The sequence below is a fragment of the Dyadobacter sp. CY345 genome (assembly GCF_021502725.1).
Lineage (GTDB): Bacteria > Bacteroidota > Bacteroidia > Cytophagales > Spirosomataceae > Dyadobacter.
The window spans coordinates 1-115,343 of the sequence record NZ_JAKFFS010000005.1 but is presented as its reverse complement, the minus strand read 5'-3'; the positions used below and the strand labels follow the sequence as shown (position 1 = coordinate 115,343).

At 40.8% G+C, this 115,343-nt stretch carries 97 protein-coding genes and 1 pseudogene (1 of these 98 running past the window's edge); 52 read left to right on the top strand and 46 right to left on the bottom strand.

The features are described from left to right. Positions 1-376 carry the 3' portion of a DUF2141 domain-containing protein gene (locus tag L0657_RS21085; RefSeq protein ID WP_235152748.1) on the top strand. It extends 59 nt beyond the left edge of the window, so only the last 376 of its 435 coding nucleotides appear in the window; its start codon lies beyond the left edge, outside the window; its stop codon occupies positions 374-376. Between the two features lie 16 nt (positions 377-392). Here L0657_RS21085 and L0657_RS21080 read toward each other — a convergent pair whose 3' ends face one another. Genes L0657_RS21080 through L0657_RS28070 form a run of 3 tightly spaced genes read right to left on the bottom strand, consistent with a single transcriptional unit; the run spans position 393 to position 4,779 of the window. Beyond that, positions 393-1,913 carry a DUF1501 domain-containing protein gene (locus L0657_RS21080; protein WP_235152747.1) on the bottom strand — a complete coding sequence of 507 codons (1,521 nt, stop codon included), beginning with the start codon at positions 1,911-1,913 and terminating at the stop codon, positions 393-395. An 11-nt stretch (positions 1,914-1,924) separates the two neighbouring features. Beyond that, the gene (locus L0657_RS21075) at positions 1,925-3,559 is read right to left on the bottom strand and encodes a DUF1800 family protein (protein ID WP_235152746.1); all 1,635 of its coding nucleotides are present in this window, start codon (positions 3,557-3,559) and stop codon (positions 1,925-1,927) included. A 17-nt stretch (positions 3,560-3,576) separates the two neighbouring features. Continuing rightward, complete coding sequence (locus L0657_RS28070; protein ID WP_235152745.1) at positions 3,577-4,779, bottom strand: T9SS type A sorting domain-containing protein; 1,203 nt, start codon at positions 4,777-4,779, stop codon at positions 3,577-3,579. A 483-nt stretch (positions 4,780-5,262) separates the two neighbouring features. On the opposite strand from L0657_RS28070, the gene L0657_RS21065 reads away from it, so the two are divergent. The 4 genes from L0657_RS21065 to L0657_RS21050 all read left to right on the top strand — a co-directional run bounded on the left by L0657_RS21065 (position 5,263) and on the right by L0657_RS21050 (position 8,466). Beyond that, positions 5,263-6,276 (top strand): LLM class flavin-dependent oxidoreductase, encoded by a 1,014-nt coding sequence (locus tag L0657_RS21065; RefSeq protein WP_235152744.1) that lies wholly within the window; start codon positions 5,263-5,265, stop codon positions 6,274-6,276. A gap of 19 nt (positions 6,277-6,295) precedes the next feature. Continuing rightward, complete coding sequence (locus L0657_RS21060; protein WP_235152743.1) at positions 6,296-7,246, top strand: YafY family protein; 951 nt, start codon at positions 6,296-6,298, stop codon at positions 7,244-7,246. A gap of 67 nt (positions 7,247-7,313) precedes the next feature. Then, positions 7,314-7,490: a hypothetical protein gene (locus L0657_RS21055; RefSeq protein ID WP_235152742.1), complete on the top strand. Its 177-nt coding sequence runs from the start codon at positions 7,314-7,316 to the stop codon at positions 7,488-7,490. Between the two features lie 10 nt (positions 7,491-7,500). Further along, positions 7,501-8,466, top strand: coding sequence for a hypothetical protein (locus tag L0657_RS21050; protein ID WP_235152741.1), 966 nt, complete (start codon positions 7,501-7,503; stop codon positions 8,464-8,466). A gap of 74 nt (positions 8,467-8,540) precedes the next feature. Here L0657_RS21050 and L0657_RS21045 read toward each other — a convergent pair whose 3' ends face one another. Both L0657_RS21045 and L0657_RS21040 read right to left on the bottom strand, forming a co-directional pair. After that, complete coding sequence (locus L0657_RS21045; protein WP_310588296.1) at positions 8,541-10,625, bottom strand: S9 family peptidase; 2,085 nt, start codon at positions 10,623-10,625, stop codon at positions 8,541-8,543. Between the two features lie 152 nt (positions 10,626-10,777). Beyond that, positions 10,778-11,395: a hypothetical protein gene (locus tag L0657_RS21040; protein ID WP_235152740.1), complete on the bottom strand. Its 618-nt coding sequence runs from the start codon at positions 11,393-11,395 to the stop codon at positions 10,778-10,780. Between the two features lie 88 nt (positions 11,396-11,483). Here L0657_RS21040 and polA point away from each other — a divergent pair, with 88 nt between their 5' ends. Continuing rightward, entirely contained in the window at positions 11,484-14,360 is a 2,877-nt protein-coding gene (gene polA, locus L0657_RS21035; RefSeq protein ID WP_235152739.1) for a DNA polymerase I, read from the top strand. A 78-nt stretch (positions 14,361-14,438) separates the two neighbouring features. Here the strand turns inward: polA and L0657_RS21030 are convergent, their stop codons facing one another. The 4 genes from L0657_RS21030 to L0657_RS21015 all read right to left on the bottom strand — a co-directional run bounded on the left by L0657_RS21030 (position 14,439) and on the right by L0657_RS21015 (position 21,815). Further along, complete coding sequence (locus L0657_RS21030; protein ID WP_235152738.1) at positions 14,439-16,034, bottom strand: SusD/RagB family nutrient-binding outer membrane lipoprotein; 1,596 nt, start codon at positions 16,032-16,034, stop codon at positions 14,439-14,441. Positions 16,035-16,069: 35 nt separating this feature from the next. After that, the gene (locus L0657_RS21025; protein ID WP_310588295.1) at positions 16,070-19,306 is read right to left on the bottom strand and encodes a SusC/RagA family TonB-linked outer membrane protein; all 3,237 of its coding nucleotides are present in this window, start codon (positions 19,304-19,306) and stop codon (positions 16,070-16,072) included. Positions 19,307-19,644: 338 nt separating this feature from the next. After that, positions 19,645-20,835 (bottom strand): threonine synthase, encoded by a 1,191-nt coding sequence (locus tag L0657_RS21020; RefSeq protein ID WP_235152737.1) that lies wholly within the window; start codon positions 20,833-20,835, stop codon positions 19,645-19,647. Positions 20,836-20,906: 71 nt separating this feature from the next. Next, on the bottom strand, positions 20,907-21,815 hold the full coding sequence (locus tag L0657_RS21015) for a LysR substrate-binding domain-containing protein (protein ID WP_255718042.1): 909 nt from the start codon (positions 21,813-21,815) through the stop codon (positions 20,907-20,909). 128 nt (positions 21,816-21,943) lie between these two features. On the opposite strand from L0657_RS21015, the gene L0657_RS21005 reads away from it, so the two are divergent. From L0657_RS21005 to L0657_RS20960, 10 genes are all read left to right on the top strand, one after another. Further along, positions 21,944-22,327: a hypothetical protein gene (locus L0657_RS21005; RefSeq protein WP_235152736.1), complete on the top strand. Its 384-nt coding sequence runs from the start codon at positions 21,944-21,946 to the stop codon at positions 22,325-22,327. 125 nt (positions 22,328-22,452) lie between these two features. Next, complete coding sequence (locus L0657_RS21000) at positions 22,453-22,866, top strand: hypothetical protein (RefSeq protein ID WP_235152735.1); 414 nt, start codon at positions 22,453-22,455, stop codon at positions 22,864-22,866. A 165-nt stretch (positions 22,867-23,031) separates the two neighbouring features. Then, positions 23,032-24,756, top strand: a complete 1,725-nt coding sequence (locus tag L0657_RS20995) for a family 16 glycoside hydrolase (RefSeq protein WP_235152734.1) — start codon at positions 23,032-23,034, stop codon at positions 24,754-24,756. Positions 24,757-24,798: 42 nt separating this feature from the next. Then, positions 24,799-26,793 carry a plastocyanin/azurin family copper-binding protein gene (locus tag L0657_RS20990; protein WP_235152733.1) on the top strand — a complete coding sequence of 665 codons (1,995 nt, stop codon included), beginning with the start codon at positions 24,799-24,801 and terminating at the stop codon, positions 26,791-26,793. Between the two features lie 169 nt (positions 26,794-26,962). Further along, on the top strand, positions 26,963-27,577 hold the full coding sequence (locus tag L0657_RS20985) for an RNA polymerase sigma factor (protein WP_235152732.1): 615 nt from the start codon (positions 26,963-26,965) through the stop codon (positions 27,575-27,577). A gap of 180 nt (positions 27,578-27,757) precedes the next feature. Beyond that, positions 27,758-28,840 (top strand): FecR family protein, encoded by a 1,083-nt coding sequence (locus L0657_RS20980; protein ID WP_235152731.1) that lies wholly within the window; start codon positions 27,758-27,760, stop codon positions 28,838-28,840. A gap of 219 nt (positions 28,841-29,059) precedes the next feature. Then, the gene (locus tag L0657_RS20975) at positions 29,060-32,512 is read left to right on the top strand and encodes a SusC/RagA family TonB-linked outer membrane protein (protein ID WP_235152730.1); all 3,453 of its coding nucleotides are present in this window, start codon (positions 29,060-29,062) and stop codon (positions 32,510-32,512) included. 18 nt (positions 32,513-32,530) lie between these two features. Continuing rightward, complete coding sequence (locus L0657_RS20970; RefSeq protein ID WP_235152729.1) at positions 32,531-34,075, top strand: SusD/RagB family nutrient-binding outer membrane lipoprotein; 1,545 nt, start codon at positions 32,531-32,533, stop codon at positions 34,073-34,075. Between the two features lie 86 nt (positions 34,076-34,161). After that, positions 34,162-35,094, top strand: coding sequence for an RraA family protein (locus L0657_RS20965; RefSeq protein ID WP_235152728.1), 933 nt, complete (start codon positions 34,162-34,164; stop codon positions 35,092-35,094). A 63-nt stretch (positions 35,095-35,157) separates the two neighbouring features. After that, positions 35,158-36,642, top strand: a complete 1,485-nt coding sequence (locus L0657_RS20960) for a mandelate racemase/muconate lactonizing enzyme family protein (protein ID WP_235152727.1) — start codon at positions 35,158-35,160, stop codon at positions 36,640-36,642. A gap of 108 nt (positions 36,643-36,750) precedes the next feature. On the opposite strand, the gene L0657_RS20955 is transcribed toward L0657_RS20960, so the two are convergent. Then, a complete protein-coding gene (locus L0657_RS20955) occupies positions 36,751-37,119 on the bottom strand; it encodes a VOC family protein (protein ID WP_235152726.1) in 369 nt (122 codons plus the stop codon). Positions 37,120-37,257: 138 nt separating this feature from the next. On the opposite strand from L0657_RS20955, the gene L0657_RS20950 reads away from it, so the two are divergent. Next, positions 37,258-40,482 carry a cyclic nucleotide-binding domain-containing protein gene (locus L0657_RS20950; protein ID WP_235152725.1) on the top strand — a complete coding sequence of 1,075 codons (3,225 nt, stop codon included), beginning with the start codon at positions 37,258-37,260 and terminating at the stop codon, positions 40,480-40,482. Here the strand turns inward: L0657_RS20950 and L0657_RS20945 are convergent. The 4 genes from L0657_RS20945 to L0657_RS20930 are packed head-to-tail and all read right to left on the bottom strand — an operon-like array spanning position 40,479 to position 43,898. Beyond that, entirely contained in the window at positions 40,479-41,057 is a 579-nt protein-coding gene (locus L0657_RS20945; protein ID WP_235152724.1) for an HD domain-containing protein, read from the bottom strand. The two genes, L0657_RS20950 and L0657_RS20945, sit on opposite strands and share 4 nt — an antisense overlap. A gap of 27 nt (positions 41,058-41,084) precedes the next feature. Beyond that, the gene (locus L0657_RS20940) at positions 41,085-42,131 is read right to left on the bottom strand and encodes an adenylate/guanylate cyclase domain-containing response regulator (RefSeq protein ID WP_235152723.1); all 1,047 of its coding nucleotides are present in this window, start codon (positions 42,129-42,131) and stop codon (positions 41,085-41,087) included. Beyond that, positions 42,121-42,501: a response regulator gene (locus tag L0657_RS20935; RefSeq protein WP_235152722.1), complete on the bottom strand. Its 381-nt coding sequence runs from the start codon at positions 42,499-42,501 to the stop codon at positions 42,121-42,123. Before L0657_RS20935 ends, L0657_RS20940 begins: the two co-directional genes overlap by 11 nt. Before the next feature lie 32 nt (positions 42,502-42,533). After that, positions 42,534-43,898 (bottom strand): sensor histidine kinase, encoded by a 1,365-nt coding sequence (locus tag L0657_RS20930; RefSeq protein ID WP_235152721.1) that lies wholly within the window; start codon positions 43,896-43,898, stop codon positions 42,534-42,536. A gap of 274 nt (positions 43,899-44,172) precedes the next feature. Here L0657_RS20930 and mgrA point away from each other — a divergent pair, with 274 nt between their 5' ends. The 4 genes from mgrA (at position 44,173) to L0657_RS20910 (ending at position 47,155) form a co-directional block, all read left to right on the top strand. Then, the gene (gene mgrA / locus L0657_RS20925; RefSeq protein WP_235152720.1) at positions 44,173-45,159 is read left to right on the top strand and encodes an L-glyceraldehyde 3-phosphate reductase; all 987 of its coding nucleotides are present in this window, start codon (positions 44,173-44,175) and stop codon (positions 45,157-45,159) included. A gap of 63 nt (positions 45,160-45,222) precedes the next feature. Then, the gene (locus tag L0657_RS20920) at positions 45,223-45,573 is read left to right on the top strand and encodes a hypothetical protein (protein ID WP_235152719.1); all 351 of its coding nucleotides are present in this window, start codon (positions 45,223-45,225) and stop codon (positions 45,571-45,573) included. A gap of 49 nt (positions 45,574-45,622) precedes the next feature. Next, positions 45,623-46,207 (top strand): TetR/AcrR family transcriptional regulator, encoded by a 585-nt coding sequence (locus L0657_RS20915; RefSeq protein WP_235152718.1) that lies wholly within the window; start codon positions 45,623-45,625, stop codon positions 46,205-46,207. A gap of 51 nt (positions 46,208-46,258) precedes the next feature. Further along, on the top strand, positions 46,259-47,155 hold the full coding sequence (locus tag L0657_RS20910) for an NAD(P)H-binding protein (protein ID WP_235152717.1): 897 nt from the start codon (positions 46,259-46,261) through the stop codon (positions 47,153-47,155). A 270-nt stretch (positions 47,156-47,425) separates the two neighbouring features. Here L0657_RS20910 and L0657_RS20905 read toward each other — a convergent pair whose 3' ends face one another. The 6 genes from L0657_RS20905 to L0657_RS20880 all read right to left on the bottom strand — a co-directional run bounded on the left by L0657_RS20905 (position 47,426) and on the right by L0657_RS20880 (position 57,160). Then, entirely contained in the window at positions 47,426-49,156 is a 1,731-nt protein-coding gene (locus L0657_RS20905) for a chloride channel protein (protein WP_235152716.1), read from the bottom strand. Positions 49,157-49,468: 312 nt separating this feature from the next. Further along, positions 49,469-50,239 (bottom strand): hypothetical protein, encoded by a 771-nt coding sequence (locus L0657_RS20900; protein ID WP_235152715.1) that lies wholly within the window; start codon positions 50,237-50,239, stop codon positions 49,469-49,471. Positions 50,240-50,395: 156 nt separating this feature from the next. Further along, a complete protein-coding gene (locus L0657_RS20895) occupies positions 50,396-52,312 on the bottom strand; it encodes a response regulator (RefSeq protein WP_235152714.1) in 1,917 nt (638 codons plus the stop codon). 2 nt (positions 52,313-52,314) lie between these two features. After that, positions 52,315-52,905 carry a chemotaxis protein CheB gene (locus L0657_RS20890; protein WP_235152713.1) on the bottom strand — a complete coding sequence of 197 codons (591 nt, stop codon included), beginning with the start codon at positions 52,903-52,905 and terminating at the stop codon, positions 52,315-52,317. After that, on the bottom strand, positions 52,902-53,723 hold the full coding sequence (locus L0657_RS20885) for a protein-glutamate O-methyltransferase CheR (protein ID WP_235152712.1): 822 nt from the start codon (positions 53,721-53,723) through the stop codon (positions 52,902-52,904). Before L0657_RS20885 ends, L0657_RS20890 begins: the two co-directional genes overlap by 4 nt. Beyond that, positions 53,720-57,160, bottom strand: coding sequence for a response regulator (locus L0657_RS20880; RefSeq protein WP_235152711.1), 3,441 nt, complete (start codon positions 57,158-57,160; stop codon positions 53,720-53,722). The genes L0657_RS20885 and L0657_RS20880 overlap by 4 nt, the downstream gene beginning before the upstream one ends. Before the next feature lie 297 nt (positions 57,161-57,457). Between L0657_RS20880 and L0657_RS20875 the strand changes: the two genes are divergently transcribed. After that, complete coding sequence (locus L0657_RS20875) at positions 57,458-57,859, top strand: DUF3224 domain-containing protein (protein WP_235152710.1); 402 nt, start codon at positions 57,458-57,460, stop codon at positions 57,857-57,859. Positions 57,860-57,862: 3 nt separating this feature from the next. On the opposite strand, the gene L0657_RS20870 is transcribed toward L0657_RS20875, so the two are convergent. From L0657_RS20870 to hisS, 9 genes are all read right to left on the bottom strand, one after another. Then, positions 57,863-58,345, bottom strand: a complete 483-nt coding sequence (locus L0657_RS20870; protein ID WP_235152709.1) for a GNAT family N-acetyltransferase — start codon at positions 58,343-58,345, stop codon at positions 57,863-57,865. Between the two features lie 15 nt (positions 58,346-58,360). Then, positions 58,361-61,690, bottom strand: coding sequence for an exodeoxyribonuclease V subunit beta (locus L0657_RS28065; RefSeq protein ID WP_235152708.1), 3,330 nt, complete (start codon positions 61,688-61,690; stop codon positions 58,361-58,363). Positions 61,691-61,803: 113 nt separating this feature from the next. After that, on the bottom strand, positions 61,804-62,334 hold the full coding sequence (locus L0657_RS20860) for a hypothetical protein (protein ID WP_235152707.1): 531 nt from the start codon (positions 62,332-62,334) through the stop codon (positions 61,804-61,806). Positions 62,335-62,387: 53 nt separating this feature from the next. Beyond that, the gene (gene hisC / locus L0657_RS20855) at positions 62,388-63,461 is read right to left on the bottom strand and encodes a histidinol-phosphate transaminase (RefSeq protein WP_235152706.1); all 1,074 of its coding nucleotides are present in this window, start codon (positions 63,459-63,461) and stop codon (positions 62,388-62,390) included. A 56-nt stretch (positions 63,462-63,517) separates the two neighbouring features. Next, the gene (locus L0657_RS20850) at positions 63,518-63,961 is read right to left on the bottom strand and encodes an RES family NAD+ phosphorylase (protein ID WP_235152705.1); all 444 of its coding nucleotides are present in this window, start codon (positions 63,959-63,961) and stop codon (positions 63,518-63,520) included. Further along, positions 63,962-64,390, bottom strand: a complete 429-nt coding sequence (locus L0657_RS20845; RefSeq protein ID WP_235152704.1) for an antitoxin Xre/MbcA/ParS toxin-binding domain-containing protein — start codon at positions 64,388-64,390, stop codon at positions 63,962-63,964. A gap of 84 nt (positions 64,391-64,474) precedes the next feature. After that, the gene (hisD, locus tag L0657_RS20840; protein WP_235152703.1) at positions 64,475-65,743 is read right to left on the bottom strand and encodes a histidinol dehydrogenase; all 1,269 of its coding nucleotides are present in this window, start codon (positions 65,741-65,743) and stop codon (positions 64,475-64,477) included. A 57-nt stretch (positions 65,744-65,800) separates the two neighbouring features. Then, positions 65,801-66,661, bottom strand: coding sequence for an ATP phosphoribosyltransferase (gene hisG, locus L0657_RS20835; protein WP_235152702.1), 861 nt, complete (start codon positions 66,659-66,661; stop codon positions 65,801-65,803). A gap of 63 nt (positions 66,662-66,724) precedes the next feature. Continuing rightward, positions 66,725-68,083 carry a histidine--tRNA ligase gene (gene hisS / locus L0657_RS20830; protein ID WP_235152701.1) on the bottom strand — a complete coding sequence of 453 codons (1,359 nt, stop codon included), beginning with the start codon at positions 68,081-68,083 and terminating at the stop codon, positions 66,725-66,727. A 163-nt stretch (positions 68,084-68,246) separates the two neighbouring features. Here hisS and L0657_RS20825 point away from each other — a divergent pair, with 163 nt between their 5' ends. After that, positions 68,247-68,471, top strand: a complete 225-nt coding sequence (locus L0657_RS20825) for a hypothetical protein (protein ID WP_235153183.1) — start codon at positions 68,247-68,249, stop codon at positions 68,469-68,471. A gap of 40 nt (positions 68,472-68,511) precedes the next feature. Here L0657_RS20825 and L0657_RS20820 read toward each other — a convergent pair whose 3' ends face one another. Beyond that, on the bottom strand, positions 68,512-68,850 hold the full coding sequence (locus L0657_RS20820) for a hypothetical protein (protein WP_235152700.1): 339 nt from the start codon (positions 68,848-68,850) through the stop codon (positions 68,512-68,514). A gap of 110 nt (positions 68,851-68,960) precedes the next feature. Between L0657_RS20820 and L0657_RS20815 the strand changes: the two genes are divergently transcribed. Then, on the top strand, positions 68,961-69,737 hold the full coding sequence (locus L0657_RS20815) for a class I SAM-dependent methyltransferase (protein ID WP_235152699.1): 777 nt from the start codon (positions 68,961-68,963) through the stop codon (positions 69,735-69,737). Positions 69,738-69,780: 43 nt separating this feature from the next. Here the strand turns inward: L0657_RS20815 and L0657_RS20810 are convergent, their stop codons facing one another. The 5 genes from L0657_RS20810 to L0657_RS20790 form a co-directional block, all read right to left on the bottom strand. Continuing rightward, positions 69,781-70,791, bottom strand: coding sequence for a glycosyltransferase family 2 protein (locus L0657_RS20810; RefSeq protein ID WP_235152698.1), 1,011 nt, complete (start codon positions 70,789-70,791; stop codon positions 69,781-69,783). 3 nt (positions 70,792-70,794) lie between these two features. Next, positions 70,795-72,087: a glutamate-1-semialdehyde 2,1-aminomutase gene (gene hemL, locus L0657_RS20805; protein WP_235152697.1), complete on the bottom strand. Its 1,293-nt coding sequence runs from the start codon at positions 72,085-72,087 to the stop codon at positions 70,795-70,797. 7 nt (positions 72,088-72,094) lie between these two features. Then, complete coding sequence (gene bamD / locus L0657_RS20800; RefSeq protein WP_235152696.1) at positions 72,095-73,804, bottom strand: outer membrane protein assembly factor BamD; 1,710 nt, start codon at positions 73,802-73,804, stop codon at positions 72,095-72,097. A 120-nt stretch (positions 73,805-73,924) separates the two neighbouring features. Further along, on the bottom strand, positions 73,925-75,748 hold the full coding sequence (gene yidC, locus L0657_RS20795) for a membrane protein insertase YidC (protein WP_235152695.1): 1,824 nt from the start codon (positions 75,746-75,748) through the stop codon (positions 73,925-73,927). 96 nt (positions 75,749-75,844) lie between these two features. Next, positions 75,845-77,491, bottom strand: coding sequence for a CTP synthase (locus L0657_RS20790; protein ID WP_235152694.1), 1,647 nt, complete (start codon positions 77,489-77,491; stop codon positions 75,845-75,847). Between the two features lie 292 nt (positions 77,492-77,783). On the opposite strand from L0657_RS20790, the gene L0657_RS20785 reads away from it, so the two are divergent. Continuing rightward, positions 77,784-78,677 (top strand): PIG-L deacetylase family protein, encoded by an 894-nt coding sequence (locus tag L0657_RS20785; RefSeq protein ID WP_235152693.1) that lies wholly within the window; start codon positions 77,784-77,786, stop codon positions 78,675-78,677. Positions 78,678-78,726: 49 nt separating this feature from the next. Here the strand turns inward: L0657_RS20785 and nspC are convergent, their stop codons facing one another. Further along, on the bottom strand, positions 78,727-79,884 hold the full coding sequence (nspC, locus tag L0657_RS20780; protein ID WP_235152692.1) for a carboxynorspermidine decarboxylase: 1,158 nt from the start codon (positions 79,882-79,884) through the stop codon (positions 78,727-78,729). A 131-nt stretch (positions 79,885-80,015) separates the two neighbouring features. Between nspC and L0657_RS20775 the strand changes: the two genes are divergently transcribed. The 6 genes from L0657_RS20775 to L0657_RS20750 all read left to right on the top strand — a co-directional run bounded on the left by L0657_RS20775 (position 80,016) and on the right by L0657_RS20750 (position 86,710). Continuing rightward, on the top strand, positions 80,016-80,603 hold the full coding sequence (locus tag L0657_RS20775; RefSeq protein WP_235152691.1) for a 3'-5' exonuclease: 588 nt from the start codon (positions 80,016-80,018) through the stop codon (positions 80,601-80,603). Then, on the top strand, positions 80,600-81,481 hold the full coding sequence (locus L0657_RS20770; protein ID WP_235152690.1) for a bestrophin family protein: 882 nt from the start codon (positions 80,600-80,602) through the stop codon (positions 81,479-81,481). The genes L0657_RS20775 and L0657_RS20770 overlap by 4 nt, the downstream gene beginning before the upstream one ends. Positions 81,482-81,805: 324 nt before the next feature. Beyond that, entirely contained in the window at positions 81,806-82,216 is a 411-nt protein-coding gene (locus L0657_RS20765; protein WP_235152689.1) for a hypothetical protein, read from the top strand. A 328-nt stretch (positions 82,217-82,544) separates the two neighbouring features. Beyond that, the gene (locus tag L0657_RS20760) at positions 82,545-83,708 is read left to right on the top strand and encodes an MFS transporter (protein WP_235152688.1); all 1,164 of its coding nucleotides are present in this window, start codon (positions 82,545-82,547) and stop codon (positions 83,706-83,708) included. Between the two features lie 92 nt (positions 83,709-83,800). After that, positions 83,801-84,799 carry an alpha/beta fold hydrolase gene (locus L0657_RS20755; RefSeq protein WP_235152687.1) on the top strand — a complete coding sequence of 333 codons (999 nt, stop codon included), beginning with the start codon at positions 83,801-83,803 and terminating at the stop codon, positions 84,797-84,799. A 288-nt stretch (positions 84,800-85,087) separates the two neighbouring features. Beyond that, the gene (locus L0657_RS20750) at positions 85,088-86,710 is read left to right on the top strand and encodes a hypothetical protein (RefSeq protein WP_235152686.1); all 1,623 of its coding nucleotides are present in this window, start codon (positions 85,088-85,090) and stop codon (positions 86,708-86,710) included. A gap of 50 nt (positions 86,711-86,760) precedes the next feature. On the opposite strand, the gene L0657_RS20745 is transcribed toward L0657_RS20750, so the two are convergent. Then, a complete protein-coding gene (locus L0657_RS20745) occupies positions 86,761-87,681 on the bottom strand; it encodes a sugar phosphate isomerase/epimerase (protein ID WP_235152685.1) in 921 nt (306 codons plus the stop codon). A gap of 168 nt (positions 87,682-87,849) precedes the next feature. On the opposite strand from L0657_RS20745, the gene L0657_RS20740 reads away from it, so the two are divergent. The 15 genes from L0657_RS20740 to L0657_RS20675 all read left to right on the top strand — a co-directional run bounded on the left by L0657_RS20740 (position 87,850) and on the right by L0657_RS20675 (position 99,193). Next, complete coding sequence (locus tag L0657_RS20740; protein ID WP_235152684.1) at positions 87,850-88,887, top strand: sensor histidine kinase; 1,038 nt, start codon at positions 87,850-87,852, stop codon at positions 88,885-88,887. Then, the gene (locus tag L0657_RS20735) at positions 88,884-89,570 is read left to right on the top strand and encodes a LytTR family DNA-binding domain-containing protein (protein WP_235152683.1); all 687 of its coding nucleotides are present in this window, start codon (positions 88,884-88,886) and stop codon (positions 89,568-89,570) included. Before L0657_RS20740 ends, L0657_RS20735 begins: the two co-directional genes overlap by 4 nt. 249 nt (positions 89,571-89,819) lie before the next feature. After that, positions 89,820-90,497, top strand: coding sequence for a hypothetical protein (locus L0657_RS20730; RefSeq protein ID WP_235152682.1), 678 nt, complete (start codon positions 89,820-89,822; stop codon positions 90,495-90,497). A gap of 11 nt (positions 90,498-90,508) precedes the next feature. Further along, positions 90,509-91,522 carry a hypothetical protein gene (locus L0657_RS20725; protein WP_235152681.1) on the top strand — a complete coding sequence of 338 codons (1,014 nt, stop codon included), beginning with the start codon at positions 90,509-90,511 and terminating at the stop codon, positions 91,520-91,522. Between the two features lie 45 nt (positions 91,523-91,567). Next, positions 91,568-92,584 carry a hypothetical protein gene (locus L0657_RS20720; RefSeq protein WP_235152680.1) on the top strand — a complete coding sequence of 339 codons (1,017 nt, stop codon included), beginning with the start codon at positions 91,568-91,570 and terminating at the stop codon, positions 92,582-92,584. 82 nt (positions 92,585-92,666) lie between these two features. Further along, on the top strand, positions 92,667-93,167 hold the full coding sequence (locus L0657_RS20715; protein WP_235152679.1) for a hypothetical protein: 501 nt from the start codon (positions 92,667-92,669) through the stop codon (positions 93,165-93,167). Next, positions 93,164-93,814 (top strand): hypothetical protein, encoded by a 651-nt coding sequence (locus tag L0657_RS20710; protein ID WP_235152678.1) that lies wholly within the window; start codon positions 93,164-93,166, stop codon positions 93,812-93,814. Before L0657_RS20715 ends, L0657_RS20710 begins: the two co-directional genes overlap by 4 nt. A 44-nt stretch (positions 93,815-93,858) precedes the next feature. Continuing rightward, a complete protein-coding gene (locus tag L0657_RS20705) occupies positions 93,859-94,146 on the top strand; it encodes a DUF6364 family protein (protein ID WP_235152677.1) in 288 nt (95 codons plus the stop codon). Beyond that, entirely contained in the window at positions 94,143-94,592 is a 450-nt protein-coding gene (locus L0657_RS20700; RefSeq protein WP_235152676.1) for a PIN domain-containing protein, read from the top strand. Before L0657_RS20705 ends, L0657_RS20700 begins: the two co-directional genes overlap by 4 nt. A gap of 6 nt (positions 94,593-94,598) precedes the next feature. Next, the gene (locus L0657_RS20695) at positions 94,599-96,077 is read left to right on the top strand and encodes an Eco57I restriction-modification methylase domain-containing protein (RefSeq protein ID WP_235152675.1); all 1,479 of its coding nucleotides are present in this window, start codon (positions 94,599-94,601) and stop codon (positions 96,075-96,077) included. A gap of 144 nt (positions 96,078-96,221) precedes the next feature. Next, positions 96,222-96,809, top strand: a complete 588-nt coding sequence (locus L0657_RS20690) for a TetR/AcrR family transcriptional regulator (RefSeq protein ID WP_235152674.1) — start codon at positions 96,222-96,224, stop codon at positions 96,807-96,809. A gap of 82 nt (positions 96,810-96,891) precedes the next feature. Next, positions 96,892-97,128, top strand: a complete 237-nt coding sequence (locus L0657_RS20685; protein ID WP_235152673.1) for a hypothetical protein — start codon at positions 96,892-96,894, stop codon at positions 97,126-97,128. A gap of 120 nt (positions 97,129-97,248) precedes the next feature. Then, complete coding sequence (locus tag L0657_RS28180) at positions 97,249-97,560, top strand: MFS transporter (protein WP_409015097.1); 312 nt, start codon at positions 97,249-97,251, stop codon at positions 97,558-97,560. Positions 97,561-98,125: 565 nt separating this feature from the next. Then, on the top strand, positions 98,126-98,890 hold the full coding sequence (locus tag L0657_RS20680) for a ParA family protein (protein ID WP_235152672.1): 765 nt from the start codon (positions 98,126-98,128) through the stop codon (positions 98,888-98,890). 3 nt (positions 98,891-98,893) lie between these two features. Continuing rightward, positions 98,894-99,193, top strand: coding sequence for a hypothetical protein (locus L0657_RS20675; protein WP_235152671.1), 300 nt, complete (start codon positions 98,894-98,896; stop codon positions 99,191-99,193). A gap of 25 nt (positions 99,194-99,218) precedes the next feature. Here L0657_RS20675 and L0657_RS20670 read toward each other — a convergent pair whose 3' ends face one another. From L0657_RS20670 to L0657_RS20650, 5 genes are all read right to left on the bottom strand, one after another. Then, complete coding sequence (locus L0657_RS20670) at positions 99,219-101,042, bottom strand: M64 family metallopeptidase (RefSeq protein ID WP_235152670.1); 1,824 nt, start codon at positions 101,040-101,042, stop codon at positions 99,219-99,221. Next, positions 101,039-101,533 carry a hypothetical protein gene (locus tag L0657_RS20665; RefSeq protein WP_235152669.1) on the bottom strand — a complete coding sequence of 165 codons (495 nt, stop codon included), beginning with the start codon at positions 101,531-101,533 and terminating at the stop codon, positions 101,039-101,041. The genes L0657_RS20670 and L0657_RS20665 overlap by 4 nt, the downstream gene beginning before the upstream one ends. Before the next feature lie 96 nt (positions 101,534-101,629). Next, the gene (locus L0657_RS20660; protein ID WP_235152668.1) at positions 101,630-103,021 is read right to left on the bottom strand and encodes a pyridoxal-dependent decarboxylase; all 1,392 of its coding nucleotides are present in this window, start codon (positions 103,019-103,021) and stop codon (positions 101,630-101,632) included. Positions 103,022-103,113: 92 nt separating this feature from the next. After that, complete coding sequence (locus L0657_RS20655; protein ID WP_235152667.1) at positions 103,114-103,572, bottom strand: DUF1572 family protein; 459 nt, start codon at positions 103,570-103,572, stop codon at positions 103,114-103,116. Positions 103,573-103,583: 11 nt separating this feature from the next. Continuing rightward, on the bottom strand, positions 103,584-104,486 hold the full coding sequence (locus tag L0657_RS20650; protein ID WP_235152666.1) for a DMT family transporter: 903 nt from the start codon (positions 104,484-104,486) through the stop codon (positions 103,584-103,586). Positions 104,487-104,615: 129 nt separating this feature from the next. Here L0657_RS20650 and L0657_RS20645 point away from each other — a divergent pair, with 129 nt between their 5' ends. From L0657_RS20645 to L0657_RS20620, 6 genes are all read left to right on the top strand, one after another. Further along, positions 104,616-106,058 carry a PLP-dependent aminotransferase family protein gene (locus L0657_RS20645; protein WP_235152665.1) on the top strand — a complete coding sequence of 481 codons (1,443 nt, stop codon included), beginning with the start codon at positions 104,616-104,618 and terminating at the stop codon, positions 106,056-106,058. 257 nt (positions 106,059-106,315) lie between these two features. Continuing rightward, complete coding sequence (locus tag L0657_RS20640) at positions 106,316-108,319, top strand: heavy metal translocating P-type ATPase (protein ID WP_235152664.1); 2,004 nt, start codon at positions 106,316-106,318, stop codon at positions 108,317-108,319. A 260-nt stretch (positions 108,320-108,579) separates the two neighbouring features. Next, positions 108,580-109,203, top strand: a complete 624-nt coding sequence (locus tag L0657_RS20635) for a DUF6134 family protein (RefSeq protein ID WP_235152663.1) — start codon at positions 108,580-108,582, stop codon at positions 109,201-109,203. Between the two features lie 179 nt (positions 109,204-109,382). After that, positions 109,383-109,793, top strand: coding sequence for a hypothetical protein (locus L0657_RS20630; protein WP_235152662.1), 411 nt, complete (start codon positions 109,383-109,385; stop codon positions 109,791-109,793). An 81-nt stretch (positions 109,794-109,874) separates the two neighbouring features. After that, on the top strand, positions 109,875-111,446 hold the full coding sequence (locus L0657_RS20625; RefSeq protein WP_235152661.1) for a serine hydrolase: 1,572 nt from the start codon (positions 109,875-109,877) through the stop codon (positions 111,444-111,446). Next, positions 111,447-111,815: a DUF1801 domain-containing protein gene (locus tag L0657_RS20620; RefSeq protein ID WP_235152660.1), complete on the top strand. Its 369-nt coding sequence runs from the start codon at positions 111,447-111,449 to the stop codon at positions 111,813-111,815. On the opposite strand, the gene L0657_RS20615 is transcribed toward L0657_RS20620, so the two are convergent. From L0657_RS20615 to L0657_RS20600, 4 genes and pseudogenes are all read right to left on the bottom strand, one after another. Then, complete coding sequence (locus tag L0657_RS20615; RefSeq protein WP_235152659.1) at positions 111,812-113,632, bottom strand: M61 family metallopeptidase; 1,821 nt, start codon at positions 113,630-113,632, stop codon at positions 111,812-111,814. The two genes, L0657_RS20620 and L0657_RS20615, sit on opposite strands and share 4 nt — an antisense overlap. 136 nt (positions 113,633-113,768) lie before the next feature. After that, positions 113,769-114,494: an esterase family protein gene (locus L0657_RS20610; RefSeq protein WP_235152658.1), complete on the bottom strand. Its 726-nt coding sequence runs from the start codon at positions 114,492-114,494 to the stop codon at positions 113,769-113,771. Between the two features lie 27 nt (positions 114,495-114,521). Further along, complete coding sequence (locus tag L0657_RS20605; RefSeq protein ID WP_235152657.1) at positions 114,522-115,118, bottom strand: GDSL-type esterase/lipase family protein; 597 nt, start codon at positions 115,116-115,118, stop codon at positions 114,522-114,524. 115 nt (positions 115,119-115,233) lie between these two features. Then, positions 115,234-115,343, bottom strand: a pseudogene (locus L0657_RS20600) (IS982 family transposase); the annotation flags it as partial.

Here is a 115,343-nt window from a genome sequence, read left to right as displayed (position 1 = left end):
TTATGGTCAATCGAGCAATCAAACTGTCAATATCAGCAACATAAAAAGTAACAAAGGAAATATCATGATTGGCTGGTATAATAGCGAGGCCAGTTATAATGAAAGGAACAACCCAATTTTTAAAAAATTGGTACCAGTCAATCAACAAAGAGAAATAACAATTACATTCGACGATGTGCCTGCGGGTAAATATGCAATTTCACTGTTTCTTGATGAAAATGGGAACAAGAAAATGGATACCAATTTCCTCGGGATTCCCAAGGAGCAATATGGTTTTTCAAACAATATCATTCCGGCAACCCGTGCCGCAAATTTTGGAGAAGCTGCCTTTGAACTGAAAGATAAGCCTACCAAGATTTCAATAAGATTGAAATGATTGGTTAGGCTTATGCTTATCCGGTGATATTGACATTAAAATCACCCAAAAATCTTAATTCGCCGTTTACTTCGAGGGTTTTCGCATTAATATTTTGTCCAACATCAATGACGTGTCCGGCGTTGACAATTATTTTTTCTGCAACTGTTGGGATGCGTCCATTCGACCAGATTTCCGGATTCGCCCAGGCACCTGAGGAGATTGTTTGAACTGTGTCAGAAAATAATGATGTTGTATTAAAGTTTCTGAATAACAGCTGATTCGTTTTTGACGGAACTGTCCCAAACCAATCGTTGAGTATATCTGAATAAACTCTACGAAAATCAATCTGCATTTTTATATCACGGCTGGTTTCCCACGACTGCGGATTTACCGGAAGCAGGCCACTAACCAGATTCGGATTTGTACCGATAACCTGTCTTTTAACTCCTGTTCCAAAAACGAACATCGGAGCTCCCACGCCATGATCGGTACCTTTCGAAGCGTTAGAATTGGCTCGGCGTCCAAAATCTGAAAAAGTCATCCCGATTACTTTATCCTCAGTTCCCTGCAATTTCAGATCGTTTTGAAATGCGGCAATTCCATCGGAAAGTTTTTTTAACAATTGAGCATGTAGGCCTTCCGTATTATTTGTTCCAACCTGACCGGCATGTGTATCAAAACCTCCCAGTTCCACATAGTAAATTTTTGACTTCAAGCCTCCATGGATTAGCCTTGCAACAATTTTCAACTGCTCCGCCAGTTCGTTTCCGGCGGATGCTGCCGGATAAGTCGCGAGATTATTTCCCGCACTGGCAGCATTCTTTATTTCTGAGGCATAACCGACCGCCAAAAGTTGCTGTTCTCTTACATAAGAAATTAAGTCCCCAGCATCGCAGCAAGGGAGATCAGATTGGTTTGGTGTTTGTGTACCAATCAGCTGATAAAAACTGTCAGGATTACTCAATGTAATCCCCATTGATTGATTATTACCAAGTAGCGTGGTTGTTCCCACATACCCGATTTGGACGGCCAATGGGTCTTCCATTTCTCCGTTTGGATAATTTTGTGGATACCCCGCAAAACGATCATTCAAATATCTGCCCGCCCACCCGGAAGAAGAAACCTGATTGGCATCCACACCGGTCATCCAGATATCGGAAGACCGAACGTGTGATTGATTTGGATTCGGATAAGATACAGCATGCACAATAGCTAGTTTGCCTTCGTTATATAAAGCTTGCATACCTGTCATGGCAGGATGGAATCCAGTTTCAATATTTCCGGATAAACCTAAAACTCTGTTTTCCGGGATTGCGATATTGCTTCGCAAGCCCATGTATTCGGAGTAATATTCCAGCGGAATTACTGTATTCAATCCATCGTTTCCGCCGCTCAAATAAATAATGACAACGATTCTATCTGAATTCAGCGCAGTAGTTTTCATCAGGGATTGAACCAGTGCCGAGTTTTTCGCCAAGGACTTTACACCAAACCCATCAACCATTACTGGGAGTAACATGGAGGAAGCTGCGGTAAGAAACTGTCTTCTTTTCATCGGGATTAATATTAAAACACTTGATATTCAGCCATCCTCAACATGTATTTCATAAGCGCCTGGCATCGCCACAATACTGGATTTTGCGCATCTGCATTATTTGGCGAAGTTCTGTAAGCATTCAGCTCAAATTTCCAGGATGTCCGGGGAATGTTACGCATCATGATTGTATCGATAAGAAAGTTTTTCTGGGATTGTGTTGGCTCAATAGCAAATAGGTTTTTAGACAATTCTGCAAAAACTACGTCGCATGTAACTGCTTCTGTACCAGCGACGTCACTAAAATTAGGCTGAATTTGTCTAATCCATTTCAAAAAATCCAATCCAAGCATATAGCCCGGTTTCAATTCTAACCACGGGTATACCATTGCGTCAGTATGTTGTCCACGCAGACCCAAAGTTGTCCCATTAATCCAGTTTTTAGAAAAACCTGTCTGATAATAAGGTACCGAGCCAAAAACCAATGGCTGATCCAGAAATCTGAGCTGCATTTTTGACATCGCCCATTCCTGAAACTCCATCATTTTTCTAAAGGCAGTATACTCAGATGTAAGATCTGGAACTGGCAGGTCGAAGTGTCTAAGCATACCAACCATGAACTCGGCAGGTGATTTTACAATTCCGCCAAAGTTGTTCGAATCAAAGAAAATATCACTCGTCAACAACTTTTTAAGCACTGGAACTATCGCATAGTTGTTCCCGGAACTGGCGAAAAAATTCGCAAGAGGAATAATAACATTATCCTCAATCTCCTGTGTTACATTAGGATTTATATACCAACGATAGAGTTTTCTGCAAATGTGCCGTGGAGTTTGCGGATGATTCAGAAGCATCGTCGTCAGATCTGCAAGTTCTGTATCGCCCGCGGAGGCGCCGCTTCTGCCTGTTATGGTTGTGTTATTATATTTTGCGGAAAATGATTTGTTATCAGTGTCGTGGCGGGACGGGTTAAAAACTGATCCAAATGACGTAGAACCCTCAACCCATAAATTATTAACCTGCCACCCAGTTAAAACGCGCGCCGCAGCTTTCACATCATCCTCGGTATAATTAGCGTTACCTGCAAAATCTTTTTGTCCAACAGTAAAGAGCTCCTGCAACTCGCGTCCGTAATTTTCATTTGGACTTTCCTTGCTGTTTTCGTTTCCGTTTTGGAATACCAACATGCCAGGATCTTTGGTAATACCAATCACAAGCGTGCGAAAGTTACTCATCGCATTGTCCCGAACAAATCTCAAATAGCGATCCGTAAACCTATAATCACCTGTTGAAGAATGTGTTACAACAAAGTGATTCTGCCAAAACGCAGTTAATTTTTCCAGTACAGACGGATGACCATTCTGTTCCGTCATCAGGCCTATCCACCAGTATCGAATAAAAAGAAAATAGTCGTAAGTACGATCACCGTAAAAAGGCTTTGTAAGAAATTGCTGGCCCTTATCCGCTCTGGTCTCGTCCATCTCGACAGGCGGCGGAGGGGAGGCGCGGAAAGTGGCGTTGCTTATTAAAAGATCAACCGCCTGTGTCGCAGTTTTTCCGGTAAAATCCACAATTTCCTGATTAGTAGGACCGAATGTGGCACGTCGGAGCAGATGAGCTGCCGTACTTGCTGTCAACGAAGTGGTATAAGTATCCAAATAGGCCATATTCTTTCAGGCTGAATTTACTTTGTTACTAAGATTTTTTGCGTCCTGTATTGGCCATTTTCCAGGATCACCTGGATCAGATAAATTCCGGCATCCAAACTTTTTACATCTATACCGTTGGCGGGAATCGACGAAGCTGAGAAAACACTATTGCCTGCTGCGTTTCTCAACGCGATTCCAGTAACAGGCGCTTTGTCAGAAATTTTCAAGAACAATCGATCTGCGACCGGATTTGGATAAAACACAGCAGCGACACCTTCAAGTCTCACACTTTCAATCCTGCTGTATGCGAAAGTACCATCCTTATCGATCATTTTTAAACGATACAAGTTTTCTCCTATAACGGGAGTTACATCAATAAAACTATAATCCACACTTGAAGAACTTTCTCCGACTGCTTCCACACTACCCTTTTCAACCCAAACTTTACCGTCAATACTATGCTCGACATTGAACTTTTGACTATTCTGTTCCGATGTTGTCCGCCATTGAAGACTTGTATTCGAAGCGTCATTTAATGATGCATCGAAACTAACAAGCGTTACGGGTAAAGGTGCTGATGAGCTGGAGGCTAATGTGTATATACTGTAAGTATTTGGTACGATGCTTCCGCTTGAAGTGATTGAGCCGGCAGTGAGTGTGCTGCTCCCTCCAAGCAATGCAGCCTGGTCTACATTAGAGCTGATCTTTTCCCATCGGGAACTCCCTGTGTTCCACCCAACGATTGTTAAAACATCCAGTACTCCGCCAGTAAGCAATGATATACCGCTGGCGGCATTCCAGGTTAGAGTGATCCTTGTGGGGTTAGCTCCATCGATGTCCCAAAACTCTCGGGCACTCACTGTTTCCACTGAATTCTCTTTCTGAGAAACTGAAAAGGGCCCTCCGGATGGTACGCCAGCTCCGTTAGGATTTTCCAGAAAATATGCTCCGGTAATACCATCCGCAGCCGCAGCAAAGGGACGATAAACATTGTTATCGCCAACTGGAAAAACAAAATTTGCACCCCCATTTTTCTTAACGTAACCGTCTATATGTTTGGCGTCACTTATACCGCTAACCGTTGATTCTGACGAAAAACTGACCAACCCAATTGGAGCTGATCGCTTTGTAACCACAATGCCACTTTGTCCAAAAGTAGCTTGTGTTGTAAACAGCAGGGCACATCCTGCCACTATCTTTATTTGCTTGTAAATCCTTTCCATTACGTCGAGATGCACGCTTTTGTGTTAAATGATTTCCTGAGCTCAAAAGTATATATAAGTATTTCTACATGAAACACTTAAAATGATACGAGCAAGCAACTGTTTTATTTGAAAACTATTCTACAACAACCCAAAAAATATATATACAAATATATGTAATATTATTACTACATATCAATACAACTAATTATAAATATTCTTCAAGGAGACAACAAAGAGACTGGCGGCGTAAAATTTACGCAGACCTTTTCTCAACATTGATTTGCTGATTACAGATGAACAGACAGATTGGATGGGATTACAATACATTGCGAAACTATGAAGAAAAACACAGCAAAAAATTTTTAGATAATAAAAATTTTTAAAATTGAATTTAATAGAAACATGAGTTGAAAGAACTTAATTATTTAAAGGGACATAAATAAATTTGCCGATTTTCCAACGTGCTGGAATACAAATTCTATGCTTGGTGTTGTAACGAAAAACAAAATATTCACCATGAAAAATTTAAAGATTGGAATCCTTGATCAATCTGTTGTAAGAAACCAGGCAGACGTGAGAGGGGCAATATTAGAAACGATTGAAACAGCTAAACTTGCCGAAGAACTTGGATATAGCCGTTTTTGGGTTTCTGAGCATCATAATTCAACATTTATAGCCGGATCAACGCCCGAAATGCTGATGGTTAAACTGGCTGATTCGACAAATAACATCAGAATCGGCTCCGGAGGCATTATGCTCCCTAATCATAGCGCACTAAAAGTAGCGGAAAACTTCCGTATGCTTGAAACACTTTTTCCCGGCAGAATTGATCTGGGAATGGGAAGAGCACCTGGCACAGACCGAATTACTTCGTCATTGCTAAATCCGTCAAATGATTTTAGCGAGCCAAGTTATTTACGTCAGCTTGACCACTTACAACATTTCTTCCAGGACACAGCCGGTACCGAACGTGGTTTCATTTATGCCACGCCGCAGTCGGAAACTATTCCTATGCAATGGATATTGAGTTCCAGTGGCGGAAGCAGTAAGATTGCTGCCAGATTTGGTCTCGGACTTGTGGTCGCTAAATTTATCAATGGATTTGCCACACCCGAGATTGTCGAAACATATCGGAAAAACTTTAAGCCTTCTTATCAATATGAACAACCACACGCTATACTCTCGATTTTTCTGATCTGTGGGGAAACTGAGGAAGAAGCACGATTCATGCGGAAGACCATGGATTACATTCTAATAGAATTTGAAAAAGGGAAATTTGGCCCTTTCCCGAATGCTGATGTGGTTAGAAATTACAATTTCACTCAGGGCGAGCTTGAACGTTTGAAATATAACAGCGGAAGAATTATTTCAGGAACGAAGGATGATGTAAAAGAGCAGCTTACGAAACTTGCGGACGATTTTGGTGTTGACGAAATAATTATCTCGACAATGACCGCTAGTTATGAAAGCAGAAAACGTTCTTTTGAGTTAGTAGCGGAAGCATTTAATTTGAATAAATTCGCGAATTGAAATAATCAATTTGCTTCTCATGAATCGCTTCGACCGCATTACTGCTATACTTATTCAACTTCAATCCCGCAAAGTTGTAAAAGCCCAGGATCTTGCTGACAGGTTTGAGATCAGTTTGCGGACTGTATACCGCGATATGAATACGCTTGCAGAGGCTGGTGTGCCCATTATCGGTGAGGCAGGTGTTGGTTATTCGATTATGGATGGCTACCGCCTTCCGCCGGTAATGTTTACGAAGGAGGAAGCGAGAACTTTCATCACGGCTGAAAAGCTCATGGAAAAATTCACGGATTCCTCAACCAGAATGCACCATCAGTCAGCGATGTTCAAGATAAAATCTGTATTAAAAAGTGCAGATAAGAACTTGCTCGAAAATATGGAACAGCACATTGAGGTGATTCATCAACGTGAGGCATTCAACCCGACACTGAACAATACCCTTGAAATATTGCTAAAAGGAATTTCGGAGCGAAAGGTTTTACGTTTACAATATTCTGCATTTAATACCGACGATATTACCAGCCGCGAGATTGAACCCATAGGAATCTATCATGAGCACAATTACTGGTATGTCGTTGCATATTGCTTACTCAGAGATGGTTACAGAAATTTCCGCTGTGACCGTATGTCAAAAATTGAGCTTACTGAAACGACTTTCAGCAAGCAACATGCGTCACTTAAAGAACATCTCGACAGCATTCCTAAACTTGAAAATCTGCAACTTGTAGTTCTTCGGGTCAAGAAGCAAATTCTTCGTTATATACAGGAGCAAAAGCATTATTATGGTTTTGTTTCTGAAAAAAAGATAGGGGACGATTATGAAATCACATTTCTGAGTGCTTCGCTCGACGGCTTCGCAAGATGGTATGTGATGTTTGCAGAATTCGCAGTAATTGTACAGCCCCTCAACCTCACTGAATTCGTTAAAAAACGACTGAACTTTGTACTCGATAATTTAAAAGATTCGTAAAATACTGCTGACATACTGTTGTCATAGCCTTGCATTTAATTTGTGATGCACTAAAACAACAACGATCATGTTACGTAAATCAGCAGAATTGTCATTGGAAAGCAGCCGTAAGTATTTGTCGTCTAACGCGGCTTCTTATAGCTACCGGATAAATAAAACGATTGTCAACTGGCTAAAAAATCGGCAAAATGATGTTTTCTTAAAAAATGAAACATCCAGGCTTCCAACTTTAAAGCATTTTTAAATCTGAACATATGCACAATTTTTTACCTAAAATTTCATGCTCATTTTTTATCATTTTGACGGTATCTTCGTGCCAAAATGCGCACGTTGTAAACCATTTAAAACTCAACGTAACCAGTCAATATTGCGCTCCTAATAGCTCTTATGCATATGATGAAGAGTTTGTTCCGCTTGCAAATTCAGATTCTGTTTTGGCAAACAGCAAAGAACTTTCAAAAAATATGTCATCGCATAACATACTCATGTCCAATGCTACCGGTGTACTTTTTCTGATGAACAAAATGCTAATCGCTAAAAAGGATCCATCTGTTCAGGGAAGACTTAATCTTTTAGAGATCAGTCAACGTATTCAGAATCATCTCCTTTTATTAACAACTGAAATTTCAGGAATAGCGGCAGAGCTTGATTGTGAGGGTGAAAGGGCTGATCTCTTTGCCAATTATCTCGATAATATAAACGACAAAAGAACAGCGAGACTAACCGGAGCTTCCATTGTGATTGGAGCGCTGGCGACGGTAGCGGCAGTGGCTGTTAGCAATGGTTCGGCTCAAAATGCAATTAGTATCAGCGGCGGTGTCGTTTCTGCTGGTCTTGGAATTCTAACCATAAAACCTGCCGGAAAAAAAATCAGTTACATTCATGATAGAAATGTATTGCAGGACATCTGGTTTGAACCGAAAAAGTCATCCGTCTACTCCCCTTTTATTTGGTACATTTTAACCGAAAAACATTTTAGCAACAGCCAAAAAGAGCCACTTGTGCAGTCGATTAAAGCAAGATGGAAGAAGTTTGAGCTTGATAAAAAAATGGATAATTCGACAATACAGCTTCTATTCGAAAAGGGCGGAATTTATAACGCCGATCAACTGCATACCCGCGCGACAATGCTCAATCAATTTCAATCCACAATCCGGTCAATCAATCAGGATATGCAAGGTTTTATTTCGACGCTAAATCGGATAAATAATGAAAAATAAAAAGATGGTTTAATAAGGATTTTTAAAATAATATGGCCACAGTAAAATTCCGGCCATATTATTTTAAAACTCGATTACTCCGTAATACCTTCCAGCACAAACATGAACGCATATTGCAGCGCAATTTCCTTTAAATATTCAAACCTACCTGACGCTCCGCCGTGACCAGCTTCCATATTGGTCTTCAACAGGAGAATATTCTGATCCGTTTTGTGCGTCCGAAGACGGGCCACCCATTTCGCAGGTTCAAAATACTGAACCTGGCTGTCGTGTAAACCAGTCGTTACAAGCATATTTGGGTAAGCCTTTTTTTCGACATTATCATACGGTGAATATGATTTCATATAATCGTAGGAATCCTTGTTTTTTGGATTCCCCCATTCGTCAAACTCGTTAGTTGTCAGGGGAATGCTTTCATCGAGCATGGTTGTAACGACATCCACAAATGGAACATCAGCCAAAACACCATGCCATAAATCGGGGCGTAGATTTACAATAGCGCCCATCAGCAAACCTCCCGCACTGCCTCCTTCCGCATACAAATGCTGTGATGAAGTATATTTTTCCGCAATTAATAATTCGGCGCAGGAAATAAAATCAGTGAAAGTATTTTTCTTTTTGAACAATTTTCCGCCCTCATACCACTGCCGCCCCATCTCCTGACCTCCACGGATGTGTGCTATGGCAAAAATAAAACCCCTGTTGAGCAAACTTAGCCGGTTCGTACTAAAACCGGCGTCTATACTGTTTCCGTAAGATCCGTAAGCATTCAACAGCAGCGGCGCGTTTCCATCCATAGGAACACCCTTTTTATAGACCAAAGAAATTGGAATTTTCAAACCATCGTGGGATGTAGCATATAATCTTTCAGCCAGATATAGCTCCGGATCGTAGCCACCGACAACCTCCTGACGTTTTAATAACGTTTTCGATTTTGAAACCATATCGTAATCATAGGTTGATCCGGGGGTTGTCAGCGAAGTGTAATAATAACGCAGCATATCGCTGGTATATTCTGGATTTGAGCCTACATAAGCCGCATAAGCAGGCTCTCCAAAATCAACATAATGTTCGGTATTCGTTTCGCCAATTCTAATACGCAGTTGCAGCAAACCATTTTTTCTCTCCGTTACGACAAGAAATTTTTCAAACACTTCGATACCTTCAATCAAAACATCAGTGCTTGTGGGAATAACTTCTTTCCAATGTTCAACCCCTGTTTTGTCAAGCGGTGTTTCCATCAATTTGAAGTTGAGCGCATCCTGATTTGTGACAATTAAAAACCTGTCGTTCTGGTGATCCACATCATATATCACATCTTTCATACGTGACTGGAACACTTCGAAATCACCTTCCGGGCGATCTGCGTCCAGGATAAAGTATTCGGAAGAAACAGTTGCCGATGAAGCGATCATAATATATTTCCCTGATTTCGTTTTACCGACACCAATGTAATTGCTATTATCTTCCTCCTTGTACACAACTACATCACTTTCAGAGGCTTGCCCAAGTGTATGGCGTTTTATTTCCTCGCTAAGCAGCGTTTTTGGATTTGTCGCAGTATAAAACAACGTGCAGTTATCATTTCCCCAAACGGAAGCTCCGCTCGTAGGAAAGATAGAATCCTGAAAAATTTCACCCGTTTCAAGATTTTTTATGTAAATCTTATACTGCCTCCGGGACACCGTATCTACGCCATAGGCCAGCAATTTGTTATCAGGACTGATGTTAAAGCCAGTAGCCGAATAATACGGATAATCCTTGGCAAGCGCATCCACGTCCAGCAAAATTTCCTCCGGCGCATCCAGACTTCCCAGTTTCCTGCAATATTTATAATACTGCTCCCCTTCTTCGCTTCTGGTATAATAAAAATATCCGTTTTTAAATACCGGCACAGACTCATCCTTTTCTTTGATACGCCCTTTCATTTCAGCAAACAAATCAGTCTGAAGCTGGTTTGTCGCCTCCATCATTTTTTCTGTATAGGCGTTTTCTTCCTTGAGGTATTCCACTACTTTGTCGCTATCCGGACCCTCACGAAAAAAATCTGCCATCCAGTAATATTCATCAATACGCACGTCGCCATGCATTCCGGTATCGTACGGTTTCTGCTCGGCCACTGGTGGCTGTGCGGCAGGCCAGTTATATGGTTTATTCACTTAATTAAAATTTAATTCAAAAATAGACAACGGCGAAAATGACCAAAAAAATTCGAATTCTTTAATTTTTCAGACTTCATACAAAAGAAAACTGCCAGTCCTTTCTTAGAACCGGCAGTTTATATATATAATCTCAAATCGATGTTTCAATATCAATCTTTGATATCAAACAAAATCACAGCTTCTTCGTAAGTCAGTTTTTCATAATTCATACGAATCGCCTGGCCGCCTGGAACCACAACATAGCGAAATTGATAAGCCGTAGAAGGATCCACCGTTGCTGCAATTGGCGTTGACCAGATACGCAATGTGTTGATTTGCAGGGTATAATCGATGTATTCTTCTGTAAATTGAGATTTCAAACTTATTGGAAGCTGACGAACGTAATTATCCGAAGTATTTACCTTTGCATATACCAGAACAAGACCTTTATCTAAAACATCCTGCGTTATTCTTGGCGCTGGTATGTCAATATATGAACGCAGTAAACTGTTATAAGTTGTCTTGCTCCATGGACCCGCGGCTGCCCAGCTTGAATAAAATACATTTGCTGTTCCCGCGGGTCCAGCCGGCCCTGCCGGTCCTGTTTCCCCCGGAGTTCCTACACCTGCCGGCCCTGCAGGACCTTCCGGACCTTTACAAGCATGCATCACTGATAAACCAATTAATAAGATGGCTAGGGTAAATTGCTTTTTCATTGCGCTCATTTCTCTTTTTACTGATGTTTTTCCATTGAAAAATAAGGCGAAGATGCTGATTTGAACGGTCATAAGCAAAAAATGACTTTGAATTAGCCGGAAGTAAGCCCGAAAATAACCCGGCTTACATTATCTTTGATTTTCGTTTTCTAAAAATCTTATGGAGAAACCCACCCAAAAGCTATTTTTGCTCGACGCCATGGCGTTGATCTACCGTGCACATTTTGCTTTTATAAAAGCACCCAGAATTACATCCAAAGGACTGAATACCAGCGCTGTATTTGGATTTACGAACACGCTTCTGGAAGTTTTACAAAAGGAAAAACCAACACATATCGGTGTAGCTTTTGACACTTCCGCACCCACTTTCAGACATATTGAGTATCCAGCTTACAAGGCGCAACGTGAGGCACAGCCTGAGGACATCACAGTGGCAATTCCATACGTAAAAAAACTGCTTGAAGCCATGTGTATTCCAATTTTGATCATGGACGGTTTCGAGGCTGATGACATTATCGGAACCATTGCCAAAGAAGCTTCAAGAGCCAATTTTGAGGTTTTCATGATGACGCCTGATAAGGATTTTGGTCAGTTGGTGGAAGAGCATGTGCACATTTACAAACCTGCTTTTATGGGTAAAGGCGCCGAAAAACTCGGCGTCAATGAAGTGCTGGAACGCTGGCAGATTAAGCGAATCGATCAGGTTATTGATATGCTTGGGTTGATGGGCGACGCCGTTGATAACATTCCGGGCATTCCAGGCGTTGGAGAAAAAACAGCACAAAAACTCATTGCTGAATACGATACTATAGAAAATCTGATCGTTCACGCAGATGAGATCAAAGGAAAACTTGGTGAAAAAATTCGTGAGTTTTCTGCCCAGGCGATTCTGAGTAAGCAATTAGCCACAATCGATATAAAAGTTCCGGTTCCTTTTGACGCAGAAGATCTGACAATTTGTGGTGCTAACCGGGATAAAGTTAACGCGCTTTTTGATGAGCTTGAATTCAAAACACTTCGTCAGAGAATATTAGGAACTGATACATCTTCGTCAAGTACGCCTGCCACGCAGGTCAAAGTTGTCGATAAAAAAGGTCAGTACGATTTATTCGGAAACCCGACTTCCTCAGAGGCAAAAGCTCCGACACAGCAAGATGCTGATATTTCCAGTTTTGAATCGTCCGGTGAAAACGGTGAGGAAGTTGAGGCAATACAAGCACCGAGAAAAACGATTGATAATACCTTCCATCGCTATCACACGGTGGATACGCCGGAAACAATGTCCAGTCTGGCACGTTATCTGAGTTTGCAAACCGCCTTCTGTTTTGATACAGAAACTACATCTCTGGAAACAATTGACGCGGATCTGGTTGGACTTTCGTTTTCTTATATTCCGGGTGAGGCATTTTATATTCCCGTTCCCGCAGATAAAGAAAAAGCACAGGAAATTGTCGAATATTTCAGAGAAGTATTTGAAAATGAATCTATTGAAAAAATAGCTCAGAATATCAAGTATGACATTCTCGTGTTGAAAAATTACAACATTGAAGTAAAAGGGAAACTGCATGATACCATGCTAGCGCATTATCTTCTTGAACCGGATAAGCGTCATGGCATGGATATTCTGGCTGAAACCTATCTGAATTATGAACCTGTTTCGATAACTTCTTTGATTGGTAAAAAAGGAGTGAAACAAGGCAATATGCGTGACGTTTCAATTCCGGAAGCTACACAATACGCCGGAGAAGACGCCGATATCACTTTGCAGCTTCATAATATTTTTGCCAAAGAACTGCCGAAATACAACGCACAAAAACTTTTCGAGAAAGTTGAAATGCCGCTGGTTCAGGTGCTTGCATCTATGGAAAACACGGGCGTCAGACTTGATTCAAATGCGTTGGCAGAAATGTCACTGGTATTGGAAGGTGATTTGCGAAAAACAGAATCCGAGATTTTTGAGATTGCCGGTCAGTCTTTTAACATCGGTTCTCCTAAACAATTGGGCGAAGTGCTTTTCGATAAAATGAAACTGATCGACAAGCCGAAAAAAACCAAAACAGGTCAGTATGCAACGGGCGAAGAAATCTTATCGGAGCTGGAAGGCCAGTTTGAAATTGCCCGAAAAATTCTTGATTACCGTGAATTACAAAAACTAAAATCAACCTATGTTGATGCGTTGCCAACGTTGGTAAGTCCACGTACCGGTCGTATTCATACTTCATACAACCAAGCGGTTGCGGCTACCGGACGTTTGAGCTCAACAAACCCAAACCTTCAGAATATTCCAATCCGGACACCGAGGGGAAGAGAGATACGAAAAGCTTTTATACCTGATAATGAAGATTTTCAAATACTTTCTGCCGATTACTCACAAATAGAACTGCGGATTATGGCCGCGTTCAGTGAGGATGCGAGTATGATAGAAGCGTTTAATCAGGGTCGGGATATTCATGCAACAACGGCAAGTAAGGTATTTAAAGTTGAGCTTGCTGACGTGACGTCCGATATGCGGAGAAAAGCAAAAATGGTCAACTTTGGTATCATTTATGGAATTTCTGCTTTTGGATTAGGACAGCGTTTATCGATTCCCCGTGGTGAAGCAGGCGAAATTATCAAGTCTTATTTTGAAGAATTTCCGGCGGTAAAACAATATATGGATAAAGTTATTTTTGACGCCCGCGATCAGCATTATGTCGAAACGATCCTGGGCCGGAGAAGATATCTTCCGGACATCAATTCAAGAAATCAGACCAACCGGGGTTTTGCTGAACGAAATGCGATTAACGCGCCGATACAAGGCTCGGCCGCTGATATGATCAAAGTAGCAATGATCAATATCCACGATTTTATCAAACAGGAAAAACTGCGGTCACGTATGATTTTGCAGGTTCATGATGAATTGGTATTCGATGTCCATCGCGAGGAAATTGAGCTGATCAAAGAAAAGGTTGATGAGCTCATGCGCACAGCAATCCCTTTACAGGTAAAAATGGAAACGGGAATAGGTATCGGTGCGAACTGGCTTGAAGCGCATTAATTTAAAATATTGTTTTAACAAAAAATGTCCGACCAAATTGGCCGGACATTTTTTGTAATTAATTATTTGAAATTGATATTATTTTGACAACCAGATCGGTTCGTTAATATCATCTTTCCCTGCGAATTGTCTGTCGATCGCAGTTTTATAGTTCTCCGGATTGTACGTTCTTTCAGAAGTCGGATATTGCCAGCGAACTGCAATACGGCCCGAATTCCCAGTCCCAACACCTGTCATAAATTTGGGAAAACCTGTGCGTCTGAAATTGAAATACGCTTCACTCCCCGAGTTCATAAAGAAAGCAAGATATTTCTGCGTGATAATCTGCTCCAAACCAGCGGTTGTGTTTCCGCTATATTTAACCAAAGGCTGCGCATAATAATTATCAAAACTGAAATCTACATTGTAAGAAACAAAATCAGCTGCATCACGTCCACCTGTTTTTGAATATCTCATCGTATTCGCTCCATCCTTGATTCCGTAAAACTCCATAGAAGCTTTAATACCTTTTTGATACCAGGATTCTGCATTTCCGGTTGCCCAACCACGATTTATTCCCTCAGCAATATTAAAACACATTTCCGGATAACCGACGATAAATACATTTTCACCCGTGTAGTTTGAGTAATAACGTGAACGGCTTTGAAATGAATAAGCACCCGGAGCGAAACCAGTTCCATTGTCGATACCAGCCTTGGCCGACATATCCGCCAAGTCTTCGCCCGAACTGGCTCCTACAAAAGCAGTATAATCAGAAGGTAATTTTCCAGCTTTCAATTGAGCGCCAGCCGGTTCCGTTGTTATCATAACGCGAGGATCTTTACGCTCAGACAATAATCCAACATAGGTCGCCGCCATGTTCTGACGAGTCGCATCGTTCCCGAAATTATCCGGATTTGACGGATATTTATTGAAGTTGTTAGAAACGAATTCAAGGTTATCGGCCATTCCTTCCGGCAAAGGATATTTCGCCGGATTGGATAACATTTCAGCAAATTGAGCCTTAACATTCAAGCCAGCCTCTGATTCTTTTTTACTCAAACGGATCAACATTCTAAATCTGAATGCATTGATTACTTTTTGCCATTTCGCCAATTTTCCTGCAAAGTAGAAATCGCCTTGAACGTCTGTCTCTCCTTTTGCAATCAGAGAAGTTATTTCAGTGTTCGATTCGTCAAGCCATTTCAGTATCTGAATGTAAATATCCTTTTGCGAATCGTATTTTGGAACAAGATTGTCGCGGCCAAGCAGTGCTTCGGTCATCGGAAGATCGCCTGCACGGGCAGACATTTGATCCATGAAAAACGCACGGAAAAACTTACCCAAAGCACTGTAACCATTCACATCAGCAGCACCGGTTTTCTTTTGCTCCAATTCCATCTGAACGACATTTTTCAACGTCGAATAATGGTTAGTGAAAGCGGACCACTGATACTCATTGTTCCCGTAATAATTATAATTGATCGCATAATACTGGTTCCAGCGCATTTCTGAGCTAAATGGCTTACCGGTATTATTATACATATCCCATTCAATACCCTGCAAGATCAAAGATGCGGGTGCCGTAGTGGCGCGGTTTGGATCAACTTCCAACTCCTCAAAACTCTTCTCGCAACTTGTGAGAGACAAAGCGGCGAAAGTGAAAAGTCCTATTAATAATTTATGACAACGCATATAATAATATTTTAAAAATCTGTGTCTGAACTTTATTAAAATGTAAGATTTACGTTAACACCATAACGGCGCATCGATGGCGTTTGAGGACTTGATTCTCCACCAGATATATACTGGTTCAGGTCAATATCCTTTTTCTCAGCAAAATAAAGCAGGTTTCTTCCAACCAGCGAAACTGATGCTGAACGAAGAATTTTTGAGTTCGCCAACCACGCTGATGGAATTGAATAACCAATCACTACTTCACGAAGCATGGCAAATGAGCGGCTCATAAGGTTACCTTCTTCGGTATTGTAATAGCGGCTAACCCAGTCCTGAACATATTGTTTGGTAGTGTTTGGCGCAAATTGCAGCTCGTCCATGTTGGTAATATTTCCGTCTGTATCAAAGTTGAGTGCCTTGCCATTGCTAACCTGAACACCTTCGCCCAAATAGTTCTTGCTATCCGTTGCACCGCTTTTGAATCCTTCCCAGTCTTTCAAACGCGCTTCACCAAAAGCACCTTTTGCAAGCTCTGCGTTACGTCCTCCGCGGAAAGTTTGTTTTTGAACATAATTTGAGATCACACCACCGATACGACCGTCAACCTGGAAACTGAAACTAATGTTTTTGTATGCAAATTTGTTATTGATACCGAAAACAAATTTTGGATTTATATATCCAAGAAACTGATTAACAGGTAAGTATACCGGTCTGCCTGATGCGTCATTGATAATTTGTCCATCCGGCGTCTTAGCGAAAGCACGACCATAATATTTATCAAGTCTGTCGCCTACTTTAAGAAATGTCTCGTAATTGTTTACACCAGGATAAATCGTCTTCAATACTTCCTTGTAAGTAGAATAATTGGCAACTACGTCCCAGTTCAAACCCGTAGCACTCTTTAATGGAGAACCAGTCAAAGCAATTTCCCAACCGGTCTTCTGTGTATTGATACCATTTACCAAATACGAGGTATAACCAGTCGTAGTTGAAATTGGTAACGGATAAATTCTAGGACCTTCGTTAGAGATGAAATAAGTTACATCCAAACCAATCCTGTTTTTCATCACGCGAACATCAAGTCCCAGCTCAGTTTGTGAAGTTGTGCTTGGTTGTATATCCGGATTATTAAGCGTATTCGTGAAGTAGGCAGCTGGCGTATTGTTATAAGAAAAAGGTGTTGAATAAACCGCCGCATTTTGATAACTAGGTCCGCCATAAGGAGCATAATATTGGTCACCATATCCAATTGGATTATCATTACCCAAAGCCGGGGTTGTACCAATTGTTTCTCTTGTCAGACCATCCTTCACATTTGCATAAGATGCACGCAGCTTCAGGAAAGAAACCGCTTCCGGAATTGGAAGATAATCTGAAAGAATTGTGGAAGCAGCCACAGAAGGATAAAAGAATGTATTACTTCCGGCAGGCAATGTTGAAAGTTTATCAACTCGTCCGGTTGTTGAAACCGTAAAGAAATCTTTGAAAGAAAAGTCAGCAGAATAATAAGCTGAATTCACGCGCATATCCGAAGCAAAATTCGAAGTACGAACCGGGCGATATGAGTTGTTGAAATTATAAAGACCCGGCACGTTCAAATAATCCGTTGAACCGTATTGAGAATTATAAGAAAAATTACGAAGGTTTCCACCCGCCCAGATCTTTGCATTGAAACCTTCGAACAGGTTTTTGTCAAACTTCACAAGGAGGTCGGTATTGTTTTCAAATAAATTCCTGCGGTCTTCGCGGTAATCTCCACGGGCCTCTTCTCTTCCGTAAGAAGTTGCGGAATAAGGCATTTTTTCATTTCTGAACAAATTCCAGGTAGTAACCTGCGTTCTTAAAGTTGCTTCAAGAAAATCGTTCACCTTGTATGTCATGGCTGCCTGTCCAACGATATCCGTTTTCTGGTGTCCGCGAAGCCATTCATAACTCATGAAATAAGGGTTGTTATATCTTTGATATTCAGCATAAATCTGCTGAACACCTTCTTTTCCTGGCTGCCAGTAATTGCGCATATCATCCACATTCCAGTCGGCGCCAGCCCAGAATACCATATTATAAATGATCGAGTTAGGACCGTAATTTACGTCAGGAATGTTTGGAGAATACTGACGATTGTATTGCAGACTTGATTCAAATTTCCAGCGATCAGAGAATTTGTAATCCGCGGCGATGTTGAAGTTCGTAATGTTCAACTTCGTGTTTGGAACAATACCTTTTTGATAAATATTTGACACAGAAAAACGGATATTATGTTTTTCCCCTGATGCAGAAACCGAGACATTATTGGTTGATAAAATACCTGGTTCAAGAAAACGTTTCAGGTTATCTTTCCCGCGGTTTGTCCATGGTGTAGGAGAACGTACCTTTGTTACAGGGTCAACCGGGCTATCGTACTGGGTAATCAACTGACCCTCAAATCTTGGCCCCCAGCCTCCGTCATAATCACCGTCATTCAATCCGCCGCCTTTTCCGTCAACAAAAGCATAACGGCCGTGGTCACCAGGTCCGTATTCATCCTGCACTTTCGGAATCGAGTAAAAACCCTTATCCATCATTGTGGAAGAGTTGAAATCAACAGAAAATCCGCGTTTATCTTTTGTTCCTCTTTTTGTCGTAATAAGGATAGCACCATTTTTCCCTCTGAAACCGTAAAGCGCAGAAGCACTTGCACCTTTCAAAACAGAATATGTTTCGATATCATCAGGGCTAACATTCCAGGTATCAGAATTTATGGGAACACCGTCAACGACAAACAAAACGTCTGTGTTACCTCTAAGATTAATGTTTGGTCTTCTCAACAATTCCGAACTTGCTCCGATGGTAAGTCCGGCAACTTTACCGGCAAGTGCGTTGATCGCGTTTGGTTCACGCGCCTTAATTGTAGACGCACCATCAACGGTCTGAATTGCAACACCAATTCTTCTGACGTCTTTTTTGATACCCAAAGCTGTTACCACAACTTCATTTAACTGACGGTGATCTACCGACAATACAACGTCAATCACCGACCGGCCTTTTAAAGGAACTTCTTCCGAAGCGAAGCCAACGAAAGAATAAATAAGCGTAGCATTTGCATCAGGAACTGAGAGTTCGTACATCCCTTCGGCGTTGGAACCTGTTCCGATACTCGTACTTTTTACAACGATACTTGCCCCGGGAATGGCCTCACCGGTTGCCTTGTCGGTAATTTTTCCTTTTACCGTTATCTGTCCAACAGCCTGTAACGACCACATCAACAGAATAGTAAGGAATACCGATTTAAGATTGGTAAACAAATGGATCATAAATGTTTTGGTTTTACATTTGAAAAGCCCAAAGGTAAAACCCCAACATTAACCCAATATTGAAGTAATGTTAAGTATATGTAAACTTAATGAAGGCAAGAGCTTTGGAACAAAGCAATCTAATATAGAGCACAAGTAACTGAATAACAATAAATTAAATACAATATATTAAATTTTGAAAAAATAGAAAAGTTACTCATTGTTTACAATTTGATATACTATTTATTTACTAAATTGTCTAAAAGCAAGATATCAGTTACTCCGGGATCAAGCTACACACATGTATATACGTGACTAGTAAGTAAGCGAATAAATTTTAAATCACGAACGAAGAGCGACTATATTAAATTTTCGGCATACTTATAAGCACTGCCCGTATTCAATAAAAGAATTGTATCGTCTGGACTAATCCATTTATTTTCAAGCGCCTTTTTCATAGCCGGAAGCAACGCTCCGCCTTCTGGTGCAACAAATAATCCCTCTCTCCTGGCCAGCGTTTTAACACCTTCGAGTAGTTCGTCCTCAGACACAGAAATTGCAAAACCATTTGACTCGGAAAGTACTTCCAGTATCTGTCTTTCAGCGAAGGGAGACGGGACAGCCAACCCATTCGCCATGGAAGGTTTGGCCTGATAAGAAGATGCATTTTTGTGTTTTCCTTCGAATGACCATACCATAGGCTGACAGTTTTCAGTCTGCACGGCAATAAGTTTTGGAAATTTTCCCGCAATCCACCCGGCCGCTTTCATTTCGTGAAACGCTTTCCACAAACCGATAAGTCCTGTGCCTCCACCGGTCGGATAAAAAATAACATCCGGTAACGTCCAGTTCATTTGTTCCGCAATTTCAAAACCCATCGTCTTTTTTCCTTCCAGACGATACGGCTCTTTCATTGTTGAAACATCGAAATAGCCTTTTTCAGCTTTAATCTGAGCTACTAATTTCCCGCAATCATTTATAAGTCCGTCTACCAGAATTAACTCCGCACCGAAATATCTGCACTCTTGTTTAAATATCTCGGGCGTATGCCTTGGCATCACGACGGTCACTTCGATGTTGGCCTTTGCGCAGTAGGCGGCCAAAGCACCTCCGGCATTTCCGGCAGTTGGAACAATACATTTTGTTACACCCAACTCCTTCATTTTGGAAACTGCCACAGCCTGCCCACGCGCTTTAAATGAGCCGGTCGGGTTTAGGGATTCGTCTTTTAGTAATAATTTATTTATTCCGGTACTTTTCGCAAGATTTTCAAGAGATAACAGTGGTGTCATTCCCTCGCCAAGTGTCACTACATTAGCCGGATCCAGAACAGGAAGAAATTCAAAATACCGCCAAAGAGAGGACACACGATCTCTCAGGACGTTTTTATCAACTTTTTCGTTTAAATCATATTTAGCATAAAGCGGCGCTTTCCATCCGTCCTTCTCATTTTCACAGAAGGTTTGAATTTGTTTATGGTCAAATTTTTCTTTGCTGACTGCGCATTCAAGATGCGTTATATGAGAGGTAAGGGTCGTTGTGGCATGCATGATTTTCGGCGTAACTTTCGATCAAAAGTATAGGTTCAATCATATCAAAACCAATGCTATTTTAGTATACGCTATAACATTTCGTTATGACCTTGCAGTGCGAAACGAACAAATGCCTGAGCAAAAGGATCGCTTTCGGACCCATGGCGCTGAATAAAAAAGAATTGGCGACGGATACTCAAACCATCAATAAAAATCTGTTTTAATGTTCCGGCCGCCAGCTCCTTCTGAACAGAGCGTAAGGGCAGAAATCCGAGGCAATTATCTACCAACAGAAAGTTTTTCAAAGCCTCGGTTCCGCCCAGGGAAATATTATTGCGAAGATCCGACAGCTTCATCTGCACATCTTCCAGTGCAGCCTTTACAGAATCCAAAGTGCCGGAGCCACGTTCCCTAAAAGCGACTGGATAATTTTTCAGTTCTGCGAGTGAGATTGAGTTCCGTGACCATAACTCACTTTTTGGAGAACAAACGGCGACAACTTCATCAGATAGAAAATAACGGTAACTGACCGCGGTCGTTTTTGTCTGACCTTCGATAATTCCAAGGTCAATTTCATTATTTCCCAACGCCTTCAAGACATTTTCTGAATTTCGGTTTAATAATGTTATTCTAACATTTGGATGGCGCTGTCTGAAAGCGGATAAAATTTCAGGTATGATGTAAAGCGCCACAGTGGTACTGGCACCGAGTCGCAATTCTCCTTTTGCGTTGTATTCGTCAAGTTGCGTGCTTAATGCATAATCCAGCCTGATCTGGACTTCTTTTGCCTGCCGCAGATGATCCAGCAATAAATTTCCGGAAACCGTTAATTTGATACTATTTCCAACCCTTTCAAACAAACTCGTCCGATAACGTTCTTCAAGAGCCTTTATATGCCTGCTGATCGCAGGTTGACTCAGATTTAAAACCTGACTTGCCCGGGTAAAACTCAGGTGATTAGCCACTTCAAAAAATACTTCGTGTCGGAAAGAGATCATGGATTATCGAATGAGACTTTTCCAAAGGTATTTATTTTCAGGTTTTGAGTCATTGCCTATTTCCAACCAATTCATACGAATTTTTGTCCTGTTTTTAGTTGAATAACGAAATCCTAACCTTTTACGCCATGAAATTAACATTCGTCCTTTTTCTGTTACTTATCATGTTGGATAGCTGTAAGTCAGAGAAAGAAATTGCGCCAACAGAGATATGGTCGGAAGGATGTGTTTCTTTTAAGCCTGATAGTAAAGGTTTTCTCCTGTCCGGCATCTGCTGCGAATATGTCACAGTTTCAAAAATTAAGATAAAAAAGGACAATTCCTTTGTAACTCCGGCAAAATATTTCACTTACACAGGAGCAGGTTTCCAACAATCAGATGTCAACGTCACCGGCAAAATCTCAGAAGACAGGAAATCACTGGATTTGAGTTTCGAGGGACAAGGTGTTTCAAAAACATTTGCGCTAAAATCAGGAGGTCCGACGGCCTCATGTCTATGTGGTTGTGATTAAGTTGGAATACTTATGCAAACTTGAATGTAACCGAACATAAGAATTACAAGAATTAATTTCCTTAACCGTCTTAAACCTAACCAGTAATTGCGTAATTTTGAGACAAATACTCAACGTCTCTCTACATGAAAAATCTCGTTATATTACTTGTCACAGTAATTCTGTGCGCTAACTCCTGCAAATCAGATTCCAATACAGTCCAGGAACTCGCTCTACCTACCTTCTGGTTTGATGGTTGTTCTAATTTTGTGGAAAATGAATCTGGTTACAAACACGAAGGAAGATGCTGTGAGTGGGTGTCAATCCCCAAATTTGATCTAAAAAGAAATCAAACGTTTACAGTAGAGGGAAAATATAACCGATACACCCAATATTCAAAAGAAGACGTCACTGACAGACCTATAACTATTTCTGGAAAGCTTTCTCCAGATGGTAAAACATTAGAATTAAACTACGATGTTGACTCCGAACCTTTGCATTACGAAATGAAATCTGATGAAGTCTTAAAATTGTGCGACTGCACTTGTTATTTCAAATAAGCTACTATCTAAATCAACACACGTCCGACTTTCAACTTTCGCTCATATTATATAAGTCCTAACATGAAATTGTGACTTCAAAAAAATCAATAATAAATCACAATATAATAGTAAAAAACTCCGTAATTCGCTTTTTAAATGTGAACATTACACTTAATATTTAAAATGCGTTCAATCATACAAAAATTCAGTCTCCTTCTCCTGGCTTTTCCGCTCGCGGTATCTGCCCAGACGGGAAAAGGAAATTATTCCCTGGTACCTCTGAAAGACCTTTCTTCCTTCGAAAATAGTGGTTCGAACTGGGCTGTAAAAGGTGGCGTATCCATCCATCCGGCAAAAAATGAATCTGCAAAAACTCAAAATGGCGAGGGTGTATTGATTGGTACTGCTGGGACGGCAATCAATACCAAGATAAAAGCACAGGATCTTCGCATGTACGCGGAATTTATGCTTTCGCCAGGATCGGAAGGCAATATTATTCTTCCGGGAGGTCAGCGGATTCGACTGGCTGATCACAAGCAAAAAGAACCGAGCGCATTGACATCTGGATTCATCGGACAATTTCCAACTCAAAATGCGGCAAAAGCTCCGGGACTTTGGCAAAGTATAGAGCTGGCGTATGATGCTTCTGTATCAACGGTAAAGAATTCTGCCCGTTTAAATTCATTAAAATTAAATGATGTTATCATTCTTGAAAGTGTATACCTGCCGCTTTCCAAATCTGTAACCGACGCGCAGTCGATCGGACTTGAAGTAACAAAAGGTACCATTGCATTCCGAAACATCGGATACCAACTTCTGAATGATCGCAAACCTCTGACATTAGCCAACCTGAACTATAAACTATACTCAGACAAATGGGATTCGAAAGAATATTCAAAACTGGATAAAGAAGGTAAAACAACGAGTTTGACGCAGGAAGTTACGAATGGTATGCGCGAATTCCATTTGGTATATGAAGGAGAAATGGTGGCCGAAGAGGATGGCGACTATGTTTTCACAACAATTTATTCAGGTCCAATTTTCACACTGGATATTGACGGAAAAACGATATTTGAGGGCGGTGAGAGTACCTCGCAGGAATCGCACTCGGGTGCTGCAAATCTTACAAAAGGTACGCATCGGTTTAAAATCCATTATTCTCGTTTCCCATGGCGCCAGCCGGCTTTGGGGCTTCGGGTTCAAAAACCGGGTATTCGCCAATATGATCTTCATATCCTTTCTTCGCTACCAGAACCAGAGCCAAAGCCATATATCGGCGTGACGCCTGAGTTACGTCCTGAAATGGTTCGTTCTTTTATTCTTTTACCGGGAGAGAAATACAAACGCACACATTGTCTTTCTGTGGGAAGTCCGACAGGCTGGAATTATACAATGGATTTAAGTCGTGGTGCTTTGGTTCAGGCCTGGAGAGGTCAGTTTGCCAACGTAACCGAGATGTGGTATGAACGCGGTGAACCTCAGCTGCTTGAACCGGCTGGTCTTAAAGTGCCTGTTTCAGGAAAGAGTAGTATTGCAATTTTGGAAAATGAAAAGTCCTCTTGGCCAGATTCTGCAAACGTAAATTATCAGGGTTATTCACTTGATCCACAAGGTTTCCCATCGATTCGTTATGCGGTCGCATCTGCAACCGTTAGTGATCATATCACAGCGTCAACGGATGCGATCAACCGCACCATTGAGGTGAAAGGTAGTCCGTCAGGATCTTTATATTCGCTTCTTGCTTCCGGTAAGAATATCCAGATGATAGAAAAAGGACTGTATCAGGTGGACGATCGTTATTATATTCAAATTGACAAAAAAGCAAAAGTTGTACTTAGAACTTCCGGAGATAATCAGGAATTACTGCTGCCTGTTTCTGGTACGGCGAGTTATTCCATGTTCTGGTAAACGGTTTTAATCTTTTGTCTAAAAAATTTATATTCTAAGTAAATGAAAAATATAGTAATAACCAGTTTGCTTTCTCTTGGCTGTCTGGCTGCACAAGCACAAAACAAGGCAAAAACAGAAGATGACTACTATCGCATCATCACGATGCCGATTCCAAAAACAATCCAGATGGAAGTTGGCGGAATGGCCGTTTTACCTGATGGCCGCCTGGCAACGTCTACACGTCGCGGAGAAGTTTGGATGATTGGAAATCCTTACATGAAAGGCGACGGTCAGCCTACATTCCACCGTTTTGCTTCCGGTCTTCATGAACCACTAGGATTGTTTTACAGAGGAAAAGATATTTTACTGTCGCAGCGTGGTGAAGTCACCCGACTTGTTGATACCGATAACGACGGCGTTGCGGATGTTTATGATTCATTCGCCCGCTGGCCATTGTCAGGAAATTATCACCAATATTCTTACGGCCCGATTCCGATGCCAAACGGCGAGATGCTCGTTACGCTCAACCTTGACTGGGTTGGACGCGGAGCGAGCCAGTCAAAATGGAGAGGCTGGATGTTGAAATTGGGTGAAGACGGATCACTAACGCCTTATGCGACAGGCCTCCGCTCCCCTGCCGGATTCGGATCTTATAAAGGTGATATTTTTTATACTGAAAACCAGGGTGACTGGGTTGGTTCAGGTCGTATGACGCATCTGGAAAAAGGTGACTTTGCAGGAAACGTTGCAGGTCTTCGTTGGAGCAGTGAGCCAGGATCGCCCGTAAAATTGAAACCGGAAGATATCCCTGACACAGGAGAACCACTCTACGATGTGGCGAAAAAAGTGCCGGGTATCAAGCCGCCGGCAGTTTGGTTCCCTCATACTTTGATGGGTATTTCAACTTCTGATTTTAAGGAAGATACCACAGCCGGTGCTTTTGGACCTTTCCAGGGACAGCTATTTGTAGGTGACCAGGGACATAGTAAAATTATGCGTGTGGACATGGAAAAGGTCAACGGCGTATATCAGGGCGCATGTTTTCCTTTCCGTGAGGGTTTCGAATCCGGAATTATTCGTATGGTCTGGGGACTTGACGGATCGATGTTCGTTGGACAAACCAGCCGCGGATGGTCTGCAACCGGAAAAGAAGATTTCGGTATTCAGCGCTTAGTCTGGACAGGTCAAATGCCTTTTGAAATGAAAAGCATTCACTCGATGCCGGACGGTTTTGAAGTAACATTCACGTCGCCTGTTGACAAAGCAACGGCTTCAAAATCTGATTCTTATAAAGTAAACAGTTTCACTTATAAATATCACCACATTTACGGAAGCCCAATTATCAATGCCAACGAACTGGCGATCAAAGGAATATCAGTTTCGGAAGACGGACTACGTGCAAGAATTGTTCTTGACCCGGCTTCGCTGCGAAAAGGATATATCCACGAAGTAAAAGCCGAAGGCGTTCAATCGAAAGATGGTTTGTCGTTGCTTCATAATTTTGGATATTATACTTTAAATGAAATTGCGGGTGGCGCAGCTTTGACTGCCTCACAATATACAGCCAGCACTAAACCGGCGATGGACCACAGCACGCACACAGCGGCGGCTTCGGGTACTAAAACTGCGGAAACCAATTCAGCAAAACGTGTAACGGAAATGCCAGCTTCCTGGACGAACGGACCAGATCAGGTGATCAACATCGGAACCGTTCCGGGCTTGAAATTTGACGTCACCGAAATTCAGGTAAAAGCCGGAAGTCGTATCAGAATAAACCTGAACAACAATGACGATATGCTTCATAACCTTGTGATTACCAAGCCTGGCACTGCCAATGCAGTCGGTGAAGCGGGTCTGAATCTTGGTTTGAAAGGGACCGAAATGAACTACGTTCCAAAATCCGATGCAGTACTTTTTCATACCAACATCGTTGAGCCAGAAAAATCAGAATCGATTTATTTTGTCGCTCCAAAAACACCAGGTACCTACCAATATCTTTGCACATTCCCAGGACATTACACCTTAATGCAGGGAAAATTAAAAGTTGTAAAGTAATTCAAAAACAGCCCGCATTTCTGCGGGCTGTTTTACTTATGTTTAATTGCTTCCGAAATACTATTCCAAATCTTCTTTAAAATAATCAAAATACACAGGAGATAAAGGAACAGCTCGTCTTTAATATGATAATTTACTGATTTATTTAAACAATATCTATCTTTTTGAATTGAATAATGCAGTAGATATATCCCCTAATTCGACCGACATCAATGTCAGTTTATGGCTTAAATTCAAGTCAGGCGACGCCGTAGCTTTCGGAGAGTTATCGCAGATGCACTATCGTACACTGTACAATTACGCCACCAAATTCTCATCCGATTCAGAATTTATCCGGGATTGTATCCAGGAATTATACCTGGAATTATGGGAACGAAGAACATTTCTGTCGGAGACAGCTTTTGTAAAATCCTACCTCCTCAAAGCTTTACGTCATAAGCTTATCAAAGAAAGCGTTCGCTTGAAACGATTTAAAGAACCAAAAGAATTATTGTTCGATGCCGATGGGTCCGATCTTTCGATCGAGTCGCGTATTATTGAAAACGAACACCTAAAACATCAGATCAAGAGACTGAACTCAATTATTGCCCGTCTTTCCAAACGCCAGCAGGAAATTATCTATCTCCGTTTCTACCAAAATCTTGAAAACGAAGATATTTCTCATGTCATGAATCTTGGCCGCCAGAGCGTTTCCAACCTTCTCTACCGTACCATTAAAGAAATAAAAGAAATTTGGATGCCTGCTGAATTCTTCTGGGTACTTCTTTCAATCCTTCTCTACTGATTATCAGCGTCGCTCTTACTTAATATCATTATTTTAAAAATAATTTAACTTTTTTGGTTATCACTAACCAATATCGAGACATACATACTAAGAATGTAAAAATAGTGCAATGTGAATTTTAAATTGCATTATTTAGATAGCCAGAATCCTAAACCTTGAAATATTTATTGCGAAGATTTTATGATTGACTATAGTAAATATACCGTCGAAGAATTCGCCACAGACGAGCATTTCCGTCAGTGGATTCTTGATCCTTCTGAGGAGACAGTCGTATTCTGGGATAACTGGATAAAACAAAACCCGGATAAGCAGAGCACGATAAATCAGGCAATAGAGCTACTGTTGACTGTTTATGAGCGGTACAAGGACGACTTAACTGACGAGCAGGTTGAACAGGATATAAGTTTGTTGGTAGAACTGGCGGAAGCACAGATTGGTAATAGCCGGCTTTCAATATTTATTAATCCATTATTAAAAATTGCGGCAGTATTGGTCCTGATTTCAGGATTAAGCTGGTTTTTTTATTCTCAAAATTTGCGTGATAAAAACGTTGCGATGGTCAATGTCGAAATGATCACAAAAACGAACCATGCTGATAATGAAATGACTGTTCTGCTGAGTGATGGAAGTGTGGCCACTCTAATGAAAGGTGGTAGTTTAAGGTTCCCAAATAAGTTTGAGGGGGAATCCCGGAAAGTATATCTAAAAGGTGAGGCGTTTTTTGATGTCGCTAAAAACCCAGCAAAACCGTTCCTGGTTTTTGCAAATGAAACGGTGACCAAAGTACTGGGAACCAGTTTTTTGATCAAGGCTGTGGATACTGAAAGTACCGTAATGGTTGTAGTTAAAACCGGAAAAGTATCTGTTTATCCGGAGAAAGATTATGCGACTTTGTCAGAAAAAAACGACAGGGAAGTTGCAGGAGTTATTCTTAGTCCAAACCAGCAGGTTGTTTTTAACAGAAAAGATAGTCGGTTGGAAAAAGGTATTGTTGAAAATCCGGATATGCTGATACTTTCAACAACAAGTCAGGAACTTGTTTTCGATGACCAGCCTGTTGCAGAGGTTCTGCGAACACTAGGAGAAATGTACGGAATCGAGATCGTTTTTGATAAAGAAACGCTGGCAGGCTGCCCGATCAGTACCATTTTTAAGGAAGAAACGCTGAAACAACGCATGAACGCAATATGTCAGGCAATCGGAGCGACCTATGAAGTGGTTGATGGTCAAATAATCATCAATAGCAAAGGATGTTTACGATAGACAAAAATCTATAAATCAAAACCCAGTACTGCCACCATTAAAATTCCGCTCATGCCTATGAATTAAACGTCGACCACCATTTAAATGTAGAGTCAGTGGTGATTGCGCCACCACCGACTCAAAGCGTTCCCTACGCTCCACAGCGACATCTGAAAAAAGATGCAAGGGGATTTTTTTGTCCAATTTTTTTCAAGAATACTGAACAAAACAACCAAAATTATGAAAAAAAATCGACACCTGCTTCGGCTTATGTGTAGTCTTATGAAGATATCATTCTACCAATTATTGCTGGCCTATATCTTTTCGAGTATCGCCTCCGCAACGGTGGTAGATGCCCAGGAAATACTAAATCAGAAAGTTACGATTGAGGTAAATAACCAGGATATGAAAAGTGTCCTGACAAAGCTGAACAAAATGACTCAGCTCCGATTCACTTACAGTTCCGCCATTATTAACACACGGAAAAAGGTCACCATCAAGGCCATCGAAAAACCGCTCTCCGACGTTCTGGATGAGCTTTTACGACCAATGAACCTGGGTTATAAATTGGAAGGAAAACAGGTAATCCTGGTAAAGGGAGTGAATATGCCCAGCAGTTTGAGTAATGAAGCCGCCGGAAATACAGCTGCTGAGAGAAATATATCAGGTAAAGTTTCTGATGAAAAAGGTGATCCTTTACCAGGTGTAAGTGTTGTATTGAAAGCATCAAAAGTCGGAACAGCTACCAACGCCGAAGGAACTTACCAACTTAGCGTTCCTGATGATAATGCGGTTCTGATTTTTTCTTATGTTGGATATACTCCTGAAGAAGTCCAGGTCGGTAATCGTTCTACGGTTGACATTTCATTAAAGCCGGATGTCAGAAATCTTGAAGTGGTTGTGGTGACTGCATTAGGTATCAAACGTGATGCGAAAAAATTAGGCTATTCCACCGCGACAGTAAACACCGAAGAAATTACAAACAATCGTACAACGAATCTTGGGAATAGTTTACAAGGAAAAGTAGCCGGTCTGAACGTTTCACCACCTGCCAGTGGCCCTGGCGGGTCAACTAAAATCCGTATCCGCGGTCAGTCCTCGTTTGGCGGTAACAACTCCCCTCTTATCATAGTAAACGGAGTTCCAATTAATAATTCAAGCGTTTCGGCAGGTGGTTCGTCTGGAAATGGAACCGGAAACCCGACAGGTGGTTCTTCGGACGCGGGTGACGGTCTTCAAAGTATCAATCAGGACGATATCGAATCGATGACCGTGCTGAAAGGTGCGGCGGCGGCGGCTTTATATGGCTTTCGTGCGAAAGACGGAGCGATTATTATTACCACAAAAACAGGGAGCAAAAGCGCTGGCATCGGTGTGGAAATAAACTCAAATTTTCAAGCACAGGAAGCGCTTGATTATACGAATTTTCAATACGAATATGGCCAGGGAGAATTTGGCAAGCGTCCGACAACCGTGGCGGAAGCGCAGAGCTCAGGCGTATTTGCCTTTGGAGAAAGAATGGACGGCGCGCTTGCCCCGCAATTCGACGGGTCAATGCAGCCTTATTCTCCAAACAGAGACCGTATCAAGGATTTTTATCGTACCGGAACAAGCTTTACAAATTCAGTAGCACTTTCAGGGGGAAATGAGAAAGGAAACTTCCGGTTATCATTTGCCAACACGGACGCAAACGCGATCATACCAAATTCTGACTATCATAAAAAGATATTCAACCTGGGTTTGAATTATAAATTTAACGACAAACTTTCTGTTCAGCTGAACGCGAATTATTCTAACGAATATAACAAAAACCCTCCTCAGATCGGGATTCAGGACATGAATGCCAACACGACAATTTATACACTGGCGACGAGTATAGATGCCGACTGGCTGAAAAACCGCAAAGATCCAAACGGAAACGAGATGCCACTTTCGCGATTTACCAACAGGAACAATCCATATTGGGTGGCTTATGACCGTTTTGAAAATGTAAGGCGCGACCGTATTTTCGGAAATACAAGCGTGCGTTACGAATTCACGAAATGGCTTTATGTTCAGGGACGTATCGGGCAGGACTATTTTACACGTCCGTACAACTATAACCGCCCAACCGGTACACGTTCGATTGGCGCAGTTGCCACTGGCTTTAATGGATATTACTACCAGGACATATCCACTTTCCGGGAACGAAATCTGGACTTCCTGATCGGAGCAAATAAAACATTTGGCGATTTCGGTATTGACGTTACACTTGGAGGCAACCAGTTGCTTCAGGTGAGTGATAACGTGTCAACAGCCGTAACTAACTTCTACGTGCGTGATCTTTACACGATTGGAAATGGTCAGGTGAAAAACCCGAACTATAATTACAGCAAAAAGAAAGTGAATTCCATTTATGGTTCTGCCGAATTGTCTTTCAAAAACTTTTTGTATCTGAATGTTACGGGAAGAAATGACTGGTTCTCTACATTAAACCCGCAATCGAACAGTTATTTGTATCCTTCTGTAAGCGGTAGTTTTGTGTTCAGTCAGGCCTTTGCGCAACTGCCAAACTGGTTGAACTACGGTAAACTTCGCGCTGCATACGCGGAAGTTGGAGGTGACACGGATCCTTATTCAAACAACCTCTATTATGCAGTCAATGCAAATCCATTTAATGGTGTGGCGCTTGGAAACATTTCCAGCAACATCAGCCCTAACGCCAATTTGCGCCCACTAAAAGTAAAGGAAATTGAAATGGGTCTTGAATTCAGGATGTTTGACAGCAGACTGAATTTAGATATGTCGGTTTACCGCAAAAATACGGTCGATGAAATTTTGAACGTAGGCGTTTCCAATACGTCAGGATTTTCAGGAACGAAAGTTAATATCGGTAAGCTGCAAAATAAAGGAATTGAATTTCTGTTAACGATTGTTCCGGTGAGAGCTGAAAATATTTCCTGGGAAACCAGTTTCAATGCCAGTTACAACATCAGTAAAGTGATTGAGCTGGCTCAGGAACAGCTGCGGTTTGATGTGGGACAAGGTGAATTTTTCGGAATTGTTTCGCATGAGGTTGGCAAACCTTTGGCTTCCCTTCGCGGATTTGACTACAAACGTGACGATCAGGGTCGAATCATTACAGCCGGCGGCCTGCCTCAGCAAGGAAACCTTACCACCTTCGGAAGTGCCATTCCAAAATGGGTTGGCGCGTGGATGAACACGATCAATGTGAGAGGTTTCCGGGTATCCACACAAGTTGATTTCAAAGCGGGTTACAAAATTATGTCCAACTCCAATCTGAACTTCCTGCGTGAAGGTCTATCAAAACCTTCCCTGGTTGGGCGTGAAGATGGTGTGCTACTGGACGGCGTGAATGCTGATGGAAGTCCCAACGACAAACGAGTTGAAGCGCAGCAATTTTATACAGCCTACCGAAGCACAAACATCGCTACGCCATTCATCTATAACGGCAATTTCATTCGTTGGAGAACGCTTTCATTTGGTTATGATTTGTCGCGTTTTGTAAACAAATCTTTCATCAAAGGTCTGAACATTTCTGCGATGGTCAACAACGTTTGGCTGATTAAGAAACATATTGATAACCTGGATCCGGAAGCTCAGGTTTCTTCTTCGGATAATTTGCAGGGAATCGAAACGCATACGCTTCCTACCACAAGAAGTTATGGAATCAATTTGAATATCAAGCTATAACTTTTATTAAAGACAGATATGAAAAAGATACATATATACCTGACAGTTATAGGCCTTTTCCTGGGAGCGACCTCCTGCGACAACGGCTTTGAAGACGTGAATAAAAATCCGGTACTAGCAACAACGACCGATCCGGCTTATCTTTTCTCAAATGCACAATTCAGCTCAGCGCTGGCCACTTTTCATTACCAGAGCGAAATTGTCCAGCAGATTAATACACCTTACACGGGCGTGTTGGAAGGTGGAAATCATAATATCGTATTTGATCCAAACACCAGCGCAAATTTCAATGCTCTTTATCTGGGAACCGGTACAGGAAACGGCCCGGTAAATCTATTGGGAACGGTTTTAAGATTAACGCAGGACAATCCATTAAGAGCGAATATTTATCAGATGGCCCGCATCTGGCGCGCTTATGTATTCATGGTTTTGGTTGATACTTATGGTGATGTCCCCTATTTCGACGCCGGCAAAGGATATTCAGACGGAATAAATCTTCCAAAATATGATGACCAAAAACTCATCTACGACGATATTTTGAAAGAACTGGACGAAGCAACAAAAGCACTTGACGCCACCAAAAACATCGAAAGCGGCGATCTCTTTTATAAAGGAAATATTGCGCAATGGAAGAAACTGGGTAACTCCCTGCTGCTGAGAGCTGCCATGCGTTATACTGAAATTGACGAAGCAAAGGCAAAAACTTATGTACTGAAAGCCGTTGATGCAGCAAACGGCGGTATTATGACGTCAAATACTGACAATGCGCTTATTGCTTTTAACAGCACATTCAACAGTCCGAACGCAAACTTTTTCCAAGGAACTGAGCGTGGTAATGTTTATCTGGGAAAACCATTTGTGGATTATCTGAAAACGACGAACGATCCGCGAAGCAGAGTTATCGCTGTGAAATACGAACTCCCTGCCAATCCGCTTGCGACTGCCGGAAAAGAAGACACAGATCCCGCAAATCAGCAAGGGGCTCCATACGGATATAACGAATCAAATATTCTAACAGAACCAAACTATCCCGGAAAAAGCGGCGCGGCGTTTAAGTATTCACAACTAAACCGCCGGACGCTTGGAAAAATTGATGCCGCGGAATTTTTCATTACCTACTCACAAACGCAGCTTCTCCTTGCAGAGGCGGTACAAAGAGGTTATATCACAGGTGATGTGAAGGCTTTATACGAGTCAGGCGTGAAAGCGCATATGAACCAAATGACGCAATATGATCCATCGGCTGCTATACCGGCTGCAAGCCAGGATGCATATCTTGCTGCAAATCCTTTTTCAGCTTCTACCGCTCTTGAACAGATCAATACACAATACTGGATTTCTTCATTCCTGAATGGTTCAGAAGCTTGGGCTAATTTCAGAAGAAGCGGATTCCCGACATTGACAAAAAATCCATATCCCGGAGCTGATCCGTCGGTGAAAGATTTCATCCGCCGTTTGGTATACCCGGTTGTAGAAAAATCAGTTAACACCGTCAATTACAATGCTGCCGTAGCGCGCCAGGGCCCTGACGAACTCGGCACGCATATATTCTGGGATAAATAAAGTTTTTGTAAAAATACAACTGCAAGCGATCTGATCAGTCGCTTGCAGTATTCTGATCACCTATTTTCTTCTAACCTAATTTTCTTATGTTCAAAAAAACAAAACTGCTACCAGCGTTTTTGCTGCTCTCCTTTTTGTCCAATGCCCAACCAATTGCTCCGAATGTCGACCAGATCAAAGCCATGACCTCCGCCTGGAAAGGTGAGCGTTCGGCAGATGGCAGACCGAAAGTTTCTGATGCTATTTTGGCAAGATTGAAGAACATCTCAATCGAGGAGGCATGGGGCGTATTGCGAAACAAAGGTTATCAAAACCAGTATGAAGGTGAGTGGATCTTAATTCATCCGGATAGCGCTATGACCGGGCGGGTTGTTACAGCCCAGTATATGCCGCTCCGTCCTGATTTGCAGGATCTAATTAAAGAAACCGGAAAAAAAGAAGGTCGCAATCCAGCCGGTGGAACAAATTCCTGGCCGATTGATGTGTTAACGAACGGTGACGTTTACGTAGCCGACGGTTATGGAAAAATTGCTGACGGAACCCTGATCGGCGATAATCTTGGAAATTCGATCTATGCCAAATCAAAAAGGGGGACGATTTTTTACGGTTCCGTTCGCGACGTTGAAGGACTTAGCGAGATAAAAGGTTACAACGCCTGGATGAAGGGTTCAGATCCTTCTTATATCCAGCAAATGATGTTGACCAGTATCAACTATCCAATCCGAATCGGCAGAGCAATTGTTTTACCGGGCGATGTGGTATTGGCAAAAAAATATGGAACCATCTTTATTCCCGCCCATTTGGTTGAAGATCTGGTGATAACATCAGAAGTGACCGCGCTCCGCGACGAGTTCGGACACCAGCGACTTAGGGAAGGGAAATATACACCGGGAGAAATTGATACAAAATGGACTGATGCTATTTCGAAAGATTTCCTGAATTGGGTGAATGCCTATCCCGGCCGCTTACCAATGACCAAAAAAGAGCTTGATGATTATTTGAAAGAACGTAACTATTAAACAGCTGTCGGCTGTTAGTAATTAGCTATCAGCTTTTTGTAATAAATCCTAAATATCTTAATTATGAAGAGTATCTTAAATCAGATTATTACCTCTAACAAGGAAGTTGAAAAAGCAGAAAAGCTGGCTGTACAAGCAGAAATCAACAACCCGGCTACCAAAGACAGTCGCCGTAATTTTTTGAGAAAATCAGCAGTTGGCGGCATTGCCTTGGGCAGTTTTATGTCCATGTCGATCGAAGACACAGTCGCGCAGGCAACCTCGAAGGTCAACCGCGCTTCGAAACCTTCCGAGTTGAAAATTACGGATATCCGATATTGTGTGCTCCAAAACGTCGGCCGAACGCCTATTATCCGTATTGATACCAACCAGGGAATTTATGGTTTGGGGGAAGTGCGCGACGGAGCAGACGAACGTTATGCGCTAATGCTGAAAAGCCGGCTTTTGGGAGAAAATCCATGTAATGTCGAAATGCTTTTCAAAACCATCAAACAATTTGGTATGCATGGCCGTCAGGCTGGCGGCGTTTGCGGTATTGAAATGGCACTTTGGGATCTTTGCGGAAAAGCCTACAACGTTCCATGTTGGCAATTGCTCGGCGGACGCTATCGTGATAAAGTTAGATTATATGCTGATACGCCTGAATCTGACAATCTTGATGAATTTAAAGAAAAGATAAAATTCCGTACAGAAACCCAGGGATATACCTGGCTGAAAATGGATATTTCAATCGGGATGCTGAAAAATACTGTCGGCGGCGTGGTCAATAATAAAGTTTGGGGTGGAGGTTTTTCTCAGTGGTCTGGTGATTATCACTCCTATGCAAACACAAAACATCCTTTCACCGCCATCCAGATCACTCCTCAGGGTTTAGAACAAATGGCAAAAGTGGTGGAAGATGTTCGCGGTATTGTGGGTTATGAAATACCGATATCTTCCGACCATTATGGACACTTTGATTTGAATAATGCAATCCGTCTGGGAAAAGCGCTGGACAAATACAGATTGGCGTGGCTTGAAGATATGGTGCCATGGGAATATACTGACCAATGGAAACAAATTTCGGAAGCACTTGAAACACCAACATTGACGGGTGAGGATATCTACCTGAAAGAAGGTTTCAAACCACTTATCGAAGCGCGGGCAGTGGATATTATTCACCCGGATCTGGCATCCTCCGGCGGACTTTTGGAAACAAAACGTATCGGAGATTATGCCGAAGATCACGGAATTGCAATGGCCATGCACTTTGCAGGTTCACCGGTCAGTTTTATGGCCAATGTTCACTGTGCGGCTGCGACGCAAAACTTCCTTGCACTGGAACACCATTCCGTTGATGTGCCATGGTGGGAAAATATCGTCAAAACGACAGATAGCAGGAAACTTATTGAAAAGGGATATGCAAACGTCCCATTACAGGCGCCCGGACTTGGAATTGAGCTGGTGGATGAAGAATTGAAGAAACATTTGTCTCCAAAAGACAAAAGCTACTTCGCGCCAACCGATCAATGGAACGACAAACGCTCTCACGATCGTCTTTGGAGTTAGTCATGAAAAATGATAAATGCCGTTTGACAAAAATCAAACGGCATTTATTTTATGATTAAAAAGCCAAATCCTTCCCCAAGCTTTAAGCTAAAACCCAGCCGCTAAAAGCTAATCATGGTATTGCAGCAACTCAATCCTGTTCTCAAAAGGATCTCTGAACGAAAATCGCGTCCGGCCGATAATAGGTGTCAGATTTTTAACCGGAATTCCATGACCTTCCAACAACTGGCGGCATTCTTCTAAATTAGTCACCTCAAAAGCTGGATGACGTTCAGAAGCATTACTTCCCTGATCCGTCATTAAATGTAACTGGATATTCCCCATTTGATACCAGATCGCGCCACGCAAATGAGGTCGTTCCGGATCAATAATTTCTTCCAAACCTAAAACCTCTTCATAAAATCTTCTTGCTTCTTTTTCTCTTCCCTCGGGAAAACAAAGCATCACGTGGTCAATCCGCTTAAAATCAATCTTCATAGTCGGGTAAATTAAAATTCAAATTGGGCATGCATTTTCAAATTTCTGCAAATTTCACGATATCATGAACGGTTTCAGTTTTTAAAAGGAATAATTAGTGTTTATTTTACATGAGTGACGCTAGCTTTCCGATAAATTATGATATCAGCCATTAAAAAAAGTAGATTAAATAGTACGATTAACCCACAAACGCTTCTTTTCTTCTTTCACAACTTTTTTATTAATGTCGGGACGACACTCGTTTATGTGTCCGCCAATATCTTATTGCTAGAAAATCATCCGGAATATTCCTTACCGATTGCATATATCGTCGCTGCGCTGGCCGTCATGGCAGCAGGACAGATTTACGAACATTACGAACATCACCTCGCACTTGAAAAGCTTAGTCTTGGAACCATGTTGTCGTCACTATTTCTGGTGCTGGTGGTTATGGTTTTATTGTGGGCGGGCCACGGAGTAGCAACAGCCATCGCGATAATGGTCGGATACAGGGTAATTTACTTACTGATTAACCTTGAATTCTGGGGATTATCCGCGATCGTTTTCGACGTTCGGCAAAGCAAAAGAATGTTCAGTGTAATCGGCTCAGGCGATATGCCTGCGAAAGCGTTGGGTGCTGTGCTCGCCGTATTGATTCACTCGCCATCTGTTTTAATGATTTTGCTGACTGTCTCGCTGTTATGTTTTGCTCTTGCATTTTACACTCAGAAACTAACATTCAAGTACACGGCCATTCCAAATCCACATCACGCAAGACCAAGACAGTCAGGATTTTCTGATTCAAAATTTGTTCAGAAATATTTTGGCGGGAACAGGCTTCTTACGGCACTTTGTCTTGGAACGGTCGCGATTGCAGCGGCGGCAACATGGATTGAATATCATTTTTTTGTTAACGTAAAATACAAATTTCACAGCCAGCATGACACCATTATCTTCGTTGGCTCGCTATTAACAGCCACTTATGTTATTTCGACCTTTGTAAAAATGCTGTTTTCCGGAAAAATTGTAGAGCGTTTTGGTGTAAAAATCACACTCTATTTACTTCCTCTGACAACAGTTTTAATATCACTCGGGCTAATCATTTCGTCGTATTTTAGAACGGACGAACCTTCGTTGCTGATTTATTACTGCATCGCTTATCTGCTTTTTGAATTAATAAGAAGAACACTTTTTGATCCGGTTTTTCTGGTATTTTTCCAGCCACTTTCCACAAAGAATCGCCTTAAAGGACATACGCTTGCCAAAGGTCTATACGAACCGTTAGGTATGCTGCTTGCCGGAGTTTTGCTTTGGACAGTTTATACTATGGAGTGGTCCAATATCAGTCTGACTTTCGATCTTTCTCTGCTATTCTCGCTGGCGGCACTTATCATTTTCAGGAAAGCTTATGCCGAGTATGTATTGGAATTGAAAAGTGCGATTAGTAAAAGATTTCTAAAAAGCGGTGAAATGGCCTCTCCGGGCGAAGCGCTGCCTATTATCAAGGAAAATCTTAAAAGTGAGAAAAAAGAAGAGGTGATTAACGCGATCGCCTGGCTCGTGAAGAATAAACCTTCATCCTTTTATAAAAATGTTGATTCTTTGTTAAGAAATCCGTCTGAGCTTGTCCGCCTGAAAACGCTTGAAGCCCTGGTGGAGACTGGAAATTACAGTCCGACGGAATCGTTTTACTCCTACATAGAAAATGAGCCAAACACACCTTGCCAGACGCTCGCCGTGCAAATCGCCTGCGCTTCTGACAATATGACAAGCGACAAACTTGCTCAATATTTGTCTCATTCTGATTTGGATATTGTGAGAGGTGCCGTGCTTGGTGCAAGGCAGACCGGAAAATCTCCCACGCTATTGCGCCAGACAATACATAATTTGTTCGCAGCAGGTGATATCGATTCGCAGCTGACTGCTCTGGACTGCGTGGAAGCGATGGATGTGGAAGCTTTCAAAATGCAGATTAAAAACTCCCTGAAAAGCAAGAGTGAAAAAATTCAGCAGCGCGCAATAGAAGTGATTGGTACAGGAAGTAGTAATGAATTAACAAACGAACTACCCGGTTTTTTATCTGGAAAATTGTCAAAAACCGCAAGTCTTTCACTTATAAAATCAGGTCAGTCCGGAGCTGCTATTTTGCAGGACTGGCTGAATGAATCGACTTCTGAAAAAGATATTTACTCATTTTTGAAGTCAGCGGAGAAACAGTCTAACAGTGAACTTTTGCCTGTCCTGTTTAAATTTATTTCAAAAGTTTACCAATCAAAGGGTGAGCCTCATGCGCCTTCGTTAAGACTCCACACCTCCGGATTACGTTCGCTGCTGTCTTACGCCCTGGATTCTGATCAGAAAAATACGGTAAGAAATTTTGTAGACATTGAGCTGCTTCACGCTTATCAGATTTTAAACGCGATTGATCCCGGAAATGGAAATCCGACATGGAATTCTTCTTTGAATTACGAGCTGTTACAGGTCAATCAACGGTTGTTCTATCTGTTTTCCGTTTTGTATGACAAGGATACTATTCAAAATGCCTGGAAGGGAATCCGACATGCTTCGCAGGAGAAACGGGCAAATTCTCTGGAAATGGTGGAAAGCCTGCTTCCAAGAGAATTATACCCGTGTTTACGGGCGCTGTTCGAGGAAATTCCTTTGCAACGGAAATTGGAAGCGCTGCGTCAGTACCTGAATGTACCGGAGAACCCGCAGAATTTTGTGACTTACGTATTAACGCAAAAAGAACAGTATTTTACAGCATGGACGATAGCGGTTACCATAGAGCGCTGGACTCCGGATTCTGAAATCGCTAATCTGGACGTGTTCTTGAATCACCCCATCAGGTTACTCAGAGATGCGGCGAGAGCAGCTTATTCAAAATTCCCTTCACAGAAATATCACAGTCAATCCGATAAAAATATGAACCACACGACGGAATCTTCTCAGCAAATATCTGAAATGGAGCGGGTTATTGTATTGAAGAATACAAAGTTATTTTCTCAAACCCCGGAAAATGTGTTGAGTTCTATCGCCCCCATTATGAAAGAAGTTATGTATCAGGAAGGGCAGGAAATCTTTGCAAAAGGTGATGCAGGCGACAGTATGTTCATTATTTACTCGGGCGAAATTGGGATTTATGACGGCCCGAAACAGCTGGCATTGTTTGATAAAGGTGAAATTTTTGGAGAGCTGGCTTTACTTGATACCGAACCAAGATCAGCTTCAACCGTAGCAGAATCTGACGTTCTTTTATTCCGTGTTGATCAGGAAGATTTTTTCGAGTTAATGGAGGAGCGTGACGAAATATTACGGAATGTTCTCAGAATCCTTTGCCAACGAATCCGGGTTCAAAATGAAAAAATGAGAGCGACCGTCTAGATTAGTTTCCTCAATTCTTCCAGCCTTTTCTGTTTGGATTCCGCTCTTTTACTTCGGGCGGAATTGGTATGATAATGATGTGATTCTAAAAATTTAACCTGGACAAAGTTCCAGGTTTTTTCGTTTTCAATAATCTGCCTGCTTTTCAATTCTTCAAAAAGGCTCGCAGCAATGGGTTCAAAATCATTGCGTCCCAAATAATCAAGGTCTGCATCGCAAAGGATTTTCTCAAGCTGATTTTTAGGAGACTGCGGTATTTTTGTAGCCATGATCATACCGCAAATCTGATCGATTTCTTCATTTGTATAAGAGAATAAAGGCAGTTCGGATCTTGCAATCCGACATCCCTCTTCTTCATGATCTTTGTAAGTGTTCATAAAGCCGCAATCATGAAACAATGCCGCCGTCTTTAATAGTTTCAGCGATGCCTCGCTTTTTACACCTTCTTCATCCGCTAAGATCAATGCCTGATCAACGACATCCAGTGTATGATGCAGGCCATGATAATATAGTGTTGAAGAAAGGTTTTTGTTCAACAAATCGAGGATATATTTTTCAGCCTTGTCAATTTCCATTTTATTAAAAAGATAAAAGACAAACTATTATTCAAGCACTTCATAGATCTGCATCGCTTTCTGCTTATTTTTCAGATTTACTTCTCCAATAAGCTGACATTGAAATGCTTCCTTGATTTTCTCATAAGCCCATTCCGGGACCACAATTTGACCTGGTCCGGCAACAGACTGTAATCTCTGCGCTACGTTGACCGCGTCACCAATAACGGTATAATCCAGGCGTCGCAATGTTGCCGAACCGATATTTCCGCTTACCATTTCCCCTGAATTGATTCCAATCGCCACATTAGGGAAATATTCGGTCTGGTTATGCAATTGTTCTTTAAAGGTATTAATCTGATTTCTAACTGCCAAAGAAGCTTCAATCGCCCGATCCAGATGATACTCACCTTTGAAAACAGCCATCACGGCGTCTCCCATAAACTTATCGACAAGTCCGCCGTGGGCAAGAATTTCCTTAACCATCACGTCAAAATATTTATTGATCATCTTGACGACATGGTCAGCCGGCTCCCTTTCTGAAATCGAAGTGAAACCGCACATATCCATGAAAACGACAGAAGCTTCAATATTTTCACTCGATGTAAGAGAACTTTCAAAAGCACCACGCGTCATGAATTGCAAAACCGAAGAATCTACATACATCCGTAAAATATCATTCTCCCGCACCGCCTTCAAAGTATCCCGAAGCTGCTCAACATATCTCAAAGTTTTTTCCATCGTAACTTCAAGATCCTGAAAATCAATAGGTTTACAAAGAAAATCAAAAGCTCCCCTATTCATTGCCGTACGGATATTTTCCATATCGCCATAGGCTGAAACAATCACAGATTTTAACAGAGGGCTTAACTCGCTCAACTTTAAAAGCAAAGTCAGACCATCCATTTCTGGCATGTTGATATCGCTCAAAACCATATCAACATCGGGATGTTCTGCCAGCATTCTTAACGCAGCTTCACCGTTTTCAGCAAATACAAATTCGTACTGCTGTTCCCGGATCTGTCTGCGAAATTTTTGTTTTATAAGTAATTGTAAATCAGGTTCGTCGTCAACCACAAGGATTTTAGCCTTCATATCTTTCTTGTAATTTTTGTTTCAGCTCTGTGAAATTTACCGGTTTCGTCAAAAAGTCATCTGCACCAAATTTCATAGCCTGTTCATAGTTATCTGTATCGCCATAAGCCGTGATCATCATTACAATCGGCGGCGCCATCGGGTGATCTTTCCGAATCGTTTTCAAAAGTTCAATGCCGCTCATTCCGGGCATATTGATGTCCGAGAGTATCATCACAATCTCCGAAGCATGTCCTTCCAGATATTGAATCGCATCTTCCCCCGAAAAAGCGAAGGAAAATTGAAATTCTCCATTACGAATTTCTCTTCTGAAACGCTGTTCAAAAAGCGCCTTTACATCCGGCTCATCGTCCACAACCAGTATTTTCATAATTAGGGATTTACTACTTAAAATATAACAACTCAGGATACTGGCAGTGTAATTTTAAACTCTGTTCCTTCACCCGCCTTAGAACTAACGTCCAGGACTCCTTCATGCGTTTTGGTAACGATATCATAACTCATCGAAAGACCAAGTCCTGTTCCTTGTCCAGTGGGTTTTGTTGTAAAAAAAGGCTGAAAAATCTTGGATTTAACACTTTCCGGCATACCCGTTCCATTGTCAGAAACTCGGATATACAATTTACCGCCAAACAATTTTGTCGTTATCTTAACCTCCGGTTTATAATTTTCAAAGGTCGGATTATCCTTATTCAGCTTTTTCTTTTCAGCAACAGCATAAAATGCATTCGTGAATAAATTAAGAAAAACCCGGCCCAAATCCTGGGGCATAACCTCTATTTTTCCGATCGTCGAATCAAAATCGGTCGTCAGGGTTGCATTAAATTCTTTGTCTTTAGCACGCAGTCCGTGATATGCCAAACGCATATATTCGTCAGCCAGTGCGTTAATATCCGTCGGCTCTTTCTTGCCGGAAGAAGTCCGCGAATGTTGCAGCATACCTTTCACGATCGAGTCCGCGCGTTTTCCGTGGTGCGTGATTTTTTGTTGATTCTGGCTTAAATCGCTGATGATTCCGGCAATATATTCTTTGTCCGCATCCGGAATTTCTGTCTTTTTAATCTCTTCTTCCAACTCCTGACAAAGCTCTACAGATACCTCCGAGAAGTTATTGACAAAATTTAAAGGATTCTGAATTTCATGGGCAATTCCTGCTGTCAACTCGCCCAGTGACGCCATTTTCTCGCTTTGAATCAATTGGTTTTGTGTAGCTTTTAATTCATCCAAAGCCTTTTGGAGTTCCATCGTCTGAATTGTCAGCTCCTGTGTACGCTCGGCAACAAGATATTCGAGTGACGCTTTTTTAGCTTCATTCTCTTCATCCCTTCGTTTTTGTTCTTCGCGTTCTTTATCTAAAACCTTTTGCTGTTTCTGAAAATTATACCAAAGCGCCAGCATCCATAAAAATGCAAAAGCTTTGGCCACATCAAAATAATCATGGTATTCTTTGTATTGCGTTGGCGATATCAATTTAAACAAGTCCCCCAGAAAACTAACGGCAATAAATGGAAATAAGGATTGAACGGTGCTGCGTATAGATTCAAAATCCTTTTCCTTATAAATGGTGTAAAGAATGGAAAGCACAAACGGATACCAAAGCCAATGGACCAAAGTTGATTCATTCAGCATGTAAAACGCCGCAAGCAATCCAATTGCGGTATAACGAGCCAGCAACAGCTTTTTATCCCACTCTGGAAGAACTACGGCGGTATTTAACCGTTTGCGAATAAACTGAATCAGAAAAAAAACGACAAAAAAGAAATCCATACCGGGAAGGAACAATAAATTAATGCTGATGGCTAATTACTTGCGTCAGTTCTTCACAAACCATCCTTTTTGCGAAAATCTGAATGAATTGTGAATCTATAAAGAATGTATGGATTTCCTAACAAAATTGCACAATTGCTTGCTAAAACGTATCAAATTTCAGCATCTTGCCAGTCATCTGCATTACAGGTATAAAACTTAATTTTACAGGCTAAAATAAAACGGCTATCTTTTCGAACTGATTAAAACGTCTAAATCCTTTTATCAAAAATAGATGACTTATTTAGCTGACCCAGCCCGTTACGAGCAGATGACCTACCGCAGATGTGGCAAAAGCGGGTTGAAGTTGCCGGCCATATCGCTTGGTCTTTGGCATAATTTCGGTGGAGTGGACGTTTATGAAAACTACCGATCGATACTTACAACCGCCTTTGATCACGGGGTTACTCATTTTGACCTTGCAAACAATTACGGTCCGCCTCCTGGTTCGGCTGAGGAAAACTTCGGCCTGATCATGAAAAAAGATCTCGCTGCTTACCGCGACGAACTTATTATCTCTTCAAAAGCCGGGTATCTGATGTGGCCTGGTCCTTATGGCGAATGGGGTACCAAAAAATATCTTGTCGCAAGTCTTGATCAAAGCCTTAAAAGAATGGGTCTGGATTATGTTGATATTTTCTACCACCACCGTCCAGATCCTGACACGCCGCTGGAAGAAACCATGGGCGCGCTGGATTTAATTGTCAGACAGGGAAAAGCACTTTATGTCGGCTTGTCGAACTATCAGGCTGCCGAAGCAGACCGAGCGATCTCCATTTTAAAATCATTAGGCACGCCCTGTCTGATCCATCAACCAAAATATTCTATGTTTGAACGCTGGGTTGAAGGCGGTTTGTTAAATCTTCTTGAAAGGGATGGCGTCGGATGTATTCCCTTTTCGCCGTTAGCTCAGGGACTTTTAACAGACAAATATTTGAAAGGGATACCTGCGGATTCACGTGCAGCAAAACCAGAAGGATTTTTGCAGGAAAATCAGATCACACCTCTAGTTATTGAAAAAATCAAAAAGCTGAATGACATCGCAATCGAAAGAGGACAAACACTTGCGCAGATGTCGCTGGCCTGGTTGCTTAAAGATCCACGAATAACGTCGGTATTGATAGGTGCCAGTCGGGTCTCTCAATTACTTGATTCGTTGGATTGCCTTAAAAATCAGGAATTCACCAATGACGAACTTGAACGCATTGTAAATATTCTTTGACCTTTATTGCAGCCAGCGTAAAACCGCTGGCTGCCATTGCGTAATAAAACTCAACATTAGCACATGAAAATTTTCATTTCATTCATATTTATTTTTATCTCTCTGCCGACGTTCGCACAGATTGTAGTTTCCGGCGTCGACATAAACGCGGTTGATAGTATCAAAGTGTGTACTGTCAAAATTGATGGCATTGAACAGATTCTAGGTGATATGGACGTCTCGGTAGACTATGGGCAGATTGAAAAAAGAGCAACCAAAAGATTTACAGACAAGGTAACAGGTAAAAAACTGACATTCAATTCAATAGCTCATGTCTTAAACTACATGGAAAACAATGGTTGGCACCACTATGACTCGCAAATCCTTGATACAAGGATGACAACGATCTATTATTACTACTTTCGCAAAAAATAAAAGTCCGAGAAAATTTGGATACATACCAACTAGTATGTATATTTGTGGGATGTTAGATACAAGAAGCGAAATTCTGAAAAAAAATTACGAGGCTATGCGGCTGCATGGCTTCCAGGGATTGCGCACTGATAAAGTGATTGCTCAGATGGGAATAACCAAAGGCGCATTTTATCATTATTTTAAGGATAAGCTAAACGTTGGGTATGCCATTGTCGATGAATTGATTGCCCCGCACTATACCAAGGCCTGGGTCAATTTGATTCAGGAAGATAAACACATTATTGATGCTATTACTGATACTTTGAATATTATTGCGTCCTATTCAACGCAGGCGACGATTCATTTAGGCTGCCCGTTAAACAACCTTATTCAGGAAATGTCGCCACTGGACGAAGGGTTTAGTAAGCGTCTTTCCGCGATTCTTGATAGCGAACGCAAATTAATCCAGGCTGCTTTAAAATCCGGAATTGAGAATAAAACGATCAAGCCTGAAACAGATCCGGATGCGCTTGCTTATTTTATTCTTGCGTCTCTGGAAGGTAGTTACACCATTGGAAAATCATTTAACAGCTATGCAAAATTTAAAAGCTGTGTCAGACAATTAATTCAAATATTGAATTTTTATAAACAATAATTTTTTTACCAAAATACATACCAACTAGTATGTATGTAAACTTTAAATACGATGAAATATGTAATTACAGGTGCCAGCGGGCATACAGGAAAAATTGTAGCAGAAAAGCTATTGGAAGCAAAACATGAAGTGGTAGCCATCGCCAGAAAACTGGATAATATTCAGGCTTTGTTGGAAAAAGGTGCAACAGCAGCAATCGGTGATTTGTCGGATGAGTTTTTTCTGACAAAAACTTTTGAAAATGCGGATGCAGTTTATGCACTTATTCCCCCTATTTGGAATATCAACGAATCATGGCGAGTGTTTCAGCGTCGTATCGGTACTAATATTACCAATGCATTGGAAAATGCTAAGGTAAAAAAAGTAGTGATTCTAAGTTCGATGGGATCTCAGCTTTCCCCATTTGGAGCAGGTCCGGTAAGCGGAATTGGCGAGTGGGAGCATCAGCTGCAAAATGTTCACGATTTAAATGTACTGGCACTCAGACCAGGATATTTCATGGAGAATCTTTTCGCTTACATTCCACAGATCAAGGAACATGGAGCTTTTGGAGATGCTTTATTAAAAGATCTGAAAATTCCATTAACGCATACAACTGACATAGCAAATGCGGCTGTTAAGCATCTTTTAAGTTTAAATTTCGAAGGTTTTTCTCAGACATTCGTTGGAGGCGCGCAGGACTATGCTATGCAGGAAGCTGCGCAAATACTTGGAACAGCAATCGGTATACCCCATCTTCAATATATTCAGTATCCGGCTGAGGATTCGAAAAACGGTATGGTCGCGGCAGGTGTGCCAACTCAGATAGCAGAAGGATATATCAAACTTTTCGCCGGATTGAATTCGGGTGCATATCTTGCTGACTTTGTCCGTACTGCCGAAAACACGACTGAGACTTCGTTGCAAGATTTTGCTTCGCAATTTGCTGCCGCCTATAAAAACAGCTAATTTATTCCCGATAATAAATAAAAAAAATCGTAGGAAGAGCCAAATCCTGACGTAGGTCATAATTTAAGAAGTTTAGATTTTTGACTTTTGCAGCGTATCAAATACCATCAGTATTTGAGGTGAGAAAATATTTATTAAATTCCCTGGCATCTTGCTGGGGATTTTTGTTTTAAAAAACCTAAGATGAGAAAAGTCAAATTGCAGGGACCTATGAAGATCGCAATAATACTTAGATTCAGCGCTTGCTAGTTCTGGCTGGATTTAAATTGGCTAAACAGAATGTGCCTGCAGTAGCTGACGGTAACTATTCAGGACACTCGACTTCGAAATAAAACCTGCAAATCGCCCTGAATTTTTGACAACCGGAAGATGCCATAAACCGGTTTCGTCGAATTTCCTGGCCACGACAACGACAGAGTCATCTTCGACAATAACCGCTTTGGGTTCTTTCATCAACGTCGCCACGGTTAGCGTATTATCAAAATTTTTACTGAATAAAACCGGCCGTAAATCGTCCAACGTTATAATTCCTACCAGCGTTAGATCATCGCTTAAAACCGCTATGAGGTTTCTTTTCCCATTTTCCAACACATGACGAAGCTCGTCGAATGTTGCCTTATCATTGATAACCTGCACATCTTTATCCAGCAAATCAAGCGTATGTAAAAGAGATAATAGGTTGCGATCGTGCTCTCTCGTAAATATCTTTCCCTGGCTTGCCATTTTCTCCAGATCCGGAGAAATTGGTGAAAACCATTTTGCCATTAAATAGGAAATCACTGATACCATCATTAGGGGAATAAATAAATCATACCCGGAGCTAGATTCTGCGATAAGAAAAATTGCTGTTAGTGGCGCATACAGCACACCGCTCATGACACCGGCCATTCCCACAAGTATGAGATTGGTGACAGGAATATCCGGGATTCCTGCCTGCGTGCATAATAACGCGAAGACATAACCCAGAGATCCTCCCGCAAAAAGTGACGGAGCGAAATTCCCACCATTTCCGCCGCTTTGAATGGTTATTGATGAGGCGAAAGCCTTCAACAAACAGACGACTGCCACAAAAACGATAATCACCCAGTCTCGATAACCAATAAAGCTAAAAAAGCTGTTTTGAATTACTTCTTTAATTTCTCCGTTGGTAAAGGATTTAATCGTATCATAACCTTCTCCAAACAAAGGCGGATATAGTACGCAAAGAAAAGACAAGACAGCGCCACCCGTCATCGCCTTTTGAATCTTGGACATTTTAAGCGTATGAAAAAAATCTTCTATGTAGCGGGCAATGACAAGAAAATATCTGGCATAAAATCCACAAAGTACGCCGAGAATCAGATAAAAAGGGAGGTTGTGATAATCAAAGGCACCACGGGTATGAAACTGAAAAAGGACTTCTTCTTTCAAAAGAATCCTCGAAATCAAACTGCCGCAGACCGCCGCTACGACAAGTGGAATGAAATCTGAAAAAACGACGCCAGTAAGTAATATTTCGAATGCGAACATCATCCCGGCAATAGGCGCGTTAAAAGCAGAAGCGATACCGGCTGTTGCACCTGCGGCAAGTAACAAAGTGCGTTCGCGATAATCGAGTTTATAGGTTTTCGCAAAGTTGGAGCCTATCGCTGCGCCTGTGACCGCAATTGGGCTTTCCAGACCAGCAGAACCACCCAGACCAACCGTAATGGCGCTCTGGACAATTTGTGAATACATTTTAACCGAAGAGACATTACTGGAATTCTGCGCAATTTCATGCAGAATAACCGGTATACCCTTTTTATCAAGACCGTGAAAAAAGAGCTTGACGACAATGGTAGTGATTACAATTCCCAGAAATGGAAAGATCAGATAGAATAAAATCTGGTCTTCAAAATGAACCTTGTAAGTGATTACGTAGTGAATGTAATGAACAAGTGATTTTAAAACCACACCTGCTATTCCGGCCGTACAACCCACCAGAATACCTGATAAAATCAAAAACTGGCTGCGCGTCAGCATGCTTTTCAGCCAAAACATTACAATTTCGTAACTCTTAACTTTGTCAATGCTGAATCTTGTAAAGTCTCGCCTGAACTTTAAGAAGCTGTAATATTTTTTTATGTTTCTGTTCTTCACTCCAAATCTTTTATATTCAAATTAACGTATTTTTCAGGGATTATCGTCCTTCATACAGCTGAAATTGCGAAAAAATTCTATCGAGATTGAAGTTATGCAAGTTTAACAAAGCGTCTGATTTTTTAGGAAGCCTCTATAAAAAATAAGCCCGCAGTTCTGGAATTGCGGGCTTACTGATAAGTTCTTTAAAAGAAATCAGCCATTTCCACGTGCCAGTTGCACAGAAAGTCTGATATCCACGCCGCGGTCATCTGCTCCATAACGGGATCCATATCCGCTACCAGTTCCGATCCCTACTCCCATGCCACCACCCATGCCGATACCTCCGCCAAGACCGATTCCAATTCTTGGCGAAAAACCGGATCGCGAGGATGCTCCGTCAATTTTAATGCTTATACCGAGGTTTGATGACTCTTTGGGATTCATTGAAATAAGACTGAAAGGAATAGCGATTTGTTCTGTAAGCTCGCCGTTTTTGTCCATGCTGATATGCGATTTGATGCTGCCATCAGCTTCGACAAGGTTGATAAAACGTTCACCCTGCTTATCTTTCCAAACGGCCTCTTTGTTATAAGAATCCATCAGCAGGTCTAGCCCGAGACTATTCGGTAAGTCGGTATCAATCCTTTTAAGTGCTTTCCGGTCTTCTTTCATGACCACCGGAAATAACAAAGAATATCCATCTTTTTTCTGGCCTTCCGGCGTGAAAGATACTTTCAAACCGCTACCTAAGATTTTCTGAATTGTAGACGGATCACGTGTCGACATGGTCAGATACAAATAATGTTCGTCGTTGATGATTCCATATGCCAACCTCGAAGCCTGGTCTTTTTGATCTGGTTTTATCTCATCGACATAAGTAAACGGCGCATTCCACTTTGACTCATAGGGAACAGTTTTTGAAGAACTGCATCCCGCCAGTACCGCCAAGACGATGACGAACCAGCTATTTTTTCTACTTCTCATTTTGCTTATTATATACACTGAATTTCAATTATACTAAAACGAAATCAATTTAAGATCATTACGAATAATTGAGAAAATTCGTTGCATTTATAATAATCAGATGAGAATCATATTTTTTTCATTTGAACCAAGCGGCTGCTTTGTCGATAACTATGGCTATGCCATCAGCAGCTTTCCGATTTTCTCATGCAATTTTACAGGTTCAAATGGTTTAGATAAAGTATCATCCATTCCTGATTCGATTGCCTGACGAAGATCTTCTTCAAGTACCGTGGCAGAAAGTGACAAAATCGGTGTTGAGACCTTCAATTCAATTCGCAAATAACGGGCAGCCTGAAATCCATCCATTTCCGGCATCCGGGTATCCATAATAATTAAATCAAAATTTTGGTTTTGGACAGCATCAACAGCTTCTTTCCCATTGACAACCAGCGTCGTATCTATGAGCCACGTCGTTAAATATTTATTAATCAGCATTGCATTGATATGATTGTCTTCGGCCACCAAAACTTTTTTTCCAAAATAAGGTTCCAGGCTTTTGAAGGAAACAACAGGCTTTTTCAAGATCTGTTTCTGGTTGGCATCTTTCAGCATCAACGTGAAATAAAACTCACTCCCTTTCTGAAACTGGCTGGTTACTTTCAGCTCGCTTTCCATCAACAAAACCAATTTTTGAGAAATCGTTAATCCAAGACCTGTTCCTCCATAATTATGCGAGGTTTCGGCGGTTGCTTGCCCGTAAGCTGAAAAAATTCTGGAAATCTTGTCTTCGGAGATCCCAATACCAGAATCTTCTACTGCAAATCTGACTTCATGCAATTCGCCGGACACACCTATATGCTCAATTTTCAATTTTACATAACCTGCATGTGTAAACTTTAAAGCGTTTCCTACCAGATTCATCAGTATCTGATTAAGGCGCATTCCATCGATTAACACACTTTCAGGTATCTTACTATCAACAGAGAGAGACAATTGAAGTCTTTTTTCATCCGCCTTAAAACGCATCAAATCTACGATTCCCTTCCCTACCATACTTAAACTTGTCGGTGTCGGAAGTATCGAAAATTTACCTTCGTCGATTTTGGAAATATCCAGAATGTCGTTCAGAATGTTGAGCAAGGAACCTGACGAATGCAGCAGCATTTCAAGTAATTCTTTCTGTTGGTTATTTAGTTCGGTAGCTTCCAGAAGATTCCCTATCCCGATAATTCCATTCAGGGGCGTCCTGATTTCGTGACTCATATTTGCCAGAAATGCCTCTTTCACTTTTCTGGATTTGTCAGCCAGGCTTCTGGCTTCTACCAGCGCGAGTTCGTGGGCCTTCCGTTTTTCAATATCATGAAGATTTATAAAGAGCAGTCTGTTTTTATACATAATCCGTAATTCCAGCCAAACCGGCTGACGGAATTTCCCAAAAAACTGATCTTCTACAACAATGGTATCACCGCTCAAATAATTCTGATTGATCAAAACACGTTGTAAGCCTGACTGCATCGGTTCAACCAGCAGATCGAGCATTGATATGTTGATCAACTTCTCAGGATCAAGGCCGAGAATAGATTTGACCGATGGATTTATTGACATAATCCGGCCAGAATCTGCCTGGACCGTGCAGATTATATCCGGAGAATTAGTCACGATTGTGGCGTAATTTGCAAGTAATTTGTTTTTGTCCCGGACTTCCCGCTGACTAGTTGCCAAACGTATCAGGGAATCAACCTTAGCGTTCGTTATGTAAGGATCAAGCGGTTTATATAAATAATCGATCGCGCCGGTTTTCAGTCCACGAACAGCATAGGTCGTTTCTTTGGAAATAGCTGTTACAAAAACGATCAGAATCTCTCGGGTTTTCAGGTTCGAAGCCAAAGTTTCAGCAAACTCAAAACCATCCATTCCAGGCATTTGCACATCCACGAGAGCCACTGCAATCTCATTTTCCCAAACAATCCGAAGGGCCTCGTTCGGGGAAGTTGTGGCGAAAATCGTTATGTCATCACGATTAAGAATGGCTTTCAGAGAAATCAGATTTTCCTCCCTGTCATCAAGCAAAAGAATTTTAGTTTTTTCCATATTTACGTTGAGTAACTGTAAAGTATACTTCTGATTTCTTCAAAAAAATTTTCATTCAAAATATGATGTTTGCTATACTGCCGGATCGCAGCAGCGGGCATTCGTGCAACTTCCGCAGTTAATGGATTCTGCACGTAAGTCTTAAAGCCCTTTTCGGCGATCAGCTTCATCCCAAACGCTCCATCTTCGCTGGCGCCAGAAAATAGCAATGCCGCTTTTATGTTAAGTCCCGACTGAGCGGCTGAAACGAATGTGGCGTCAATGGAAGGACGGGAGAAAAAGTCTTTTTCGTCATTATCCAGATAGAACCTCCCGTCTGGCCCGATTAGTAAATGATAATCCGGTACTGCAAAATAGATGCAGTTTTTAACAATTGGATCTAGATGCTGCGGCTCTTCCATTTGAAGCTGCGTGTAGGACCTGAACAATTGTGGTAATTCAGACAAGCTCGATTTTCCACGATGCAAAACGAATACGATCGAGCACTGTAATGGCCGATCCAACAATTTTAAGATCTCCTCAAATATTGAAAAACTCCCCGACGAGCCCCCTAACAGCACCAAACTAACCGAATCATCATGCTTTTGAATCATTTTATTTTCTGATAGATATTCAAATGCATATTGATTATCCTGAAATTTTCTTCAAAACCTGAATATCGCAAGGTCTCCCGCTTTCCCAAACATAAAAAACCAAACATGGCCAGACTTTCGTATAAAAGTTTAAAAACTTTTTGCCTTTGTTCAAGATTAAAGTATATCATTACATTCCTGCAACTAACCATTTGAAACTCATTAAAAACGCCGTCGCCCGTAAGATCATGCAAAGAAAAGACGATATTCTTTCTTAAATCCGGAATCATGACAGCCTGATTATAAGCCACATGATAATAATCGGACAACGATTTTTTGCCCTCTGACAATAGGTAATTTTCTGAAAATGTCCGCATGTTACCCAAACTAAAAACGCCCTGTCGAGCGGATGCCAGTACCCGCTGACTTAGATCAGTGGCATAAATCAATGAGCGGTCGTACAATCCGGTTTCTTTAAGCAAAATCGCGAGCGAATATGCTTCCTCCCCCGAAGCGCAGCCAGCTACCCAAAGCCGTATTGTCGGATAAGATTCCAGATAACTGAAAACCTCAGACCGTAACTTGATAAAAAACTCAGCATCGCGAAACATTTCGGAATAATTTACCGTCAATTCCTGAATAAAATCATAAACTGAATTTCCTCCCAGCTCGATATGCGAGGTCAATTCTGACAGATCCATAGCATGCTTTACCAAATATCCCGACGCTCTCCGCAGCAGCGACGGCCGGGCGTATCCTGAAAAATCAAAACCCGAAACTTCCTTAACCTTCATGATGATGAATTCCAGCTCCTCATATTCCAATGTCATTATTCTCATGCGGAATGCAGCCAAACTTTTATCAATGACAACAACTTATCTATATCCACTGGTTTTGAAATATAATCATTTGCTCCGGCTGCCAGGCAAAGTTCACGGTCGCCTTGCATCGCTTTTGCGGTAACGGCGATGATCGGAAGATTATTCCATTTCCCCTGTTTCCTGATCATCTTCGTAGCCTCAATACCATCCATTTCAGGCATCATCACATCCATTAAAACCAGATCTATATCTTTTTCCTGGGAAAGTTTTTCCAATGCCTCGCGACCATTTGTTGCAATGGTAATCGCAAAACCAGCCTGCTCCAAAACTGCGCTCAATGCGAAAATATTCCTCATATCGTCGTCAGCCAACAGTACCTTTTTTCCAACAAAAACACGTTCAGCATGAACGACCGGATTACTGAACGAGGGATTATTTTGAATGGATGGAGCCGCTTTCAGCTGAAATTTTTTCAGGAATAAATTGACTTCATCCAGCAAACGATCATTAGATTTCCGCGTCTTCATGACTACCGGATGAGCATATTTCATCACGCGCGTAAGATCCTCCTGTGACAGATCTTCGGCCGTATTGACCACAACCGGTAAATTCGACCATTTTGGAACTGCTTTAATCTGATCAAGAAGATCCAGTCCGTTAATATCAGAAAGGCGAATATCAAGTATTATCCCATCAACAACCTCTCTTGAAAGCAGCGAAATTGCTTCTTTACCGGAGAAAGCGTATAATACAAACAGATTGTTATCTTCAAGAAAATCCCCGAAATATTTACTTTGAAAAGCGTCGTCTTCGATCAAAAGAATTCTCTTTTTATCCAGATTTGCTCCTTCCAATTTTAATAGATCGAAAATTACCTCTGCCGACCGTTTGTCGACAGGCTTCTGCATGAAACCAATGGCTCCTTCTTCAAGTACTCTGGCAATACTTTCATCACCCGCAGAAACAGTATGCACCGGAATCAACTGTGTTTCAGGATCTGATTTCAACGCCTTTAATACTTCATCTCCCGAAAGATCAGGAAGATGCATATCCAGAATTATGGCTGTGGGTTTGAAAGTCTGTGCAAGACTTAATGCCTGATAACCCGTTTCGGCAACAACCACTTCAAAACCACTTTCACGTGCTTTGCTGACCATATCATCGGCAAAAATCGGATCATCTTCGATCAGTAATAACCGGTTTGATCCTTCTCTCTTTATGCTTAGAACTGACGGTACCAGCTCAATTTTAACCTTTTCTCCCGAATCCTGCGTTTCTGAAATATCTTCTGAATTGCCGGCTTTGTCAGGATTCATTTGAATCGGGATGGAAAGTGTGAAAGTTGAACCTTTACCAACTTCACTTTTCAAAGAAATAGAGCCTTGGAACAGACTGGCTAATTCACGGCTGATGGATAATCCCAGTCCAGTACCGCCATATTTTCTGCTAGTCGATCCGTCGGCCTGCTGGAAAGCTTCGAAAATTGCTTTTTGTTTATTTTCTGGAATTCCAATTCCCGTATCAGAAACTTCGAAATTCAGAATGTCATTTACTTTCGAAACGATTAAGGAAACTGTGCCTGGGGCAGAAGTAAATTTAACAGCGTTAGAAAGCAGGTTTCTCAGTATCTGGACCAGTCTGGTTTGATCAATAAATAAATTTTCAGGACAATTTTCTCCTTTGAGAAGTGCAAGATTAAGGCCTTTATTTTCAGCCATCTTCTGGAAAGTATTTCTGATTTCCGAAAGTAAATAACCAGTATCCACCTCCTCTGAATGAAGTTCTATCTTCCCGGCTTCAACTTTTGCCAAATCCAGAATATCGTTGATAAGCGTCAGCAGGTCATTTCCCGAATTGTTAATCACCGATGCAAACTTTTCCTCCTCCTCATTCAAACGACCTGCTTTGTTCTCAGACAGAATCCTCGACAGAATAAGGATACTGTTTAGTGGCGTCCGGAGCTCGTGGCTCATATTTGCAAGAAATTCACTTTTAAACCGTCCTGAGGTTTCGAGTTCATCAGCCTTACGCTGAATCTGGTCACGCGCTTCTTCAATTGTATCTTTTTGTTCTTCCAACAGGAAGGCTTTTTCTTCCAACTCCGTGTTAATCTGTTTTAACTCATCCTGTTGTACGCGGAGTTCTTCTTCCGAAACCTGTAAAAGTAAAGTTTGACGAATCAATTCCTCATTTGTAACCCTCAATTCTTCCTGCTGACTTTCCAGCTCTTCGGCCTGAAGTTGGGTTTTGTCAAGCAATTCTTTCATAAGCTGTCTTTCACGCGCCGCAGTAAACGCAATGGCAACACCATCAGAAATCCGTTCAAGTAATTTACCGACATTGTCGTCAGGTCTTCCCAAATAACCAAGTTCAAGAATTGCGACAACTTTTCCTGCCTGCATTAACGTCTTTATAAGCACCGTATTTGGCATAGCTCCGCCAAGACCTGAATTAATTTTCAAATATCCTGGCGCGACTTCAAGTTGTTTAATGGCTGATTTTTCCTGTATCATTTGCCCCAGAACGCCGCTTTCCCTGGTAATACAATTAGGTAAATCATCGTTGCGTTCTACCGCATAAGTTGCCGCCAGATCCCAGGCATTTCCAACACGATTAATCATGTACAAAACGCCTGTCGCAGCCTGGGTGACCTCAGCGACGCGATTAAGAAAGTTTTGTGTAAGTTCATCCTCACTCGGTTCTCCCCGAATAATAATACTCACCTCAACAGCCGCCGACAAAATCCAGTTTTTCCGCTGATCTTCCCTTGACAGTACTTCGAGCTCCTGATTAGCTTTCATCGTCTCCTTTTCAGAACTTAGCTGAGCGAGATAAGTTTTACGGATGAAATAGAACAAGACGAAAATAACCAACAAAAAAACGGTTGTTCCGACCAAAATAACCTGTTTGGCCCTCGTTGAACTGAGCACTAATTGATCCTCACGTATTTCAAGTAACCCATTTTCTATGTTTTCAATCTTATCAAAATAAAGTTTCAGCTGCGCAGATAATTGCTGCCCGCCTAACAGCATAGCCGTAAGTGAATCCGAAGAATAATTCCCAGCTTTCAGCATGTCGAATTGTCTTGCCATCAAGTCCAGCCTGTTTTTTAACACTGGTGCCAATGAATCCAATCGGGCAGCCTGGCCGGGATTGTCAACAACTAGTTTTTGCAGCAAATTAAATTGTTCCCAGGTTTTGTCACTGGCATTCTGGTGGATTCGCTCAAAACTTCTGTTTTTTAGTATCGCAAAACCCCGAAGGTTAGTTTCAGCAGTCAAAAGCTGGTTCCGGACCTCCATCGAAGACCTGATGACTTCCCGTGTATGATCAACCCAACGGGTATTTTCTTGTTGTAAAAGGATTGCGTTATATGAGGAGTAACCTACGATTATTACAAGAAATATGGATAAGAATATGCCAGTAAAAACCTGTTTTTGAAAAGAAAATCGCATATTAAAGTGTGACTAACGAAGAGGTGAAAATGCTGATATTTGAAAATATCTGTGAATATCTACAAAAAAAAGTCCCTGAACTAGCTTTTTGTCTTATTTTAGCCACACAAATAGTAGAAAGTTTTCTACGTGATAATATAATTTCCATGGACCGTGATTTTACTATGAGAAATATGGAATTTATTATATTTCCATAGTTCTGATCCGATTATTGTTGTTTAGATTAATCAGAAAAAACCTAACAACTATATCTGTTTTCTCCTATTTTTGAGAAACATCAAAAAATACCTTTTAAAGATGACATTATCTGCCTCCGCTGTTTTTCATATAACCGATGGATATGAAGAATCTTTTAGTAAAATCGAAAATGGACAAAAATTAACTACTGGGAAATTTTTTATTTTTTACGAAGGCGAATTATCGGGAGAGAGTGTGATAATGGAGCTGAAAAATTATCTTAATGATAAGAAGGCGACCGTTTATGGGTTAGAAAGATTTACGGGGACACTAGCCGGGAAAAATGGCAGTTTTGTCCTGGAACATTCAGGCGTTTTTGAAAACGGAGTAATTACTTCTACGAGAAAGGTTGTCGCCGGAAGCGGAACAAACGAGCTTGCCGGCTTACGTGGCGAAGCCATTTTTACTTCCGGAGAATCAAAAGAATTCCACCTGACCTTAAATTATTCATTTACAGCGTAATCGTTAAATTTTTTTGGACATCCAAAGTTCGCATGAATGATGTCCGCTATTGCCTAACGGGTTTTTGAGTAAAGTAAAACCCAATCTTTCATAAGCTTTAACAGCTTTGTCAAGTTCTGGCATAGTTTCAAGGTATATCCTTGAAAATCCCTGGTTTTTCGCCTCTGCAATACATTTTTCAATTAGTGTCTTGCCTAAACCTATACCCCTTGCCTCAGGTATCAGATACATTTTAACCAATTCCAAGGTATCATCAGGCAACCCATCCGTTGGAAAAATTCCTGCGCCGCCCAAAAGTTTGCCGTCGCTTTTTGCTACAAAATATTTGCTGTTTTTGACCATGAATAGATCGCTCAAATGATCGGTACTCTCGTCGTAATATACAGTTCCCGGCTTGTCCGCGTTAAATTCCTTTAATGTATTCCGGATGATTAACGCCAATTCAAAGTTATCGTTCTGATCAATTTCTGTTATTTCAATGCTCATTTCAATATCGTATTTTTACAAAATCCATTCGATTCCGTCATTTTCAAGTGTAATCAAAACAGCTGCGGCAGATTTTCCCTCAGCGGTATATACCTTCACAAGTCTTTTAAGATGCTGTCGCGACTGGTCACTTCCAATACCCGCAACAAAACTCATAAATACATAACTTTCATCCGGTAATTGGACGATTCGATCTACATGAAGCATTTTTCCACCTGGAAGCAGCAACTCTTTGTTCACCTGGATCTTGACCGCTTCGCTGTAAAGATCTTTCAACGACTCATTCTTAAATAAATCAGTCAATTGAAAATAGAGGTTTTTCGCTTCTTCACGTGTTACAATACCATCCCGTACCAGCTGACCTTCCGCGTCACCCAAATCCTTGACCCGATTCATGGTGATCAGCAAATGACGCATTTTTTGAAGATGATCTTTTTTTCGCTCGAAAGTTTCAACATCAAAAATCCGCTCAGCCATTCTCCGAAGTCGTAACGAATCCGTTCTGTCGTTGCTGATTATATCATCAATAATAAAACTTTCTGAATTGCTTCTCGCATGAGCGTGAAAATAATCCCCGTCTCCCTGGGAAAGAACATACTTGCTTTCAATCTCGTTGTAAGCTGGCTGGAAATTTTCCTGCGAAAGAAAATCATGCATCCAGTTGCTGACCTGAGATGATTGGTTCCAGTTTTTTTCACGTTTTGACAAAACATAAAGGCGTTGGACGGGGCGGGTGAAAGCTACGTATAGCAGATTCAAATTTTCAACCAGAGTACGCGTTTTCTCGTCCTGATACTGTTCGGCAACCAGCGTATTATCAAGATCTTTGACAACGGAAACCAGCGAACTTTTCAGTTTTTTCCCTGCGGCCACTTCTTCATTTTTTTCAGCAAGACTTAGTTCATCGTAGGAAATATCTTCCAGATCAATCCAGAGCCGATCCAGTTTCGCGTTAGGCGTTACTTTCCAATTTGCATAAGGAACGATAACAACCGGATATTCAAGCCCTTTGGATTTATGAATCGTTGTGATTCGGAGCGCATCAGTATCCGACGGAATGGTGATTGAAAGTTTATTTTTTGCTGTTTCCCAATGTTGCAAAAAGTCACCCAGATGATTACTTCGTCTCGTCCCAAATTCCAAAACAACATCGAGGAATCTGAATAAATATTCACTTTCGGTTTTGTTTTCGAACAAACCAAAAGTTTGCATAAGCAGCTCGCTTAATTCGAAAACGGTCAACTGCCTCATCCTGAATGCTGTCAGCTCTACGCCATATTTAGCAAAATAAGCAAGAAAACTATCCAATCCTTTGAAGATACAAAGCTCGCGAAGGGCTTCATGTTCCTGCGCCGTCGGAATTTCTTTTCTTATAACGCGATGAAATAAATAAGCTGCTTCGTATCGCTTTAAACGCTGATCAGTATGTAAAACTTCCATAAAAGAAATTACAAAATGAACAGAGCGCGAGTAACCCAGCGACAACGCATCATCCGAGATAAGTGGATAACCAATTTCCTTTAACGCATTGGCCAGCGAAGTTGCTTCTTTCTTTTTGCGGCATAAAATCGCAATATCTCTCCACTGGTAACCAGTCTCCCGGAGTTCAGTGATCAATTCCAAACTTCGTTTTACAATCGCGTCATTTTTCGTTTCAACCTCTGAAAATTCATCCGCACCCTCCTGCATATCTAAAAATTCCAGCTGCACATGCCCGCCATCCTTTACACCATCCGGAATTTCCTGTTTAAAATTTTCGTCGTAAACCGACTTGATTAATGGAAATTCCTGACCTACCGTATCTGAAATAAATCCAAAAAATTGATTATTAAACGTTGTAATTTCCCGATAACTTCTACGATTTGTTCGCAAATGATCAATTTCCAACTGGCTGTCAACGCTCCATAATCTTTCTTCATTATAAACGTTATTTCCTAAAATCGGGACGAGCGCCATAACCTGATTTTGTGCGAGATGAAGGATCAAATCCATATCTCCACCGCGAAACCGGTAAATTGATTGCTTGGCATCACCTACGATCAAATTGAAATAACCGTCTGCCAAAGCGTTTTCGATCAGCGGAAGCAGATTGGCAAATTGCAGTTTTGATGTATCCTGAAACTCGTCAACCAGAATATGATTATACTTTTCTCCCAGTCTTTCAAAAATAAAAGGAACAGGTTCTTTCGCGACGATTTCAAGAATTCTTCTGTTGAAATCTGAAATATGAACCTGATTATTTTGCCTTAGAAGTGCATCAAATTCCTTCCTGATCTCTCCCAGCAGCGACAGATTATAAAGATGTTTTTCAAGTTGTTGGTATAAAGTTATCTTCTGCGATTCACCATTTCTTATATTTTCAATTGCATGATACAACCGCTCCAATTCGGCACGGATGGATTCAATTTTGTCCTTAATCGGCGCAGCAGTTTTGGCACCATACCAGTTCTCTTCCCCGATCGTTTTTCCGCTCACGTACGAATTTGGAGCTGTCCAGATATTTTTACCCTCACTTCTGTCCTTGAAATAACCATATATTCCTCTCGCTCCCTGGTAAAAATCCTTATCTGTTAAAAACTCATTAACGATCAGCTCAAAACCGCTCAGCGCCAAACGTTTTATAGACTCTTCTCTCCCTTTCACAAACGCACGCATTTGATTGCGGATCGCAACCCAGTCGCCCATCTGCAAATTGGAAACACGCTGCATTTGCAAATAACTTTGTTCGCTCAGCAGCGTACCGGCAGTTTCACGGATCTGCGCAGGCAAAGATGCCCAGCTCTTTCCTTCTTCTGCTTTTTCACGATAATATTTTTCAACAATATCCGATAGAACATCCTCCCCTTCCTGCCCGATCCTGGCGAGGAGACGATCCACCGCTTCGTCCAGCAAAGTTCCGTCAAGTTGGGTCTCAAAAACGAAGGGAATACCAAGTTCATCCGTAAAACTGCTGATCAGGCGTTGTGTGAATTTATCGATCGTCATCACAGAGAAATCAGAATAACGATGAAGTATCTGCCTGAAAACCAGTTGTGCCCGCACCGAAATCAGCTCTTTTGCTCCTGCATATAACGCCGGATCCGTCAGGGTCACCGGATATAATTCGGTAACTACATCACGGAGCATTGGATGTTCTGCTGCCGTTGACGTCATCGCATCTGAAAATGTTCTCAGCATAAGGAGTATGCGTTCCTTCATTTCGTTTGCTGCGGCATTGGTAAAAGTGACAGCAAGAATCTGCCTGAAATAGGTATCCGAATTGGAATGGAGGGCAAGTTTCAGATATTCTTTTGTAAGTGTGTATGTCTTACCTGAACCCGCCGAAGAGCTGTATACTTTAAACACGTTGGATATACTTTTGAAGAAGTAAATGTTGCACTTGAAAATGCGTTGACCAATTTACAAAAAAAGCAGGCTGATGCCTGCTCTTACTATGCGATATGACGGTATTATCTTAATTACAAATTGAAGCGAATACCTGCTGACAAATTCGGACTGAAATAAAATGGTCTTGGTAATAATTCAATGTAAGTTCCACCTTCCAAAAATACCGAAATGCGGTTATTCGGAATGAAATATTCTACACCACCAATCGCTGATCCACCCAGAGAAATTGTTTTTTCACGGTCTCCGGGAGCGGGAAGCAGTCTTTTATTGTCTGGATAATAATTCCGGCTATTTACCTGTCCACCCAAACCGTAATAGATTCGAACAGCTTCTGAGTTAAAAAGTGGCGTTGTCCATAAATAATGAACCTGGACCGCTAAACCAGTCGTTTTATACCGTCCACTTCTATAATCCCGGTCGTTGGAAAATACGCCGCCATAAGTTCCTATGTTTACATCGATTGCGTGGATATTATTGAAATATTTTCGAATGTTAACGCCGGTTGGTTCTCCTAATTTAAAACCGACAGCCCAGTTGTTATCTTGCGCCTGAGCTAAACCGAAGCAAAGTGTAAAAGTTAGAATAAGTGCTAATTTCTTCATAATTAAATAGTTGGTGCGGGGTATTGTTAGTTGATGTGATGAATTTTTGTGTTTTATGCAATAACGATATTTTGCTGATATTTTTTTAAGGATTCCACTAAAACCTCATTTTCATCTGCCGTGCCGACGGTAATACGAAGGCAGCCTTCACAGAGATGTACGCGTGATCTGTCACGGACAATAATCGCTTCATCGATCAGATAAGTCATTACAGATTTTGCATCATCAAAGTGAACAAGCAGGAAATTAGCATCGGATGGAAATACTTTATTCACCAACGATAAATTTTCCAGCATCGTACGTAAAGAAGCCCTTTCTTTCAGAATTTCTTTGACCATCTCATTTTTCTTTTCCTCTGCCTCTAAACCTTCGAGAAGCGCTTTTTGAGCCGGAAGACTGATATTATAGGGCGACTTGATCTTATTCAGAATCCTGATCAACTCCGCAGAAGCAAAACACATACCCGCACGCAGGCCGGCAAGTCCCCATGCTTTGGAAAAAGTCTGTAAAACGACAAGATTTGGAAACTCATCCAAACGGCCTATCCATGACGGCGCATCGGTAAAATCCACGTAGGCTTCATCCACGACAACCAGCCCGTTGAAATTTTTCAAAAGCGTTTCAATGGTAGTATCCTGCATCACATTTCCTGTCGGATTGTTTGGTGTACAAACCCAGATAATTTTAGTATCTGGCGTGATTGCCTTTAAAACAGCTTCTACGTCGATATGGTAATCGGCGGTTAGAGAAACTTTATCTATCTGCACATTATGAATTGACGCACTTACTTCATACATGCCATAAGTCGGTGGCAAAATAATGACGTGGTCTTTTTCAGGTGTACAAGTCGCACGGATCAGTAAATCTATTGGTTCGTCGCTTCCGTTTCCCAGAAAAATTCTTTCGGTATCTATTTTTTTAATCGGACTTAATTTTGCCTTGATCTCAGCCTGATATGGGTCAGGATATCGGTTATAATGTTCAGCCGTCACGGATCCGTAAGGATTTTCATTGGCGTCCAGAAATATACCGACATGCCCCGTGTATTCGTCACGTGCGGAAGAATATGGAGCCAGCGTTAAGATGTGGGGGCGAATGACCGAATTCAGGTCGAAAGAATTATTCATCAGTGCTACTATTTGAGAGCTTCATGCCAGCAGTTCCGGCTTCATCTCATTATTAATTAAAACAATCTTTTATCAAACTGAAACGGTTCCAAATCAATTATTTTCATCAGAGCTGCTTCTGGATGTGCGGGATTTATCAGGTAATTTTTCTCAGCCGGAACAATCGCAGAAGGTACGCTCATCAGCAATGATTCATTTCCTTGCAGCCAAGAATCGCCAACTTCTTTACTCCACTGCTGATCCTCATACCAGTCACGAATCGGATAAGTAAGATTTATAATCGATACTGAATCTGGTATGAATATGACCACCACGACATAACCTTTGGGAGGAATAGGCTGTTGCCAGTGCACAATTATTTCCAGCATAGCCAATGACCTCCGTGATGATGTATAAAGCATCGAATTCTGTGGAGTATTCCAGCGTCCACCATGATAATAAGCCCCTATCCCACTCAGGTCATTCTGGTATTCCGCCCTGGTTATCCTGAATAACTCCATTTATGCAAAAATCCCGTGTTCAATGCGCCCCAGTTCTGTTTTTATCAATTCGATCCCCGCATGCGTGCGAAGGAATTGAATTGGTTTTTCATTACCAAGAACTAAAATGTCGCGATTCAGCCAATCCAGAAAATATTCTCTTCCTAAAACGCGGGTACCTACTGAAAAAAGATCTGCCAAAGCAATCAAATGGTCAGAGACCACATTGCTCAACAGATCCGTATCATTATAGCGCTGCAAATTCCTTGGTGTTACGGGAAGAAGTAAAATAATATCCTTCAATTCCAGACCAACAGAATCAGCAAGATGCTGAATCGCTGCTTTTGGAATACCGTTTTCCGCAAGGTATGCAAGATCAAAATCATTTTTCACTGAATGTTTAAGGACTGTATAGCCTCCCAAACGCTCATTAACCATAAATGCTGTCATCTTTTTCAATATTTAAAAGACCAGAAATTAGTCCTCCAAATATACGACATTTTTCCTACTATTATAATTATCGAATTTTATATTTTATAATAACGAAGCTAAACGAATGCTCACTGCCTTTTTATGCGCATCCAAAGATTCAGCCTCTGCCATCGCCTCAACAGTCGGACCTATGTTACGAATCCCTGTTTCGGTGATATGCTGCACAGTTATTTTTTTCACGAAACTATCAACCGAGACACCGCTGTATGCGCGCGCATAACCATTTGTTGGTAAGGTATGATTAGTACCTGACGCATAATCTCCACAAGATTCAGGTGTGTAATTTCCAAGAAAAATCGACCCTGCGTTGAAAATTTTGTCCGCCACATTTTCGGCATCCTTTACACTTAGAATTAAATGTTCCGCCGCATAATCGTTCAGTATGTCAATTGCTTCGTAAGTAGAGTTGACAAGAATCGCCTTACTGTTTGCGATGGATTGAGATGCAAGATCGCGACGAGGAAGTTGTTCTAGCTGCGAAGAAAGTTCTTCATTTACTTCTGCTAAAAACTTCTCACTCGTAGATACCAAGAGCACCTGGCTATCAGCACCGTGTTCAGCCTGGGATAACAAATCAGCCGCTACGAAGGACGCAACAGCAGAATCATCCGCATAAACCGCAACTTCCGAAGGGCCGGCAGGCATATCTATCGCAATCCCTTCCTTACTGATCAGCATCTTTGCAGTGGTTACATACTGATTTCCAGGTCCAAAAATCTTGTATACTTTTGGAACACTTTCCGTACCATAAGCCATAGCAGCAACCGCCTGCGCACCTCCAATTCTGAATGCCGAAGTAACGCCAACCAGCTTTGCAGCGAATAAAATGGCAGGATGATTTGAAGGCGTACATAAAATAACTTCCTTACAACCAGCCAGTTGAGCAGGAATTCCCAGCATCAAAACCGTACTGAATAATGGCGCCGTACCACCAGGTATGTAAATTCCAACTTTCTCAATACCGACACTTTTACGCCAGCAGGTAACACCCGGCATCGTCTCAATCTTTTCGATCGATTGAATCTGCGCTTTATGGAAAGTGTATATATTCTGATAAGCCTGACGAATCGCTGCTTTCAGAGTTTCATCCAGCTGATCTTCCGCCGCATCAAATTCTTCTTGTGAGAAAGCGAAATCTGTTAGATCAATTCCATCGAATTTTTTAGCCAGTTCACGCAGTCCTTCGTCACCTTTTGTCTTTACCAAATCCAGAATTGGCAAAACTTTTCCCTCAATAGCAGAAGAATCCTGAACCGGCCTGGTAAGCAATTCAGGCCATTCGCTTCTTTCAGGATAAGAAATTATATTCATAACTGATTTATTATTCACCGCCAGGCCGAAAGCCGATTGCCGACAGCCGATAGCCATTTAAAGAATCATTTTCTCAATCGGAATTACTAAAATTCCCTCGGCACCCGCCAGTCTGATTTTCTCGATATTTTCCCAAAAATCATTTTCATTGATCACCGAATGAATCGAACACCAACCCTCAGTTGCCAAAGGCATTACTGTCGGCGCTTTCATCCCCGGAAGATATTTAGTGATTTCATCCACCGCATTTGTTGGGCAGTTCAATAGAATATATTTGTTGTTTTTTGCAACCTGAACAGATTTAATACGGAACAAAAGCTGATCCAGTAATTGCTGTTGCTCCGCTGTTAAATGTTTGCTGGCGATCATCACCGCTTCCGATTTGAAGATCGTTTCGACTTCTTTAAGACCATTACTCAGCAACGTACTTCCAGAGCTTACGATATCACAAACGGCATCAGCCAGACCGATACTTGGCGCGATTTCCACAGACCCACTGATTTCATGAATCTGCGCAGTTACATTATTTTCAGCAAGATATTTCCCTAAAAGTTTTGGATAAGAAGTGGCAATACTTTTCCCTTCAAGATCCTGAACACCAGCATAATCATGCTCTCTTAAAACACCAATCGAAAGACGGCATTTTGAAAAACCAAGTTTATGAACTGTATCAACATTTCTATCAGATTCTTCCGAAACATTTTCGCCAACAATTCCAAGATGTGCAACACCATCCTCCACATAACCCGGAATATCGTCGTCACGCAGAAATAAAATTTCAGCAGGGAAATTGGTCGCAGCAGTTTTAAGTTTTCCGGCGCCGTTATCAAAACGAATCCCGCATTCCTTGATCAGTTTCAAAGAATCTTCACTTAACCTTCCTGACTTTTGTATTGCAATTCGTAATATATTGTTCATGATTTTCAAAAAATTGGCCGAGGCGTTTTACGGTCAGCTTAAAATCCAATGATTATTTATTTATTAAATGACAGCAGCAATCAACTCTTCAATTGATCCCTTTTGCTGCTCTCCGGTTTTCATATTTTTCAAAGTCAGTTGTCCGGTATTCATTTCATCCGACCCAATGAGGATCACAAATGGAATATTTTTTCGGTCGGCATAATCCAGCTGTTTTTTCAACTTTACGGAATCCGGATACATTTCAGCATTAAGTCCTGCTTCACGAAGTTTAGGCAAAACAGATAAGCCATACTTAAAAGCTTCCTGGTCAAAATTTGAGATCATTACCTTTGTGCTGATCGTCTGATTTTCGGGAAAAAGATTTAACTCTTCCATGACGTCATAAATCCGATCGACACCAAAAGAAATTCCGACACCGGAAATTCCGGGCACACCAAAAGTGCCGGTCAGATTGTCATATCGTCCGCCTCCACAGATACTTCCAATCTGGACATTGTTTGCCTTAACTTCAAAAATTGCCCCTGTATAGTAAGACAAACCTCTGGCCAACGTTACATCAAACTGGATCTTAGAATTTTTCAGCCCGAGCGATTCCACCATACTCCAAACATGTTCCAGTTCGTCTATTCCCTTCAAACCAATTTCAGAAGAAGCAAGCCAGCTTCGTAAATCCGCAAACGGATTTTTTCCGCCCGTCAAAGAAAAAACAGGATCGAGCAAATTTATGCTTTCCTCAGAAAAATTACGCTCACGTAATTCGTCAACGACTTTTTCTTTTCCAATTTTATCAAGCTTATCAATCGCTACACAAAGCGTTCCCTCCTGCCCATGCGCGCCAATCATATCTGCGATTCCGGTCAGAATCTTTCGGTTATTAATTTTTACTGTAAAATCTTCAATACCAAGCTTTGGTAAAATATCATGAAGCAACAGAACAATCTCCGCTTCACAAAGAAGTGAATCCGTTCCAACGACATCTGCATCACATTGATAAAACTCCCTGTACCTGCCCTTCTGCGGACGATCTGCGCGCCAAACCGGCTGGATCTGATATCTTTTAAAAGGCATCACCAATGTTCCGCGGTTCATCACGACATAACGTGCAAAAGGAACTGTCAAATCATAACGCAGACCTTTTTCGGAGATTTTGCTTGTTAAAGGTTTATATCCCGCGTTCCAATCGGTATCACTAAGTTTCCCGCTGAAATCGCCGGAATTCAAAATTTTGAAAAGAAGCTGGTCTCCCTCGTCGCCATACTTCCCCATCAAAACGGATAGATTTTCAAAAGCCGGAGTTTCCAGTGGCTGAAAACCATACCGTTGAAAAGAGCGACGAATGGTATCAAATATAAAGGTGCGTTTCACCATTTGTTCGGGACCGAAGTCACGGGTGCCGCGGGCAAGGCTTGGTTTACTCATTTAATTCTTAATTCTTTCAAATAGTCAATGGCTGTTGCAACAGTTTAGTTCCTTCATTTCAATTTTCGTCTGAGTTTGCAGACTTTCAATCCAAATCAGACTAAAATAAAAGCGATACAATCAGCATTTAAAAACGTAAAGTTAGAGAGGTTATGCAATTTTTATGACTATTTACTACTTTATTTACGCAATTTTCCTTAATTTTGCGGCTCTTTCACAAAACAATAATTTTAAAATGGGAGTTACGGAATTAAAACGTAAAAGTCGTAGAAATAAAGCTGTTGCAAATAATCGTACAGCAACAATCAAAAACCTTTTGCGTAAGCCAGAAGTAAGAAATGTCGACGTTGAGGCTATCAAAGCACAGTTTGAAGCTAATAAGCAATAATCAAGCGCCTCTCCGATACTATGTTATCAACAAGTCCCTGTCAATCTGTTTTGGTAGGGCTTTTTGTTTTTTTGTCGGATTTGCTCTTTCGTGCTGGGACTTTACGAACCTCCTTGGCATTGACTTTACGCAATAGCTGGCGCATACTGCGTCTGGTTTCACGGCGAACATCAAGTAATATACGAAATCGTAATGCTTCTCCGAAAAAAATCAGTCCGGTATTAATCAAGGCAAGACTGTAAAGCCCAAGCAAAACCCAAACCTGTGTCGGCTCGCCGACGCGGCGCTGATGCACAGCTTCGTTAAGAACCATAAGACCACAACTGAATAAAACAAGTCCCACAGGGGCCAGTATCAGCCACTTGGTACGCGTTGACATTCTTTTAATAAGTTGTTTGCCCGGTGGCTTTGGATTAACTGCTGGAATCATTTTAAGAGACTATTACCTTGTAAGAACATAAAATTATTAATTTTTAATCAATTGGTTTAATGAAAGCCATCATTAGTTTAGTTTTACGTTACATTCCCCGTCCATACCTGCAATTAGTTGGCCATTGGGTCGCCCGTTTTCTGAGTATTTTTTATATTGGAAATAAGGTAGAATGCCCGGTTTGCAACAGCCATTACCAGAAATTTTTACCTTATGGCCGGAATACTTCAAGCCGCGATAACGCGCTGTGCCCCCATTGTTTATCGCTAGAAAGACACCGTTTGATGGGATTATATCTCAAACGTAAAACTAGCTTTTTCACCGCTGATCTTAAAGTGCTTCACGTTGCGCCCGAGTACTGTTTTATCGACCGTTTCGAGCACATGAAAAATCTTGATTATATTACAGCAGACATCGAATCTCCGTTGGCGAAAGTGAAAATGGATATTCATGATATACCTTTTCCTGACAATACATTCGACGTCGCGTTTTGCAATCACGTCATGGAACATGTTGATGACTATATTCGTGCCATGAGTGAACTTCACCGCGTTTTGAAACCAGGAGGCTGGGCTTTGATCCAGTCGCCGCAGGATATGAAATATGAAGTTACCTATGAAGATCCGACCATCACAGATCCAAGAGAACGTGAAATTCACTTCCTGCAAAATGACCATTTACGTCTTTTTGGAAGAAATTATGGAAGAGAGCTGGAAAAAGGTGGATTCACTGTTAAGGAAGATCGTTTTGTAATGGACGAATTGACACCGGCAGAAGTGAAAAAATACTCTCTACCTAGCCAGGAAATTGTTTATTTTTGCCAAAAAATAGCGTGAAATTAAAAGAGACAGAATCAAAATCCTGTCTCTTTTTTTTATATCAAGATGGATACTCAATGGCTGCGCCAGTCTCCCGATGCGATTTTTTCTCCCATATCCTCGTCCAACCTTCCTGTATAAACCCTACGCCGTAACCGAAAAGCTGAACGAAAGCAGCGATTAGACTCAAACTCGCCACGTGCAGGCTTTTTGTTGTTTTAAGCGCATCACTGAATAAAAGAATTACGTAGAGCGATAATCCTGCAAGGCCGAGAAAAAAAAATGGTTTAAAAATAAAAAACCAGAAAGGTATACTGCATACACCAACAGTGAAAAGCAGCGGGAAAGTGTGTACCAGTTTTAGCTCATCCGGATAAAAACGGGCAATATTGATTCTTGCACGTCCGAAGAATTTTAGCTGGCGAAAAAATTGACCAAATTGCGTTCTGCGTTTGTGATAAATAAATGCTTCCGGAATAAGTGCAGACTTGAAACCAAGCCTTAAAGCAGCAATACTGAACAAAATATCCTCTCCCATCCTGCTTGTCAAAAAACCTCCCGTCCGCTCCCAAACCGCACGTGAAAGCCCCATATTGAAACTCCGTGGATGAAATGTTCCACCCATGTTATTTTTTTTACCGCGTATCCCTCCTGTTGTGAAGAAGGAAGTCATGGAATAACTGATTGCCTTTTGGATGGGAGAAAAAGACGGATGGTCTGTATCCGGTCCTCCATAAAGGTCAACATATTCATTATTAAGTTTCGTATCAACGATCGACAGGTACTCTGGTTCAATCAATGCATCCGAATCTAAGAGAATAAAATAATCTCCGGAAGCTTTCTCAAAACCAGTATTTCTTGCGAAACCCTGTCCACCATTTTCTTTATAGAAATAATGTACGTCCAGACGGTTTTTGAAAGATTCCACAACGTCATCAGCCATGATTTTAGAACCATCTTCAACGATAATTACTTCAAAATTTTTGTACGATTGTGTACAAAGACAAGTCAGTAATTCCTGCAATTCGTCAGGACGGTTATATACAGGAATTATGACAGAATATTTTCGCATCGCCTAGCCGATTACTTCCTGAAGAGACTCTTCGTTCGCTTGAATAATTCTTTCGATATGGCTGTCTTCCAGAGCGGTTGACAAAAACATACTTTCAAATTGTGACGGGCCCATATATATTCCTCGGTCCAGCATCGCATGAAAATACTTACCAAATAGCGGCAGATCCGACGATTTTGCTGACGGAAAATCAGTTACTTGCTGCTCTGTAAAAAACAAAGTATACATTGAACCGACGCTATTGATCGTATAATTTAAGCCTAATTTTTTCATAGAATTCCGAAACCCGTTGACCAGCTTATGACCCGACAGTTCAAGTTGTGAATAAACCTCAGGATGCTCATTCAGATAATTCAGCATAGTTAAGCCGGCTGCCATAGCAATCGGATTACCGGACAGTGTTCCTGCCTGATAAACAGGCCCTAGCGGAGAAACCCAGTTCATAATCTCAGCCTTCCCGCCATAAGCACCGACTGGCATACCTCCGCCAATTATTTTACCCAAAGTCGTTAAATCTGGTTTGATCCCGAAACGTTCCTGCGCACCACCTTTTGACAAACGAAATCCTGTCATCACCTCATCGAAGATCAAAACGATTCCTTCTTCGTCACAAATTTTACGCAGTCCTTCCAGAAATCCGTCAGCTGGCAATACGCAACCCATGTTACCGACAACAGGTTCAAGAATCAATGCTGCGATATGTCCCTTATTGGCATCAACCAATTTCTGCACTGCTTCAAGATCATTATATGGAGCCGTTAGTGTATCGTTCGCCACACCTTTTGTCACGCCAGGACTATCTGGAGTTCCAAAAGTTACAGCTCCACTTCCCGCAGCAATTAAAAAGCTATCACCGTGTCCGTGGTAACATCCTTCAAACTTGATAATTTTGTCACGGCCTGTAAATCCTCTTGCGACACGAATAGCAGACATGGTCGCTTCCGTACCCGAGTTCACCATACGAACTTTTTCGATCGACGGAACCATTGAAGTGATCAACTCCGCCATTTCAACTTCCCGTCTCGTTGGAGCGCCAAAGGAAAAAGAATGCTGAATCGCATCAGAAACTGCTTTTTGAATTAACTCATGCCCATGACCAAGAATCATCGGTCCCCAGGAATTTATTAATTCAATATATTCATTATCGTCTTCGTCATAAATATATGGCCCTTTCGCAGATTTTATAAAAACCGGAGAACCTCCAACCGCGCGAAAGGCACGTACGGGCGAATTCACACCACCCGGAATAAAATTTTGCGCTTTTTCAAATAACGCCTGACTTGTTGAAATATTCATAATTTAATTATCTAACCGGCACCCATTTTGTGCCACTATATTTTAATAACGGCTGAATCTGATTTTCGCGTGACTTTGTATAGTCAAAACCTGAAAGAAGGTAATCATCATCATACTTTCTCATCTCCAAACCTCGTTTAAGACTATCCTTGTACTTGGCGAGCATACGTCCGAAAAACAGTAACTGGTCATATCCCTGATACGAATAAGAAGACGGGAAAGTATTTGTTGCTGCCCAGTACTCCTTTTGAAATTCCCGAACCTGATCCTTTTCACGATCAATGTAATCAGTTTCGATCAGATAAAGCCGCGAACCGTATTTACCCAGACGGGATTGCTGCAAATTGAAACTGGCAGAATTAGCCAAAACCGGAACTGTCGTTAATGTTCTTGCATTTAAAACATCAAGTACTGTAGCACCTGAACTTCCATCGGAAGCAAAAACTGCAACGTGCGAAGGCTTAGTTGTCGTAAATTGTGACATTTTATTTTCGAGCCATTCTCTGTCCGCAATGATTTTCAGCATTTCCAAAACCCGTCCGCCGCGCAATTTAATCTCGTTTGCATAAGAAAAAGCCATCACGGAATCTTTCGCATTATTCCCATAATAGATGGCTACGGCCGGTCCCGGTGCGACAGACTTCATCCATTCCGCAGCTTTTTGAATCTGAAACTGAATAGAAGGATGTGCCAGATACATATTTTCTCCCCGGGATAACAAGCTTGCGTCTGTTGACAAAGGATTGAGCATGAACATGTTGGCATTTGTTACATATCCGGCGGCTACGTCAAAAGTACTTGGATACAACGGGCCGATAACAAGGTCGGACTGTTGAAATTCAGAATTACCTATAATTCCACTAATTGACTTTGCCTCATTCGTGACGTCATAAGCCAGCAGATTAATTTTGACACCTTCTGTGTCCAATTTTTTCTGCGCCTGCACCAGCCCAAGATAATAGTCGTATGCAAATTGATTGGTTCTTCTTTTTGAAGTATTAAACTCGTCCAACCGAAAGGGCAGCATAACCGCAACATTTAAATATCCTTTCTCCCATTGTCCCTCAGTTTTCGGAATGCTTTTTTGCGGACCGTCTGCCTCCGTAGATTTTTTTTCCTTACTGCTTACTTTAAATTGAGCTATTAACTGTTCTGCTTGCAAAGCGTCAGTTTTGGTTGATGCAGGGGAACGATCAATAAATTGAATGAGCTCGATTGCTATGTCACGATCCTCAGGAAATTGTCTCTGAATTTCCTTCAATTTATTTAAGTCTTTTATCTCTCCAAAATAATGCTGTTTAAGAGCCTGGACGTCTTTATTATACGAAGAGTCTTTGATTCGCTGTAAAAATCCAAGGCCTTCCTTATACTGTTCCGTAGCAAGATGATTGGCTCCAAGAAGATAGTAGGCGTCATTAACTTTGTTCCAGGCCGGATAACGGCTGATAAGCTGAAGAAGCATTTGCTTACTTTCTCTATATCGTTTAAGATTATAGGCGCTTAACGCGTAATAATAATGCGCATACGGCGAATAGGGAGCCTGAATGTTGGTACTGGTTAAAGGAGCCAGTTTTTCAATGGCAATATTATAAGCCCCTTTTTTTACATCGGAGACAGCTGCTTTATATTTCGTTTCATTTTGTGCTGGTGTTTGAGCCATTGAAAAGTTGCTCAATCCGGCAAAAATGAATAGTATTAACAAAATGGAAAATCTCATTGGCGTTTTAGGCAGATTAAATTTGGTGGGTCAAATTACGAAAACCGTTTTTAGGGAAAAAGAAACGGGCAATGTTTCCTTGCAGAAACATTGCCCCTCCTCGATTGGTAAAATGCCTTATTATTTACGTTTTGTACGTTTTTCTAAGTCAGCTTGTTTCTTTTTAGCTTCATCAGCAGCCTGTAACGATTTTTCAAGATACTTCTGGAACTTCGTTTGCTTTTTCTCTCCCGAAGCATTTTTCTTACGATTTTCTTCAAGAATATTCCTTATTTTATCTTCGTTCACAAACTTTTTGATCAGCAATTGCTGTCCGATTGTAACAACGTTGGAAACAAAATAGTAGAACGTCAAACCAGCAGGGAACGAGTTCAGAACGAACATGAACATCAGCGGCATGATATAACTCAGCATTTTCATGTTCACCGGACCGGGCTGGTTCGGTGTAATCTGATTGTTATAATATGCATATCCGATACTTGAAATCGTCATCATGATCGTGAACAAACTCACGTGATCTCCATAAAAAGGAAGCGCAAACGGAAGTTTGATAAATGTATCATAAGTCGACAAATCGCCAGCCCAAAGGAAAGATTGCTGCCTTAGCTCGATCAGGTTTGGGAACAGGAAAAAGAGCGAAAACAGAATAGGCATAGTCGCAAGTACTGGTATACAGCCACTTAGCGGACTTACACCAACTTCCTGATACAACTTCATTTGATCCTGCTGTTGTTTTGCAGCGTCATCAGGATTTTTGGCTTTAAGTTCTTCCAGCTCAGGAGCGAGCAGTTTCATTTTAGCCATACTGATGTATGATTTGTAGGTCAGCGGCGTCAGCAGCGTTTTTACAAATAATACAAGACAGATTATTAAAAGACCATAATTTGAAATAAATCCTTCCAAAAAGTTAAATAATGGAACTAGGAAGTACTTATTAATTGGTTTCAGAAATGCGTAACCCAGATAAACGTTTTCCTCAAAATTCTCAGCCTGAACTTTTTGAACGATATGGTAATCATTTGGCCCAATGTAGAAGTGGAAATTTGCTTCGTTTTTCTGAACGGCCGACATGGGGATTGACGCTGCAACATTCGCAGTTTTCACAATCGTTGTGTCATTGACATTCACATCCGTTTTAACATCCACATTTGTAAACGGGTGTTTTTCAGCAATTAAACCAGCAAGAAAATATTTATGCTTAATGGTAAACCATTTAACAGGATCTTCTGCTTTTGCTTCTTCGTTTGCAGTTGGGCTTTGTGATAAACTATGCAGTCCGTCGGTATAATAATTGACTGTAATCGCCTTACGGTTTTCAGTCATATCATTTTCAAGTTTCAGAAGATCATTTTTCCAATCCAGCTGAATTGACTTATCACCGGCTACGAGGCTATTGGATTTGATACCATAGTCAATCACATAACCAGTGCCGTGAACAACGTAGGTTTGTTCAACAAACTGGTTTTTACCCAAATCAGTACGATAAGTGATTATTGCCGAATCCTTCGCTGCAAGCGTTTGACCTTTTGAAGAAGTCGTGAAAAACTGATCAGCCAAATTTACATTCCCTGTTTGTGTCGGGAAGTTAATTTGAAATTTATTGTGGTTTTCAACGATAAGGTAAAGGGGTTTTTTATCATAAGTTTTGTATTTTTTCAACATTACTTCTTTTAAAACACCACCCTTATTTGTAAAAACAATACGGGAATCTGTGGTTTCTATAACCAGGTCCTGAGGGGCGATTTTCACTACGGCTGTATCGCCTGATACGGTTGCCTGCGTCGTGGTATCTGCTTTTATCGCTGCTTGTGCTGTGGCAGCCTTGGCAGAGTCCGAATTCACTTGGGCTATCGGAGCGGGTTCAACTGGTTTTGGAACCAGAAACTGATAGCCGACCAGCATTAGCATTATAAGTACTAAGCCGATTACAAAATTTTTATCCATTCTAAACTAAAAATTATTGAAATATTATCCTCTTCGGGAGGGCAAAGGTAATAAGTTTTTCCTGATTGGCTTTCCTGATTAGAGGAATAGATCAAATCAGGACACAACTGAACGTTTTTCCAATGAATATGTCAACGCCGCTTTTACGAAATTTACGAACAGCGGATGCGGGTTCATAACCGTACTTTTCAATTCAGGGTGAAACTGCACGCCCACGTAAAAAGGGTGTCCCGGAAGTTCCACCATCTCAACCAGATTGTTGTCCGGATTGATACCAGTAGCCATTAGTCCTTTCTCCTCGAAAGCTTTCAAATATTTGTTATTAAATTCGTAACGGTGACGGTGACGTTCTTTAATATTCAGTTTTCCGTAGATTCGGTTAGCAAGAGAATCTTTTTTCAACCGGCATGGATAGGCGCCCAAACGCATCGTTCCGCCCATATTGGCAACATCTTTCTGATCTTCCATCAGGTTAATGACCGGATGTTCTGTTGAGGCATCCATTTCCACAGAATGCGCGCCTTCCAAACCAACAACATTACGAGCATACTCAATGACAGCCATTTGCATACCTAAACAAATGCCGAAGAAAGGAATACCATTTTCACGAACATACTGGATCGCTTCAATTTTTCCGTCAATCCCGCGTTCCCCAAAACCAGGAGCAACCAAAACACCATCCAACCCGGAAAGTTTTTCAACTACATTTTCGGGCGTAAGGCTTTCAGAATGTATCCACTCAATCGTCACTTTACACTCATTAGCCGAACCTGCATGAATGAATGATTCAACAATAGATTTGTAAGCGTCATGTAACTCGACATATTTTCCAACCAAACCAACTCTGATGGCGTCGATCGGATTTTTTAGTCGAGAAAGGAATGTCTTCCAGGCATCAAGGTCAACGTCTTTATCATTATATATGTCAAGCATATACAGTGCACGCTGATCCAGTCTTTCTTTTAACATCAACAACGGCACAGCATAAATTGTGTCGGCGTCCATGGCTTCGATAACGGAATTAACCTGAACGTTACAGAACAATGCAATTTTCTTACGAAGATCTGTTGGCAATGGATGTTCGGTACGACAAACAAGAATATCCGGCTGGATACCTGATTCCTGCAACATCCTTACCGAGTGCTGCGTTGGCTTTGTTTTTAATTCACCCGCAGAATTCAGATACGGAATAAGAGTCAGGTGAATGATTAATGTGTCGTGGTGTTCCAGTTCAAATTTTATTTGACGAACTGCTTCCAAAAAAGGAAGTGACTCAATATCACCTACACAACCACCAATTTCAGTAATAACAATATCATAATCACCGGTTTGACCCAGCAACATCATATTTCTTTTTAACTCATCGGTAATGTGAGGAACAACCTGAACAGTTTTACCAAGGAAATCTCCGCGTCTTTCAGCGGTTATAACATTGTGATAAACCCGACCAGTAGTAACATTATTTGCCTGAGAAGTGCTGACGTTTAAAAAACGCTCGTAGTGACCTAAGTCAAGATCCGTTTCCGCACCATCGTCCGTTACGTAACATTCGCCATGCTCGTAAGGATTCATAGTTCCCGGATCAATATTTATATACGGATCAAATTTTTGGATTGTGACTGAAAGCCCTCTGGCTTGCAGCAATTTAGCGAGAGATGAAGCTATAATCCCTTTACCTAATGATGATGTAACACCGCCCGTAACGAAAATGTACTTAGCGGTCTTTCGTGCTTTGGAAGCCATAAGACTTTGCTTTTTTTCTATGATTACGGGATACAAAAGTACAGCAAAAAAGACAGATTTTCATGACTTGGGCTTGAAATATTTCTATAACCCTGCGTAAGCGATTGTAAGTCTATGTAATAACCGCATAAAAAAATTTTATTTGAACATTTCCGGGATTGCACTTATGCCGCTAATCCGCCTTAAAAATACAATTTTTCGTATGTCAGGTTATATTTTATGACCCAGACAGGATTCAAGAAATTTGATTATTTTTAGCAAACACTAAACCTTTACTTAATTAATCTGACTTATGAAAAAGTATATTCTATTCCTTTGGGTCAGTTCTGTCTCTTTTATAACACAGGCACAGAATGTAAAACCAGAACCTTTCTCCCCTATACGCGTCATTGTTTTCGGTGCTCATCCCGACGATTGCGACCTGGGAGCCGGTGGCATTGCTCTGCTTTATTCTTCAATGGGGCATAAAGTGAAATTCGTGTCGCTGACAAACGGAGATAAAGGCCATCAGAGCATGAATGAGGGGCAGATTTATTACCGCCGACTGAAAGAAGCGAAGGAAGCTGCAAAACGTTTTGGAATTGAATATGAAGTTTTGAAAAATAATGACGGTGAATTGATGCCGACGCTGGAAAACCGCCTTGAAGTGATCAGGCAGATCAGAAAGTGGAACGCAGACATTGTGATTGCCCCAAGAACTAATGATTATCATCCGGATCATAGAAATACCGGCGTCATTGTACAGGATGCTGCCTATCTGGTCATCGTTCCTAATATTGCAAGTAACGTTCCGCCCTTGAGAAAAAACCCTGTGTTTCTTTACTTTCGTGATCGTTTCCAAAAGCCGAATCCGTTCAGGCCGGATATTGCTGTCGATATCACCGGGGTAATGCCACAGAAAGTTCACGGTCTGGACGCACACGTTTCTCAATTTTATGAATGGTTGCCGTGGACAAATCAGGACCTGGAAAATGTTCCAAAAGATTTGGAAGAACGAAAAAAATGGCTCCTGGCGGCAATGGAAAAAAGATCATCTGTGACGCCTGAAATAAAGATTTCTCTGGATAAGTGGTACGGAAAAGAAAAAGCGGAATTGGTAAAACAGGCGGAAGTTTTTGAAATCTGTGAATATGGAAAACAACCGACAACGGAAGAAATCAGGAAGTTATTTCCAATGCTCCCCTAAAAATGAAGGATCTTACAGATGAAATTAACATCTGTAAGATCCTTATTAATTACGATAAACGGTCTTTAAAACTCTCATATCCAAATGACCGGATCAAGCGAAAAGTGCCATTTTTTTGCCAGATACCAATGGAAGGTAGATTAACACCGTTAAAAGTTGTCGTTTTTACCATTGTATAATGGATCATATCTTCAAAGATAATCTGATCACCGATCTCTAATGGCTTATCAAATGAGTAATCTCCGATAAAGTCTCCCGCAAGGCAGGTCATCCCTCCCATTCTGTACGTTGGTTTTCCCGGTTGTGCTTCCTGGTATGCGCCTCTGATCACAGGTTTGTAAGGCATTTCCAAAGTATCAGGCATATGCGCGGCGAATGAAGTGTCCAAAATCGCCACGTCAATTCCTTGACTATCCATAACATCAAGTACAGTGGTTACCAGCTCACCAGTCCGCCAGGCTATTGCCGAACCGGGTTCAAGAATGACTTCAATATTGTATTTTTCACGAATTTTTTGAACAAGATTGATCAGCTTATCAATATCATATCCTTCTCTGGTCATCAAATGTCCACCACCCATGTTGAGCCATTTCGCCTGATGCAAAAGATCTGCAAAACGAGATTCAAGCGCTTCAAGAGTTCTTTCTAATGTAGATGAATCATTTTCGCAAAGAGAATGAAAATGAATTCCATCGATCCCGGCTGGCAAAGTATCTGGTAATTTGTCGCGGGTTACTCCAAGACGTGAACCAGGTACACAGGGATTATACATATCGGTTTCTACTTCCGAATATTGCGGATTCACACGTATTCCACAGGATAAAGAATGCTCCGGATTGGCTGTTTTGAATTCTTCAACACGCGTCTGAAAACGCTCCCATTGGCTGAAAGAATTAAAAGTTATGTGACTGCTGCGTTCCATAATCTCGGAAAACTCCTGATCAAGGTATGCCGGCATATACGTATGAGCCTGATATCCCATGAAGTCGTTGATCAGTTTAACTTCATTCAGTGAACTGGCTGTTGCCCCGCTCAGATATTCTTTCACGATAGGAAAAGCGCTGTACATCGAAAAACCTTTCAAGGCAAGAATAATCTTGCATCCGGCGGATTTTTGTACATGATCGATCAGAGAAAGGTTTTTACGAAGAAGCGACTCTTCTAAAACAAAACAAGGAGACGGAATATTTGTGTAATCAATTGGCATTTTTATAGACAAATGAACGATGAATCAATGAGGTAAAAGCAATGTTTATTTACATTTGCACACAAAAGTAAAAGATAGAATTGCGAAAAACACATTTTACAATTTTCATTTCAAATTAATAATACAGAACTATGTCCTTCCTCGTGCTTGATATTGAAATGACGGGCCCCGAGCCTGGCTGGAATGAAATCATTCAAATCGGAGCCGAATTCTTTGATGATCAGTGGCGGTCGCTAGGGACATACCTTCAAAATGTGTATCCTGAAAATGAGGAAGCGTTCACTGCCAAATCGGAGGAAGTGCATGGCTTATCCATTGATGATCTGGAAGATGCGCCGATGATATATGACGTTCTGCCGGAATTTGAAAAATGGGTAAAAAAACTAAATGCCGGAAAGCCAAATTTGTCCAACGTCATCATTTGCGGTCAAAGTGTTGTATATGATATAAATTTCCTTCGATATGCCTACAAGAACGAAAAAATGAACTGGCCATTCTCCAACAAACAAATTGACTTGCATACCGTTTCTTATCTTTTCTTTATGATCCTGGAAAAGAATGGACAATCTGTTCCCAGATCGCTTAGTTTAGGCTCGGTTGCGAGCTTTTTCGGTTTTGAAAGGGAAGAGGAAACGCATAATGCTTTGGAAGATGCACAACTGACGGCGCGCTGTTTCAAAGAATTTTTCAAACTGATCGACAAAGTCAAACTGATATGATTGATTACAACCCGAAGGATTGGTTCAAATATATTTTCTACTTTCAAAAGGCAGATACGGTTAGGAAACTGATGCCACTGATCATTTCTATTGGTATCTACACGACTGTCCTTGCTTATCTGATTGTAGTCGACTGGCGGATCGGAGAGAATACGGATCTGAAAAACATATCACTGATGCATTCCCTTCTTGGGTTTGTAATATCCATGCTACTTGTTTTTAGAACAAATACGGCTTACGACCGTTGGTGGGAAGGCCGGAAACAGTGGGGATCATTGATGAATTGCAGCCGAAACCTAGCTTTAAAAATCAGCGGATTGGTTGGTCCGGAGCATACCGAAGTTCGGGAGTTTTTCAGACTTATGATTCCTAACTATGCATTCGCTTTTAAGAATCATTTACGAGGCCATTTTGTGGCCAACGATTTTACAGAAACTTCTACTTTTAAACAGTCGGATCTGCACCTGGATGACCATATTCCCAACCAGATTGCCGCCGCACTTTTTAGCAAATCAATTGCCTTGCAAAGATCGGGGATAATTCTCCCAGAACATCTCATTCTGTTAAATCACGAACTTGAAGCGTTTACCAATATTTGCGGAGCCTGCGAAAGAATAAAGAATACTCCGATACCGTTATCTTATAGCTCATTTATTAAAAAGTTTATCTTTATATATTGTCTTACCCTGCCCATCGGATATGTATTCAGTTTACACTTTCTGGTAATTCCTTTTGTCATGTTTGTCTTCTACATCCTTGCCAGCCTGGAAGTGATCGCCGAAGAAATCGAAGATCCATTCGGAATAGACGCGAATGACCTACCCATTGATAGGATATGTGCGGGCATACAAACTTCTGCTCAGGCGCTTTTAAAGTAACCGAAACAGAAGATTTCATAAGTTTTTCTGCTCAATTATTAGAATTTGATTAAAATTTCAACAATTTTAAATTATTTTTCAATCGTCATTTTGAACCTGTTTTTTGCAAAATTATATTATTTATAGCTGTTGGGTGTAAACCTTAAACCTGTTTTCACAAGTTTTACAATTTTCCAAGTTTAACGCCATATTTTTGCAATCCATTCTCTAAAATCTTGCAAAATCGTTGATTTTAGCCAAATTAGGCACTTTTCATATTAATTTGTTTCTTGCATATGATCCTTCGGGATTGTTGTTATTACTAATTGATAAACATCCAATAATATGAACAAGTTAGCTTTCATCATAGCCGTTATATTTTCAGCAGGAACCTCAATCGCGGCTAACGCGCAGTCGAATCAGGTAGATCCTGGCATCTCGACGCACAATTACAAACACCCGAACAAAGCTGCCAAAGCACGTGCACAACGTAAGGATGAAATTGTTGTTTCGAACATCAACACGATCGAAACATATAGCAAGCAACAGAACACCCGTTACGTTAGCACAACGCCAAAGTATGCGCCACGCGCTACGCCTCTGGTTTTTGAGAGAACGTACCAAAAAGAAGGGGTTGACATTAATCCGTTGATCTCTCCAAGAAACTACAAGACTCCTGCAAACGCAGAAAGAGCTCAGAAGTTAGAAGTAGCCCGAATTCAGTCAAAATCTGATTCTGTTGCTTTTGTAGACTAATCAAACGAATAAATAGAATTAAAACCGGAGCCGAAAGGTTCCGGTTTTTTTATTGCCCGGCGATTTCAACGTGCATATTTTGCAAAAAACCACTTCAAATCAAAAGTTCTTCAAATAGTACAAAAAGTACCTTTTTATCTTATTGAAATAATGCAAATTGACGAAATTAAATTATATGCTTCATCGTTATCATTGCAACAACAGGTAATTTTATATTCCAACCCTGATTAGATTAACACCAAAAGAGAAAACTTACAATTCTGCGAAATATTATATTTTAGTTTTTTAAAAAACAATTAGAATAAGCCGCAGAGCAACTTTTATACACATGTCATATACAATTTTAGCACCGCCTCAATCAAAAAAGTATCTGCGACTTGCAGTAGCTGCATTTTTCTTTGTTCAAGGATTAAGTTTTGCCGCATGGGCAAGCCGTATTCCTGATATCAAGAATATGCTGCACCTTACCGAAGGTGGTTTAGGAACAGTATTGCTAGCGCTGCCGCTCGGGCTCATGGCTAGTTTGCCGATCTCCGGATGGATGGTAACCAAATACGGCAGTAAAAAAATGGTGCTTTTCGGAGCAATATTGTACGCGATCACTTTAACATTTATCGGTTTTGCTACCAGAACAGAACAACTGGTAATCGTACTCTTTGCATTCGGGCTTTGGGGAAACCTTTGTAACATCGCTGTAAATACGCAGGCAGTTGCCGTAGAACAAGTTTATGGAAAATCAATCATGGCTTCTTTTCACGGACTGTGGAGTTTGGCTGGTTTTGTCAGTGCTTTGATCGGGACATTTTTCATCTCCGTCAACATTCCTCCGCATATCCATTTTATGGTGATTGCGGTAGCTGCTTTCGCTATCATATTTACAGCCTACAAACATACGATGCCTGACAGCGAAAAGACTGCTGGTGAAGAACAACCTATGTTTGTAAAACCAGACCGCGACCTGCTGATGCTTGGGCTGATTGGGTTTTGTGCGATGGTTTGTGAAGGTGCTATGTTTGACTGGTCCGGCGTCTATTTTATGGAAGTTGTGAAAGTGCCGGCTTCCATGAAAACCATGGGGTATGTTGCTTTTATGGGAACTATGACCGGCGGACGTTTTGCCGGTGACTGGCTCGCAAATAAAATTGGCAGAAAAAAAATGCTTCAGGTTAGCGGTTTATTTATGGCGTCGGGAATGGCTCTGGCCGTTTTCTTTCCTTATATGGCGTCAGCGACTTTTGGATTGTTACTGGTTGGTTTCGGCGTTTCATCCGTCGTTCCTTTGGTATACAGCGCGGCAGGTAAATCGACAACAATGTCTGCCGGAATGGCGTTAGCAGCAGTTTCTTCAATCAGTTTTATAGGTTTTCTTATCGGACCACCATTGATTGGAATCGTCGCACAAATGGCTGACTTGCGCTTCTCATTTGCTGTGGTGGGTGTACTTGCTTTCTGTACAACTCTTCTTTCTTCAAGGGCAAAATTGATTCAGTAATTTCTCGTTAAGCCTAACCAGGCGAACATATTGGTATATTTTTAGTAGCCGGGATGATATCAAACTCATTCCGGCTACTTATTTTACAAATTATGAAAACCAAATTAATCCTGGCATTTTTTTGCCTTGCATTTTCCTTTAATACTCATGCGCAGAAAGATTCTCTGCGAAATCTGGATATCAATCTGGAAAATTATCAATATCCTTTTCCCGTAAAATTTCTTTCACTCACCATTCAGAAAGAGAAACTACGAATGGCTTACATGGATGTTCAGCCGCAAAAGCCGAATGGAAAAAGCATTATTCTTTTACATGGAAAAAATTTCAATGGGGCCTATTGGGAACAGACTGCCAAAGCATTAACTGAATCGGGATTCCGCGTCATTATTCCCGATCAAATTGGTTTTGGGAAATCTTCAAAACCTGATCACTTTCAATATTCATTTCACCAGCTTGCTTCCAATACAAAGCAAATTCTGGATACTCTTAAAATCTCAAAAGTTATTGTGCTGGGCCATTCCATGGGTGGAATGGTTGCGTCACGCTTCGCGCTCATGTACCCGGAAATAGTTGAGAAACTGATCCTGGAAAATCCTATCGGACTGGAAGATTATAAATTAAAAGTGCCATATCAAACCGTAGATAAATGGTATCAGAGCGAGCTGAAAAGCAATTTTGAGTCAATAAAAAAATATCAGCTTAATAGCTATTATGACGGAAAATGGAAAGACCAATATACACGCTGGGTGAACCTTTCAGCAGGCTGGACGCTCAACAAAGATTATCCAAAAGTTGCCTGGAATAATGCGTTGACATACGATCTGATTATGACCCAGCCGGTTGTATATGAATTTCAGAATATATCAACACCAACGCTTTTGATCATCGGCCAGCGCGACCGTAGCGCAGTAGGGAAAAATTATGCGACGCCGGAAGACCAGAAAACCATGGGAAATTATCCTGAACTCGGAAAGAAAACGCAAAACCTGATCAAAAACAGCCAACTGGTTGAACTTGATAACATCGGCCATCTGCCACACATTGAAGATTTCGATCGTTTTATAAAACCTTTGTTGAATTTTATAAAATAATTAAGACGGACTATGACTTGGTTAAGTTATAGTTCGTTCTTTTCTTTTGTCACGCCTCAACGTCTTTTTCTACAAAAATACGTTGAATAAGATTTTTTGATACTTCTTGGTAATTAAGCTATTTTTAGTCCAGTAAGGCTATTTTTTAGAAAAGTGTGATGTTATGTTTTTCAAAAATGAAAATGTAACTCCTCATAATTTAATATTTAATCCATTTTCTAAAAAGGTCTGATCATTGAAAAAATATAAATTTGATACTCAACTAAGAAGTTGCCAATAGTAATGCCTATGATATATCATTTTTACTTCAAGCTATTTCTCTATATTGTAATAATATTCGTTGGAATCGGGTTGTATTTATTTAATAGAACATCCGAAAAGGGTAATCAGCATGCGCAAAAAGCTGATAAATATTTCATTGGTTTATTGATACTTACCTTCCTTCTAAGACTTCCTTATTTTTTAAATATTGAAGTAAATGTCGATACCAGCACCTGGCTTAGCTCTCTGATCGCCATTAATTATTATCCGGACTGGCTCTGGATATTTTTCAATTTCACAGATTCGCGACCACTGACGGTCTTTCCTTTAATCATCATTTCCTGGCTTGGAGTATCTGTAAATTATTATACCTCTGAATGTCTGGGAGTTATCTTGTGGCTGGGTAGCTTATTTTTTCTCTTCAAAACGCTAAATCTTTACCTTGACAAGTCAGCAAGCCTGATCATTTCTTGGGGACTATGCCTTTTCGTCGGCACAATGTTTCTTCCGGACTATACCTCATATAACTCTGAGCAACTCGGAATTTTAATGCTGACAGGATGTACCTATGGTTACATGCGTTACCTGAGCCATAAAAAAACTCACTACATTTCAATAGGCTTTACCGGACTGATATTAGGAAGTCTTCCTTTTGTAAAATTCCAAAATGTTCCGATGGGATTTTTGATAGCGGCGGCGTTTTTGCTCGAAATTCTTTTACGAAAGGAATGGGGAAACGTTATGCTTTTTATTTTCGGAGGTATATTACCAACTTTGATAGTCAATATTTATTATCTGTCAGAAAACAAACTGATGGTTTTTTGGAACAACTACTTTTGGAATTATTTCTATTACTCCTACACTACCCAGTTTTCAAACGTCCCGATCAGTGAACGATTTAATCCAATCCGAATACTGAATTTTATCTACTATTCGGCCAATTCCCGCATTTATATGTTTTCCGCTACATTCGTAATCATTGCGGCGGTAATTTCCTGCTCGAAAACTTTCAGCTTTTGGACACTTAAAAATAAGAAAACGATTACCTTCTGTGTTCTTTTTCTCTTAATCAGTCTCTATTCCGTGTTGCAATCCGGAAATTCTTTCCAGCATTACAGGCTATATCTGTTCTTACCGCTCACTTTACTTCTGGGAGTTTTTGTTGCACTAGCCGCCCAGGAACATAGAAAAAATCTTCTGATTTCCTTGTTAATTGGCTGCACAATTATGGCTGGTTTTAATCTTTATATACGCCCTGAAAAAGCAGACACATCTTTCCAGAATTTAGATTCACTTGTTGTTAGATACATTGAAAAAGAGACCAATCCCAGCGAGCCAATCGTAGTCTGGGGATGGCGCGACCGATTATATGTCCTGGCACACCGGCCCATGGGATTTAGAGATGCGCATACTTTTCATTTTTCGTTAAAATCTAAACTAATACCAAACTGGACAAAAGATTTTATAGAAGACATGGAAAAGAACAAACCTTCTTTATTTATTGACGCTACCCAGCCAGCTGACTATTCTATTTTTAGCAAGATGCTTTTACCCTACGAAAAAGTGCCTGTGATAAATGAATACGTACAAAGTCATTACACGCTGATAGCGAAAATCGAAGGAACACGTATTTTGAAACGAACTCGTTAAAAATCCGGAAGGTCTTCAATAAGTTGACCCACCGGATTTTTTAAATGATTTTAAGCTAAAAACTGTCTTAAATAATTTCTACTGGTCAGGATCGCACTTTGCACGTCCGTGATATTGGATTCGTAAGCCTTATCCTCAACTTCAATCACAACTGGTCCTCTGTAACGGACATCCGTCAGTGCTCCAAAAAATCCGCGCCAGTTAACATCACCCAGTCCTGGTAGTTTTGGCGAGTGATATTCCAGCGGATTTGCCATGATCCCTACCTGATCGAGTTTATCTTTATATAATTTCACATCCTTCAAATGGATATGATGAAGCCGTTCCTTATATTGATAAATCGGTTTAACTTCATCCATCATCTGCCATATCATGTGCGAAGGATCGTAATTCAGACCGAAAATAGGACTTGGAATAATCTCAAACATTCTGTCCCAAACAGCAGGACTGATAGCAAGATTTTTACCGCCCGGCCATTCATCATCGGTAAAAAACATCGGGCAGTTTTCAATTCCGATTTTGATATTATTTTCTTCGGCAACTTTCACGATAGTAGGCCAAACGTCAGCAAATGTTTTTAAATTATCCTTGATGCTTTTAGAAGGATCGCGGCCAATGAAAGTTGTGACAACAGGAATATTTAATTTGGCCGCACCCCGAATCACCTGCTTGATATGTTCAATATAAAATTCAGATTTTTCAGAATCCGGGTCCAAAGGGTTGGGATAATAACCCAAAGCGGAAATATTGACTTGCGCTTCTTTCAAAGCATAATGAATTTCCGAAACTCTTTGGTTAGTCAAATTATTTACGTCAATATGTGTAACGCCAGCATAACGGCGACTGTCAGCATTGTCGGAAGGCCAGCACATCATTTCGATACAGGAAAATCCGTTGTTCCCTGCAAATTTCACAACGTGCTCAAAACTAAAATCAGCCAATATCGCACTGTTGAAACCTAATTTAAGCATAATGAAAGGGATTAGTTTTTGTAATCAATTTATTTTTAGTCAGATTTTCAGTGGTGAAATTAGCGATATCCTTGGAGAATCGAACGAATAACCGACACATTCAAAGCAATTACCGCAAAGGTTTTTTACTCAACTCCGCACTTCGTACATTTCAGAAAATTGCCGCATATGAAGATCAGGATCATTAAGGTTTTAAGTCATATTTTTTTCGTTTCCGCTTTTTTGGCCTTGCCGTATATTTTCGCGCCGACAGGTTTTCCATCTTTTGAAGAAATGCAGAAAAACGCCCACGAACGCACCAACTTACTTTCATATTTGCTGATGCTTGCATTTTTCTATTTCAATTATTACGTCCTGATTCCTAACTATTACTTTGCTAAAAAGTATTTCAGGTATATCACAATTGTCCTGGGTTTCTTTTGTTTGTTAATCCTTTTCATACATCAGCTTGACAGAAAACCTGGCATTTTAAAACCCTATCCTGATCGTCCGCCGAAAGTGATGCGGATGGAGAAACCGCCAGGGGCTTTTGAAAACAGCCAGACCATGTTTCTTTTTCTTGTCGGCGTTGTAGTTTCATTAGCATTGAGGATCAATGACCTCCTGAAAAAAGCCGAACAGGAAAAGCTGCACACCGAATTATCATACCTTAAAGCACAAATTAATCCTCATTTTCTTTTTAACACCTTAAACAGTATCTATTCATTGGCCATAGAAAAGTCGGATCGCACGGCCGATGCGGTGGTTATGCTTTCCTCGCTGATGCGTTATGTCATCCGTGATGCCAGCGAAAGTCTGGTTCCGCTTGATAAAGAAATTGAATACATTCAGAATTACGTATCCTTACAGAAATTGCGTTTGGATGATACTGTGTTCATTAATTTTCAAGTCAGTGGTTCTATTACTAGCCAGAAGATTGCACCCTTGATTCTGATTTCTTTTATCGAAAATGCGTTCAAATATGGCGTAAATCCCGAACAAAAATCATTGATCGAGATTTCGATCATTCTCGAAAATGAAATGCTGGATATGCGTGTTTTGAATAATAAAGTCAGATTCAGCAGTCAGGAAGCGGATTATTCCGGTGGAATTGGTTTGGAAAATACGCGAACCAGGTTAAACTTTATTTATCCTTCCAGGCATTCACTAATGATTCTGGATAATGCTGACAATTTCACGGTTGACCTAAAACTAAATCTCGCATGATCAAAGCTATCGCATTGGACGACGAACCTCCGGCGCTTCGAATTCTTGCCAATTTCAGCGAGCGGATTGATTTCATTGACTTGCAAAAAACTTTCATTCGTACCAATGACGCGATGGAACACCTGAAAAATAATCCTGTCGATCTTATTTTTCTTGACATCAATATGCCATCCATCTCGGGACTAGATTTTTATCAGACTATCCAACAGGACGTTATGGTGATATTCACAACTGCATATGCGGAACATGCAGTGCAGGGATTTAATTTAAAGGCGATAGATTATTTGTTGAAGCCTTTTACTTTCGAGCGTTTTCAGCAGGGTGTCAGCAAGGCAAACGAGTACCATCAATTTAAGAATCCTCGCAAAAACACAAAATATCTGTTGGTAAGAGCTGATTACAGCTTACATAAAATAGCTTATTCTGATATTCTTTTTATTGAAGGGCTTGACGACTATTTGAAAATTCATACGCAAAATGCAAAGCCGCTGGTCGCCCGAATGACGATGAAAGCCATACTGCAAAAATTGCCGGAACAGGAGTTTATTCGCGTTCATCGCTCGTATATAATCCCATTTGCTCGAATTGAGAATATTAGGAACAAAATCATAAGTCTGGCTGGGGAAGAAATCCCGATTGGTTCGAGTTATGAGGAAACGTTTGCAAAGAGATTTAAAGCTTAATACCGGAATAAATTTTGTAAATAAAATAAAGTCCGGGATCAAACTTTTTGTCCGGAAGTTTTTTCAGCTGCATATTTCATCAAGGAATTGTGACCTTCATCAATTCAGGCAGCCATCTGTAACTATACCGCACCAATAAATCACTCGAATTTTAGTAATATTGATACAAGAAAGCAGCAAATCGGCTAAAAATTCGACATTGTGGCTATTCTTGTTATGACTATCAACCAATCTAGATCAACAAAAAAAATGGCAGATTCTGAACCTGGTATCGGCAAAAAGATACTGAGCTTATTTATTAATGAAAGTACAGAACCTACACAAGTGAAACCGGTTTCTGACACACCAATAGAGCAGCCAAAACCTGCCCCCGCCGCTACTGTCCCCAATGTTGCCGGAACTGCGAATGTCGACCGGAAATTTGTAGAGCATTTTGTGGATTTACTTGAAAAAGCGAATCTGCCCGGTCCGGATTATTTCGAATTCAAGCAAGCTTTGCAGAGCATGGATAGCCTGGGATTGGGTGAAGAAAAACAGTTTCAGGCGGCATGGGCAAGTTTTAAAGCCATGGGTGGAATCAAGGATCAAGCAATTTTAAAGACATCGGCAGAGCAGTATCTCTCCATTTTAAGCAAGGATCGGGAGTCATTTTTGAAAGATGTTGAAAAGGCAATCAAAGAGCGCGTTGGGTCTTTGACGGATGAAGTTAAAAAACTTGAAGACAATAACGTTGCTTACGCGCAAGAAATCGCGAATCTTCAAAAGAAAATTGATGACAACAAAAACCGTTTAGGCCAGATCTCGGGAGAAGTGGCAGAGCAAAGTTCTAAACTAAATGCAAACCGGGACAGTTTCGAAATAACTTATCAGAGTTTTGTAGAACAAATGAATTCAGATCTTAATAAAATCAACCAATACATTAAATAAAACCTTCAACCATGGCATCACCAGACTTCACTCAAATCGGCGGCTCGCAGGATGACATTTCCAAGCGATCCTATTGGAGCAAGCCGGAAGGAATTACCTCATTGCTTTTTCTCGGCGGACTTGGCGCTTTTGGCTTATATTATTGGAACAAACTGGCTGCGTTTCTGATTGACGTAACGCAGAATACCCTTTACCTGGGGTTTTTGCTGGCAGTATTGGCTGTTTTGGTTTTTCTGTTTACCAGTAAAGATGTGCGGACCGCAGTTTTTTTCCTGTTTAAAACATTAATGCGGAAGATTACCGGTCTGATTATCAAGCTTGATCCGATTGCTATCATGAAGATCTACATCGACGATCTAAAAGAAAAACGTGAAAAAATGCAGGGTCAGATCAACATTCTTGCAGGACAGCTTGTAAAATTAAACAAGAAGATTAGTGAGAATAATGAGGAGATCAAGCAGAAATTTGCGGAAGCTAATAAGGCTAGCCAGATGACGGACCGCCCGGGTATGAAGGAAACTGCTTCGCTCGCAACCATCGAAGGCGCCGGTTTGCAGGAAATGAATGAGAAATTATTTCCATTGCAGCGTAACATGAAGACTATCCTTGAATTCATGGAAAAGGTGAACAAAAGCGCAGATTATATCATCAAGGAAACGGAGATCAAGGTAAAACTGAAAGAAGCGGAATATAGAATTGTCAAAGAAAGTTCGAATGCGCTGCGTACTGCGGTTAGTATCTTCAAGGGCAATCCAGATAAGAAGTTTTACTTCGACGAATCGATGGAATATATCCAGGACGATATGAGCATGAAACTCGGCGAGATGAAACGCGCTATGGACCTTTCTCTTGATTTTATCAACGGCGTAGATGTTCAGAACGGACTTTTGTCAGACAAAGGTCAGGCTATGCTGGAAGCTTACAATAAGGGAGAATTCAAATTGATTCAACTCGATGCGCCTAATCCGCCGTCCCGCTCGATTGACCCTCCGAAAAGTTCAAGTTATAAGGGCTTACTGGACTAACGCGATTTATTACCATTACATTTTTCAATTTACTTTAAACAAACAATGAAAAGACTAACCGTTGCCGGAAGATTATTAATTACAGCCCTGGTTATAGGAGCCATCTTTGTTGGCTATAAATATTTTGGCGGCCAGCAGGCCCTTGAAAAAGTGGCCCAGAAACAAAATTCATCTGTCGATTCAGTATCTTCAAATCCGGAAAATACAGAAAGTTCAGAGGAATCTTCGAATGAAAATCCCGCAGTTGCGACTTCAAAAGAGGCATTTAATTACACTGCCCCTGAACCTGTCGATGGGAAATTGAAGGGCGTGGTTGAACTTGGAGCCAGTGGATTTAACTCCTTCATTATCAAAGTGGACAGTGAAAAACGCTGGAAATTGGAAAAATCGGAATTTGGCAACAGCCTTGTAACTGAAAATATGGCAACTGATGAAGACATCCGTATCGGACTTAAAAAGTATATTGGAACAATGCTGGATTTTGGTGTTGGCAAAAAAGATATCCATTTCGTGGTGAGCTCGGGTGCTGCAAAAGCAGATGTTACCAAAAAAATTACAGCAGCTTTAAAATCTTTGGGATATGTGGTAAATCAGGTAACTGCGGAACAGGAAGGACAGTTAGCCTTGAAATCGGTATTACCTACGGACTACGCGACAAAAGCTTTTGTGGCTGATATTGGTTCAGGAAATACCAAAATCTCCTGGATTTCAGGCGGCGGAATTAAAGCAATTGAAAGCTACGGTGCAAAATATTTTCAGGACGGTACGGACGATAAAAAAGTGTATGATGAAGTAAGTTCAAAAGCGAAACAAATTCCTTCTGAGCTTCGTAAAACGGCCTTTATCATCGGCGGTGTACCTTTTGAGATGGCAAAAGAAGTTCGTAAAGACAAAGAACGTTTTACAGTTTTAAGTGCTCCTTCTGACTATTCGAAATTGTCAAATGCAAAGTCAAAAGCCGGTATTAATATCTATAAAGCTATTGCAGATGCCACGGGTTGCCAGCAATTTGTTTTCGACTGGGATGCCAACTTTACAATCGGTTTCTTGTTAACTTTATAAAAATTTAAAGTTTCTGTGGAGGGAGGAATGGAGAGAGGGTTGTCCCCTGCCCCATTTCTCCCTTGTTATTGATAAGACAAAAATGACGCTTAGAGATTTATTTAATCAGGTTTCTTCCAATTATTGGCCGTTGGCCAGCTATTTTTTTACGCTTCCGCTTATTGCCTGGATTGTTGGTCAGCTTGCGACAGGCAGCCGGGACGTTAAATTTTGGGGTATTATTTATGCGATCCTCGTTTATGCTGTTTGCATTCCGGGAATTTTTGCCGTAACATTAAATATTTATCTGTTCCTATTTGAGAGACAAAGTATCTGGCAGGCAAATATCATTATGCAATTTTTACCTGTGATTTCGATGATATTAACGCTGATACTGATCAAACAAAAAATCCCATTCTCGCTTATTCCAGGTTTCGGCAAACTTTCCGGATTTCTGACTTTAATTACGGCGATGATTGGCGTGATGTGGTTTGTAGACAGAATTCATTTGGTCGCCTTTACTTATGTGCCTTTTGTCTATATCGTGGTCGGATTTGTTGGGGCTTTGCTGCTCATTAGATTTGCGTGGAGCAAACTGTTTTGAGAAATACCTTTTACATACAAATCTCAGTCAGTGACGAGCAGAAGCGATTTGCACGCCAGCTGGTGGAATATTCACTTCGTCATCATAAGATTTCCAACATTTGGGATCATCATGACGAGCGACTATCGAAAACCAGAATGTTAAGGTATACCGGGACTTTGGGAGAAATTGTCTTTGCTGATTTATATCACTTGCCCCGCCCGTCAAAATCTTTTGGCGATAGTAACGGACAGGATTGGGGACAGGATTTTCTAATTCGATCCGATGATCAAAATTTCTCTGTGGATATCAAGTCGATGAAAAGACGCTCAGGAGATTTGTCGTCCAATTTTGTTTTAAACATCCCCGCCCATCAGCTACACAAACTCGGATCAAAAACCTCTCATTATTTCTGCATATCATTTCACCAATCCGAATCTCGCGGGACCATCGCTTCGCTTGTCGGTTTTATTGATAAAGAAGCTTTGGAAAAAGGCGAAATTGGGATTTTCTACAAAGCTGGTTCAAAACGTTCACGACAAGACTCAACTTCTTTCATTTTTTATGAAGATACCTATGAAATATTTTTGGGTGATATCGATTCTCCTGTGTTGACTGACTTTGTTCGAAGTGTAAAAGGATTTAAGATTTGCCATTTGAAAGAATAAATAGTATACGTATATTTGATAGTATACTCTAAACACACGTATAAATGGCAGCAAACAAAGAACCAAAAGTTAAGCTGACTTTAACGGTCAAAAAGTCAGTAATTGAAGAAGCAAAAAGGTATGCATCCTTATCAGAAATCTCAATATCTAACCTTGTTGAAGATTATCTGGCAACTTATTCGAAGAAAAATAGCCAGCCGACAACTGAGATTGAAGATTTCAAAGAATCTTTACCATATAAGTTGATGGGATTTGCGAAAGACGGACCGTTGAGCAAAATGACTGATGATGAGATTAGGTCTATGAGAGTAAAAGAAAAATTTGGCTTATGATTCTTTTCTTCGATACCAACGTATTGATAGATCATGCGCTGGTGAGATTGACTGGTCAGCCTATTGAGATATCATTTATAATTTACTGGGCAAAAAGAAAGCAAGTTGACATTGTAATATCCTCTGGCAGTTTTTATACATTCACCTATGTTTTGCATAAACAAGGAATACGAAGAGGCGAATTAAAAAACAAGCTGCTGGACTATCTTTCGATGGTATCGGTTGCCAGTTCCAGTAAGGATTCGTTACTTGATGGAATCAATTCATCTTTTGTTGATCTGGAAGATTCTTACCAGTACATGACCGCTATCCAGGAAAAATGCGACTACCTGATCACCTCAAACATTTCAGATTTTAAGTCGAATAAAAAAGATATGATCAAGCCGATCACGCCTTTGGATTTTGTCACTAAAATTCTCGGAAAGAAAAAAGGAATAGATTACTGAAAATAAATGGCATCACAGACACGCACATTCGATAAGAAAAAATTGCTGGGGCAGATTTATACGCCTATCCATATCGTCGAAAAAATTCTTAAAGATACCGGTTTTTATGAGCTGGATTTCAGTTCGCAAACAATTCTGGATCCGGCTTGCGGAGACGGGCGATTTCTAATTTCCATCGCTCAATATATCATTGAAAATTCTTCGATAGCTGATCTGAAACGAAATCTTGAAAATATACACGGTTGGGATATAGATCCGGACGCAATCACTGCTTGCCGTTACAATTTGGATGAGCTGGTCAAACCTTATTCACTGGATATCAATTGGAATTTAGAGAATGTAGATGCGTTGATACAAATTGATCGCCGTGAAAAATTTGATCTCATTATTGGAAATCCGCCATATATAAGAATTCAAAATTTGGCTAATGATCAGAGATTATTCATTCAGCAAAAATATTCATTTTGCCGGTCAGGATCCACTGATACATATGTCGCATTTTTCCAGCTCGCCTGTCAATTGACGAACGACTCCGGAACTTGCGGATTCATTACACCAAATTCTTTTTTAAGCTCCGAGACTGGTAAAATACTTCGAAAACACTTCGTCGAAAATCAAAACCTAAAACAGATAACAAATTATCGTTCTGTCAGAATTTTCGGAAATACAGGCACTTATGCTGCCATCACGATTTTTGGCAAACAATCTTCTGAAACATTCAGATATGAATTGAGCGATTATGATTTTCAATACGGCATGAGAAATATTTTTTTCTCAGAACTAAGTTCAGATTCCCAGTGGCATTTATCTACTTATGAAAAAACGGATTTACAGGGTACCGCCTTGGGTGATATATGCCAGATATCAGTCGGTTTAACAACGCTGGCCGATAACATTTTCCTTCTGAAAATATTGGAAGAAAAAGACGGGTTATTCACCGCAATCAGCAAAAACGGAATTGTTAGTAAATTTGAAAAAGCGATCTTAAAACCAATTATTAAAGGCTCAAAACTTAAAAATTCTTCTGAACCAATTACTGAGCACATCATTTTTCCATACGAAAAAGATGATACAGGAAAACATAAAATTATCCCCGAAGACATTTTAAAAGCGGAATTCCCAAACGCTTACAAGTATCTAAAAAAAAACAAAGGCCCGCTTCTTAAACGGGACAATGGAAAAGTAAATCCTGTCGCCTGGTATGCTTATGGCCGCGCTCAGGGGCTGGACTCGTCATTTGGAAAAAAAATTATTTTCTCTCCGATGAACCGATTTCCAAATTTCGTTCTCTACGACAATCCGGACTGCACCGTCTACTCCGGATATTTCATCAAATACAAAGGAGAATATGAGCATTTGCTCTCACAGCTAAACTCACAGCGCATGGCAGATTTCATATCAATTGCCGGCCGTGATTTTCAAGGCGGATACAAGGGCTATAATAAAAAAGTAGTTGAAAACTTTATCATAACCGACCTCCCGTAGTGATGAGCCGTTCAATCTAACAATCTCCTCCGATTGGTCTCCTTTAAAAACCACTAATTAAAGCTTAACAGTCGATCATTTTTATCAGAAATATTTTTTAAAAAATTTATAAATAAACGAATGTTCATTTATCTTTACAAAGATATGAGAACGAGAGACACCAATAAGGAAATATTGATAAGGAAAAAGGCAATTGAAATGATAGTCAGCCATGGTTTTGACGGGCTGAGTATGCATAAACTAGCGAAAGCTGCGTCCGTTTCGGTTGCGACGATTTACATTTATTTTAAAGACCGGGAAGATTTAATTCAGCAGCTTTACACAGAAGAATTTGAAAAAATGACGGTTGCAACTTTGGTGAACTTTAATCCTGAATGTCATTTTGATGAGGGTTTGCGGATTCAGTGGATGAATCGTTTGAAATACTGCCTGGAAAATCCATTGAGTATGACCTTCATGGAACAAATGAAGCACTCGCCGCTCATCGACAGATCGAAAATAGACCGGAGATTTATTGACGCAATGACCCAGTTTGTTCATACAGCAATCAGTACAAAAGAATTGATTCAACTGCCGATTGAAATTTATTGGTCGATTGCCTTTGCGCCGCTTTATCAATTGGTAAAGTTTCACATTTCCGGTACCAGTATGCCAGGACGGCCGCCTTTCGTCTTGGATGAGAAGCAGATTGACCTGACCCTTTCGTTGGTTTTAAAAGCGTTAAAACCTTGAAAATATTTATTGTTGTTAAAGTATTTATGCCCGCTTAAACGTCCTCTCGTTATATATCAGTCATCCCCTAATTACATTCGTCATGCTAGCACAGTTCCAGGAAAGTAAACATGTACTGGTTTTTAAAACCAACCTACATCATAGAGATATGAAGAAAATTGAGCCAGCGCTGAATTCGGAGGCTAAAATTATAAGCTGGAACGTAGATCTTACCGATATTGACAACGTACTTCGTATCGAATCAAATGTTCCTCACACCGATCATGTCATTGCACTACTAACCAGCGAAGGTTTTCAATGTGAGGAGCTGATCGATTAAACAACATTAATATATGGCAGAAAATCTACTATAAACATTTACTACTTACCAAAAGTCAATCATCGATATTATTGAAATAGTACAATCTAATGTAAGTCTGGACTTTATTATTATTTCTCCATAAGGAGCCATTTGAGAAAAGAACTTTCTATCACGACAGTGGAGTTTGCGCTTATCGTTTCAGCCCATTCATGTAGCACCGGACCGGCTGGTTTACTCGCGGCTGGTTTCGCCGATATGTTCGACCGAAAGAAATTACTACTGTTTTTTTATGCGCGTTTAATCGCTGGGACTTTGCTATGTGGCTCGGCGCCTAATTATCATTTCTTACCGATTGCGAGAATCGTAACCGGCATTTTCTGTGGGCAACGAGTTCGATTAGTTTCGCGAACATTACCGATTTATTTGACATTCGGATGCGCGGCCGGGTGATGGGATTTGTACAGATGGCCTTCACCAGCAGTCAGGTGCTCGGCATTCTGTTAGGCCTGTTTCCAGCGAATATGTTTGATTGCCACCAAACTTTTCAATTGACATTCTGATTCCGTATCCTCATGGCTCTTTCATTCCAGATTTATAGGAAACACATTAATGCACTTTTGAGACTTCAAACCAAGGCAAACGCTTTTAACTTTTGACCATAGCATATCCAATAAGCAGTTCCAATCAAGCCTCCCGTAGCTGCTATACTTTTTGATCCAGCTTGACCCAGGCTATTATCAAAAATATCCGGCTCAACATTTCAAAAAGACTTTCCAAATTAAAGGTCATTTTTGCTTTCGATAATGATATATATTTATAAATCGTTAATATACAAATAGTTAAATTCTATACACATACTATTATTATATTACTTTTTATAAATACTGACCTTTTTAATTAAATAAAACTTTAAAATCTTTTTATTTTATATCATTAGTTCCACCTATATTTTACCTTTATTTACAAATGAAACAGCGTATCAAATCTTAACTTTTAATACATATAATACTTTTAAATGAAGATCATCAGTATTGTTAACAACAAAGGTGGTGTTGGAAAGACTACTTCCGCACAGAGTATTGCAGCGGGTCTTGCTAAGTTTGCTAATGCACGTGTGCTGGTAATAGACCTGGACGCTCAGGCCAGTTTGACAAAAAGTTTCGGAATTGTACACAGCGGATTGAAGAAAGACAGCGGATCTTTCATCACCGGAGAGTTTGAATTTGAGGAGATTGTAAAACGCGTCGGCGATGTTGATATTTTGCCTGGTTCGGCAGAAATGAGCCATAAAGAAGATACGATCAAGTCGGCTCCTATTTTTCCTTTTAACCTGAAAATTGCGCTGGAAAAAATCAAAGATCGTTATGATTTTGTAATCATAGACTGTCCTCCTGCCCTGAACGGAAACACAAGGATGGCGCTTGTTTCCTGTCATCAATATTACGTGCCGCTGCAAGCTGAATTTCTGAGTTATGAAGGACTTCGCAACTTCCTGGTTTACTCCGCAGAAATCAAAAAAATAAGTCCTACAACCAACCTTGGTGGTGTCTTCGCAACACGGTATAATCCTAAAATCAGAAAGAAAATAAGTCACGAACTTATCAGTGCAACCAAAGAGCAACTTGGTGACGTATTTATGAATAGCTATATTCGTGATAATATTGCTTTGTCTGAAGCGCAGGCAGGCGGAACTAATATCTTCGATTATGCCCCGAATAGTAATGGAGCCGAAGATTATTACAAGCTAACGAAGGAAATTCTGGAACGTATAAACAATTAAAATATGGCAAAGGACAAGAAATTTGATTTCGCACCTCTACCCATTGTCTCTGACATCAACGACGATTTTGAAGTAAATTCATCAACACCTGAGAATTCTGCTCCTACAAAAGTTACATTTGACTGCGACTATGTGCTACTTGAAAAGATGAAGGATTACGGTTACTGGGAAGGACTTACCCAGAAAGACATTATTCTTGAAGCACTGACACGCTATTTCGACTCTGCGGAAATTCGTCCACGCCCGGAAAAAATCCGGAATAAAACAAAAGTCGGCAGGAAGCCAAAGTCTTTGGTGAGCTGAGATTTGGCATTTCTATTGCTGGGAATTATTCCAGCAATAGTTTGCCGGAAGTCTTGCTATTGCCATTTGAAAGGCGGTAAACATAGTTACCTGTTCCCAGGTTTTTAAGGTTAATTTCTGTCGCCTGTCTGAAAAACTTTCGAAGCATCTGCCGGCCACTCATATCATAAAGTGTAAATTCTGACAAACCTTGAAGCCTCACTTTGATATACACTATTTCTTTTACCGGATTCGGAAACACCTGCACCCCATTTCTCATATCGTCATCAATAGCCAGCAGCGGATCGACCAGAACTTTTGTCTGAGATTTTGCAAAACATCCGTTTTTATTTGTTACTTCTACCTCATACAATCCGGAATCAGAGAGCCTGGCATTTGCAATCAGCGGATTTTGTAGATCTGACTTAAAATCGTTCGGCCCGGTCCAGTTATACCTATCGTTTTCAGTCGATGTCAGACGAATCGTTGCGCTCTCGAAATATGGCCCGTCGTTGGAAGCAGCTACCACAGGGTTTTGATTCACCTTTATTTTCACCAAAGCTTCGTAGGAAACAGAGCCGGCATTGAGGCACTTTGCGCTGTATGAAGTGGTACCCGACGGCCGAACCGATATCATTTCAGTCATCTCCCCGGTAGACCAAGCAATAGTACCAGGACAACCAAGTGCGGTAAGCACGGATGCCTGCCCGGCGCAAACAGAATCTTTCGAAGCTAATATGCGAAATCTTAATGGCGCATCTTTCTTTTCAAGTTTCCACGTAACACTTTTCGACCGCTTGAACTGGCGCTCGTCTTGTTTACTGATAAAAGTTGAGTCGAAAATTGTTGCCGTGAGCGTCGTAATACGATTTCTCAAAACACCGTAAGGAATGGTTATGGTTTCACCTTTGGTTCTAAGCAGCCGCCCGTCGATCGCCCAAGTTATAGATAGCGAATTAGGATTTGGTTTTAACAAATCCAATGTAAAAGACTGGCCTTGCTGATTTATCATGACAGGTGCGATGTTGGCGGGTGAAAATTTTTCAATTGGATCAACGAGATCCAGAATTCTCTCAACAGTGGCTTCCCGGCAAACATTGCAAAACTCCTTATTCAATAACTCCATCAGACAATTTTCTGAGGTTGGTTTATACCAGTGTGACGCTTCGCCCTCGCCATGTCTGAAAATCCCAACGTTATTAGCGCCTAGCCAGTTTCGCCACTTAATAGAGCCAGGGTCATTATTTTCAGTCATGTTGGAGGCTTCCCAGCCATACCCCGAACCCGCCCAATATTCATCGTTTAAATGTGTAAGTGTATGCCCTATTTCATGAACACCAATTTTATTTGCCTGGCTGTCCAGCGTATGCACGGCAAAAGAACCACCAGAGCCACCGTACCAGGGCGAATTTGCAAGAATCACGACAAGATCGTAAGATGGAAAATTGCTTGCCAAAACGTTTGACATAGCCGAATAATTAGAAATAGTAACAAGCCGGTGGATCCGCTGACCGAATGAGGAACCGAAAAACGTATCTTTTTTTTCAACCGGCTGATCCGGATAGGCATCAATTGCAGATCCCGGATTTGTAATACCGCTTTCTTTCGACGGAGTACCAATAGAAAAAATGTTGAAATAATTCCTATATCGATCGTACGGAGAATAGCTCAGAAAGAAATCTGCGAACTTTTTCGCCTCGGAAGTAAATCTCGGGAGCTCTTCCTGCGTAAACCCATCACCCAGAATGACGATATTGACGCGATTATCAGTCCTGCCAGCTTTATAAATCGTATCGACAGAAAATTTCTGAGCGCTTGAAATAAAGCTGAAAAGAATCAGGAAAGCGAATAAGGGAAGATGTAGTCTCATTTCTTTATCAGAAGACTATATATTTTTATTTCTCCTTTTGGAGTTACACTATATAAGTCAATTTTCTCCCTCGCCGGATCGTCCTGAACACGCAATGACAAAGTTCCTTCTCGTGCTGTTTGCGCATTTTGGCTCAGATTTCCCTCCTTACTAAATACTTCCACCGAAAGAAATAAAGGATGTTCGTAAAATATTTCGACTGGTTGCCTTTTATCACTAAAAATATGAACAACTTTAATTTGATTTTGTTGAATCCTGGCTGAGCCCAGATCCTTCATTTTGCCGTTGCCGGCGATTGAGTTAACAAGTTTTGCTTTAACCGGCGCGTTGTCACCTGACTGCGTGATCAAAAAATCCAGAAACAGAATGTGATCTGCTGCTTGCGTGTCATAATTCGGAAGTTTACTTATACTCACAAATGACTTTGCCTGTCTGCAATTGACCATTTGCCAACTCAGAATAATGAGAAATAAAGCAGAACGTCTCAGCATGAATATGACTTTTTAGGAGGTCTAAAAATACAGACACTAAAATACAGAAAAGCGTTGCGACGAACTACATTATTTTTCGAAAACTATAACAAACGGTTACAAAACTTCCAACACCTTTGTCATTTCTTCTATAACAGTGCTTACATCTTCTCTCGTTGTCAGGTAATTAACAAACGCAGCTCTGATACATAATTCGTTATGTAAAACGGTTGGCGTCATAAATACTTCCCCCGTTTTGTTCAGAACATCCAAAAACAGTGAGGTTTTTTCCTTCTCCTTTAATCTAAAACACACCACATTCAGGCGGACAGGTGCCGTCAATTCGAATGATTCATGAGCATCGAGACAGGCACCAAAAAATTTCGCACAATCAATACTATTTTCGACAATTGAACAAAAACCTTCCTTACCATACGCAACCAAACTAAACCAGGCAGGCAGGGCTCTAAATCTGCGTGAGTTCTCGGGCAGAAAATTCAGATACGAAAAATTTTCCAAGGGATCTCCCAGATAAGGAGCATTGGAATTCTGGAAAGTCTGCACTTGCAATTTAGAATGCTCCTTTCGCGTCAGAAAAACGGCACTATCATAGGGCACATTCATCCATTTATGGCAATCGATGGTAATACTATCCGCGTGTTCCCAACCTTTTATCAAATGTTTATAATCGGCTGAACATGCTGCAAAACCGCCGAAAGCCGCATCCACATGCATCCAGAAATTGTATTTTTCTTTAAGGTTTTCAATTGCGCTCAGGTTGTCAAAATCGACGGTATTCACAGTTCCGGCACTGCAAATGACAATAATTGGTTTCCCACTATATTCGATTAATTTCTGTTCAAGAATGTACAGATCTATCGCTTCACGGCCTGGAAGTGTATCAACTTTGATAACATTATTACTGCCGAAACCCAGCATCGACAGCGATTTAATCACTGAAGAATGAGGCGTTGCTGCTAAGACAATAATTTCATTAGTCATTCCTTCCCTCGCAATATCCTTTCCTATCTGCGCACCGGCCCATTGTCTGCCCACTGCGAGTCCTGTAAAATTTGACATCGTTGCACCGGAAACGAAACCGCCATTAAATATATCCGGAAGCTCAAACAATTCTGTAATCAGGCGAATGGTTTGTTTTTCAAGAATTGCTGAAATATCGCCATGACCCTGTGTAGTTTGTGTATTTTGATCAAAAACAGATGTCAGCCAGTCACCAGCCAGCGCGGCCGGGGTAACCCCTCCTACAACATATCCCCAGTAACGCGGACCAGCGCTCGAAACAATCAGTTTTCGAAACTTTTCATTAAAATATTCAAGTGTTCTAGATGTACCCAAACCAGCTTTTCCGAGTGGTTCAAGATCGACATCTTGGTCTGTATGCGAAGTCTTGACCTTATCAATTCTAGCCAGATATTCCGTGCTGTATTTTTTAATTTCATCCAGAATCTGTGAATAATTTTCCAGATCTTTTTTAATTACGTTATTCATTTCAACCTTTTTTACTTCCAATTTAAATTTTCTCGCCTTTTCAACAGCCTACCGTGGAAAATCTTCCAGTCACTCATGCTTCCTAGTTCAACTTATATTTCATGATTAACAATTCTTCTGTGATAATTGATTTGTCCGGTGTGCCAGGCCAGATGCTGATACAAATGCGTTAATATGAAAGCATAACTCTGCTGGCTGTTGATCTCGACGACGTCATGTGGATACTCGTCTGACATCATTTTCTCATTCATTTTAAGAATTGATTCCGGAATAATTTCAAGCAGAAAATCGATTTCCAATAGCAGCTGTTCTTTTGTGAAAAGTCGCAAATCAAATTCTGCTTCACGGTCTCTGATGTAAGAAAATCCTCCTATCTGCAAACCTATGTAAGTTCTTAAATTGCCGATAAGGTGCTGACAGATATTACCACCGGAATTGATGGTCCCGGGCAATTTCACCCAAAGTAATTCTTCCGTGGCATAAGCGGATATTTCTTTCTTCAAACGATTCAGGTCGCGTTTGTAGAGGATTATATATTCTTGTAATTCCATTTTATAAATATTTACAATTTACGTTGTTGAAGGCCGTAACCTGATTTTACGAGGAAAACTCCGCTCATGGTAATTGCAAAAGCAACAACAGTATACCAAGTAAGCTTTTCCTGTAAAATCATAAAACCGAGTAAGATTGCAACGAGCGGATTGACGTAGGCATACACGGAAACAAGTCCTGCCGGAAGTTTGGACATTGCGTACAGATACGCTCCAAAAGCAAGGATCGACCCAAAACAGATCAGATAAAGCAAAGCGAGCAGAGAGGTATTGTTCATGGCCGGGATATTGTTCCAATCCTCATTTAATATGCTCAAAGTAAATAAACCGATACCGCCTGTCAACATCTGAACGCCTGCGTTAAAAAATGAACTTGAATCTGATTTATATTTCTGAGTATATAACCCGCCAAAACACCAGGAAACGCAAGAAAAAAGTGCCACGAGGATGCCTTTGAGCCCGTCCTTGTCGTGAACAAATTCAAGGTTATCACCAAAAGTCAGGACCACACCGATGAATCCCAGCAACATACCTGCCAGAATCTGCCAGTTTACTTTTTCATTTTTCGTGAGTGTAAGATTGAGAATAATTGTAAAAATCGGAATGAGTGAACAGATCAGTGCGGCAAGACTGCTGGGAATATATTTTACCGCCCAACCTACAATTCCCGTTCCGAATGTGATCATGCACAATCCCGGAATTACCTGCAATCGGGCGTTGCGCCAGTCCCATTGCTTTTCATTTCCGGATATAAATAAAAATGCCAGTAATAAACATCCAGCGATTGTGTTACGGATGCCCATAAACATAAATGCTGGAAAACCTGCAACACCAATTCTGGCTACGAGGTAAGTAGTGCCCCAAAAAAAGCAAACTAATACGAGAGCGGCATAGGCCTTGAAGTTGGGCTTCATATTAAAGTCGATATGGTCAATAAATGATTTTGCAAAAATTCCACATTAATATTTCTCAAAACAGATTCACTTTTTTAAATTAGCAGCATAACAGATAAAAAATTTTGTTATAAAAATCGAAAGACAAATATGCATGATACGATCGTCAAAGAAGATTTTCTTTATTCAGCGGTTGCGGAACGTTTTGAAAATCAGATAGAAAAAAACATACTCAAAACGGGCGACAAATTAATGTCGCTTCGGGCACTGAGCAAAGAACAGGGTATTAGTATCAGCACTGCCTATAAAGCCTATATCGAGTTGGAAAATAAAGGTTTTATCGAAGCACGGCCGAAGTCCGGATATTTTGTGCGTTTCAGCCCATCGCAGTTTTTAAATACCCCAGAATTACCAAAACCTGCTTCGGGTTTGGTGAAAGTGGATGTTGAAGAAATGTTGAGAATTGTATACAAAACGATCAGTAAAGATGGGATCGTGAAGTTGGCAACAGCTACGCCTTCAAGTGAGCTGATTCCGGAAGCAAAGCTGAACAAGGCCATGATGGAAGCAATTCGCCGAAGTCCACATAGCTGTACCGCATATGAAGACGTTCAGGGAAATCTAACTCTCAGAAAACAGATCGCGAAATATGCCTTCAACTGGAACGGAAATATCACCCCGGACGATGTCGTAACTTCCCAGGGCTGCATGGAAGCACTTGGTTTTTGCCTCAAAGCAGTCACGCAACCCGGCGACACAGTTGCTATGGAAAGCCCGACCTATTTCGGGATTTTTAACGTCATGATCAGTCTGGGATTGAAGGTTCTGGAAATTCCGATAGATGCCGAAACCGGTGTAAATATTGAATACCTTGAATCCGCTTTGCAAAGCAACACAGTGAAAGCTTGTCTTTTTGTCCCCAACTTTGGGAATCCTTCGGGTGGGCTGATGCCCGACCATCGAAAAAAACAATTGGTAGAACTTCTGGCGACACATAAGATCCCGTTAATTGAAGATGATATTTACGGAGAAATGTATTTTGGAAAAACCCGCCCGAAAACCTGCAAAAGTTATGATAAGGAAGGAATGGTGATGTTATGCTCTTCAATTTCAAAAACCATAGCACCTGGTTATCGTGTCGGTTGGTGCATTCCGGGAAAGTTTATGGATAAAATAATCAGCATAAAACTCAACAGTACCGTCTCGTCCGCAACGCCAACACAGGCAGCCGTAGGATTATTTTTTGAAACGGGAAGGTATGATCTGCACATGCGAAAAATGAGAAAATCGCTTCATACCCAATGTTTGCGTTACACGCAGGCGATCTCTGATTATTTTCCAAAGGACACAAAAGTAAGTCGTCCGCAGGGAGGTTATGTATTATGGATTGAAATGAACCCTCATGTGAACGCCTTTGAATTATTTGAAAAAGCTTTAAAGGAAAATATCAGCGTCGCGCCAGGACAAATATTTAGCACAGATGCCCGGTTCACTAATTATATACGAATAAGTTTTGGCGCGCCATACAGTGATTCCATTGATAAAAGTCTGAAAAAACTTGGCAAACTCGTTGAGTCTTTAAGCCGATTCTGAAAATATTCCTAAACAAGAAGAAAATTTTAACGACCATAATTTTCTCCTGAGTAAATATAAATGCCTCTGAATTAATTTTTTACATAATATTCTTAGACGAAATAAGCATGCAACAATAGTGCAACTATCTGATTTTCAGCACATGTAACCCTGTTGCACGCTATATCTGGTTACCTTTGTGCTAAGTTCAATCGCAACGTTAGTTAATCAAAAAACCAAACTGAATAAGCCGCAGAATCAGTTTTTAATTCTATTGCATGAAAGAGGAAACCAGCACCAAACATATACACCTTGAAGATGACTGCTGCGGTGCAGAAAAGACATCAAACCATAATCATCAAGCGCACGACCATAGTGGTCACGATCACGATGATCATGACCACGACCATGATCACGGAGGAGATGAAAACGCAAGTCTTTTACTCAGCAGATGGACACTTTGGCTAAGCTTAGCCATCCTGGCTGCATTTCTGGTTACTACCTTTATTTTACATATTGAAGTCAACAGATACTTCGAAATCGGGCTGATGCTATCCGCCTATTTGCTGGCAGGATACAAAACGGTCATTAGAGCGTTCAAAAAAGTTGGACGCGGAGATTTTTTCAACGAATTTTCCCTGATGACCATCGCAACATTTGGCGCCTTTTACATTGGCGAATTCAGTGAAGGCGTTGCCGTAATGATTTTTTACGAAATTGGAGAATTAATCCAGGACCTGGCAGTAAGCAGATCCAAACGTTCGATCAAGGCACTTCTCGACATCCGGCCGGATGCTGTGACTGTTATTAGAAATGATCAGAATCTGATTATGTCTCCGCTGGAAGTCAAACCGGGAGAAAAAATCCTGGTCAAACCCGGTGAAAAAGTTGCGCTAGACGGAATTCTGATTTCTGACTCGGGCGTTTTCAATACAGCTGCTTTGACTGGCGAGTCAAAGCCAAGCACAAAGACAAAAAGTGAAAGTATTTTTGCTGGTATGATCAACGCTGAAAAGGCCGTTGAGATCGAAGTCAATGCCTTATTCAAAGATTCAAAACTTTCGCGCATACTTGAAATGGTTCAGGACGCGACGGCGAGAAAAGCACCTACACAATTGCTGGTCAGTAAATTAGCTAAAATTTATACACCCATTGTTTTTGGTCTTGCCCTACTAATCATTCTTGTTCCGTATTTTTTTGTTCAAAATTACGAGTTTCAGCAGTGGTTATACCGCGGGATGGTTTTTCTTGTCATTGCCTGTCCCTGTGCATTGACCATATCAATTCCACTTGGTTATTTTGGTGGAATTGGCTTGGCTTCCAGAAATGGTATCCTTGTCAAGGGTTCCAATTTTCTTGACGTTGTAACCGGAATTGACACGCTGGTTTCAGATAAAACAGGAACGCTAACGAAAGGTGTTTTCAAAGTACAGAAAGTTGAAACCGTTATTGAGCCTAAGAGATTTCTGAACTTGTCGGCGTCTCTTGAACAGTATTCGACTCATCCGGTTGCAAAAGCAGTTGTTCAATATGCTGGAAATGTCAATCTGGCTAAATCGATTGATGTGGAGGAATTTGTCGGGCTTGGACTTAAAGGACAAATTGAGGAAAATATAGTGCTTTGCGGAAACACAAAGCTGATGCAGAAATTTTCAGTAAATTATCCTGTTGAACTTGAAAAAATTGTCGAAACGATTGTGATAACAGCTGTCGACAACGCTTATGCAGGATATCTGACAATTGCTGACGAAATAAAAGAAGATTCGGCCCAGGCGATCAAAGAACTGAAAGCGATTGGCATTGAAACAATTATGCTTTCCGGGGACAAGCAAGCGGTAACTTCCAGCATTGCAAAAGAGCTGGCGATAGAAAAAAGTTATGGCGATTTGCTGCCGGAAGATAAGGTCAGGATCGTTCAGGAATTGAAAGATCAGGGAAAAAGAATAGCTTTCGTAGGTGATGGTGTAAATGATGCGCCGGTAATTGCCCTCGCAGATGTGGGAATCGCAATGGGCGGTTTAGGCTCAGATGCCGCAATTGAAACTGCCGATATCGTGATTCAAAATGACCAACCGTCTAAAATCGTTTCGGCAATTAAAGTTGGGAAAATTACTAAATCTGTTGTTTATCAGAATATCGCACTTGCTATGGGCGTCAAAATTCTTGTGATGGCGCTTGGTGCCGGAGGAATTTCAACCCTTTGGGAAGCTGTTTTTGCAGATGTGGGCGTGGCACTACTAGCTATTCTCAACGCTTTCAGAATTCAGGGAAAAAGCTTGTAAAGAAATCATAAGGTTCTATTGATGCAAAAGAGGAGTTTGATTTTACAATCATACTCCTCTTTTATCATAAAAATCATCTGCTCTAAAAGTACACTACTGGCTTTCCCGTTCGCTCAAAATTTTATTAAATTAGAAACCAGATTTTTAATTTTGCTATGATCCGGTCTTGCTGATTTTATAGTTGGCATACTAATTGCAACTGATCTATATAATCATTACTCGACGTAGTCAAATAACATCAGCATCCAATTATCAGCGGTATGAAGGGAAGAAATAAACAAACATATATTCAAAACGCGATTAAACAGGTTTGCGTCATCTTACTATTTCTTGCTGCCTCAAATAGTTATGGACAGCAGCATAGAAATTATTCTGTTATTTGGCGCGGAAAAGAGGTTGGCTCATTGAAAGCGACATCCCAGACGCAGCCTCAGGGACAGATGTATTCGACAATCAGCGAAATGAATATTCAGATGCTCCTATCATTTCATATTCAGTCGAATATCACAAATCTATTTTCTAATTCACACCTAAAAGAAGCTCAGGTTCAAAGGTTTGTGAATAAAAAGAAAAAATTGACGAGTACTACGCATTTCAACCAGAATCACTACGAGCTGAAAAAGGATAAAGACGACATCATTAAGTTGAAGAGCAACATTCCTGCAACGGTAACCTGGTTATATTTTAACGAACCGATTCAAAAAACAGAAATTTTCTCAGAGACTTTTTTAACTTTTTTGAAGTTTAAACAAATTGCCGCATCGGTTTACAAAACCACACTTCCTGATGGTGATGTTATGACATACACATATCAGTCAGGAATTTTACAGCGCGTGGAGATCGAATCCGGGTATGGTGACTTTGTTTTTAAACTGAAAATTTAAAATGTTTTAAACCAAAAGGTTAGGGTAAAATATCTCATTTTGTCCGGAATTAATACAAGTTTTTGAAAACAAATGAGTATTTTGTTACGTTATCCTTCGCAATGACTCCACAAAAATGTCAATTTTCCTGATGTATCGGGAATGATATTTTTAAATGAACTGTAAACCAACCGATCGTTATGAAGAAACTATTATTATGCACGATTGCCTTGATGGCTTTCCTACATTTCAGTTGTTCGAGGGAGAAGGCCATGGACAGCGACGTTGAAGCGAATAATGAGGTGCAGATTAGAATTAAAAATGCCAGTTTGCTACCCTTTCAGAATATTGAAGTAAATACCAGTGGCGGAATTAACAATTTCGGTAACCTGCCTGACAGTCAATTGTCTGAATACAAAACTTTTAATTTTGCCTACCCATACAGTTTCGTAAAATTGCAAATTAACGGCGAACCTTACATCATTGAGCCAATCGATTATGCCGGCTTGAATCGTTTGGAAAATGGAAAATACACTTACGAAATCAGTCTTGATCCGGAAGGAAATCAGATTTTCATGTCTCTTCAAAAGGATGACGTAGCTGCTAATTGAGGAAATTTTGTAAGGTAACGGATAGCACAGATTGTGGATTCTGTTACCTTCACAAATAAATTTTCACTCAATTACTACTTCATGAAAAGGTTTACGCTCCCTTTATCTTTCCTAATTGTTTACGGCGCCCAGGCCCAGCAGGCGCAGGTCAAAGAAAAAGCTTCAACTTCAACTCATTCACAATCATACGAACCACCAGTTTTTAAAGACAAGGCCCGGCTCGAAAAGATTAAAGCAGCAATTCCGGTTGTAGAGAAACTGTATAAGGATTACGCTAAAAAAAATAATTTTCCAGGATTAGCTTTCGGTTTGGTTGTTGACGATCAGGTTATCTATGCTGACGGGTATGGCTATACCGACCTTGATAAAAAAACAAAAGCATCAGGAAAATCGCTTTTCCGTATCGCGTCGATGAGCAAAAGTGTTACCACCATGGCAATTCTTAAATTACGTGACGAAGGAAAACTTCGATTAGACGATCCGGCATATTTATACATCCCGGAATTAAAGTCAATGCCATTGTTGACAGCAGATTCTCCTGCAATTACGATCAGGAATCTTATGACGCATACGGCAGGATTTCCGGAAGATAATCCCTGGGGTGATCGGCAGTTGGACACAAAAGATGAGCAGTTGCTCCAACTGTTTCAAAAACATCTTTCAAACTCCAACGTGCCCGGTGTCCAGTATGAATACAGTAATCTTGGTTTCGCGATGCTGGGGAAAATTATCGGGAACATTACCGGTATCTCTTATCAGCAATACATCACCGAAAATATCTTCAAACCGCTCGGAATGAACAGCACTGTTTGGGAATATACAAAAGCCCCGGCAGATTTGCTCGCCCATGGATACCGCTGGGAAGATGAGAAATGGAAAGAAGAAGAATTGCTGCATGATGGGACGTATGGTGCAATGGGAGGAATTATTACATCCATCGAAGATTTCGGAAAATACATGGCGTTTCATCTGGCTGCCTGGCCTCCGAAAAATGATAAAGAAACCGGACCTGTAAAACGTAGCTCCGTCCGTGAAATGCAGCAGCCTTGGGCATTCAATAATTTAAATACAAAGTTCAAGTATCCTGACGGTCGTACTTGTGCCATGGTGAGCAGTTATGGTTATGGTCTAAGAATCAGCAGAGATTGTGATAACAAATTGTTTGCAGGTCATACTGGCGGTTTGCCTGGTTTTGGGAGCCAATGGTGGATTATGCCTGAGTATGGCATCGGCGTTATCGCGAATGGAAACCTTACTTATGCAAGTATGAATACGGTTAACTTCGCGGTCATGGACACGCTGATTTCTATTGCAGGCTTAAAACCGCGGCAGTTACCCGTCTCTCCTATTTTGAAACAACGAAAAGAAGAGCTTCTTAAACTTTTACCAGATTGGACGGGTGCTGAACATTCGAAGATTTTTGCCGTAAATTTTTTTCCGGACAAATCGGTCGCAATCAGACAAACAAGCAGCCAGCAAATATTTGCTAAAATTGGCAAGATCAAAAACGTAAGTGACCTGATTCCGGAAAATCAATTACGTGGTAAGTTTAATATAGAAGGCGAAAAAGGAACTGTGGAAATATTCTTTACGCTTACGCCAGAAAATCCTGCGCTTGTTCAGCAATTGGACGTGAAGGAAATTGTAAAATAAATGAAAGAGACGGATAACTATTACCTGCAAAAGGACGAACCGGTGAAAAGCTGCCTTTCAGCGCTGCGGCAGATTATTCTGGATAGAAATTCAGATATCACCGAAGCGTGGAAATATAGGATGCCGTTTTTCTGCTTTAACGGAAAAATGTTTTGTTACCTCTGGATTGATAAAAAAACCAACTTTCCCTATTTGGGGATCGTGGAAGGAAAAAGGATCGATTACCCTGGACTTGTCCAGGATGATCGATCCAGAATGAAAATTATAAAATTCGATCCGAACGAGGATCTTCCAATTGCCGCAATTCATGATATTCTGGATGCTGCATTATTACTATATACCAGTGGGATTGTGAAAGTGAAAAGTTAATTTTTCACTTTGCTATCCAGCCATTTTTTGCGGAACGAAAGCATTTCTTCTGTCACAGGCAGATTTAGCTTTTCATTCGGCAGCACCACAAGTCTGGGGTTTTCGATCAATTTCATCATGCCCATCTTCGTTGCATCACGGTGAACAAATTCTATACTGATTTCGTCCCCAAGCCGGTGTGAAGACAAGATTGTTTTAATGTCGTCATCCGATTTTACAGATTTCCCATCCAACTTTAAAATCTGGTCGTCGATATCAACGCCCGCATCATACAGGGGCGTGTTGACGATGGTGTTCGCAGCGACTACCAATTCCGATTTCTCCTTGAAGCGAATATTGCCAATCCAGGCTTGTCCCTCAAATTCCTTTTTAAAAGTCATACCTCCTTTCTTGAACAATGGCGCATAGTCAAAAGACTCATGTCCCAACACATATTTTTTGAAAAAGTTTGCTGCAAAAACTTTGTCTCCTGTCACTGTTTCCAAAACTTCCTCCAAATCCGATATCACGTAAGGCTTTTCAGTTTTTCCAAATTTCAACCATACTGCCTTCATGAACTGATCCAGCGATAAGTTACGGCTGAGCAATTCCAGATCAAGCGCCATCGCTATCGATGCGCCGTATGGATAATAGGAAGTATAAGTGTTTGGATAATTGGTTTTGTCAACGGCGACACCAGCATCCACAAATACTGCCATACAACTTGCGTCAGCCGGCGAAAGTCTTTTCGCGCCTGGTGTATTTTCTTTGGTATTAGTTAAAGCACTGAACGTTCCCGCCATATCATCCAGATTTCTAAAGCCAGCGCGTTTCAAAAGCAGTTCGCCATAATATTGTGTAAAACCTTCCGCAAACCAAAGCTCACGGCTCATATTACTTTTCTCATAGTTAAACGGTTCCAAACTTTTTGGACGGATGCGTTCGACATTCCAGGCATGAAAGAATTCATGTGCAAAAACGCCCAACAGGTTGTCCGAACCATCAAACTTTACAGGCAAAGCTATCATCGTACTGTTGCGATGTTCCATTCCGTCACCTTTTACATACGGATTGATACTCGCGAGAAATGTGTACTGTCCATAATCGAATGAAGGAAACTCACCAAAAACTGCCTCGCTTTCTTCTATGATTTTTTTAATTTTATCAGCAAACGCAGTCGCCCCGGCATCATCAGAATCAATTTCAAGCGCAAGTCTGAAATCAAGATTTTTGCTATCCGGATTTTTCAGCGACCATTTTTTTACAAATAATTTTCCAATCTTGACGGGAGAATCCATGAAATATTGAAGATCCGGCGCGGTAAAAATATTAGTTTTCTCAGTAGGTTTTAATTGCGTGGCAATCGTCCAGTCTTTTCCGTTTGGTAATTTGAAATTCACATCTATCGGAGCATTTTGCAACTCCTTCACCCACATAAAAGTCGCAGGATTGTTTAACTGGATGCTATTTTGATCGATACCCGCGTATGTTCCGTCAGGATGGTTGGCATATAATGTGTAGCGTACTTTTGCAAAACCGCCAGGCGTACTTACCTGGTATACGTCGCCGTCAATGCGCGTTACCGGTAAAACTTTTCCAGACTTGTCAAAGGCAGTGACGTCATAAACATTTTTCCCAAACTCATGCGTGGCATAACGTCCGGGTGAAGACCTGCTCATGCGGAATGTCAATTGTTTTTGCGAAACACCGGAAACTGTCACTTCAATAACTGCTTCGTGATGGACAATGTTTGGAAACGATACGTCGTACTTTATTTTTTGAGCAGAAACAGTAAAAATTGTAAAAAAAAGAAAGGCAGAACTTAGATACCGGATCATTTTTCGGGCTTATTTAATTGTAAGAATAACCCGAAGATCGAAAAAAAGAAGTTTGAAACAAGTATCGAAGAACGAGGAAGATTTAATGATTATCCGAAACCGTTTTAATTTCTGCAAAAAATCCGATTTGTTAAATCTATATATAGAGCTGGACCATTTGTCGCCAATATCGCGGACGGTGCGCCTCTTCATTCCATTCGTAAAACTGATGCGGGATTTGAAGATTTTTTAAAGCATTACTCAATTCACGATTATTTTCCAGGAAGTGATCTTCCAGGCCTATCACCAGGATGATCTCCATTTTCTTTATCTGCCTGACAATCCGTTTGTCTGATAACATGGCAATAAAACGGGTTGGCATGTTGTAATAAATTGTGTCATTGAAATATCCGTCGAACAAGTCGTCAAAAAACGGGAGTGAAATAGTCAGGTCATAACGCGCACTCATACCTACTACCTTTGTAAAAAGTTTCGGATGTCGGAAAGCAATATTCACCGCGTGATACCCCCCTAAACTACATCCCGCAGAGACCAGCCTCTTGTCTTTGTTTTGTTTTCTAATAAAGGGAATCACCTCTTTCAGAATATATTTTTCATATTGACCATGACGTAAAATTCGTTGTTCCGGCTCAGCATCTGAGTAAAAACTTTCATTATCAATGCTATCTACGCAATAAATCTGCACTTTGCCAGCTTCGATTTTTTCGCGCATGGCCTCGATTATCCTCCAATTTTCAAAGTCATAAAAACGCGCCCCTCTGGTCGGAAAAAAAATTACCGGCTCTCCCATATGGCCAAAAACCAAAAGCTCCATATCCCTTTCAAGCATCTTGCTGAACCACTTATGGTATGCTCTTTCCATTTTACCCCCAAAATTGTTGATTAATATTTAATTAAGCTGGCTAATATTTTTCGTAATCACTTCCTTCCAAACCGCATATCCTTCTTTACTCAAATGCAATCCATCATCCTCAAAAAGCGCTTTTTTGGGAAACCCTTCTGCATTCAGGGTTTCCGGAAAAATATCAATATAATGTTGAAATTCGTCTTCTTCGGTCACCGCTTTAATAAGCGTGTTTGCTGATTTTATTTGCTCAATAATATTCCAGCGTTGCAAACTTGGTTTTATCGAAATGAACGTGCACGGAATATTCCCAAATTTTTCTCTGATACTGAAAATTAGCTGACGATAAAAAAGGCAGACTTCTTCCGGCTGTCTTCCATCGCCGAGATCATTGTCTCCGGCATAGATAAGTATAGATTTTATGGATGTCACCGGAGCAAAAATGCGATCAAAAAACCACGCACACGCGGCGATCGTTGACCCGCCGAAACCCAGATTAACCGGCTTTAATTCTTCAAAATCAGTATATAAATTTTCCCATAATGTAAATGTCGAGCTACCATAAAAAACAGTTTCAGGCAAATACTCTAAATTCGATAAAACTTTTTCAACTCTTAAAACTTCCTCTTCGTACCAAAGCATAAATTTCTAAACTATTTTTACTGACTGTATACCACTCTTACCAAAGGTATAGGAATGATGTTAACTCCCGGTTAAGTTTATGTCATTATTACAAAATATAACTCGTTGGGTGAAATTATGTAATCTGAATTTTAATATTGTTGATATTTCTTTGATACACGAATTTGTTGATGTATTGAATCGAGGTTAGAGCTGTTATTTTAGCCAAAATTCTCGTTTTAAAAC

Coding starts and splice junctions, on each gene's coding strand:
- L0657_RS21080 (WP_235152747.1), bottom strand. CDS start 1,913: ATGAAAAGAAGACAGTTTCTTACCGCAGCTTCCTCCATGTTACTCCCA.
- L0657_RS21075 (WP_235152746.1), bottom strand. CDS start 3,559: ATGGCCTATTTGGATACTTATACCACTTCGTTGACAGCAAGTACGGCA.
- L0657_RS21065 (WP_235152744.1), top strand. CDS start 5,263: ATGAAAAATTTAAAGATTGGAATCCTTGATCAATCTGTTGTAAGAAAC.
- L0657_RS21060 (WP_235152743.1), top strand. CDS start 6,296: ATGAATCGCTTCGACCGCATTACTGCTATACTTATTCAACTTCAATCC.
- L0657_RS21055 (WP_235152742.1), top strand. CDS start 7,314: ATGTTACGTAAATCAGCAGAATTGTCATTGGAAAGCAGCCGTAAGTAT.
- L0657_RS21050 (WP_235152741.1), top strand. CDS start 7,501: ATGCACAATTTTTTACCTAAAATTTCATGCTCATTTTTTATCATTTTG.
- L0657_RS21040 (WP_235152740.1), bottom strand. CDS start 11,395: ATGACCGTTCAAATCAGCATCTTCGCCTTATTTTTCAATGGAAAAACA.
- polA (WP_235152739.1), top strand. CDS start 11,484: ATGGAGAAACCCACCCAAAAGCTATTTTTGCTCGACGCCATGGCGTTG.
- L0657_RS21030 (WP_235152738.1), bottom strand. CDS start 16,034: ATGCGTTGTCATAAATTATTAATAGGACTTTTCACTTTCGCCGCTTTG.
- L0657_RS21025 (WP_310588295.1), bottom strand. CDS start 19,306: ATGATCCATTTGTTTACCAATCTTAAATCGGTATTCCTTACTATTCTG.
- L0657_RS21020 (WP_235152737.1), bottom strand. CDS start 20,835: ATGCATGCCACAACGACCCTTACCTCTCATATAACGCATCTTGAATGC.
- L0657_RS21015 (WP_255718042.1), bottom strand. CDS start 21,815: ATGATCTCTTTCCGACACGAAGTATTTTTTGAAGTGGCTAATCACCTG.
- L0657_RS21005 (WP_235152736.1), top strand. CDS start 21,944: ATGAAATTAACATTCGTCCTTTTTCTGTTACTTATCATGTTGGATAGC.
- L0657_RS21000 (WP_235152735.1), top strand. CDS start 22,453: ATGAAAAATCTCGTTATATTACTTGTCACAGTAATTCTGTGCGCTAAC.
- L0657_RS20995 (WP_235152734.1), top strand. CDS start 23,032: ATGCGTTCAATCATACAAAAATTCAGTCTCCTTCTCCTGGCTTTTCCG.
- L0657_RS20990 (WP_235152733.1), top strand. CDS start 24,799: ATGAAAAATATAGTAATAACCAGTTTGCTTTCTCTTGGCTGTCTGGCT.
- L0657_RS20980 (WP_235152731.1), top strand. CDS start 27,758: ATGATTGACTATAGTAAATATACCGTCGAAGAATTCGCCACAGACGAG.
- L0657_RS20975 (WP_235152730.1), top strand. CDS start 29,060: ATGAAAAAAAATCGACACCTGCTTCGGCTTATGTGTAGTCTTATGAAG.
- L0657_RS20970 (WP_235152729.1), top strand. CDS start 32,531: ATGAAAAAGATACATATATACCTGACAGTTATAGGCCTTTTCCTGGGA.
- L0657_RS20965 (WP_235152728.1), top strand. CDS start 34,162: ATGTTCAAAAAAACAAAACTGCTACCAGCGTTTTTGCTGCTCTCCTTT.
- L0657_RS20960 (WP_235152727.1), top strand. CDS start 35,158: ATGAAGAGTATCTTAAATCAGATTATTACCTCTAACAAGGAAGTTGAA.
- L0657_RS20955 (WP_235152726.1), bottom strand. CDS start 37,119: ATGAAGATTGATTTTAAGCGGATTGACCACGTGATGCTTTGTTTTCCC.
- L0657_RS20950 (WP_235152725.1), top strand. CDS start 37,258: ATGATATCAGCCATTAAAAAAAGTAGATTAAATAGTACGATTAACCCA.
- L0657_RS20945 (WP_235152724.1), bottom strand. CDS start 41,057: ATGGAAATTGACAAGGCTGAAAAATATATCCTCGATTTGTTGAACAAA.
- L0657_RS20940 (WP_235152723.1), bottom strand. CDS start 42,131: ATGAAGGCTAAAATCCTTGTGGTTGACGACGAACCTGATTTACAATTA.
- L0657_RS20935 (WP_235152722.1), bottom strand. CDS start 42,501: ATGAAAATACTGGTTGTGGACGATGAGCCGGATGTAAAGGCGCTTTTT.
- L0657_RS20930 (WP_235152721.1), bottom strand. CDS start 43,898: ATGGATTTCTTTTTTGTCGTTTTTTTTCTGATTCAGTTTATTCGCAAA.
- mgrA (WP_235152720.1), top strand. CDS start 44,173: ATGACTTATTTAGCTGACCCAGCCCGTTACGAGCAGATGACCTACCGC.
- L0657_RS20920 (WP_235152719.1), top strand. CDS start 45,223: ATGAAAATTTTCATTTCATTCATATTTATTTTTATCTCTCTGCCGACG.
- L0657_RS20915 (WP_235152718.1), top strand. CDS start 45,623: ATGTTAGATACAAGAAGCGAAATTCTGAAAAAAAATTACGAGGCTATG.
- L0657_RS20910 (WP_235152717.1), top strand. CDS start 46,259: ATGAAATATGTAATTACAGGTGCCAGCGGGCATACAGGAAAAATTGTA.
- L0657_RS20905 (WP_235152716.1), bottom strand. CDS start 49,156: ATGCTGACGCGCAGCCAGTTTTTGATTTTATCAGGTATTCTGGTGGGT.
- L0657_RS20900 (WP_235152715.1), bottom strand. CDS start 50,239: ATGAGAAGTAGAAAAAATAGCTGGTTCGTCATCGTCTTGGCGGTACTG.
- L0657_RS20895 (WP_235152714.1), bottom strand. CDS start 52,312: ATGGAAAAAACTAAAATTCTTTTGCTTGATGACAGGGAGGAAAATCTG.
- L0657_RS20890 (WP_235152713.1), bottom strand. CDS start 52,905: ATGATTCAAAAGCATGATGATTCGGTTAGTTTGGTGCTGTTAGGGGGC.
- L0657_RS20885 (WP_235152712.1), bottom strand. CDS start 53,723: ATGAGAATAATGACATTGGAATATGAGGAGCTGGAATTCATCATCATG.
- L0657_RS20880 (WP_235152711.1), bottom strand. CDS start 57,160: ATGCGATTTTCTTTTCAAAAACAGGTTTTTACTGGCATATTCTTATCC.
- L0657_RS20875 (WP_235152710.1), top strand. CDS start 57,458: ATGACATTATCTGCCTCCGCTGTTTTTCATATAACCGATGGATATGAA.
- L0657_RS20870 (WP_235152709.1), bottom strand. CDS start 58,345: ATGAGCATTGAAATAACAGAAATTGATCAGAACGATAACTTTGAATTG.
- L0657_RS20860 (WP_235152707.1), bottom strand. CDS start 62,334: ATGAAGAAATTAGCACTTATTCTAACTTTTACACTTTGCTTCGGTTTA.
- hisC (WP_235152706.1), bottom strand. CDS start 63,461: ATGAATAATTCTTTCGACCTGAATTCGGTCATTCGCCCCCACATCTTA.
- L0657_RS20850 (WP_235152705.1), bottom strand. CDS start 63,961: ATGGAGTTATTCAGGATAACCAGGGCGGAATACCAGAATGACCTGAGT.
- L0657_RS20845 (WP_235152704.1), bottom strand. CDS start 64,390: ATGACAGCATTTATGGTTAATGAGCGTTTGGGAGGCTATACAGTCCTT.
- hisD (WP_235152703.1), bottom strand. CDS start 65,743: ATGAATATAATTTCTTATCCTGAAAGAAGCGAATGGCCTGAATTGCTT.
- hisG (WP_235152702.1), bottom strand. CDS start 66,661: ATGAACAATATATTACGAATTGCAATACAAAAGTCAGGAAGGTTAAGT.
- hisS (WP_235152701.1), bottom strand. CDS start 68,083: ATGAGTAAACCAAGCCTTGCCCGCGGCACCCGTGACTTCGGTCCCGAA.
- L0657_RS20825 (WP_235153183.1), top strand. CDS start 68,247: ATGACTATTTACTACTTTATTTACGCAATTTTCCTTAATTTTGCGGCT.
- L0657_RS20820 (WP_235152700.1), bottom strand. CDS start 68,850: ATGTCAACGCGTACCAAGTGGCTGATACTGGCCCCTGTGGGACTTGTT.
- L0657_RS20815 (WP_235152699.1), top strand. CDS start 68,961: ATGAAAGCCATCATTAGTTTAGTTTTACGTTACATTCCCCGTCCATAC.
- L0657_RS20810 (WP_235152698.1), bottom strand. CDS start 70,791: ATGCGAAAATATTCTGTCATAATTCCTGTATATAACCGTCCTGACGAA.
- hemL (WP_235152697.1), bottom strand. CDS start 72,087: ATGAATATTTCAACAAGTCAGGCGTTATTTGAAAAAGCGCAAAATTTT.
- bamD (WP_235152696.1), bottom strand. CDS start 73,804: ATGAGATTTTCCATTTTGTTAATACTATTCATTTTTGCCGGATTGAGC.
- yidC (WP_235152695.1), bottom strand. CDS start 75,748: ATGGATAAAAATTTTGTAATCGGCTTAGTACTTATAATGCTAATGCTG.
- L0657_RS20790 (WP_235152694.1), bottom strand. CDS start 77,491: ATGGCTTCCAAAGCACGAAAGACCGCTAAGTACATTTTCGTTACGGGC.
- L0657_RS20785 (WP_235152693.1), top strand. CDS start 77,784: ATGAAAAAGTATATTCTATTCCTTTGGGTCAGTTCTGTCTCTTTTATA.
- nspC (WP_235152692.1), bottom strand. CDS start 79,884: ATGCCAATTGATTACACAAATATTCCGTCTCCTTGTTTTGTTTTAGAA.
- L0657_RS20775 (WP_235152691.1), top strand. CDS start 80,016: ATGTCCTTCCTCGTGCTTGATATTGAAATGACGGGCCCCGAGCCTGGC.
- L0657_RS20770 (WP_235152690.1), top strand. CDS start 80,600: ATGATTGATTACAACCCGAAGGATTGGTTCAAATATATTTTCTACTTT.
- L0657_RS20765 (WP_235152689.1), top strand. CDS start 81,806: ATGAACAAGTTAGCTTTCATCATAGCCGTTATATTTTCAGCAGGAACC.
- L0657_RS20760 (WP_235152688.1), top strand. CDS start 82,545: ATGTCATATACAATTTTAGCACCGCCTCAATCAAAAAAGTATCTGCGA.
- L0657_RS20755 (WP_235152687.1), top strand. CDS start 83,801: ATGAAAACCAAATTAATCCTGGCATTTTTTTGCCTTGCATTTTCCTTT.
- L0657_RS20750 (WP_235152686.1), top strand. CDS start 85,088: ATGATATATCATTTTTACTTCAAGCTATTTCTCTATATTGTAATAATA.
- L0657_RS20745 (WP_235152685.1), bottom strand. CDS start 87,681: ATGCTTAAATTAGGTTTCAACAGTGCGATATTGGCTGATTTTAGTTTT.
- L0657_RS20740 (WP_235152684.1), top strand. CDS start 87,850: ATGAAGATCAGGATCATTAAGGTTTTAAGTCATATTTTTTTCGTTTCC.
- L0657_RS20735 (WP_235152683.1), top strand. CDS start 88,884: ATGATCAAAGCTATCGCATTGGACGACGAACCTCCGGCGCTTCGAATT.
- L0657_RS20730 (WP_235152682.1), top strand. CDS start 89,820: ATGGCAGATTCTGAACCTGGTATCGGCAAAAAGATACTGAGCTTATTT.
- L0657_RS20725 (WP_235152681.1), top strand. CDS start 90,509: ATGGCATCACCAGACTTCACTCAAATCGGCGGCTCGCAGGATGACATT.
- L0657_RS20720 (WP_235152680.1), top strand. CDS start 91,568: ATGAAAAGACTAACCGTTGCCGGAAGATTATTAATTACAGCCCTGGTT.
- L0657_RS20715 (WP_235152679.1), top strand. CDS start 92,667: ATGACGCTTAGAGATTTATTTAATCAGGTTTCTTCCAATTATTGGCCG.
- L0657_RS20705 (WP_235152677.1), top strand. CDS start 93,859: ATGGCAGCAAACAAAGAACCAAAAGTTAAGCTGACTTTAACGGTCAAA.
- L0657_RS20700 (WP_235152676.1), top strand. CDS start 94,143: ATGATTCTTTTCTTCGATACCAACGTATTGATAGATCATGCGCTGGTG.
- L0657_RS20695 (WP_235152675.1), top strand. CDS start 94,599: ATGGCATCACAGACACGCACATTCGATAAGAAAAAATTGCTGGGGCAG.
- L0657_RS20690 (WP_235152674.1), top strand. CDS start 96,222: ATGAGAACGAGAGACACCAATAAGGAAATATTGATAAGGAAAAAGGCA.
- L0657_RS20685 (WP_235152673.1), top strand. CDS start 96,892: ATGCTAGCACAGTTCCAGGAAAGTAAACATGTACTGGTTTTTAAAACC.
- L0657_RS20680 (WP_235152672.1), top strand. CDS start 98,126: ATGAAGATCATCAGTATTGTTAACAACAAAGGTGGTGTTGGAAAGACT.
- L0657_RS20675 (WP_235152671.1), top strand. CDS start 98,894: ATGGCAAAGGACAAGAAATTTGATTTCGCACCTCTACCCATTGTCTCT.
- L0657_RS20670 (WP_235152670.1), bottom strand. CDS start 101,042: ATGAGACTACATCTTCCCTTATTCGCTTTCCTGATTCTTTTCAGCTTT.
- L0657_RS20665 (WP_235152669.1), bottom strand. CDS start 101,533: ATGCTGAGACGTTCTGCTTTATTTCTCATTATTCTGAGTTGGCAAATG.
- L0657_RS20660 (WP_235152668.1), bottom strand. CDS start 103,021: ATGAATAACGTAATTAAAAAAGATCTGGAAAATTATTCACAGATTCTG.
- L0657_RS20655 (WP_235152667.1), bottom strand. CDS start 103,572: ATGGAATTACAAGAATATATAATCCTCTACAAACGCGACCTGAATCGT.
- L0657_RS20650 (WP_235152666.1), bottom strand. CDS start 104,486: ATGAAGCCCAACTTCAAGGCCTATGCCGCTCTCGTATTAGTTTGCTTT.
- L0657_RS20645 (WP_235152665.1), top strand. CDS start 104,616: ATGCATGATACGATCGTCAAAGAAGATTTTCTTTATTCAGCGGTTGCG.
- L0657_RS20640 (WP_235152664.1), top strand. CDS start 106,316: ATGAAAGAGGAAACCAGCACCAAACATATACACCTTGAAGATGACTGC.
- L0657_RS20635 (WP_235152663.1), top strand. CDS start 108,580: ATGAAGGGAAGAAATAAACAAACATATATTCAAAACGCGATTAAACAG.
- L0657_RS20630 (WP_235152662.1), top strand. CDS start 109,383: ATGAAGAAACTATTATTATGCACGATTGCCTTGATGGCTTTCCTACAT.
- L0657_RS20625 (WP_235152661.1), top strand. CDS start 109,875: ATGAAAAGGTTTACGCTCCCTTTATCTTTCCTAATTGTTTACGGCGCC.
- L0657_RS20620 (WP_235152660.1), top strand. CDS start 111,447: ATGAAAGAGACGGATAACTATTACCTGCAAAAGGACGAACCGGTGAAA.
- L0657_RS20615 (WP_235152659.1), bottom strand. CDS start 113,632: ATGATCCGGTATCTAAGTTCTGCCTTTCTTTTTTTTACAATTTTTACT.
- L0657_RS20610 (WP_235152658.1), bottom strand. CDS start 114,494: ATGGAAAGAGCATACCATAAGTGGTTCAGCAAGATGCTTGAAAGGGAT.
- L0657_RS20605 (WP_235152657.1), bottom strand. CDS start 115,118: ATGCTTTGGTACGAAGAGGAAGTTTTAAGAGTTGAAAAAGTTTTATCG.